Below are 113887 nucleotides of genomic sequence, written 5' to 3'. Positions count from 1 at the left end.
GCCCCCCGGTCGACTTGGCCCGCTCGACCGCCTCCGCGACCGCCTGGTCGCCGCTGCGGCGCGAACCGGCGGCGTCATCGGACGCCGAGCCGTTGGCCACTCCGTTTTCGGTGTTCTCCTGGGCCGGATCTGTCACGACTCGGTGAACAGCCGGTAGAGGACGTACAGACCGAACCAGGCGATCAGCACGGACACGAGTACCAGCAGAATTTCGAAGGTAAGCACCACGTCTCGGAGTCTAATCGCACCGCCGCGATCCGGTGAAAACGACCCCGGGAAAATCGCGCCGACAGACGAGAACGGCCCCGGGATCATGAATCCCGGGGCCGTTCTTGATGTTTCGCTTACTTGGCGACGGTGACGTCCACGTTGTGGATGCCGTTGCCCTCCGGCGACACCTCGCTGGTGCCGTTGCCGGACGCCGACAGCGCGCGGAGCGTCCACGTGCCCGGTGCCGCGAAGAAGCGGAAGTCGCCGGTGCCCGAGGCCACGACCTCGGCGGTGAAGTCGCCGTTGCCGTCCAGCAGGCGGACGAACGCGCCACCGACGGTCTGGCCGTCAGCGGTCAGGACGCGGCCGGTGATGACCGTCTCCTTCTCGACGTCGACGCCGGCCGGGATGGCCTGTCCCTGGGTAGGTGCTGCACACATATTGATTACGCTCCCAACTCGATCGGTACACCGACGAGGGAACCGTATTCGGTCCAGGACCCGTCGTAGTTCTTGACGTTCTGGTGGCCAAGCAGCTCCTGCAGCACGAACCAGGTGTGCGAGGAACGCTCACCGATGCGGCAGTAGGCGATGGTCAGCTTGTCGCCGTCCAGCCCGGCCTCCTTGTAGATCTCCGCCAGCTCGGCGTCGCTCTTGAAGGTGCCGTCCTCGTTCGCGGCCTTGGACCACGGCACGTTGATGGCGGTCGGGATGTGGCCCGGACGCTGCGACTGCTCCTGCGGCAGGTGCGCCGGAGCCAGGATCTTGCCCGAGAACTCGTCGGGGGAGCGCACGTCGACCAGGTTCTTCGCGCCGATGGCCTCGACGACCTCGTCGCGGAAGGCGCGGATCGACAGGTCCTGCGCGGCGGCCTTGTAATCGGTGGCAGGGCGCACCTTGACGTCCTTGACCAGCGGGCGGCCGTCCAGCTCCCACTTCTTGCGGCCACCGTCGAGCAGCTTCACGTCCTGGTGGCCGTAGAGCTTGAAATACCAGTAGGCGTAGGCGGCGAACCAGTTGTTGTTGCCGCCGTACAGCACCACGGTGTCGTCGTTGGAGATACCGCGCTCGGACAGCAGCGCGGAGAACTGCTCCTGGTTCACGAAGTCGCGGCGGACCTGGTCCTGCAGGTCCTTCTTCCAGTCGAGACGCACGGCGCCCTCGATGTGCCCCAGGTCGTAGGCCGAGGTGTCCTCGTCCACCTCGACCAGGACGACGCCCGGGGTGTTCAGGTTCTCTTCGACCCAGTCTGCGGAGACCAGGACATCGGAGCGAGCCATGTTGTTCCTTTCGGTGCGGTGCCGTGTTCAGGCGTTGCGTTCGTGTGGCTGAGTAATAGGAATGGTCAGGGGCGGAGTCGGGCGACCAGCGGATAGATCTGGCAACCCAGGCAGATGCCGAACGCCGCGTTCAGGAAGGCCGCGAACAGCGCGAATCCGGCGAAGATCGAGCCCACCACCGTGCTGCCGGCGGCGAAGCCGATCACGCCCAGCACCGCGAAGATCAGACCCACCAGCTGTGCGAACCGCAGCGGGGCAACGGGTTCCAGCTCGGTCGGCGCGCCGTTGCGCGGCGCGACCAGAGCGGCGTAGATCCGGCCGTACGGGCTGCGCTTGGGGCCGGTGGCCGCACCCAGGCCGAAGACCACGGCCTGCACGGCCAGCAGTACGGCGGCCGCGGGGACCGAGACGGAAGCGAGAATCAGGACGAGGGCGAGCACCGCGGTGGTGATCCAGGCCGCGAACCGGGGACCCCGGACGTCGACCTGCTCTACGGGCGGTGCGCTCGTAATGGTGTTCGACATGGAAGGAAGTACTCCTGCGCTCGAGGATGTATTGGCCAGATCGCCGGAGGATCGACATGATCTCTCAACAGCGGGGGATACAACCGGTCGGCGACAGAGTTATAGAAAGGCCGACCGGCTAGCGGCACAGGCAGCAACAACCACCGAGCCGGCACAGGTCTACCGTGCGGCGTCGGGTGAGCATCAGCTCGCGGTTGGATTGCACGAGAGGGAGTTTACCCAATTTTCGGGGGAAATTGGACCCGGGGTCCGTAATGCTGGTCACTCATCGGTCGCGGCGACCGTCAAAGAGGCCATTGACGTGCGCAGATCCGCGGCCTTCGGAACGCCGGAGATCCGGAAGCGTTCCAATCCTCGAGAATCCAATCCGAAAGTGGTCGGCAGCGAGAGCACGTTCAGCTCCCGGGCGAGCTCCGCGAACTCGTCGATGTCCACCTCCAGATCCAGCGGCGGCAGCTCGGCGTCGGCCAGTTCGGTCACCACGCCCGCGACCACGCGCCGCACCGCCGCGCACGGGCCGCACCAGTCGGCGGAGAAGTGCAGGACGGTCGGGCGGCCCGGGATCACCCCGGCCGCGGCCAGCAGGGCGGCCCGGTTGGATTCCGGCTCGTGGGGCTGTGGCGCGGCGGCGCGCTCGCGCACCCGGCCCTCGTTGCGGCGCAGCAGCAGGCCCACGGCGATCGCCGCGACCAGCATGACCGCCAGGATTCCGAGGGCGATCATTTCTGTAGCCGATCCAGGTCGACGGTCACGGCGCGACCGGTGCCCTCCACCACGATCTGCCCGGCATTGGCCTCCACCGAGGTGGGCGCGATGCCGAACGGCATATTGCGGGTGTCGATGGTGTGGGTGAAGCGGGCCAGGATGGCGGGCTTGTCCTGTTCGGAGATCACGGTCCGATCCTGTTCGGGCAGCACCGAATCGGAGTCGGACTGCAGATCGCGCCCGGCGATCGATATCGCGGTGATGCGTACCTCGGCGCCCTCGAGTTTCAGTTCGGCCAGCACGTGGACCTTCTTCTTGGTGACCTTCTGCGTGGCGTCCGCACGCGAATCGGTGACCGCGACGGTGTCGGCGTTCGGGCCGATCGGCACGGTGCCCTCCAGGATGATGATGCCCGTGGTGCTGGGACCGGTGCCCGCGGCATTGCCGGAGCCGTCGGACTTGTCGGTGGGCGGACCGAAGACCTGGAGGTCCGGAATCTTGAACAGCCGACCGAGCTCATTGGGTTCGATGCGCATGCGCGCCTGCACCTCGTCGACCGGGACCTGCGCCACCTCGCCGTCGATCAGCTGACGCATGGGCAGGCGGACGCCCTTCAGATTGGCCTCGACCATGATCTTGCCGGGGATGTCGGGGCGCATGGCCCGGGCGCGGATGTCCATATTGATGTACTCACCGTCCAGCGACTGGACCACGAACGGGTGGCGCAGCGACTCGTGGAAGGTGATCTCCGGATCGGCGCTCAGATCCGAACCGGTCCGCAGCAGCCGCGAGACGCGGTACTCGGAGTAGGCCGCGACCCCGAAATCGAGCAGCACGACCAGCCCTGCCAGGCAGAGCAATCCGATGAGCAGCCTCCGGAAACGCATAGCTGCACACTAATAGGGGGCCGTCGCCGATCCGCTTCGGATCCACCTACGGGAGTCCGCTCGCGACTGGGCGGACGCTGGTGATTCGCGCCGTCAACCCGCCCGTGGCGGCAGCGGAGGGCAAATACGAGACACCACAGGCTAATGTAGGCAGCGATTACCTGTGATGACCTGCATGGGGTAGTGGCCGACAGCGCGGTAGCCACACACATGCCAGATGGGATGGAGGGCCCCCATGGAGCTGCTCCTGCTGACCTCCGACCCCAACCCCGAGGCGGTGCTGCCGTCGCTGGCGTTGCTGCCGCATCACGTGCGGCCCGCTCCGACGGAGGTGGCGTCCCTGCTCGAGGCGGGATCCGCCGACGTGGCGCTGGTGGACGCGCGCACCGACCTGGCCGCCGCGCGCGGCCTGTGTCGTTTGCTGGGGAGCACCGGCTCGTCGGTGCCGGTGGTGGCCGTGCTGACCGAGGGCGGTCTGGTCGCGGTGAACGCCGACTGGGGCCTGGACGACATCCTGCTGCCCGGTACCGGGCCCGCCGAACTGGACGCCCGGCTGCGACTCCTGGTGGCGCGCAACGGCGGCGTGGCCAGCCCGGAGAACACCGGCAAGATCACCCTCGGTGAGCTGGTCATCGACGAGGGCACCTACACCGCGCGACTGCGCGGGCGCCCGCTGGACCTGACCTACAAGGAGTTCGAGCTCCTCAAGTACCTGGCGCAGCACGCCGGCCGGGTGTTCACCCGCGCGCAGCTGCTCCAGGAGGTCTGGGGCTACGACTTCTTCGGCGGCACCCGCACCGTGGACGTGCACGTGCGGCGACTGCGCGCCAAGCTCGGCAGCGAGTACGAGTCGCTGATCGGCACCGTGCGCAATGTCGGATACAAGGCGGTGCGCCCGGCGCGCACCCCGGGCAAGGGCGACGCGGTCACCTTCCCCGACTCCGACGGCACCGACGACTCCGAACTGACCTCGGCGAACGGCGCGATCTGATGACCTCCTGGACCGACCGGCTCGATGCCGAGACGGCCGGGCAGGTACGGGCGCTGCTGGAGCGCGCCACCGCGGCCGACGGCGTGGCTCCGGTGTCGGAGCAGGCGGTGCTCTCGCTGGCCGGAACTGATTCGCCCGCAAGACATCTGGTGGACATCCGGGACGGTGCGGTCGTGGGGTACGCGAACCTCGTGCCCGCGCACGACGAGCACCCGGCGATGGCGGAGGTGGCGGTCGATCCGTCGGCCCGCGGCCGCGGTATCGGCGCAGGTCTGGTGGCTGCCGCGCTGGCGGCCGGGGGTCCCGGCGCGCGGGTGTGGGCGCACGGTGACCTGCCGCCCGCGCGGGCGGTGGCGGCCCGACTGGGCTTGTCCGTTTCGCGTGAATTGTGGCAAATGCGAAGAGAGCTGGCTAACTCGGAGCTACCCGAGCTGGCGGTACCCGCCGAGCTCGAACTGCGCACCTACGCCGGGCCTTCCGACGACGCCGAACTGCTCCGCGTGAACGCCTCGGCCTTCTCCTGGCATCCCGAACAGGGCGGCTGGACCCAGCGCGATATCGACGCCCGCCGCGCCGAATCCTGGTTCGACCCGAAGGGTCTGTTCATCGCCGTGGATCCGGCCCACCCGGACCGCATCCTCGGATTCCACTGGACCAAGGTGCATTCCGACGAGACGCCGCCCATCGGCGAGGTCTACGTGGTCGGCATCGATCCCGACGCGCAGGGTCGCGGCCTCGGCCGGCTGCTCACGCTGGCGGGTCTGCACTATCTGAAGGACCGCGGCCTGGACGCCGTGCTGCTCTACACCGAGGGCGACAACACTGCGGCCGTGCACACCTACACCCGGCTCGGATTCACTCGATTCCACATCGACGTCGCCTACTCCAGCGTGTCGTAAATTACGCTCGGCAACGGTGCGGCTAATGTCACACGTGGTGCGCCGCAATCAGGGTGGGTTGTTCATCTGTCGTTCACCTGCCCTGGTCCAACTGTCTACCAGCCGCCCTTACGTTGCAAGTGGGCCGCAGACCGCTGCCCGGTGCGCTAGTTCGCAGCGAACAGCCGCCAAACGCGCCCGTCCGACCGTTGAGGGGTTGGACGTGCAAGTGATTCCCCCGGAGGAATTGGTGAATCTCAAGCGCAGCAGCGCCCTGCTCGGTGTGTTGGCCGCGGCCGGCGCCCTGACCCTGTCGGCTTGTGGCAGTGACAACAACGCCACCGGCGGCGGCGCCAAGATCGATGTCGCCTGTGGCGGCAAGACCTCGCTGAAGGCCAGTGGTTCCACCGCGCAGAAGAACGCGATGGACCGCTTCGTCGCCGCGTACCAGACCAACTGCTCGGGCGCCAAGCTCGACTACACCGGTTCGGGCTCGGGCGCCGGCGTCAACGAGTTCATCGGCAACCAGACCGATTTCGCGGGCTCCGACTCGCCGCTGAACGCCGAGAAGGGCGAGACCGACAAGGCCGCCGCTCGTTGCGCCAGCCCCGCCTGGAACCTGCCGGCCGTCTTCGGCCCGATCTCGGTGGCCTACAACCTGCCCGGCATCGAGGACCTGGTCCTGGACCCGCCGACCATCGCCAAGATCTTCTCCGGTGACATCACCGCGTGGAACGACCAGGCGATCCGGGCCCTGAACACCAACAAGGCCGACAAGCTGCCGTCGGACAAGATCGGCGTGATCTTCCGCTCCGACGAGTCGGGCACCACCGACAACTTCCAGAAGTACCTGACCACCGCCGGTGGCTACACCAAGGGCGCCGGCAAGGCGTTCAACGGTGGCGTCGGCGAGGGCGCCAAGGGCTCTGACGGCACCTCGGCCGCGGTCGCGAACACCAAGTTCACCATCACCTACACCGAGTGGTCCTTCGCCAAGGCGCAGAAGCTGTCCTCGGTGCGCGTGCTGACCACCGCCACCTCCAACGACCCGAAGCCGGTCGAGCTGACCGCCGAGTCCGCGGGCAAGGCCGTCGACGCCGCCAAGATCAAGGGTGACGGCAACGACCTGGTGCTGGACAACAGCTCGATCTACAAGCCCACCGCCGCGGGCGCGTACCCGATCATGCTGGCCACCTACGAGATCGTCTGCTCGAAGTACAGCGACGCCGACACCGCCAAGGCCGTCAAGGCGTTCCTGACCTCCGCGGTCGGCAACGGCCAGACCGGTCTCGCCGAGGCCGGCTACGTGCCGCTGCCGGACGCGTTCAAGACCAAGCTCACCACCGCGATCAACGCCATCTCCTGATCGCCTGATCGAAACACGATGACCGTGCACGACGACATTGCATCCGCGGGTCTGTCCGTTTCGACCGACCCGCGGGAAGACCGTGCCCAACTGCCGGGGGATACTGCGCTCATGCCGACCGAACCCAGCACCACCCCGGCCGCGGGGCGCGCACCCAAGAAGTTCGGCGCGGAGTTCGCTTTCCGCTCGGCGGCCACGGCCGCCGGCGGGATCATCGTCGCCGCCATCGCCCTGATCGCCCTGTTCCTGCTGATCCGGGCGTGGCCCTCGATCATGGCGAACAAGGCGAACTTCTTCACCACCACCGAGTTCAACGTCAAGGACGAGAACAACCTGCGGTTCGGCATCAAGGACCTGTTCATGGTCACGGTGCTGAGTTCGCTGTTCGCCCTTGCCATCGCGGTGCCGATCGGGGTGGGGATCGCGCTGTTCCTGACGCAGTATTCGCCGAAGGCGCTGGCGCGTCCGTTCTCGGTCATCGTGGATCTGCTGGCCGCGGTGCCGTCGATCGTGTTCGGTCTCTGGGGATTCCTGGTCGTGGCCCCCAAGCTGGGGCCCTTCCAGGACTTCCTGAACAAGCACCTGAGCTGGTTGTTCCTCTTCTCCGACGGCAATGTCAGCATTGCCGGCGGCGGCACCATCTTCACCGCGGGCGTGGTGCTCGCGGTGATGATCCTGCCGATCATCACCTCGGTCTCCCGGGAGGTGTTCGGCCTGACCCCGCGCTCGCACATCGAGGCGGCGCAGGCGCTGGGCGCCACCAAGTGGGAGGTCGTGCGCCTCACCGTGCTGCCCTTCGGCCGCTCCGGCGTGATCGCCGGTTCCATGCTGGGCCTGGGCCGCGCGCTCGGTGAGACCATCGCGGTCCTCATCGTGCTGCGCACCTCGACCAAGGCGGGCAGCTGGTCGCTGTTCGACGGCGGCTACACCTTCGCCTCGAAGATCGCCTCCGCGGCTTCGGAATTCAGCTCGAAGCTGCCGACCGGTGCCTACATCGCCGCCGGTTTCGTGTTGTTCGCACTGACGTTCGTCGTCAACGCACTGGCTCGGCTCGCCGCCGGCGGGAAGGTCAACGGATGACCACCACACTCGACAAGCCGATCAAGGCGCCGACCTTCCGGCACGTCAGCCCCGTTCGCCGGATCAAGAACAACGTCGCCACCGGCCTGGTCTGGCTGTGCTTCGGCCTCGCGCTGGTGCCGCTGCTGTGGGTGCTGATCGTGGTGCTGCAGAAGGGCGGGGCCATCGTGGCCTCGCTCGGCTGGTGGACCAAGTCGCAGAACGGCGTCCTGCCCGACCAGCGCACCGGCGGTGTCTATCACGCCATCTACGGCACCATCGTGCAGTCCGGCATCGCCGCGGTGATCGCGGTGCCGCTGGGCATCATGGCCGCGGTCTACCTGGTCGAGTACGGCCGGGGCTGGCTGGCCAAGACCACCACCTTCATGGTCGACATCCTCGCGGGTGTGCCCTCGATCGTGGCCGCGCTCTTCATCTTCGCGCTGTGGATCGCCACCTTCGGCAACCCGCAGAGCGCCTTCGCGGTGTCGCTGGCCCTGGTGCTGCTGATGCTGCCGGTGGTGGTGCGCAGCACCGAGGAAATGCTCAAGCTGGTTCCGGACGAACTGCGTGAGGCGTCCTACGCGCTCGGTATCCCGAAGTGGAAAACCATTGTGCGGATCGTCATTCCGACCGCCGCGCCCGGCATGATCTCCGGCATGCTGCTGGCCGTCGCCCGTGTCATGGGTGAGACCGCGCCGGTGCTGGTGCTGGTGGGTTACTCGAAGGCGATCAACTTCGATGTCTTCAACGGCAATATGGCCTCGCTTCCGCTGCTGATGTACCAGGAGCTGTCGAACCCCGAGCCCGCAGGCCGCGAGCGCATCTGGGGTGCCGCGCTGACCCTGATCCTGATCATCGCGCTGCTGTACCTCGCCGCCGCCGCGGTCAACAAGCTGCTCACGCGGAACCGATAGAAGGAAAGACTGATGGCCAAGCGAATTGACGTCAAAGACCTCAATATCTACTACGGCAAGTTCCACGCGGTCGCCAATGTCGGGCTGACGGTGCTGCCGCGCAGCGTGACCGCCTTCATCGGTCCGTCCGGTTGTGGCAAGTCGACCGTGCTGCGCGCGCTCAACCGCATGCACGAGGTGACCCCGGAGGCCCGCGTCGAGGGCGCGGTGCTGCTCGACGGCGAGGACATCTACGGCGCCACCGTCGACCCGGTCGGCGTGCGCCGCACCATCGGCATGGTGTTCCAGCGGCCGAACCCGTTCCCCACCATGTCGATTCGCGACAATGTGGTGGCCGGTCTGAAGCTGCAGGGCGTGCGCAACAAGGCCCGGCTGGACGAGGTGGCCGAGCAGTCGCTGCGCGGCGCCAACCTCTGGAACGAGGTCAAGGATCGCCTGGACAAGCCGGGCGGCGGCCTCTCCGGTGGTCAGCAGCAGCGTCTGTGCATCGCCCGCGCCATCGCGGTGTCGCCGGACGTGCTGCTCATGGACGAGCCGTGTTCGGCCCTGGACCCCATCTCCACGCTCGCGATCGAGGATCTGATCACCGAGCTGAAGAAGGAGTACACCATCGTCATCGTCACCCACAACATGCAGCAGGCCGCGCGTGTGAGTGACCAGACCGCCTTCTTCAACCTGGAGGCGCAGGGCAAGCCGGGCAAGCTCATCGAGATCGACGAGACCGAGAAGATCTTCTCGAACCCGTCGCAGAAGCAGACCGAGGACTACATCTCGGGTCGCTTCGGATAACCCCACAGACCCTCCGGCGTCTTACGGCCCCTGCCCTTGCGGCAGGGGTCGTTTTCTATGCCCTGGGCGGTTGTGTGCAACCGTTGGTAACAGTTAGTCTGACGCCGTTGGTAAACCGATTGGTTTAGTACAAGGAGGTGTCGGATGACCGTCTCAACGGCGAGCCCGAAATCCGGACGGGCCGCGGCGGACCTGCCGCAACGGGCGAAGATCGCGGCGCTGGTCGCCATCTGTCTCGCGGAACTGCTCGTGGTCCTGGACAACACGCTGGTCAATGTGGCCCTGCCGTCCATGGCCGTGGAGTTGCGGGCCGATATGAGCGGCCTGCAGTGGATCGTGGACGCGTTCACCCTGGCCTTCTCCGGCCTGCTGCTCGCCATGGGACACCTGGGCGACCGCTACGGGCGACGGCTGTTCATGATCATCGGACTGGGCGGCGTCGCGGCCATGTCCGCGGCGGGCGCGCTGTCCTCGGGCCTCGGCCAGGTCATCGCGGCCCGCGCCGGCATGGGCGTGTTCGCGGCCGTGGTCTTCCCGGCCACCCTGGCCCTGCTCACCAATATCTTCACCAAGTCCCGCGAACGCGCCGCCGCCATCGCGGTGTGGACGGCCATGGCCGGGATCGCCATCGCCATCGGGCCGACCGTGGGCGGCTGGCTGCTCGAGTACTTCTCCTGGCACTCGGTGTTCTGGATCAATGTCCCGGTGGCGCTGGTGGCCATCGGCGCGGTGCTGGCCACCGTGCCGGAATCCCGTGCACCGCACGCGGATCGGCTGGACCGGGTCGGCATCCTGCTCTCCCTGGCCGGGGTGACCGCGCTGGTGTGGTCCATCATCGAGGCCCCCAAGCACGGCTGGTTCGCCACCGAAAGCCTGGCGGGCTACCTGCTCTCGGCCGCGCTGCTGGCCGCGTTCGTGGCCTGGGAACTACGCGTGCCCGCGCCCGTGCTGAACATGCGCCTGTTCCGCAACCGCCGCTTCGCGCTGCCGTCGCTGGCCATCACCGTGTCCTACTTCTCGGCGTTCGGCTTCCTGTTCCTGATCACCCAGTACTTCCAGGGCGTGAAGGAGTTGTCGCCGCTCGAATTCGGCATCCACTCACTGCCTTTCGCGGTGGCGGTCGGCTTCGGCGCGCCCATCGCGACCCTGCTGGCGCAGCGGCTGGGCACCACGGCCATGGTGGTGTCGGGGCTGCTGATCCTGGCGGTGGCCATGTACATCGCGGGCCGGACCACCGTCGACACCCCGTATCTGGGACCGGTGGTGGTGTCCATGATCCTGATGGGCCTGGGATTCGCGGTGGTTCAGGGTCCGGCGACCGAATCCATCATGGGCGCGGTGCCTGTGGAGGAAGCCGGTGCGGGCTCGGCGGTCAACGACACCACGCGGGAGGTGGGCGGAGCGCTCGGCGTGGCCCTGCTGGGGTCGATCATGTCCTCGGTGTACGCAGACCGGATCGGCGGCCGAATCGCGGCGATTCCCGCGCAGATCATGAATCCGCAGCAGAAGGAGCTGGCGGGCAATACGCCGATCAGCATCCTGGAGATCGTGAAGGCCCCGGTGAATCCGCTTGTCGCACCGGCGAAAGCGGATCTGATTCACGCCATGAAGGTCGCGGCCATGCAGGGCGCCGAGGCCGCGTCGTACGTCGCGGTCGGCACCCTGGTCGTGTGCGCGGTCATCGTCGCCGCGACCTTGCCCTGGCGTCCCGAACGGGGCCGTTCGGTCCTGATGGGCTGGCGTGAATCCGACGAGGACTAGATCGATTCCTTCTCGGAATCCGGGTCGGGCGGCAGCACGCCGGTGACGAGGAAGACGACGCGGCGGCCGATCTCCACGGCGTGGTCTGCGAAGCGCTCGTAGTAGCGACCCAGCAGCGCCACGTCCACGGCCGCCGCGACGCCGAACTGCCAGTCGCGGTCCATGATCAGCGTGAACAGGTGCTTGCGCAGGTCGTCCATCGCCTCGTCGTCGTCGGTGAGCTTGGCGGCCCGCTCGGGATCGCGGGTCTCCAGCACCTCCTTGGCGGTGGCGCCCATCTTGACCGCGACGCGACCCATCTCGGCGAAGTAGCTGTTCACGGCCTCCGGTACGGCGTGTGCCGGGAAGCGCCGCCGGGTCATCTTGGCGACGTGCAGGGACAGCACGCCCATCCGGTTCACGTCGGAGACGATCTGGATGGCGCTGACGACCTGCCGCAAATCACCGGCGACCGGGGCCTGCAGCGCGAGCAGCGCGAAGGCCTTCTCCTCGGCCAGGGTGATCATCTCGGCGATCCGGTCGTACTCGCTGATCACCTGCTCCGCGAGCTCGAGATCGGCGGTGAGCAGGGACTCGGTGGCCCGCTCCATCGCCGATCCGGCGAGCCCGGCCATGCCGCCGAGCAGATCGGCGAGCTCGGCCATTTGTTCGTTGTAGATGACACGCATGAGTCAGACATTAGTGCGCGACCTTGACCAAGTCACCAACGGTGGGTTAAACGTAGGTTCCGGTCGGTTCCGGCAAAGTCGCCGCAGCTCCGACGGGTCCGGGGGCCGACCTACTTGCAGAGGTCGTCGGCGGCGTTCACATGCTCGAGATCGGAGGGCAGTGTGACCGGAGCCGCACTGGGCCCGCCCGCGTCGCTCGGCGTGTCGGGCAAGGTCTGCCCGAAGGTGGTCGGGGTTTTCACGGTGCCCGAGAAATCGGACCCCACCACGACCTCGACGATGCTGCCCAGCCCGCTCGCCGGTTCCAGGATCGCGCCCGGAATCGCGCTGGCCACGGTTCCGGCGTCGGCCTCGTGTCCGCTGGAGTAGCGGACCTTGGTCTTGGCGGAGACGCCGTCGGCGTAGTTGCCGGTGCTGTAGATCTGGAAGCCCTGCGCGGCCAGCTTGGTCGCGGTGGTGCCCGCGATGCCGCCCTGGCCGGAACCGTTGGACACCTGCACCGAGACCGTCTGCGGATCCACCGCGGCCGGTTTGGGTTTCGCGACGGGCACGCCGGCGGGGGCCGCCGGGGGCTCGGACTTCTTCTCACCGGGCAGCGGCTGGTCGTCGATGACCGCGCGGAAGATGGCCTTGATGTCCGACTCGCGCGGGATCTCGTTGCCGTACGAGGTGGTGCCCGCGGTCGGGACGGTCAGGAAGGTGATGCTCCCGGCCTGCATCTTCTGCATGGAACGGCCCAGCGTGAGCAGGTCCTTGGTGGTGACGCTGTCCATGAAGGAGTGCTTGGCGAAGGCGTTGATGAACCCGTCGAGCTTGGTCGGGTCGAACAGCACCTTGCTGGACAACGCGCTGCGCAGCAGGGACGACAGGAAGCGCTGCTGCCGGTTGATCCGGTCGTAATCGCTGCGTTCCTCGCCGTACACGTGGCGGGCGCGCACGTAGTCCAGGGCGGTGGAGCCGTTGACCGTCTGCTTGCCCGGGGTGGTGAGGACGGTGCCGAGGACCTCGTCGACCAGTGGTTTGGTGGTGCACACCTCGACGCCGCCGACCACGTCGACCATGGACTCGAACCCGGCGAAGTCGATGCCGACGAAGTGGTTGATCTTCAGGCCCGACATCTTGGTGATCACCTTGGTCAGGCACTTCGGCCCGCCCAGCGCGTAGGTGGCATTGAGCTTGTCGCCGTCGGCGGCCGGGAACTTCTGGCTGGAGTAGGTGGCCTTCTCGTTGTCCCAGCCCTCGCAGATCGGACGGGAGACGTCCAGGTCGCGGGGGAAGGACACCGCGACCACGCGGGACCGGTTGGCCGGGATGTTGACCAGCATGACGGTGTCGGAGCGCGCGCCCTCGGCGTCGTCCACGCTGCCCGCGCCGAGTGTGCTGTTGGTGCCCGCCCGGGTGTCGGTGCCCACGATCAGGAAGTTCTCGTCGCCGTTCTGCCCGTCGGCGTCGACGACGTCGGCGCTGTTCGGGTCGAGCGCGACGACCTGCTGGAAGTTGCCGTCCTTGGCGCGCAGATAACTCCAGCCGCCCGCGGTCACCAGCAGTGCGAGCACCGCGAACATCGCGGTGGCGCCGCGGGCCACCAGGCCGGCGCGGCGGCTGCGGCGGCGTCGGGTGCTCGACACCCATTTGGCCGGCGCGGAACCCACGGAGGCGGGCAACGCGGTGGTCGGGTAGTCGGCGGGCGAGGCGACCCGGCGGCCCAGCAGGGCGCGGGCCCGTGCGGCCGTGCTCGGGGGCGCGGCGGGGATGGCCTCGGTGACCGGGGGTAGTTCGTCGGTGACCAGATCGGCGGTCGGGTCGGCGCGGCGGACGGTCCGGCCCCCGGTGCCCGGTGCGGCCGCCACCCGGCGGAGGTGGCTGTCGTCGCGTACGGTGCGCTGCGAACCCGTGCCGGGCTGGTTTCCGGCGGGCGGAGGCTGGGCGCCGGGCGCGGGCGGGGGAACGGCGGGCCGGGCGCCGGCGGCCGGTGCGGCGTCCGGCGGGGGCACGGGAGCCGGAGCGGCAGGTTCTCGGTCGGCCGTGCCGTTGGTGGCCGCCGGTGCGTTCTGCTTGCCCGCGTCGGGGCGGGGACGGCGGCGCGTCTGGCGCTCGCTGTCCACCCGTTCGACCAGGTCCTGCACGGAGATGGGGGCGGCGGCGGAGTCGGCGTCGTCGGTGTGCCGGGAGCGGCGGCCCGCGCGCGACAGATCGTCCCCGTCCTCGGAGTAGCGCTCCCAGGGGGCGCGACCTCCGGGCCGTGGCGTACGCCCGTACCGATCGTCACCCACCAACGAACCTCACTTTGCTCTTGATGCCGAGGGCCATGATAACGATTTCGCCACGGTGAACCACTCGAACATGTGTCCACCCAGGTAGATCCGTTTTTTCTGATTTGCCGGAATGCTTCGACCGCTGGGACGAACGTTCCGCAAAGTGTGCCAGGGCCGCGGCCCCGCACCCGGGAGCTGGGCCGGACATTGACCGGATCGTGCCGGATCACCGGCAGCGACAGGCGGATGAACCAGGGGGGCGCTAGCCGCCGGAGTGCATGACGTCGGCGGCGGTCGGGACGGTCGCGTCCTCCGGATCGTCGAGCCAGCCGTCGGGCAGCGCGACCTTCGTCTGCGGGGAGCCCTGCCGTCCGCGTGGTCCGAGCGCGTCCTCCGGGAACGGCACGTCCGGATCCAGCTGCCCGACCAGATCGCCGATCTGGGCCAGGCTGGTCACGGTGGCGAACTGCCGTCGTAGCGCCGAGCCGACCGGGAAGCCCATCAGGTACCAGGCCATGTGCTTGCGAATGTCGCGCATGGCCTTGTCCTCGCCGTCGTGCTCGACGAGCAGGGCGGCGTGCCGGTAGAGGATCTCGCCGACCTTGCCGAGCGAGGGTCCGGCCGGGATGGGCTCGCCGCGCAGGGCCGCGCCGAGTTCCCCGAACAGCCACGGCCGCCCCAGGCAGCCGCGGCCCACCACGACGCCGTCGCAGCCGGTCTCGGCCATCATGCGCAGCGCGTCGTCGGCGCTGAAGATGTCGCCGTTGCCGAGCACCGGAATGGTGGTGACGGTCTCCTTGAGCCGCGCGATGGCCGACCAGTCGGCCTGCCCGGAGTAGAGCTGGGCGGCGGTGCGGGCGTGCAGCGAAACCATCGCCGCGCCTTCCTCTTCGGCGATCCGGCCGGTGTCGAGGTAGGTGGTGTGGTCGTCGTCGATGCCGATCCGGAATTTGAAGGTGACCGGCACTTCGCCTGCGGCCGCGACCATTTCGCGCACGATCTCGCGGAACAGCCGCCGCTTGTAGGGCAGGGCGGAGCCGCCGCCGAGGCGGGTGACCTTGCGGACCGGGCAGCCCAGGTTCATGTCGATGTGGTCGGCCCAGCCCTCGCCGACGATGATCCGGACGGCCTCGCCGAGGGTCTTGGGGTCGACGCCGTAGAGCTGCATGGAACGCGGCGATTCGTCGGGTCCGAAGGCCATCATGTTGAGGGTCTTCTCGTTGCGCTCGACGACGGCGCGGGCGGTGATCATCTCGCACACGTACAGCGATGTGGCGCTGCCGAATTCGCGGCACAGGGTGCGGAAGGCGACATTGGTGATGCCCGCCATCGGGGCCAGCACGACCGGCGGATCGAGCGGGTAGGGCCCGATCCGCAACTCGGTCTTGGGGGCTTCGAGCGAGGCAGTCACGCTGTCCAGTCTCTCATCCGCGCGGTGGCGGCCAGAGCCGCCCGTCCACTCGAGTGCCCCCGGTCACAACGTCAGCGGGCGGCGGGCCGGGTGCCGGGCTGGAGCGTGAAGCTGATCGCTTCCATGACGGGCTTGCGCTGGGTCTTCTGGATGGCGGCGATCCGCCACTCCCCGTCGGTGTCGCGCACGACGGTGTAGGTGACGAGCTTGCCGAGTTTCTTCGGCTGCTTCTTGCCCACGTCACCGGCGGATACGACGACCGCGGTGTCGGCGCCGTAGCGGCGGATGTCGAGGGTTTCGCCCCACATGCGGGTGCCCTTCAGGAAGGAGTCGAACAGCGCCTGGTGGGCCCGGCCGATCTCCGCCCCGCCGTGGTAGACGGTCCCGGCGAAGGTGACGTCGGTGGCGTCGGCGGTGAAGCAGTGGCCGTAGGCGGTGCCGTCGCCGTCGTTCCAGGCCGCGGCGACGCGGTCGAGCAGGGCGTGGATAGCGTCGAATTCGGTGCTGCTGTTCATGGTTCAATCCCCTTCAGGTGTTTGCTGCTCTTGGAAAGTATCTTCTCATGAGAAGTATCTTCCTTCAAGAAGAGAATTGAATCGGAGGCGTCCCATGCTGTCGGACCCCGCACGGGCCAGTGCGATCTATCGCCGCTACCTCAGCGCCCTGGTGCTGCACGCCCAGGCCGGCGCGCGGGCCGTCGGACTCGGCGCGACCGATCTGTACGCCCTCAACATCCTCGACCTGAACGGCGCCATGACCCCGGGCGAACTGGCCGCCCGCACCGGACTGACCACCGGGCCCACCACCCGCCTCATCGACCGTCTGGAGCAGGCGGGCCACGTGCGCCGCGTCCCCGACGCCGCCGACCGCCGCAAGGTCCTGATCGAACCGATCCCGAACCCCGGCGATCTCGAGCGGGTGCTCGCCCCCGCGCGCCGTAAGGTCGGCGAGATCCTGCTCGGCTACACCCCCGAGCAGCAGGAAGTCCTGTTCGACTACTTCGAGCGCGCGGGCCTGGCCTTCCAGGAGGCGGTCGACGAGATCGACTGACCCGCGGACGACGACGGCCCCCCGGGATCGGAATCCCGAGGGGCCGTGCCGAATTCGAGCCGGGTCAGGCGTTGGCCGAGGCCAGGTCCCGATCGCGCTTGGCGGCCTCGCGGGCCAGCATCTTGTCGCGCTGCTCTTCGAACTTCACGACGTCCTTGCCGAGCCGCTCGAGGAACAGGCCCAGACGCTCGCGGGTCTCCTCGCCGCGCGCGGTGAAGTCGGTGCGCTCGAAGATCTGCCACTTCTTGAGCACCGGGTTCACCACCTCTTCGAGGTGCTGGCGCAGGTCGTAGATGCCGTGCTTGGCCATCAGCACGCCGTTGCGGCGGAAGTTGGGCATGCCGGCGCCGGGCATCTGGAAGTTCTCCAGGATCATGGTGATCGCCTCGAGGGCCTGGTCCGGGCAGAGATCCAGGGCCGCGCCGCACATGTTGCGGTAGAAGATCATGTGCAGGTTCTCGTCGGCGGCGATGCGCTGCAGCATGCGGTCGGCGATGGGGTCGTCGCAGACGCGGCCGGTGTTGCGGTGCGAGACGCGGGTGGCGAGTTCCTGGAAGGTCACGTACGCCACCGAGTGCAGGAACCCGGCGCTGCCGGTCTGCTCCAGCTGCTCGGTGGGGGAGGCGAACCCGTTGGTCATGTGGATCATGCGGGCCTGCTCGAGGGCGACCGGGTCGACGCCGCGGGTGACGACCAGGTAGTCGCGCATCACGATGCCGTGGCGGTTCTCCTCGGCGGTCCAGCGACCGACCCAGGTGCCCCAGGCGCCGTCCTGGGAGAAGTTCTCGGCGATCTCACGGTGGTAGGAGGGCAGGTTGTCCTCGGTGAGCAGGTTGGTGATCATGGCCGCCTTGGCCAGTTCACTCAGCTTCGACTGCGACGGATCCCAGTCGTCGCCGCCCATGGCCGCGAAGTTGCGGCCCTCGTCCCACGGCACGTAGTCGTGCGGGTGCCATTCCTTGGCCAGGGAGAGGTGGCGATTGACGTTCTCCTCGGCAACCGGCTCCAACTCCGTCAGTAGCTCGAGTTGAGTCAGATCCTTTGCCATACATATGCCCTTCGTGTCATGCGTCGTGCTGTCGTACCCTCGCCGGCCTGCCGCCGCGGCCCATACCTTACGTGACCGTAGGGTGATGTGAAACTCATCTGTGCGCCATTGCGAGGTTGGTGAGGGATGTCATAAGAAGCGCGGCCCACAGCGTTAGGGGGTCTATCGCTGTGGGCCGCGCTTCGTTAGCCGTGCATCAGCAATGGATGCGAGATCACTTCTTCCCGAGCAGACCGCCCAGGACGCTGCCGAGAACGCCACCCGCGTTCTGGCCCATGGCCTTGCCGAGGATATCGCCCAGACCGCCCGCGCCGCCCTGGCCGCTGGTGGCCCCGCCGAGCAGGCCGCCGAGGATGTCGCCGAGGCCGCCGGCGCCGGCCGCGCTGGGCTGGGCGGCCGCTCCGCCGCCGAGCACCTTCTTGCCGAGGTAGGCCAGCACGATCGGCGCGAGCATCGGGAGCAGCTTGCCCATCAGGTCCTGGCTGATATTGCTGCCGCCGACATTGCCGAGCGCGTTGATCACGGTGTTCTTCTCGGCGCCGAACGTCTGGTCGACGATCTGGCTGCCGTTGGAGACATCCACCTGACTCATGTCGACGCCGCCGTCCAGCAGACCGAGCGGCTGGTTGGCGACTTCGTTCTCCAGATTCAGACCGACCTCGGGGTTGCCGGCCTGTGCCTGGAAACCGCCGAGCAGGACGGGCACGGCCGCGCCGACCGCGGTCTTGGCGGTGGCCTCGTCGACGCCGAGCTGTTCGGCGATCTGGGCGATAGGAACTTGAGAGAGCAGGTCATCGAAGGAAGTCATGAACTCCGCCTGTGGTGATGGATTCCCGGGGAAAAGCCCTACCGGGGTCACGGTAGGTGAAAACCGGACAGATTGCCACAGATTCGCGGATGTGGCGAGGGCCCGGAACGGGTGTTCCGGGCCCTCGCGCGGCTGTGCCCCCACCAGGGCTCGAACCTGGGACCTGCGGATTAAAAGTCCGTAGCTCTACCAACTGAGCTATAGGGGCGTGCGGGACGTCAGTTTAATGGGCGGGGCCCGCAAGTGTTAAACGAGTATCCGATTGTGCTCTGGCAGACGGTATTTGCGCAGGTCATGGTGTTGGCCTCGGGTGCGCGGCGGGTCGGGGCGGGGCGCTCGGACGGCGTGATCGGCGTGACGGGTTGTGCCGATGGTGTGACCGGCCGTGCCGATCGCCGGGGCTCGGGGAGCCGGGGTGGCGCGTTGGGGGGACGATGTGGCGCTGTGAGGGTGCGGACCGGTCGGTGCGTCACCGCGACGGGGCAGAGCCGGGGTGCCACGGGGGTCGGCGCGGAGTGTGGGCGGGGCGAGGTGACGGTGTGGTCCCGCCATGCCCGGACGCGTCCGGGCGGCCCGCCGCGCTCCCGCGGACTCGCGTCGATCCCGGGCTCGGGTGACCCCGGCAATCGCCTTGCCACTCAGTTTGTTTCGTGGCCATGGAGTGTGAATATCATCCAATGGTGATGCGTGGCAAGCTTTTTGGGGTGGGGGGAAGCAGCCGGGCCGGCCCGGTCCGAGCCCGGGGGTGGCGGCTCGGCGGTACCGCGGGCCGGGTGGCGTCGGCGCGTGTTTCCATGATCACCGGTGCGAACTTCGGTGAGATATGGGCGAATTCGTCGTTTCGAACCAATCGTCCATACGATTGCTGGGGAATTGCGGTTTTTGAAAGGAGGTGTGCTGGCTAACTGACTTTCCGGTACACGTCACGCTGGGTGTGCTTTCCGGGTACGGTGACCGACTGGTGAATTCCCGAGGAGCTGGGATTGCCCCGGCGGCACGGGATTCGGCTTATCGTTGATGTGCCCGAACGTGTCGCGACCGGCCCATCCGATCGCGGCTCCAACAGATGAAGCTGCGGGGAGGCGGACCAGGACCACGTGAACGCCCGGGTACGCACCTCCGGGGTGCACCGGGCGGGAAAAACTATACCAGTTGGTGTGTTTCAAGTTTTTCGCGCTTTTTCGTACCAAAAGTTTGGTAATTCCGGGCGTAGCCCGTTTTGAAGTATTTGAAAGACACGTAACTTCGCGTCGAGGCCGTACCGCGGTCGGCGACGGTTAGCTAGCTTCGGAGGCGTTTCGAGCATGGCACGGCAGCAAGAGCGGGCCCGCCGGACACGCGCGGCGATCATCAGGTCCGCCGCCGTTGAGTTCGGGAAGAGCGGCTATGCCGCTGCATCGCTCAACCGCATATTGGAAGGTTCCCGGGCGACCAAGGGGGCCATGTACTTTCACTTCGACTCCAAGGAGGACTTGGCGCGCGCGGTGCTGGAAGCGGCGGTCGACCGCTACCGGGCATCGACCGAAAGATGGCTCACCCGAACCGATCTCGGCCCACTCGACGTGCTGCACGGCATGATCGACGAGATCGCGTTGCGGCTGGAGAACGACATCATCATCCAGGCCGAGTTCCGGCTCATCATCGAGCCGGAGTTCTATCGCGACATCCAGGCCGGCGGCGGCCGCATCCTCGGGCGCGCCATCCGGCAGCTCGCGGTCCGGGCCGCGGAGCACAAACAGCTGCGCCCGGATTCGGATCCGGACCGGTTCACCCGCACCCTGGCGGCGGCCCTCGCGGGTCAGCGCTACATCGCCGATGTGCTCACCGGTCCGGCCGATCTGCGAGCCCGGTTCGCCGAGGCGCTCGAGGTGATCGTCGACGCCACCGCGACACCGGAGTGGGCCGAGGAGTTCCGCCGCGTGGGCTGGCGGGTGTCCGCCCGGCTCGAAGATCTCAACTTGGGACTCTGACCAGCTGATTTGGGAATCACGCGGAGCCTGTCATAAGCTATCTCCGCTCCCAACGGAAGCCGTTGAGCAAACGGTCCGGAGAAATCCGGCGGGCCCCCTTCGTCTAGCGGCCTAGGACGCCGCCCTTTCAAGGCGGTAGCGCGGGTTCGAATCCCGTAGGGGGTACAACCATGGAAACATGGTTGTCGGAGCAAGTAGCAAGGCCCTGTGGCGCAGTTGGTTAGCGCGCCGCCCTGTCACGGCGGAGGTCGCGGGTTCGAGTCCCGTCAGGGTCGCAAGATCTTTTTGCGACAGCAAGAAGCGCACGAAACTTGGCATTCGAATCGGGTGCCTTTCGGCCAGGTAGCTCAGTTGGTACGAGCGTCCGCCTGAAAAGCGGAAGGTCGCCGGTTCAATCCCGGCTCTGGCCACCAGCTCTGGAAGCCCCCGTCCATCGGACGGGGGCTTCCGGCGTTCCCGGGGTTCTTCGCGTGTTCTCACCTGAGGCGCTGATCTTGGTGGAATGCTGGATGTCATGGCCGAGGACAACCAGTGGTATTACTGCATCTCCCATCACAAGGCGGAGCAGGGGAAGTCCTGCTGGGTCGGTGACCGGATGGGCCCCTATCCGGATCAGGCGACAGCCGAGCGGGCGTTGGATATTGTGCGAGAGCGAAATCGGCGTGCCGACCAAGAGGACGACTGACGCCGGGGTGACGGGGGTGACGCGCCTACATGGTGCGATCACGAGGCACTCAGGTGGACCAGGTACGGTTTCGTAGCGAGAAGACGACCGATCGGGAGGGCGTACCTTGAAGGTCACCGTGGTGGTGCCGACCTACAACGAGCGGGAGAACCTGCCCGTTGCGGTGGAGCGGCTGACCGCACTGCCGGTGGAGGACCTGCATGTGCTGGTGGTGGACGACAATTCACCCGACGGCACCGGCGAGGTCGCGGACAAGCTGGCCGCCGATCTGCCCAACGTGGTGAGCGTGCTGCACCGGACGGAGAAGGACGGCCTGGGTCGCGCCTACATCGCCGGCATCACCAAGGCGCTCGACGAGGGCGCGGACGTGGTGATCCAGATGGACGCCGACCTGTCGCACCCGGCCGAGGTCATTCCCGCCATGCTCGACAAGCTGAAGACCACCGACGCCGGTGTGGTGCTCGGATCCCGGTACGTCCCCGGCGGTTCCACCGCCGAGGAGTGGAAGTGGTACCGCAAGGCGCTCTCCGCCTGGGCCAACTTCTACGTCAACCTGATCCTGCGCCTGGGCGTGAAGGACGCCACGGCCGGGTTCAAGGCGTGGAAGGCCGACACGCTGCGCGCCATCGACGTGGCCTCGATCAAGTCGAACGGTTACTCGTTCCAGGTCGAGATGAACTACCGCACCGTCAAGAAGGGCATCTCCATCGCCGAGGTGCCGATCCGCTTCGAGGAGCGCACCAAGGGCGCCTCGAAGATGAGCCTCAAGGTGCAGCTCGAGTCCGCGGCCATGCCGTGGAAGCTGCTGTTCGGCCGGGCGGTGTAGCACACCCCGCGCTAGGGATTACCGGTATCGCCAGGCCAGTGGAGCAGGGTATCGACGAACAACTGTCGGACCTGCTCCACTTCCGTATCCAGGCGGGCCGGGTCCCAGCCGCTGACGTCGATCGGCGGTAGGACGGCCACGTCCACCACGCCCTTGCGGACGATCGCGGAGTTGCGCCAGGCGATCTCGCCGGCATTGCGGATCACCACCGGGATGATCGGCACGCCCGCCTGCACGGCGATGTGGAACGCGCCCTTCTTGAAGGCGCCGACCCGCGGGGTGAGGGAGCGGGTGCCCTCGGGGGCGATCACCACCGACAGTCCGCCCCGCAGGGTGTCGACCACCGGTTCCAGCGCGGCCTTGGCGGCCTTGGTGTCGGCGCGGTCGATGAAGGTGACCTCCACGAACCGCATGAGCGGCCCGAAGACCGGGTTCTTGGTGATCTCGCGTTTGGCGATGCCGGTGAATCCGGTGCCCAGCACCTCGGCCAGCACCACGATGTCGAACTGGCTCTGGTGGTTGAAGATGAACACCGCCGGCCGGGGCGCGCGGGCGTGTTCGGCGCCGGTCACCCGTACTTTGACCCGGGTGCCGCGCAGGGTCGAGTCGGCGGCGTGGGTCATCATCGAATCCGCCATCTGGCGGCGCTGTTTCGTGTGCGCCTTGGCGGCCACGCCGAACAGCGCGCCGCCCAGCAAACCCGTGAAGCCGGCCAGGGTGCGGGCGTAGTCGGTCGCCTTGGGGGCCTGCCGGGGCCGGAAATGCAGGACCGGCCATTCCCTTTCGGCCGCCTCGAGCACGACCCGCGGGTCCGGGTTGACGGCCACCGGATGCCCGGCGGTCTGGAGCAGCGGCAGGTCGGCGGCGCTGTCGGCGTAGGCCCAGCTGCGGGTGAGGTCGATGTCGTGGGTGATGGCGAAGCGGCGGACGGCGTCGGCCTTGCCGTTGCGCCACAGCGTCTTTCCCTCCACGTGCCCGGTGAGCACGCCGTCCTGCACGGCCATCGTGGTGCTCAGCACGTGCGGGATGCCGAGTTCGGCGGCGACGGGTTCCACCTGGTAGCGGCTGATCGAGCTGATCAGGACCAGGGTGTGCCCGGCGGCCTCGTGTTCGCGGACCAGCCGCCACGCCTCGGGGTAGATGTGCCCGTACACGTTGCGCGCGAACACCTGCCGTCCGAGGTCGATCAGGTCGGCTTCGGATACCCCGGCCCAGTCGTACATGGCCGATTGCAGGAAGCGCTCGTATTCGCCTTCGCTGCGGGCGCCGCGGATGCTGCCGAGCAGGCTGGCGGTGAGCGCGCCGCGGGCGCTGCCGCGGCGCAGCAGGCGGCGGGCGAGCGGGGGCGGGTTGAAGCCGTGCACGACGGTGCCGCCGAAGTCGAAGATGGCGGCGATCCGCGGGCCCTGTGGTCCGGTGCGCACGGCTTCGAGGGCGGTGGCGAGATCCTGCGCGCCGATGGGCCGCTGGGTGACGCCGACGCCGGGCCGCAGGGTCGGGGTGGTGCGTCCCGCCGCGCGGCCCCGGACCCGGTGGGTCACAGCGCTTCCATCCGGTTGGACGGGTCGAGGGTGGCGGCCCGGGTGATGCGCTGCCCGATGGCGCGCAGTTCGGCGGCGAAGGCGCTGCGCCGGGCGGCCAGGTCGGCCGGATCGCCGGCGGGGGTGAGCAGGCCGTGGTTGTCGGCGAGTTTGACCGCGCTGCCGAACAATTCCGATGACACCGATTCGGGGCTGTGCAGGCGTTGTTGCAGCAGCATCTGCTTGCCGACCTGGAGGCATTCGTCGATGAGGGCCTTGCGGTCGACGGGGTCGACCGGGTCGCGGGCGGCGAGCCGTTCGGCCACCACCAGTTGCGCGTCGAAGAAGGAGCGCAGGACGCGGTGGGCCATCATGAAGCCGGAGTCGGCGAGCCGGGCCAGGATCTCGGAGCCGAGGGTGCCGGCGGCGGTGCGGTGATGCCATTCGGGGTCCACGCGCAGCATCTCGGCGGTCAGCTGGCTGGTGAACTCGGCTCGTTCGGGGAAGAAGAACTCGAACTTGAGCAGGTCGCGCAGCCGGTAGGCGGCGTCCCATCCGGCGCGCAGCTGATCGCCTTCGGGGGCTTCGACGGCGGTGAGGACGGCGAGCTCGAGGATGGCGCGGTTGACGAACCAGTGCACGGCGCTGTTGCGGTAGAAGGCGGCCTCGAGGTGCGCGCCCGCGTTGATGGCGTACACCGGTTCCAGTCCGGCCCGGTACACGGTGACGACGGTGGCGACGGCCAGCTGTTCCAGGACCACGGCGAGCCCGTGATCGTCGCGCAGCGTGTCGAGTTCGCCGGTGGGCAGGCCGCGGCTCTCGATGTAGCCGAGCACCGGCGCGATGGCGTTGCGGAGTTCGGGCCGGGTCAGCGCGCGTTCGTGGACGCCGAGCAGCACCAGGGTGGTGAGGGCGTTGACGGTGATCGGGGTGACCTCGTTGATGCCGACGGCGACCTCGAAGGCGAGCCGCTGCACGGCCAGCTGCTCGCGTTCGACGGCTTGTTCGGTGCCCGGATCCTGGTGTCCGGTCAGCGGATCCCCGTTGGCGGCCAGGCGGTCGCGGGCCGAGAGCGGGGTGCCGAAGCGCACGTACACGTGCCCGGCGGAGTGCTGCTGGTTGCGGACGTAGCGGGCCAGCCAGGTGAGGCCCTCGGGTTGTTTGCGGCCGCCGGTCTGTTCGTCGGCGATGGCTCCGATCTCGTTGAGCCGTTCGTAGGTGATGGAGACCGGCACCAGCATGACGTCGTCGATGCGTTTCGAACGCAGCGCCGCCGCAAGGTAATTCAGCAGTCCGTAGCGCGGCGGCCGGAGCTTGCCGGTGCGGGTGCGCCCGCCCTCGAAGTACCACTCCAGGTTGAAGCGTTTGGTGAGCAGGTAGGCGAAGTACTCCTCGACGACGGCCTTGTAGACCTCGTCGTCGCCGAAACTGCGGCGGATGAACACGGTTCCGGTGCGCCGGGCGATGGGCCCGATCGGCCAGAATTTGAGGTTGGCGCCGCCGACCACGTGGTTGGGCGGGAAGTCGTTGCGCGCCAGGATGTCCCCGAGCACGAAGGCGTCCACGTAGGAGCGGTGCGAGGGCAGGAAGACCAGCGGATAGCGCCGGTTGAGCGAGCGCAGCCGGTCGAGTCCGGTCTCGTCGGCGTCGACGTTCCAGGTGGAGGCGTGCACGGGCCGCATGGCCTGGGTGAACAGGTCGGAGACGAGGCGGCTCTGGGCGGCGACGAGTTCGCGCAGGCCCCGCTCGGCGCGCCGGTAGACCTCGCGTGACGGGAGTCCGGATTCCTCGGCGATGACGTCGAGCCGCCGCAGGAATTCGGGGGAGTCCAGGATCTCCTCGACCACCAGTCGCGGCACCTTGTACCGGTCGCCGATGACGGCGCGTTCGGCGCGTTCCAGGGCGACGATGCCGGCGCGCACGATGGCCCGTCCGAAAGCGTCGGGCACGATGGCGGATCCGGGGTTGTTGGCGCGCAGCTCGCTGAGCCGGGCGGGCTGTCCGGTGAGGATCAGGTGCCGGTCGGGGGCCTTGCCGATGAGCCGCCGCTGCATGAGCCGGTGCGGTTTGCGCGGGTTGGACATGGTCAGCAGGTCGCTGAAGGTGGTGCGGCGCACGCCGTCTCGTTCGGGCGGCAGCCAGAGCACGCGGACCGGTACCACCAGTGGGTCGTCGGCGCGTCCGACGAGGCGGTCGGTGACGGCGGCGGGGTCGAGGTCGATCTGGGTGACGGGGGCGGAGGTGCCGAACTCCTGGGTGATGCCGCCTTCGGCGAGCCAGCCGCCGATGAGTTCGCGTTCCACCCGGGAGGCGGCGTCGACCAGGGCGACCACGGATTGCGGGGCGGTGAGCGCGGCTTCGGGGAGCCGGCTGTCGTGATCGAGCATCTTCGTTCCCTCCGCATGAGCCGCTGCGATCCATTGAAGCCCAAACCGGGGCGGTGGGACGGGAGGTCGGGCAATTCACCGGTCCGACCCGGGGTTTCGCCGTGTTGCGCGGCGGTGGTGACGGACGTCGCGATGCGGGCCTCCCCAGAATGGGAAAGGTAATGCTAACCTCACTCCCGAGTTAGGTAAGCATAACCTTGGAGGTCTGGTGTCGGTCGCTGACGAACGGGTACGGCTCGAGGGGGAGCAGCGGTGGGGAGAGTACGTCACCGATCCGGTCGCGGCCGTCACCGCACTGGCGGCGGCGGATCGCTTCGGTGAGTACGTGGTCTACGAACGGCCCGGCGAATGGGTCTTCGCCGCCGACCCGCTGGGCGGCGTCGAGCTGGACGCGGACGAACTGCGGGTGAGCTGGGACGGACAGACCACCGCGGGACCGTGGTCGGGCAATCCGGCGCCGGCCCTGGACCGCGCGCTGGCCGGACTGCCCCTGGAGGGCCGCAACGCCTTCGGCTGGATCGGCTTCGAGTTCTGCGCCTGGTCGCTGGGCGCGACCGAGCACGTGCACCCGCGGGCCACCCTGGCGCACTTGATGATTCCGCGCATCGAGGTCCGCATCGACGCCACCGGCGTGCGGGTGTCGGGCGCGACACCCGCCGAGACCGGCGACATCCACGAGCTGATCGCCGCCGCCCAGGACACCGCGCTGCCCGTCGCGTACCCCGTGGACGTCACCCCGGACCCGACCGGCTATCAGGACCGGGTCGCCGCGGGCGTGGCCGAGATCCGGAACGGCAAGTACCAGAAGGTGATTCTGTCCCGGAAGGTCGACCTGCCCTTCGCGGTCAACATCCCCGCCACCTACCGCCTGGGCCGTGCGAACAACACCCCGGCGCGCTCGTTCCTGCTGCGCCTGGGCGGCCTGGAGGCCGCGGGCTTCAGCCCGGAACTGGTGGCGGCCGTGGACGGCGACCGGGTGGTCACCACCGAGCCGCTGGCCGGGACCCGCGCCTTCGGCCGCGGCGACGACATCGATCTGGCCGCCCGCGCCGACCTGGTGCGCGACCCGAAGGAGATCGTCGAGCACGCCATCTCGGTGCAGACCTCCTTCGCCGAGATCGCCGCGGTCGCCGAGCCGGACACCACCGCGGTCTCCGACTTCATGGCGGTCCGCGAACGCGGCAGCGTGCAGCACCTGGCCTCCACCGTGCGCGGGCGGCTGGCCGCCGACCGCAGCCCGTGGGACGCGCTGGAGATGCTGTTCCCGTCCGTCACCGCCTCCGGCATCCCCAAGGCCGAGGGCGTGGACGCGGTGTTCCGCCTCGACCACGATCCGCGCGGTCTGTATTCCGGTGCGGTGGTGACGGTTTCCCCCGACGGCGCCCTGGAGGCGACGCTGGTGCTGCGCGCGGTCTACCAGTCCGGCGCCGGCGCGTGGCTGCGCGCGGGCGCGGGCGTGGTCGGGCAGTCGCGGCCGGAGCGGGAGTTCGAGGAGACCTGCGAGAAGCTGGGCAGCGTCGCGCCGTACGTGGTGCGGGCCTGATCCCGAACCCGGGATCCGAGGTTCAGATCGGGAATTCGACATCCGTCAACCGCTCGGACAGCTCCCAGAGCTGCCGGGCGGTTTTCTCGTCGTGGGAGGCGGCATTGGAGCCGACCCGGGTCGGGTGGCCGCGCCAGTTGAACCGGTCCGGCCCGTAGTAGGCGCCGGGTTCGACGTCGGCGGTGGCCGCGTACAGGGTCGGCAGCGCGCCCATGGCGGCGCTCTGCGCGATCAGCCGGTTGCCCAGGCCGACCAGCTGTTCCAGCACGTTCTGGGTCTCGGAGCTGATCTCGGTGGCGGCGTAGCCGGGGTGCGCGGCGACCGCCAGCGTGGCCGATCCGGTGACCGTGAGCCGTCGCTGGAGTTCGTAGGTGAACAGCAGCATGGCGAGTTTGGATTGCGCGTACGCGCCGAACCGGGAGTAGGCGCGCCGCTCCCAGTTCAGGTCCTCCAGGTCGATGCGCCCGATCAGGTGGGTGAGGCTGGAGGTGTTGACCACGCGCTCCGAGATCCGGTCCAGCAGTAGGCCGGTCAGCGCGAAGTGGCCGAGATAGTTGGTGCCGATCTGCAATTCGAAGCCGTCGGCGGTGGCCCGCTGGGGCACCGCCATCACGCCCGCGTTGTTGATGAGCACGTCGGCCCGGTCGACGGTGTCGGCGAAGGCGCGCACCGAGGCCAGGTCGGCCAGATCGAGGGCGCGGATGTGGACGTCCCCGGGCATGGTGGCGGCCACCGCCCGCGCCTTGATCTCGTTGCGGCAGGCCATGATCACGCGCGCTCCGGCGGCGGCCAGGGCGCGCGCGGTGGCCTCGCCCAGGCCGCTGGTCGCTCCGGTGACGATGACGATCCGGCCACTCTGGTCAGGAATATCCGATTCGTTCCACCCACCCATAGGTGAACTCTATGACGGAACGGCTCTCAGCGCGCGGCGAGGGCCTTCTTGTCGATCTTGCCGACCGCCGTCACGGGCAGGGAATCGGTCTGCCGCAACACATCCGGGAGTTTGTAGGTGGCCAGGCCGCGCTCGGTGAGGAAGGTTTTGACGGCGGCCAGGGACGGCAACTCGCCCTCGGTCACCAGGAACACGCCGACCTTCTCGCCCAGGGCCGCGTCGGGCAGGCCCACGGCGGCCGCGTGCCGGACGCCCGGGTAGGCGAGCAGGTGCTCCTCGAGTTCGTCGCAGGAGATGTTCTCGCCGCCGCGGTTGATCACGTCCTTGATGCGGCCGGACACGATCAGGTGGCCGCTGGGCAGGCGGCGCACCAGGTCGCCGCTGCGGTAGAAGCCGTCGGGGGTGAAGGCGCGGGCATTGTGCTCGGGGGCGCGGTAGTAGCCGCGCAGCGTGTAGGGGCCGCGGGTGAGCAGTTCGCCCTCCTCGCCGTCGGCGACGTCGCGGCCGTGCTCGTCCACCACCCGCACCTCGTCGGCGGGTGCGAGCGGGCGGCCCTGGGTGGTGCACACCAGGTCGTCGGAATCCTCGGCGCGGGTGTAGTTGAGCAGGCCCTCGGCCATGCCGAACACCTGCTGCAGGCGGCAGTCCAGGGCGGGGGCGACCTCGCGGGCGTTCACCTCGGCCAGTTTCGCGCCGCCGACCTGGAGCAGCCGCAGCGAGGACAGGTCCGCGTCCTCCCATTCGACTGCCGCGCACCACAGTTGGGCCAGCGGCGGCACCACGGCGGTGACGGTCACCCGGTGGCGTTCGATGGCGGCGAAGGCGCTCTCCGGGCTGGGGTCGGTGACGAAGGCCATGGTTCCGCCGGTGGCGACGGTGCCGAGCACGCCGGGGCAGGCGAGCGGGAAGTTGTGGGCGACGGGCAGGGTCGCGAGGTAGACGTCGCCGGGGCCGAGTTCGCAGACCGCGGCGCTGGCGGTGGCGTTGTAGACGTAGTCGTCGTGGGTGCGGGCGATCAGCTTGGGCAGCCCGGTGGTGCCGCCGGACACCAGCATGAGCGCGATGTCGGAGGCGTCCACCTCGGGCAGCGAATCACCGTCGGCGGGAATCGAATCCAGGTCGGTGAACGGCCCGGGTTCGCCGAGGATCAGGATGTGGCGCAGGTCCGGGAGCTGTGGGTGGATCTCGGCGGCCAGCGTGCGGTAGTCGAAGTCGCCGAGCCGGTCGGCCGCGACGTAGGCGACCGCGCCGGAAAGCCGGGCCAGGTGCTCGATTTCGGCGCGGCGGTGCGCGGGCAGGGTGAGCACCGGGATGATTCCGGCGCGCAACAGGCCGAACAGCAGCGGCAGGAACGCGGGGGTGTTGGGCAGCTGGACCACCACGCGGTCGCCGGACCGGATGCCGAGCCGCAGGAGGCCGTGCGCCATCCGGTCCGCGGCGCGGTCGAGGTCGGCGTAGGTGGCCGGGGCGCGGCCGGGCTCGTCGCTCAGCAGCGCGGGTCGTGTGGGCCACTGCCGGGCGGCGTCGCGCAGCAGTTCCCCGAGCGGGCGGCCCGCCCAGTAGCCCTCGCGCCGGTACCGCTCGGCGAGGTCGGCGGGGAAGGCGACGAATCCGTCGCGGTGGCCCGCGGCGGCGGGTGCGGTCGTTGTCACGGCTCTGACCTCTTGCTGGTAAGGGTGTCCTTGCATAGGTTAGGCAACCCTATCTCAATGGGTTACGCTTCTGCCCATCGATCCCGTCGAACAAGGAGTACCAGCGGAATGGAGTCACCCCAGGGGCCGTCGGCGAGCATCGCCCGGGACGAGATCCGCGCCGCCATCGCGGGACACCTCGGTCTCGAACCGGCCGATATCGCCGACCACGACGACCTCATCCAGCTCGGCCTCGACTCCATCCGCACCATGAAACTCGCGGGCGCCTGGCGCAAGCGCGGCCTGGCCGTGAACTTCGCCCAGCTCGCCGCCGAGCCCACGGTCGCCGCCTGGCACGGACTGCTGAGCGGGACCGGCGAGGAGAACGCCGCGGAGGCGAATCACGAGGCCGCGCAGACCGATTCGGGTCAGGAGCCGAGCGGCGAGCTCGCCGCGGTCGGTGCCGCGGCGGCCGATGACCTCGGCGCCGGCGTCGACGACGGCGCTCCGTTCGCGCTCGCGCCCATGCAGCACGCGTACTGGATCGGGCGGTCCGACAGTCAGCAACTCGGCGCCGTCGCCGCCCACCTCTACGTCGAATTCGACGGGGCCGGTGTCGATCCCGCCCGCCTCGGCGCGGCGGTCGAGGCGCTGGTGCGGCGGCATCCGATGCTGCGCACCCGGTTCCTGCCCGACGGCACCCAGCAGACCCTGGAACGCCCGGGCCGGGACGTCTGGAGCGTCACCGACCTGCGCGACGCCGCGCCCGAGGCGGCGGAACGGGCACTGGAGGAGCTGCGGGACCGCCGGACCCACCAGCTGATGGCCGTCGAGGACGGCCAGGTGGTCGATATCGCACTGACCCTGCTGCCCGAGGGCCGCACCCGGCTGCACCTGGACGTGGACATGCTCGCGGCCGACGCCATGAGCTACCGCATCCTGGTCGCGGACCTGGCGCGCCTGTACCACGGTGAGCAGCTGCCGCCGCAGGACTACACCTTCCGCGAGTATCTGGCCGAACACGCCGGTCCCGCACCGGAACACGCCGCCGACCGCGCGTGGTGGCAGGCCCGCCTGCCCGAGCTGCCGGGCGCGCCGGAACTGCCGCGCGCCTCCGAGGCCGCGGTGGCGGAGCCGGGGGAGCGGGCGGCGCGGACCGTGCGATTGCACCGCTGGCTGTCGCCGGAGGCCAAGGGCCGCATGTTCGCCGCGGCGCACGCCCGCGGCATCACCCCGGCCATGGCCTTGGCCTCGGTGTTCGCCGAGAGCATCGGCGGCTGGTCGGCGCAGCGCCGGTTCCTGCTGAATCTGCCGCTGTTCCACCGGGAGCCGGTGCACCCGCAGGTGGACGGCGTGGTCGGCGACTTCACCTCCTCGGTGTTGCTGGAGGTGGATGTCACCGAGCCGGCTACCGTCACCGAGCGTGCCCGGGCGCTGCAGCGCGAATTGCACGCCGCCGGAGCGCATTCCGGTTACACCGGTCTGGAGGTGCTGCGCGATCTGGGCCGCCTGCGCGCCGAACCGGTGCTGGCCCCGATCGTCTACACCAGTGCCATCAACCTGGGCGAACTGTTCGCCGACCAGGTCACCGACACCTTCGGCGACCCGGTCTGGATCATCTCGCAGGGCCCGCAGGTGCTGCTCGACGCGCAGGTCACCGAGGTTCGCGGCGGCCTGCTGCTGAACTGGGACGTCCGCTCCGACGCCTTCCCCCCGGCCATGGTCGAGACCATGTTCACCCGCTACATCGACGCCGTCCTGCGCCTCGCGGGCAGCGACGAGCCCGGTCCGGACGCCGACGCCGCGCCCGCCACCGCCGGTTTCGGCGGCGCGGGCTGGGACGCCGAGGCCGCGGTGCGAATTCCCGTGGAGCAGGCGGTGGTTCGAGCCCAGGTGAACGCCACCGACGGCCCGGTCAGCGGTCGCGCCCTGCACAGCGGCCTGTTCGACCACGCCGCCGCGAACCCGGACGCTCCGGCGATCGTCTGGGAGTCCGACGGCGTCGATGTGCCGGGCAGGGCCGCCGCGGCGCGGGACGGCGGTGAATCGGGCGCCGGCGCAAGCGTTCTCACGTATCGCGAGCTGGCCGCGCAGGCGCTCGCGGTGGCGGGCGCGCTGCGGGCGGTGGGCGTCCGGCCGGGCGACGCGGTCGCGGTGCAGTTGCCCAAGGGCCCGGATCAGATCCTGGCTACCGTCGGCGTGCTGGCCGCCGGAGCCGTGTACGTGCCGATCGGTTTCGACCAGCCCGACCGGCGGCGCGCCGAGATCCTGCGCACCGGCGCGGTCGTCGCGGCGGTGACCGCCGGCGGCGAGGTGCCCGGGCTGCCGACCGTGGCGTTGCGCGCGGCGCGGGAGTACCCGGAGCCGTTGGCGCAGGCCGTGATCCCGGATCCGGAGGCCATCGCCTACGTGCTGTTCACTTCGGGCTCCACCGGGCGGCCCAAGGGTGTGGAGGTGCCGCACCGGGCCGCCATGAACACCATCGACGACCTGAACGAACGCTTCGGGATCGGTGTGGATGATCGGGCACTGGCCCTGTCGGCGCTCGAATTCGACCTGTCCGTCTACGACATCTTCGGTCTGCTGAGCGCCGGAGGCGCGGTGATCGCGCTGGATGAGGGACAGCGCGCGGAGCCGGGCCGCTGGGTCGAGCTCATCCACAGCCATCGGGTGTCGGTGCTGAACTGCGTCCCCAGCCTGCTGGACATGACGCTGGAGGCAGCGGCCGGGAAACCTGTGGATAGTTTGCGCATGGTGATCCTGGGCGGCGACTGGGTCGATGTGGCGCTGCCGGGCCGCCTCGCCGCGGTGGCTCCCGGCTGCCGGTTCGCCGGGCTGGGCGGGGCCACCGAGACGGCCATCCACTCCACCATCCGCGAGGTCGTGAACGCCGAGGTGCCGCCGGAGTGGTCGGCCGTCCCGTACGGCACTCCGCTGCGCAATGTGCGCTGCCGGGTGGTCGGCCCGTCCGGTCAGGACTGCCCGGACTGGGTGACGGGTGAACTGTGGATCGGCGGCGAGGGTGTGGCCGCCGGATATCGCGGGGATCCGGAGCGCACCGCCGACCGGTTCGTCACCCACGACGGCCTGAACTGGTACCGCACCGGCGATCTGGCCCGCTACCTGCCCGACGGCTGCCTGGAATTCCTGGGCCGCGCCGACCATCAGGTCAAGATCCGCGGCTACCGGGTGGAACTCGGCGAGGTGGAGAGCGTGCTGCGCGGCCTGCCGGGCGTGCGGCACGCCATCGCCGCCGTGGTGGGCGCGGCCGCGCCGAAGCTGGCCGCCGTCCTGGTGGCCGACGACGGCGTCGCCCTGGACGTCCCGGTGCTGCTGGAGGCGGCCGCGAATCTGTTGCCCGCCTACATGATTCCGGATCGGGTGGAGACGCTCGCCGAGCTGCCGTTCACCTCGAACGGCAAACCGGATCGCAAGGCCATCGCCGGGCTGCTGGCCGAGGGCGAGCGGGCGGGCGAATTCGTCGCGCCCCGAACCGATGTCGAGCGCGCCGTGGCCGACATCGTCGCGTCGGTGCTGGGCCGGGAGACCGTCGGCGTGACCGACGACTTCTTCGCCCTGGGCGGCGATTCGGTGCTGGCCACCGCGGTCATCGCCCGCGTGCGGGACTGGCTGGACTCCCCGGACACCGTGGTCGCCGACTTCTTCGCCGCCCGCACGGTCGAGGGGCTGACCGCGCGGCTGCTGGAGCGGGAACGCCGGGCCGGCGCCACCGGCCGGCTCGACGGCGTGGCCCGCCTCTACCTGGAGGTGGCCGCCATGTCCGACGACGAGGTGCTCGCCCTGTCCTGACAAGCGTGATCCCCGCGCCTTGCCGGAGGGCGCGGGGATCCACGGCAGGTCTCTCAGTGCGCGGGCGGCAGCGTGCAGCCGTCCTTCAGGATGCCGAGATCGTGCGGCAGGCGGTAGCAGGACGGATCGTCGGGCAGCACCGCGTGGAACCCTTCCAGGAAGAAGGTCGCCACCAGGTTGACGACGATCACGAGCCCGAGGAAGCCGAGCGCCGCCGCGCCGATCATCCGGTGCGGCGCCGCCGGAATGGTCTCGGCGGCGGTCTCGTACGAGAACGACAGCACCACGCCGACGGTCGTGATCGCGGCGACGAACAGCACCAGCGCCCAGATGTACAGGTGCAGGCCGAGCACCGCGCCGCCGTAGCCGGGATCGCCGGGGAGGATGTGCAGCATGGTCTGCCGCCAGGCCGTGAACCCGCCGCCGAAGCAGGCCACGATGGCCAGGCCCCACCCGGTCATGTAGTCGCGCCGGGTCAGCCGCCCGGTCATGCCCTTGCGCACGATGTAGGCCCCGCCGAGCGCGGCCAGGATCATGAAGTACCGCTGCAGCATGCACAGCGGGCAGGGATAGTCCCAGGTGCCGAACTGGACGCCGAGGCCGCCGCAGACGACGCCGGTCCAGCCGACGACGAAGATGACGGCCAGCCAGTACTGGATCTGCCCGGCGAAGCCACCGCCGCGCGCGGTCTCGACGGGCTCGGTGCCGATATCGGTCACCATGTCAGCCCCAATCCCAGGCTGCTCGTGATGTGGTACTTCAGGAGTCCGGCGCAGACCAGCGCCACCACCCACCAGGCCGCCAGTACGGACCGGCGGGAGCCCTGTTTCCAGATCAGGACCAGAATGCCCAGCAAACCCGCGAGTATCAGGGTGTCCATGGTCGCGGACGCTACCGCTCACCCAGGTCAAAGGGGATGAATAGGACACGGACACGCCGCGCTCGGCCACCGCCCGGGACGGTCGGCAAATCCCGCGTCCGGGAACGGTTCACGCCGACATCGGACGTGCGCGCCTCCGCGCACCTAGACTCGACCCCGTGAGCGGCTGGGACATCTCCGACATCCCCGATCAAGCGGGCCGGACCTTCATCGTCACCGGGGCCAACAGCGGGCTGGGCGCGGCCACCGCGCGAGCGCTCGCCGGCGCGGGCGCGAAGGTGATCATGGCGTGCCGCAATGAGGTGAAGGCGAGAGCGGTGGCCGATCGGATCGGCCCGAACGCCCAGGTGCGCCGCCTGGACCTGGCCGACCTGGCCTCGGTGCACGAGTTCGCCGACTCGGTCGAGGGCGCGGACGTGCTGATCAACAACGCGGGCGTGATGGCGGTGCCGCTCAAGCGCACCGCCGAGGGCTTCGAAATGCAGATCGGCACAAACCATCTCGGCCATTTCGCGCTGACCGGGCTGCTGCTGGACAAGATCCGCGACCGGGTGGTCACGCTGTCCTCGGGCATGCATGCCATCGGCCGCATCGACCTCGAGGACCTGGACTGGGAGCGGCGCAGCTATCAGCGCTGGGCCGCCTACGGCCAGTCCAAGCTCGCCAACCTGATGTTCGCGCGGGAACTGCAGCGCCGCCTGACCGCCGCCGGATCGGCGAAGCTGTCGGTGGCCGCGCACCCCGGCTATGCCGCCACCGACCTGCAGGGGCACACCGAGTCGATCTACGACACCCTGATGTCGATCGGCAACCGGCTGTTCGCGCAGAGCGCCGAGATGGGCGCGCTGCCAACGCTGTTCGCCGCCACCGCCGAGGTCGAGCCGGGCGGCTTCTACGGGCCCACCGGGCTGCGCGGCATGCGCGGCTACCCCGGGCCCAGCCCGTCCAGCGCCGCCTCCAAGGACGAGGTGACCGCGCGGCGGCTGTGGGAGCTGTCCGAGCAGCTGACCAAGGTCAGCTATCCGTTCGTGCGCCGCTGAACCGAAATCCGGGAGCATCGCTGAGCCGAAAGGCGGGGGTTGGTGAGCATTCCATTCGATCGACGGGATCAACTCGACAAGATCCAGCAGGGGTTGATGCAGGGCGAGCAGATCCTCGCCGTGTACGACGCCATCGGGGTGGGCACCGGATTCCTGGGGCTCACCGACCGGCGGGTCATCATCCAGGACAACTCGTTCGTGGGTAAGAAGATCGCGATCACGTCCATCCCCTACGCGCGGATCTCGAGCGTGAGCATCCTGACCAACAAGTCGTTCGCGGGCCAGTTCTTCTCGTCGGGGCACATCGCCATCAGCACCGGGCACCACACCTACGAGGTGGAGTTCCGCGGCGACGACAAGACGCGGCACGTGCACGACGTGATCCTGCACTACATCCTGCACTGACCCGGGCATCCCATCAGCTGGGACGCCCATCCCAGCGACAGTGTCGTACGCCACAGGCACGACAATGGATCTCTGGTACAGTGCCTGGCATGCAGCGTCAGTATTTCTGGTTTAGCCAGCCGGCCCCGGGTGGGTCGAGCGGCGTGACCTCGCGCTGACATCCTCCACCCCGAGCCGGACGAAATCAGACCGGCTCCAAGGGGTTTCGCAATTCTCCGTGGGTCGGCCTGGGACAAGGAAAACCAGCCATGACCACCACCGCCGATCTCGAACGGCATGCAGATCTCGATGACCAGCGCACGCTCAGCGTCAGCCCGCTGAGCTCGCCGCGCGAGGTCCGTGCCGCCCACCCGATCGACGACACCCTCGCCGACACCGTGCGCGCCGGCCGCAAGGCCACCGTCGACGTGCTCAACGGGGCCGATGACCGCCTCATGGTGATCGTCGGCCCGTGTTCGGTGCACGATCCCGAAGCCGCCATGGACTACGCCCGTCGCCTGGCCGCCAAAGCCGCCGAACTGGACGACCGCCTGCACGTGGTGATGCGCGTCTACTTCGAGAAGCCGCGCACCACGCTGGGCTGGAAGGGCCTGATCAACGACCCGCACCTGGACGGCAGCTTCGACATCAACACCGGTCTGGACCTGGGCCGCCGCCTGCTGGTCGACATCACCGCGCTCGGCCTGCCGGTGGCGTGCGAGTTCCTGGACCCGATCACCCCGCAGTACATCGCCGACCTGGTCGCCTACGGCGCGATCGGCGCCCGCACCGCCGCCAGCCAGGTGCACCGGCAGCTGTCCTCGGCGCTGTCCATGCCGGTCGGCATCAAGAACGGCACCGACGGCGACGTGCAGGTCGCGGTGGACGGCGTGCGCGCCGCGGCCGCCTCGCACGTGTTCCCCGGCACCGACCTGGACGGGCGTTCCGCGCTCATCCGCACCGCCGGCAACCCGGACTGCCACGTCATCCTGCGCGGCGGCTCCAACGGCCCCAACTTCGACGCCGCCTCCTGCTCGGAAGCCCTGCTGCGCCTGGAGAAGTCGTCGCTGGCCCAGCGCCTGGTGGTGGACGCCTCGCACGGCAACTCCAACAAGGACCACAACAAGCAGGTCGACGTGGTCACCGACCTGGCCGAGCGCATCGCGGGCGGCGAGGACACCGTGGTCGGCCTGATGATGGAGTCCTTCATCGTCGCCGGTCGCCAGGACCTCACCCTCGGCAAGCCGGAGGACCTCACCTACGGCCAGTCCATCACCGACGCCTGCATCGACTGGGACACCACGGTCGCCCAGCTGGAGCGCCTCGCCGACGCGGTCGCCCAGCGCCGCGCGGCCCGCGCGTAGTTCCCCGATCCGATAGACCCGCACCCGGGCGCGGCGAGTTCGCCTCGCGCCGAACGCATCCGGCGTGCACACTGAGTTCGGCGCACACCCAGTCCGGCGGGTGTGCGCCGAACGCTTTCCCGGGGTTTCGACTGGTCAGAGGTCCGCGGGCCAGTGCGGGCTCGGGGTGTCGGGATCGGTGCGCAGCCGCCCCGCCACCCAGATGTCGCGGCGGACACCGCGTTGCGTGCCGCCGCCGCGGATCAGGCCCTCGTAGTGCATGCCGATGCGGCGGGCCACGGCCGCGGACGGATGGTTTCCGGTGAAGGCCCGCCACTCCAGGCGCTCGAAGCCCAGCGTCTCGGGATCCAGTCCGGCGGCCGCGACCAGCCGCGCCGACCGGGTCATCACGCCCGCGCCGCGGGCGGTGGGGGTGAGCCAGAAGCCGATCTCGGCGGTCTCGTCGTCGCGGCGGGGGTAGAGCGGGCTCAGGCCGATCATGCCGACCACCGGGCCGTCGGCCGCGCCGCGCACCGCCCAGGTGGGGCTGCGGGCGGCCCAGCCGGGGCCGACGACGTCGTAGATGAACTTCTCCGCGTCGGCGCGGTGGTAGGGGACCGGCATGGTGGTCCACGCGCCGATCGAGGGCTCCTGGCACAGGGCGGTGATGGCGTCGATGTCGGAGACGGCCGGCGGCGACAACCAGACCGTGCCGTCGGAGAGGAATTCCGCGTCCATGCGGCCATGCTGTCACGGAATCGGGCATGGGCGGCCGGTAATTCGCGGTGACCGCCCGCGAGGCTGTCGGCGCCCGGCCGTAGGATCGGAGAGATGGTGGCGGTTCTCCTGGCCGACTTGTTCGAAACGCATCGGCCGCATCTGGTCTCGGTGGCCTACCGGCTCACCGGGAGCGTGAGCGACGCCGAGGACGCTGTGCAGGAGAGCTGGTTACGGCTCGCCGCGGCCCGCCAATCCGAGATCCACGACCTGCGCGCCTGGCTCACCACCGTGGTCAGCCGCCTCTGCCTGGACCGGCTGCGCAGTGCGGCGGTGCGACGCGAAACCTATGTGGGGCAATGGCTCCCGGAACCGGTGGTCACCTCGGTGACACCGTCCAGCACTCCCGATCCGCTGGCCGCGGTGATGCGCAAACAGGAGTTCCGGTTCGCCGCCCTCGTGGTGCTGGACACGCTGACCCCGCCGCAGCGGGTGGCTTTCGTTCTGCACGACGGCTTCTCGGTGCCGTTCACCGAGATCGCTGACATCCTGGACGTTTCCGTGGACGCCGCGCGGCAGCTCGCCACCCGGGCCCGCAAAGCCGTCGCGGACGCGCCGGAACCGGCCGCCGATGCCGAGCACGAGGCCGCCGTGCGGACCCTGCTGGACGCACTGGCCAGCGGGAACGTCGACGCCGTGGTGGCGGCGCTGCATCCGGACGTGCGCACCGTCGGCGACGGCGGCGGCAAGGTGTCCACCGCGGTCAATGTGGTTGCCGGCGTGGACAAGAACGTGCGCCTGTGGCTGGGGCTGTGGCGCAAGTTCATGCTGGTCGGCGCGGGCGGCGGCCCCGGCGATCCCGCGCCCGGCCGGGAACTCGAGCCGGTCCTGGTCAATGGGCAGCACGGCATCCTCGCGCACTCGATCCCGGCCCGGGACGGCAATGCGGGCAATCCGCGGCGGGTGTACGCCTTCACCGTGCGCGACGGCAAGGTGTGGGGCGTCTACGACGTGGTGAACCCGGACAAACTGAGCGGCATCCGGCTCCCGCGCTGACCTGGCTGTGCGGTGAATCACCGCCGCCGGCCGTTCTCCGCGATGGATTAGGCTCCGGACATGCCGCGTATTCCGACCGTCGCCCGTCTGCAGCCGTTCGCGTCGACGATCTTCGCCGAGATGACCGAACTGGCCGTTCGCCACGGCGCGGTCAACCTCGGCCAGGGCTTCCCGGACAGCGACGGTCCCGCGGGCATGCTCGAGGTGGCGCGGCAGGCCATCGCCGACGGCTTCAACCAGTACCCGCCCGGCCGTGGCGTGCCCGCGCTGCGGCAGGCCATCGCCGCCGACCGCGCCCGCCGCTACGGCACCCACTACGACCCCGACAGTCAGGTGCTGGTCACCGTCGGCGCCACCGAGGCGATCGCGGCGACCGTGCTCGGCCTGGTCGAACCCGGCGACGACGTGGTGCTCATCGAGCCCTACTACGACTCCTACGCGGCGGCCATCGCCCTGGCCGGTGCGCGGCGCCGCACCGCCCGGCTGGTGCCCGACGGCGACGGCTTCGCCCTCGACCTGGACAGCCTGCGCGCCGCCATCACCCCGAAAACCCGGCTACTGCTGGTGAATTCGCCGCACAATCCGACCGGCACCGTGCTCTCGCGCGCCGATCTCACCGCCATCGCCGAACTCGCCATAGAACACGACCTGTACGTCATGTCCGACGAAGCGTACGAGCACCTCTGCTACGACGGGCACGAGCACATCAGCCTGTCCACGCTGCCCGGCATGTTCGAGCGCACCATCGTGATCTCCAGTGCCGCCAAGACTTTCAGCGTCACCGGCTGGAAGATCGGCTGGGCCTGCGCGCCCGCCCCGCTGCTGGACGCGGTGCTGGCCGCCAAGCAGTTCCTCACCTTCGTCGGCGGCGGCCCCTTCCAGCCCGCCGTCGCCCACGCCCTCGACAACGAGCAGCAGTGGGTGGCCGCGCTGCGCGACACCCTCGCCGAGAAGCGACTCCGCCTCTCCGCCGCGCTGTCCGAGGCCGGTTTCGGCGTGAAACGCAGTGACGGGACCTATTTCGTCTGCGCCGACATCACCCCGCTCGGTGCGTCCGACGCCTACGCTTTCTGCCGTGAACTGCCCGAGCGTCTCGGCGTGGCCGCGGTGCCGGTCAGCGTCTTCGCCGACGACAAGGCCGCGTGGAATCACCTGGTGCGCTTCACCTTCTGCAAGAAGGAGGAGACCATCGCCGAGGGTGTGCGCCGTCTCCGGGCCGGACACCAGGCCGAAGCGGTGCGCTGACTCTGACCCCGGTGGCCTCCGGTCGGGGGTCCAGTCGGTGGTGAGTGGACCGCGACAGCGGACTGATGCGGCCGGAGAATCGGTCGCATGATCGAAGCGAGTGCGGTGCTGGGCGTGGCCGCCGCGGCGCTGGGGCTGGTGCTCACGCCGGGGCCGAACATGATGTATCTGGTGTCGCGGACCGTGTCGCAGGGGCGGCGGGCCGGACTCGTGTCGCTGGGCGGGGTGGCGGTCGGATTCGGGGTGTATCTGGTGGCCGCGACGGCCGGGATCACCGCGGTCTTCGCCATGGTGCCTGCGCTGTACCTGATATTGAAGGTCGCGGGCGCACTGTACCTGGTCCACCTGGCCTGGAAGACCTTGCGGCCGGGCGGGGCCGGGCTGTTCGCGCCGACCGAGCTGCCCGCCGATCCGGCCCGGCGGCTGTTCACGATGGGGCTGGTCACCAATCTGCTCAACCCCAAGATCGCCATCCTCTACATGGCGCTGATCCCGCAGTTCGTGGTGCCGGCGCACGGGCGGGTCTGGTTGCAGAGCCTGTCGCTGGGCGCGGTGCAGATCGCCATCGCGGTCACCGTGAACGCCCTGATCGTGCTGAGCGCGGGCGCGGTCTCGACCTTCCTGGCCCGGCGGCCGTTGTGGCTGCGGGCGCAGCGGTACGTCACCGGGACGGTGCTCGGCGGGATGGCCGCGCTGGTCCTCTCGGATCGGGCGCGGCCGGTCCCGGCCTGATCAGGCGCGCAGCGGGCCGGGGTAGAGGAATTCGTCGGCCGGGCGGTCGGTGCGGTCCAGCCAGGCGGCCAGGAATCCGGTCAGATCGACCGGCGAGCGCGACTGCAGGAAGGTCCGGAACTCCGGCATGGACGCGTTGCCGTACCGGTGCGCCATGACGAAATCACGGACCGCTCCGAAGAACGCGGCATCGCCCATGGTCCGGCGCAGCGCGTGCAGGAAGAGCGGACCCCGGTAGTAGACCGCGGTGAATTCGTTGTCCTTGCCCGGGTTCTGGAGCGCGATCTCCCAGAACTTCGGATCGTCATGGTATTTCGCGACGGTGTCGCGGTACTCGGCGTCGACGTCCTTGCCGTCCTTGCGTTCCGGCCACAGGTAGTCGGCGGTATAGCTGGCGAAGCACTCGTTCAGGCAGATGTCGGACCACTGCTTCACCGACATGGAATCGCCCCACCACTGGTGGGCGATCTCGTGCACCACGGTGCTCAGATCGGTCCAGGGCGCGTAGATCGGGCGCGACTGCGTCTCCAGCGAGAACTGGAGTCCGGTGTCGACGTAGAGGCCGCCCGCGGTGTCGAACGGGTACGGGCCGTACAGCTCCTCCTGGAAGTCCAGGATCTCGGGCAGCCGCGTCTCCAGGTCCCGGCCCTTGCCCGCGCTCGGCGCGAAGGCGCTCAGCAGCGGAGTTCCATTGGCGCGCCGCTGTTCCAGGAATTCGAACCGGTCGACGGCGACCGTGGTCAGGTAACCGACCACCGGCTGACGCATCTCCCAGGACACGGTCCGGTTCGCGCCCTGCACGGTGTCGGACACCTTGTCGCCGATCGACATCACCTCCCACTCCTGCGGCACCGTGGCGTGCAGGGTGAAGGTCGCCTTGTCCAGGGGCGTGTCGTTGAGCGGGTACCAGCTGCTCGCCGAATGCGGTTCACCCGCCACGAACGCGCCGCCGCTGGGCGAGAACACCCAGCCCTCGCCCTCGGTGCCGGTCACCTCGCCCGCGTACTCCACCCGCACGGTGAACGGCAGGCCCGGGAGCAGCGGGATCAGCGGGGTGACGGACAGTTCGTGCTCGCCGTTGCGGTCGAACCAGGCTGGCAGGTTGTTGACGGTCACCTTGGACACCGCCGGGCCGCTGTAGTCCAGGTTGAACACCCGCAGCGCCTGGGTCGCCACCGCGTCGACGCGGGTGTCCCCGGTCAGCTGATGCGTCGGCGGGTCATAGGAGACGGTGACGTCGTAGTGGCCGACGTCGTAGCCGCCGTTGCCGTCCAGCGGGTAGTACGGATCGCCCGCGCCGGGCGCGCCCGTGAGCGGGTCGCTCGAATCCGCCTGCGCGGGAGCCGCGTTCGCGCCCAGCAGCAGTACCGCCCCCACTGTCAGGTACCGCCAGTTCCGAAGCATCCGCTCCAGCCGCCCTTTCCACACACCTACGAGTGCCGACGAGCTGATGCTAATCGGCTCCGGACTCAGCTACCGCTGCCCGACACGGCCACACTCGCCCCCAGGCCGATGATCATCACCCCGCCCGCGCCGCCGACCGCCTCCAGCCGCTTCGGCGAGCGCGCGAACCATTCCCGCGCCGAACCCGCCGCCAGCGCCCACACCGAGTCGGAGACCAGCGCGACGGCGATGAACAGCAGCCCGAGGATCAGCATCTGCACCGGGACCGGACCGGCGTGCGGGGCCACGAACTGCGGAAGCACCGCGGAGAAGAAGATGATCGCCTTCGGATTGGTGACGCCCACCAGCATCGACTGCCGCAGCGCGCGGCCGGTGCCGACCGGTTCGGCCCGCGCCTGGAACGCCTCCCGCAGCGCGCGCCGATCCCGGATCGCCTGCACCCCGAGATAGATGAGATAGAGCGCGCCCGCGAACTTCACGATCGCCAGCGCGATCGCGGACGCGGCCAGCAGCGTGCCCAGACCGGCCGCGACCAGCACCATGACACCGAGAACGCCCAGGGAATGGCCGAGCACGGACAGCAGCGCGGCCCGCCGCCCGTAGGACAACGCCCGGCCGATGACGAAAAGCACTCCGGGGCCGGGGATTACGATCAGCGCGACGGCCGCGATCAGAAACGCCACCAGATTCGTGACGGGAACCATCACCCCATCCTACGAAGCGGCGCAAGCGAAAAACGCGGGTTCGGAGCGGATCGCTCAGCCGCGCAACTCCTCCGGCAACTGCTGCGGGTCCAGCAGCAGGCGCTTGGCGTCCGCGCCGCGCACCTTGATGGCCAGATCCAGATTGTCGGTGAGCAGCTTCCACTCGACCTCGTGGATGGCCTCGCGGGCGCGTTCGATGATGTTCAGGTCCCGGGTGCCCCAGGCGATGGGCATGGCGCTCACCGTCTGCCACAGGTCGCCGACCGGGCCGGGGGCGCGGTCCACGCGCACGGTCACCGCCGGCACCCGTTCCCCGGCGCGGGCCCGGTGCCCGGGTAGGGAGCGGACCGTGCGGGTCACCAGGGCGTAGCGGGGGCCAGGGGTGTTCGGCTTGGCCAGATCGACCAGGGCCAGCAGGGTGGCACCGTTCCCGTGGGTCTCCGACACCACCGCGGGCACCAGGTCGCCGGCGGCGTAGAGCTTGTCCACCCGGCCGCGATGCGGCATCCAGTACCCGATGAACAGCGCGGTCACCGCGGCGGCCAGGAAGGCCACCGCCAGCAGCCAGGACCACGGGTGGTTCACCCAGATCAGGAACGCGGTGCCCAGTCCCAGCGCGGCGGCGGCCGTATAGGCCCAGATGCGGAGTCGCCGCAGGTACGCGACCACCTCGTTGACCGCCCGAGCATGGTCACGGTCCACCGCGAATTCGAAGCGCCGCACGTACGTCCCTCCCGCCTTATGGAGGCTCTTCCTCCACTTATCCTATCGTCGGACCCAGCAGGTCGTCCGCATCGGTGATGCGATAGGCATACCCCTGCTCGGCCAGGAAACGCTGCCGGTGCGCGGCATACTCGGCGTCCAGCGTGTCACGTGCGACCACGGAATAGAAGTGAGCCTGGCCCCCGTCGTGTTTCGGCCGCAACAGCCGCCCGAGCCGCTGCGCCTCCTCCTGCCGCGACCCGAAGGTGCCCGAAACCTGCACCGCCACCGAGGCTTCCGGCAGGTCGATGGAGAAGTTGGCCACCTTCGACACCACCAGCACCGGGATCTCGCCGCGACGGAAGGCGTCGAACAGCTCCTCGCGCTCCTTGGTGCGGGTGGAACCCTGGATGACCGGGGCGTTCAGGTGCTCGCCCAGCTCGTCCAGCTGATCCAGGTAGGCCCCGATCACCAGGCTCGGCGCGTCCTTGTGCCGGGCCAGGATCGACTCCACCACCGGCAGCTTGGTGCGCGCGGTGGAGCACAGCTTGTAGCGCTCCTCGGGCTCGGCGGTGGCGTAGGCCATGCGCTCGGCATCGGTCAGGGTGACCCGCACCTCGACACAATCCGCGGGCGCGATCCAGCCCTGCGACTCGATGTCCTTCCACGGGGCGTCATAGCGCTTCGGGCCGATCAGCGAGAACACGTCGCCCTCGCGGCCGTCCTCGCGCACCAGGGTGGCGGTCAGCCCGAGCCGGCGGCGCGACTGCAGATCCGCGGTCATCCGGAAGACCGGGGCGGGCAGCAGGTGCACCTCGTCGTAGATGACCAGGCCCCAGTCGCGGCTGTCGAACAGCTCGAGGTGCCGGTACTCGCCCTTGGTCTTGCGCGTGATCACCTGATAGGTGGCGATGGTGACCGGGCGGATCTCCTTGCGCTCCCCGGAGTATTCGCCGATCTCGTCCTCGGTCAGCGAGGTGCGGGCCAGCAGCTCACGCCGCCACTGCCGCCCGGCCACGGTATTGGTGACCAGGATCAGGGTGGTGGCCTTGGCCTTCGCCATCGCCGCCGCGCCCACCATGGTCTTGCCCGCGCCACACGGCAGCACCACGACGCCGGAGCCGCCCGCCCAGAACGACTCCGCGGCCAGTTCCTGATAGTCGCGCAGATGCCAGTCGCTGGACTGGTAGTCCAGGTCGATCTGGTGCGCCTCGCCGTCGACGTAGCCGGCCAGGTCCTCGGCGGGCCAGCCGACCTTGAGCAGCATCTGCTTGATGCGGCCGCGCTCGGACGGATGCACGATCACCGTGTCGTCGTCGATGCGCGCGCCCAGCATCGGCTGAATCTTCTTGTGCCGCAGGATTTCCTCCAGCACCGCGCGATCCAGGCTGACCAGGACCAGCCCGTGCGCCGGGTGCTTCATCAACTGCAGGCGCCCGTAGCGGGCCATGGTGTCGACGATGTCGACCAGCAGCGGCTGCGGCACCGCGTACCGGCTGAAGCTGACCAGTGCGTCGACCACCTGCTCGGCGTCGTGCCCGGCGGCCCGCGCGTTCCACAGCGCGAGCGGCGTCACCCGATAGGTGTGCACGTGCTCGGGCGCGCGTTCGAGCTCCGCGAACGGCGCGATGGCCTGCCGCGCGGCCCCGGCCGACTCATGATCGACCTCCAGCAGCAGCGTTTTGTCACTCTGCACGATGAGTGGACCGTCGGTCACGAACACCTCCTGGCTTGATCCGGGCCCGAACGGGCCTTGACCATTCTCCAGGAAGCCACCGACAAAGCCACGTGACCTGCGTCCCGTGCCCGGATCGGCGGTCGAGGATGCCTCTGACCGGGCCGATCCGTCGCACCGGATTCGGTGAAAACGGTCAAGCCCAGAGTTCTGGTGGCTACGATCACTCGAAATTGGACGCTTGTCCATTTGGATGTTTGACCTGAGGGAACCGAAAAGAATGCAGAGACGCTGGACGCGCGGGCTGCTGGCCGCCGTCATCGCGGGCGGGACGATGGCCTCCGCGGTCGTCGCGGACGCCGCGCCCACCGCCACCTCGATCGGGCGGATCCACGCCGACGGCTCGCACTTCGTGGACGACAGCGGCCGGGTCGTGCTGCTGCACGGGGTCAACAATGTCGACAAGGAACCGCCCTTCCTCCAAGCGGGGGACGGGCTCACCGTCACCGAGGACGACGCAGCGCTGCTCGCCCGCCACGGCTTCAACACCGTCCGGCTGGGCGTGTCCTTCGACGGGCTGATGCCCACCCGGGGCGTCGTCGACACCGCGTACCTGGACCGGGTCGCGGGCATCGTGGACACCCTGGCGGAGTACGGGATCCACACCGTGCTCGACAACCACCAGGACGGTTTGTCGAAGGTGTGGGGCGGCAACGGTTTTCCGGAGTGGTCCCTTCATGCCCGCCCGGGAGCGGGTGAGCCCGATCTCGGCTTTCCCCTCTACTACCTGATGCCCAGCATGAACGCGGGCTGGGACGAGGTGTGGAACAACTCCTACGGCGCCCTCGACTACCTCGGCCAGGCGCTCGGCGCGCTCGCCGCGAAGATGAGCGGCCACCCCGGCGCGATGGGCATCGAACTGCTCAACGAGCCGTGGCCGGGCAGCGCGTTCCTGTCCTGCTTCCCCAACGGCTGCCCGGGCTTCGACGTGAAATACCAAGCGGCCATGCAGAAGCTGACCGACGCGGTGCGCGGGAGCAATGGCGACCTCATGGTGCTGTGGGAGCCCAACGTCACCTGGAACGAGACCATGCCCAGCAACCTGGGCAAGAATCCGCCGATCAGCGCGCCGAACATCGCGTTCGCGCCGCACGACTACTGCATGCCCAGCCAGATGGCCATCTACATGGGCCTGCCGACCTTCCTGCGCGGTCTGTGCCCGCTGCAGCAGGACAAGACCTGGGGCAATGTCGACGCCCTCACCGCGCGCACCCAATTGCCCACGCTGGTCACCGAATTCGGCGACGGCGACGCGACGGTGCTGCGCAATACCCTGGTCCGCGCCGACGAGCGGTTCGCGAGCTGGCAGTACTGGCACTACTCCTCGCGCTTCGGGGCGGGCGGCCCGAAGCCGGATCCGTTCCTCGGCGACGTCGGCAAGCAGCTGGTGCGCACCTATCCGCGGGCGACCGCGGGCACGCCCGGGCGGATGATCTTCGATCCGGACACCGGCGACTTCGCCTACCGCTACACCCCGCGCGCGGGAACCACCGAGATCTACGCCTCGGACGTCCACTATCCGGACGGCTACGCGGTGCGGGTCGAGGGCGGCCACGTGACCTCCGCGCCGGGTGCGCGGGTGGTGACGGTGGAGGCGGACGCCTCGACGCCGGTGACGGTCTATGTCAACCGCCCGGGGTCGAAGGGGGCGACCGTGCCCACCGGTCCGGTCGGGACCGGTTCGGCCAGCGGTTCGGCCAGTGGTTCGGCGGACAGCGGTTCGGCGAGCGGTTCGGCGGACTCCGGTTCCGGCAGTGGGTCGGGGACCGGCTCGGCGCGATGATGCGTGAAAGCTATTGCCGCGCTTGTGTAACGAGTTGGGCGCTAGAAGCGACACCCCGGCAAAGGGGCGCTATTGGTCATGCGCCCAGTTTGTTCGATTGAGAGGTAACCATCGTGTTCTACTTCGGCCTGCCGATGCTCAGTACCCTCCCGACCCTGCTCGTCAACCTCTCCTGGCTGGGCATGCGCGGCCTGCAGATGCTGCAGCACTGACCGGTGATGCCGTCCGGACATAACCCGGCGTCGGATGCGGGTCCGGGCGGCACACAGGTATTCTCACCGCGTTCACAGCCGTGAGCGGTTCGGTGAGAAAGGTTTTCGCTAGTGAAGTTCGCAGGAACGAGGCCGTTGGTGCGCCTCGTGCTCGCCCTCGTGGCGGTGGCCGTGGCCGTATTCGCCCTCTCCGGCTGTTCGGCGCTCCAGAACGCCAGCAAGTCCGACACCGCCAAGTCCAAGGTCGGTGACTGCATCAATGTGATCGAGGGCTCGGCCACCGACTCCAAGACTGCGCCCGTCGACTGCTCCGACCAGAAGGCGGTCTACAAGGTCGCCGCGGTCGCGGACAAGAAGACCGACTGCAAGGAAGAACAGACCTCCTACGAGGAGACCCTCAACGGCGGCACCACGGCCTTCCTATGCCTGAGCCCCAACTTCAAGAAGGGCTCCTGCTACAACGAGAGCCAGACCACCGGCTACAAGTTCGTGGCGTGCACGGCTCCGGAAGCCTCGTTCAAGGTGATCGACCGGATCGACGGCCAGGCCGACGAGTTCGCCTGCGACCCGAGCACCGCGATCGGGTTCCGCATCGTCCCCGACCCGAAGACCACCTTCTGCCTGGGCAACCCGAAGGGGTAACCCGACTCGCGGGACCGAGAACCAGCCCGGTACTCGTCGGCATCACCGATGCCGTACGAGTGCCGGGCTTTTCCTATTCGACCAGGGCGACCGAGGCGATGCGGTGCAGGGTGAAGTGGCGGACCGCGCCGGTGACCGGGTCCAGGGCGTCGAGCTGCCCGCCGCCGACCTTGAGCGGTTCCACCACGCGCTGTGAGGCGACGCCCTGGGCGTCCACATAGCCGATGTGGACGCGGCGACGGGTGCGGGCGGCCAGCTGGAGCAGGTTGAGGGTGGCCTGGGTGCTGGTGCGGGAGCCGTCGGAACGAACCGTCTGCCCGGCACGGGCATTCGCGGCGCGCTCGCTCGCGCGCAGCTCGGCCACCAGGGATCGCAGCTGGTCGGTGCTGGGCGGGTTGGGCCGCCAGTTCGGGTGCGGGCGCTGCCGGGCCGGCAGGCGCGCGCCGCGCGGCCGCAGGTCCACGATGGTGCCCGCGGAATCCTCGCCCGCGGGGCTGAATCCGGCGGCGCGCAAGCGTTCCAGCACCTCGCCCAGCGGGGCCTGGGAGATGGCGACCGTCGGGGCCACCGCGCGCAGGGCCAGTTCCCCGGCGACGGGCGCGGCCAGCACCTCGGCGAGCAGTGTGGGATCGTCGCTGCGCACGAAACTCTGGGCCATGCCCGCGCGCAGGCGGCCGTGGCGGCGGGCCACATCGTCGATGAGATAGGTCAGCGACTGGGGGACCGGGGTGCGGGAGTGGGTGGTGAACAGGTGGTGCAGTTCCGCGGACGTGGCCCCGGCGTCCAGGGCGCGGCGCACCGAGGTCTCGCTGATCCGGTACACCGTGGCCGCGCCCGCCGATTCGACGTCGGCGACCATGGCGATCCGGTCCTGCAGTTCGGGCACCAGCGGGCCCGGCGCGATGACCGTCAGATCCGCCTGCACCAGCACGTGATCCACCGGTTCGGGCAGCGCGATCGCCATCTCCGATTCGGCGTCCTCGGGACTGCCGTGCAGCAGGGCGCGCCCCGCGGAGGTGACCGCGCCGCGCGCCAGCAGTCCCAGCGCCTCGGCCTCGGCGAGGGTGGCGCGCACCGCCTCCAGCCGGTAGTGGCGGCGCCGGCGCGGTTCCCGCCAGGCCAGGATGCGGCCCAGGTCGGCGGCGGAAACCTCGGTGCCGGGCGGGAATTCGGCCAGCAGGCCCAGGACGGCGTGCCGGTCGCGGACCGCGTACACGGTGCGCAGCTCCGCCGAGAGCGCCGCCAGGGGTTTGTCGTTGGCGTCGCGCAGCCCGATCATCCACGGCAGCCGGTCCAGTTCCAGCCAGGCCTGCGCCAGCACCGCCCAGCGGCGCGACGGCACGACGGCGAGCCAGGCGTCGGAGGTGGTGGTCGGCGTCCAGAAGTCGTCGGTGCCGTCGCCGTCGGGCGCGGGTTCGGGGATGCCCTTGTCGATCAGGCGGGCCGCGGCCAGGATCTCGGCGAGCAGGCCGAGCCGGTCCTCGTCGATGCCGGTCTGCTTGGCGACCCGGCGCAGCTCGCGCACCCCGAGGCCGCCCGAGCGCAGCACCGGGGCGGGCGCGCGGCCGAGCACCTCCAGCACGGAGGCGCTGTGCCGCAACAGTTCCCCCACCTCGCCCGCGGCCACCGCGTTGATGTCGGCGGGGGCGTGCTTGGTGGTGCCGGGGTGCGGGGCCGCGAGCGCGTGCGGATCGGTGACCGGTTCGTTGCGCAGCACCTGCCCGACCGAGACCGGCAGCTCCACGGTCTCCTCGTCGATCCAGTTGAGCAGCCGGTGCGCCAGCAGCCGCTGGACCGGACGGTCGTCGGGGGTGCCGGGCGCGGCGTCGCGGGTGCGGCCGCGCGGGCCGGTGCTCGCCAGCTTCTCCAGCAGCGCGCGTTCCTGCGGCGTGGCCGCGGCCAGGGCGGCGGTGATCTCGGGCTCGGTGAGTGAGTCCGGCAATTCGGTGGTGCTGCCCAGCGGCCAGGGCAGGGCCTCCTGCGCGGACGGTGACACCCGCAGGGCGGTGTCGGGGCCCCAGACCAGGGCGCGGGCGCGCAGCTTGGCCAGCGCGGCGTTCACGGGGGCGGCGGGCACCCGGTCCGAGAGCAGCTTGCGCAGCGTCTTGGCGGGCAGGGGAGCGCCGTGGCGGCCGTCCCCGGCCCCTTGCACCACAAGGGTTTCGATGACGGCGAAGTCGAGAGTGTTCAGCTCGTCGCCCGCGCGCAGCACCGAGGCGCGCTGTTCGGTGCGGGCGGCCAGGACGGCCATCGACGCGGGCAGCGGAACGGCCAGGTCGGGGCGCAGCTCCAGCAGCGTCACGAGTTCGTCGTCGCCGCGCTTGGAAAGCCACTCGGCCAGCGTCGGATCCGCGGATTTGGCGGATTTCGCGGGCTTGGCCGTGGCCGTGGAATCGGCGGGCGCGTCCGGGTCGCCCGTCGGGGTGGGGGTTTCGGTCACTGCACCCGATCCGTCGGGGAGTGCGGGCGCGGTTCAGCGACCGCCGCGGCCACCAGGCGGTAGACAGGGCCTGGAGTCGTACGCGGCGGTCGCCCGGGAACGAGCGCCGTCAACCGCATATCGGTCGGTACGACGGATCAGCGGTTGACGATGGTGTGCGGGTGCACGTAGGGCAGCTGCTCGACCGGCAGCGGGAACTCCAGGTCCTCGCCGTAGGGGGAGAGTCCACCGGAGCGGGTCGAGGAGAGCTCGGTGACCGCGTGATCGCCGTTGGTCTCCGGCCAGCCGTTGTCCACATAGGGTTTGTTCGATTTGTTCACCACGCCGCTCATTCTGGCACGAGCCCCCCGGAGCCGCCCTCCCCGGCACTGTGTCTGATTGCCTCCGCTTCGCTGCGGCGTGTTCGAGGCCCTGTTACCTCGGCCTTCCCTCCTCCGCTCCTCCGCTTCGCTCCCCCGCTCCAAGGCGGAGGTCGGTCAAGCCGCGGTCCAGGCCGAGGCGGGCCTCGAACGCGCGGGGAATCCGGCTCCGGGAACAACGAAGGCCCCCATCGTCATTGATGGGGGCCTTCGGGAGGGAACAGGGGGCTGCCTACTGCGGCAGCAGGCCCTTGTTCGCCTGGAAGAAGTTCACGACGCCCGGGTCGAGCTGGGTGCCATTTGCCTTGGTGGCGTTGAGGAAATCCAGTGCGGGCTGCGGGATCTGAATGCCCTGCTGCTGGGCGACCGCGATGGCGCGGTCCACGGCCTGGAAGACCTCCTGCGTGCCGTTCGTGGCGCCGCCGGGGCCGGCCTGCTGCTGCGGGGCCCACTGCGGGACGTCGGACGCGGCGGGCGCGGGGGCCGTACGCGGGGTGGCGGAGCTGGAGAGGCCGAGGCTCGAGGAGCAGGCGGGCCATGCGCCCCAACCCTGCGTGGCGAGGACCTTCTCGGCGACCGCGATCTGCTGTTCACGGGTGGCCTGGTTGGCGGTCGTGGCGTACTCGCCGCCGCCGTGTGCGGTCCAGGTGCCGGGGGAGAACTGCAGTCCGCCCTGGAAACCGTTGCCGGTGTTGATGCCCCAGTTACCGCCGGCTTCGCACTGTGCGAGCTTGTCCCAGTCGGAGTCGGGTGCCGCGCTGGCGTTTCCTGCCATGGCCACTCCCGCGCCGCCGAGAGCGATGCCGGTCAGGGCAACCTTGGCGACAGTGCGGCCGGTGTTGGTCGGCTTGCGATGGCGTCCACTCATTTTCGGGTCTTTCCTCTCGTACGCGCCTGCGAGACCGACTACCGGGGTCGGACTGAGAGGTCGTCCGGCCCGGCGCACTGGCTGTGCGCTATGCCTCGTCTTCGCCCCTTGTTCCAGTTGGGGGTCCGTACCCGCGGGGCGAAGTTCGGTGCGGCGGGCCGGTGGCGCCGGGCTGACCCGGCTGGTGGAGAACATTACGACGCCCGCCGCGAAAAATCACCATTTGATAACCGTCGTGTCCGTCCGGGTCACTTACCGGCACAACGGGTTCCATCGGGCTTTTGTGCAGGTGGTCGCGGCGAGTCTCGGCCGATAGGGGTCTGTCACCACTCTGTGACCGTCTCGTTATGTGACGAAGATCACAGGAATGGCCGGGTAACGAACTGGGCAATCTCAGCGCGCCCTGCGCCCCGACCACAGCGCGTAGACGATCGACAGCAGGAAGCCCAGCGGCGCGCACATGGCGAGCAGGTACAGCCACACCCCCGGCTTCGAATCGGTCAGCAGCCCGACGCCGAAGATGGCGAAGACCGCCAGCAATCCGATCGCGAACAGCCCCATGGCGATATAGAGCAGCCAGCTCGCGGAACGGCGAGGGGCCTGCTCGGAAGAAGTGTCGGACACCTCTCGACCGTAAAACTCATGTGCTCGGGCTATTCGCACCGGGGTAGACTCGGAGTTCAGTCGCGTCCTGCATAGCTGTGTGGGGCGCGTTCTTTTGCCCGGCTGCTCCGGGCTGGAATGACGAACGGGTGAGCGCAGTGCCGACCGGCAAGGTGAAGTGGTACGACGTCGAAAAGGGCTTCGGCTTCCTGTCCCAGGATGAGGGAGAAGACGTCTATGTTCGATCGTCGGCGCTGCCCGATGGTGTCGAGGCGCTCAAGCCCGGCCAGCGTGTCGAGTTCGGGATGGCCGCGGGTCGCCGTGGCCCGCAGGCGCTTTCGCTGAAGCTGCTGGAGACCCCCACCCTGCGCGAGGAGCGCGGCGGCCGGGGCGAGCGCGGTGGCCGCGGCGGCCGCACCGACGGCGCCCCCGTCAATCGCAAGGAGCCGGACGAGCTGCACGGCCTCATCGAGGACATGATCACGCTGCTGGAGACCAAGGTGCAGCCGGATCTGCGTCGCGGCAAGTACCCGGACCGCAAGACCGCCCAGCGCATCGCCGAAGTGGTGCGTGGCGTGGCGCGCGAGCTCGACCACTAGGTCGCACGCGCTCGAAACGGCAATCGGGCCCCGGTGATTCGATCACCGGGGCCCGATTCACGTTGGGGCGGACCCGGTTTCCCGGGTCGGGCCGAGCTCAGCTGAAGAGCGCGGGATCGAACGCGGGGGTGTGCACCGCCCAGATGCCGCGGGAGATGATGCCCTCGTTGCCGGCCTCGTCACGCGCCGGAATGGGCAGGTGCAGCTCCATGATGGCCAGCTTCACGCCCTCGTTGGCGGGCGTCTTGATGGTCAGCGTGCGCGGCTTGTCCCACTTGGAGTCCTGGTCGCGCTCCGGCTTGCCGGACAGCTTCCACGGCTCCTTGTAGGTGAGGATCTCCGCGTCGGCCTTGTTGTTCGGCAGGCGGTAGCCGATCAGCAGCTCCCAGGGGGCGTCGACGATCTCCTTGGGCAGCGACAGCTGGATGGTGGAGCCGGGCGGCACGTCGAGGTCGGAGACCGCCTCGGTGGTGTTGCACTTGCCCATCGAGAGGCGTTCCTCGGACACCTCGAGGTCGCAGTACAGGAAGGGCTCGACCGTCACGGACTTGCCGTGCGCGTACGCGGTGATCGCGGGCTCGGACTTGTCGGTGTGGCGGGCGATGACCACGATCGCGGCGAAGTAGGCCACGGCCACCACGGCTAGAACCGCCAGCAGAGCGATGATCGTGCGGGCTTTGGGTTGGCTCACCGGGTTTCCTGTCCGTTACTGGGTGGGTACCCCGCGCCGTGCGCACCGGGGATCTCCTGCTTGGCGTGCTGAGGTCGGTTACCGCCCAAACCGGGCAGCAGCGAATGACCACGGTAGCTGACCACGGTCTGTATCAAGCCCAGCGCCATGATGACCGAGACCACGGCGAACCCCTTCCACCACATGGTCGGCATCCACAGGGTGGGCAGCAGGACGCCCAGCGCACCACCGAAGACCCACGCCAGCTGCAGGACCGTCTCGGAGCGGCCGAAACCGGACGCGACCGATTCCGGGGGCAGGTCGTCCTGGATGGAGGCGTCCAGTGACACCTTGGCCAGCGCGCTCGCGCCCGCCGCGATCAGCGTGGCGAGCGCCGCGCCCAGCAGGCTGTCCAGGACCGCCGCCGCGCTGGCGACGGTGACGCAGGCGACGGTGCAGATCAGCACGATCAGCTGGGGGCGGCCGAGTTTCATGCGGGCGCCTGTCGCATTGCCGGTGAAATTGCCGATGGCCGCGGCGGCGCCGACGATGCCCAGCATGGCGATCTGCTGCACGCCGTGCTTGTCGGTGGCCTTGACCACGAACGCCACATAGAAGGTGAGGAAGCCGGTCAGCACCCGGACCGTGCTGTTGCCCCACAGACCGGTCACCACCGAACGGCCCAGCGGCTGACGGCGTTTGGTGGGCGGCACGTCCCCGGCCCGGCTCGGGTCCAGCACCTCGGTGCGGGAGTCGTCGCCGTGGTAGCCGAGGGTGGCGGGCACCTCGCCCTCGGTGTTCTCCACCCAGGCCGGGATGCGCAGGCTCAGGAACATGCCGGCGGCGGCCAGCGCGGCCGCGAACAGCAGCGCACCGGTCGAACCGGTCACCTTGGCGATCAGCGCGGCCACGCCGCCCGCGCACAGGGTGCCGCCGACCAGTCCGAAGACGGTGAGGCGGGAGTTGGTGCGCACCAGGTCGATTCCCGGCGGCAGCACGCGCGGGGTGACCGCGGACTTCAGCACCGAGAACGACTTGCTGAGCACCATCATGCACAGGGCCAGCGGGTACAGCGCCCAGTTGTCGATATTGAAGATCAGCAGTCCGGCCACCAGCACGCGGATGGCGAACGAACCTGCCAACGCGATTCGGCGGCCGTGCTGCAGGCGGTCCAGCATCGGGCCGATCACCGGTGCGATGACCGCGAACGGGGCGATGGTGATCACCAGGTACAGCGCCACCTTCGTGACCGACTCCGCGGTCGCGCTGGCGAAGAACAACGTATTGGCCAGGGCCACCGCGATGGCGGCGTCGGTCGCGAAGTTCGCCATGGTGGCGTACACGAGCGCGGTGAGGCCGGACTCCTCCGCGCCGTCGGCCTTGGCGGCGCGCTGGAAGGTCGCGAAACCGCTCTGCGTCAGTTCGATGCTGCGGCGCGCCGCGACCCGGGTGACGGTCAGCTTCCGGGGCGGCTTGTGCAGCCCGCCGCTGTCGTGGGCGTCCGGGTGGTCGCCGGCTGAAAGCTGCTGCGTATGAGCCGTTTCCGAGGGTTCGGCGGCGGTGTCGCGCCGCTCGGGTCCGGGCCCGCCCGCGGGCTTCGGGTCGGGACGGTGCGGTGCGTGCCCGCGTGGCGGCGAGTTCTCGGGCTCCTGGGCGTGTCCCGAGGCGGGGTCGTAGCGCACGCGCCGGGTGGTGTTGAAGTCGTGCGGCTGTTGCCACATCTCCGGCTCGTCCCCGGTTCCCCGGGACGGCTGGGTCTCGTAGGGCCGGGTCGGCGGGTTGTCACCGGAATCGGACTTGCCGTGGCGGCGCTGCGCCCAGCGCGAGGTCCGGGCTTCCGGTTCGCGCGGTGCGTCGCCGCCGCGGTCGCGCGCGGGTTCGCTGCGCACCCCCGAGGACGGTTCGGCGGGTCGGGTGGGTGCGCGCCGGGTGAGGAATTCCGGCACGTCGTCCTGGTCGCGCGGCGGCGCGGACCGCCGCCCGGCGCGGTTCGCGGGCGGATAGCGGTCGTACCCCGGATGCCGTTCGATCATGGGTGAGTCCTCGTCGCCCCAGCGACCGGGATCGGCACCGGGGTCACGGGGGGCAGTCACGCCCCCAATTCTTGCAGTGCCGTCGGCGTGCGGCTGCACTACCGCCGGTGTGGGACGCCACAAGTTGGAGAGACCGGTCGTTTTCGGCGGGTCAGGCGGGTACGAACCGGACTTCGTAGGAGGTGGGCCACTTCTTGCCGGTGAGCAGGAAGCGGTCGGTGCCCGGCAGATGGGCGATGCCGTTGAGCACGTCCGTGTCCGGGGTGCGGGCGTTGCCGGGCAGCAGGCCGGACGCGTCGATGCTGGCCAGCACCTCACCGGTATCCGGGTTGATGCGCAGGATGGTGTCGGTGGCCCAGGTGTTGGCGTAGACGGAACCGTCCGGGGCGCAATCCAACTCGTTGAGGTGGACGCCCCGGTGACTGGTCAGCGTGATCGTTCCGGTGACCTCGAAGGTCGCCGGATCGCGGAAGGTCAGCGTGGAACTGCCATTGCTCATGACCACGCGGCGATCGCGGGTGCACAGGCCCCAACCCTCGCCCTCGAAGCGGGCGGTGCGGATCTCGGCCAGGGTGGCCGGGTTTCGGGCGATGGCGAGGCCGTCCTTCCAGGTGAGCTGCCACAGCAGCTCCCCGGCGCGGGTGATGCCCTCGCCGAACAGCGGAGCGGGCAGGTCGGCGCGGGCGAGTTCGGCTCCGGTGTTCAGGTCGGTGGACACGACGGACGAGTGGCCGGCGAGTCCGGTGCCCTCATAGAGAACCGACCCATCGGCTTCTAGCCCTTCGGTGAACGCGCCCGGGTCGTGCGGCCGTGTCGCGACCACCTCGACACGCCACTTCGGCGTGTTGTCGGTGCTGGTGCAGCCGGTGATGGTCCCGGCCAGGGCCAGGGCCGTGGACAGCGTGATCGTGGCGGCCGCTACCGGTGCACGGCGTTTGCGCTCCATACGGCAAAATGTAGGGCGTGAGCGCGGTTGGAGTTTCGGAGTCCGGAGTGCGGCCGATCCTGGCGGAGGCGGTCCAGCTGGCCCGCCGTGCGCTGCTGGATCTGGAGCCGGTCGGCGTGGGCGCGCATCTGGGCGTGACGGGCGAGGACGAATCCTCGGCCACCCATCACTTCGAGGCCACCCTGCCCGGCTATCACGGCTGGCAGTGGGCGGTCGTGGTGGCGGCCCCGCCGGAGGCGACGGTCGCCACCGTCAGCGAGTCGGCCCTGCTGCCAGGCCCGGACGCCCTGGTGGCGCCCGACTTCATCCCGTGGGATCAGCGCATCCGCCCCGGCGATCTCGCCCCCGGCGACCTGCTGGCCCCGCGCGCGAACGACCCGCGCCTGGTGCCCGGCTACGTCGCCACCGGCGACCCGGCCGTCGACGAGGTCGCGCTCGAGATCGGCCTCGGCCGCACTCGCGTGCTGTCCCGCGAGGGCCGCGAGGAGGCCGCCGACCGCTGGTTCTCCGAATTCGGCCCCGACACCGACATGGCCCGTTCCGCGCCGTCCACCTGCGGCCGCTGCGGCTTCTACGTCCCCCTCGCCGGTGCCCTGCGTGCGGCCTTCGGCGTGTGCGGCAATGCCATGGGCGCCGACGGGCGTGTCGTGCACGTCGCCTACGGCTGCGGCGCGCACTCGGACGTGGAACTGCCCACCGGCAACGGCTCCCCGCTGTACGAGGCGTACGACGACGCCGCCGTGGAACTGATCCCGCTCGCCGAACTCCGCCCGGAAACCGCCTCCGCCGAGAGCGAATCCGGCGAAACCGGCGCGACCGAGGCGAGCGCCACCGAACCTTCCTCGGAGGCCGAGACCGCCGAACCCGCTGACGCGCAGACCGAAACCGAGTCCGCCGATGTGGCGGCCGGTGTGGTGGACGCCGATGTCGAGGTGACCGAGGTCGCCGTCGCGGAGGGCGAGACCGCCGCGGCGGGGGAGACCGAGGCCGAGCAGGCCGATCCCGGCGTGTTCGAGTCGGCCGATCCGGACGCGGTGTACGACGACGCGTGGGCGGTGACCGCGGTGTCGGTGGAACCCGAGACCGGGTCGGCGGAGTCGCGCTGAGCCCGGTCGCGGAAGTTCCCGGCAGCGCTGGATTTCGGTGGATCGCACCGGATCCTGTGTAATACCCCGGATGCTTGGCCTTGGCGTGCCAACAACCGCTTTCGGGAAAGGGCGTAGGGCGTGGTCGCGACCGAATTCGAGGATCCGTTCGGCACGGCGGAATTGCGCGCCGGGGTGGTGGCCGCCTGGCGCGGCTCGCCCACCCGGTTGCGGGAGGACGCCGCCACCGAGGCGGATCTGGTGCGGGCCGGTTACCGGGACCGGCTGCTGACCGAGCTGGCCCAGAACGCCGCCGACGCGGCGATGAAGGCCGGGGTGCCCGGCCGGATCGCGGTCCGGCTGGACGGCCGCACCCTGCACATCGCCAACAGCGGTGCGCCGCTGGACGTCTCGGGCGTGCACGCGCTGACCGCCCTGCGCGCTTCCGGGAAGACCGAGGGCGCGGCCGTCGGGCAGTTCGGGGTGGGTTTCACCGCGGTGCTGACCGTGTCCGACGAGGTGGAGTTCCGGTCGACCAGCGGGTCGGTGCGGTTCTCCCGGGGCGAGACCTGGGCGCTGCTCGGCGTGCAGGGCATCGAGATCCCGGAGCAGTCCGGCGATTTCGAGCCGCCCGCGCTACGCCTGGCCTGGGCCATCGCCGAGCCGCCCGCGGAGGGCTTCGACAGCGAGATCGTGCTGCGCCTGCGCGACTCGGTGGACCCGGTCGAGCTGCTCGCCGAGATGCGCGCCGAGGCTCCCGACCTGCTGCTGGAACTGCCCGCCCTGACCAATATCCGCATCGGCGACGACGAGATCGCCTGCGCCCGGCGCGAACTGGCGGGCGGCCTCACCGAACTCACGGTCACCGGCCCGAATTCCGATGAGCGCCTGTGGTGGCAGTACCGCACCGGGCGCGCCCGCTGGCTGCTCCCGGTGCGCGACGGCCGCCCGGTCGCCACCCGCCCGGACGTGCTGCGCGCCCCCACCCGCTCGGACGAGGAACTCTCGCTCCCCGCGGTCCTCATCGCCGACATTCCCATGCAGCCCGACCGCCGCCGCCTGCTCCCGAGCGCCCGCCCGGCCGAGCTCGCGGCCGACTACGCCGCTTTCGCGCGCGCCCTCCCGCCCCGCGACCGGCTGGTCCTGGTCCCCACCCCGGGCTTCGCCCGCAGTGAGACCGACGCCGTCCTGCGTGAAGCCCTCATCGCCGAACTCCGCGACAACGAGTGGCTGCCGGTCCTCACCGTGCACCAGGATGCCGAACCCGCGCTCGCCCCAGCGGATTTCGATGCGGCGCTCATCGAACCCACGCTTGCTCCACCACCGGCCGAGGCCCCGGAACCCGGCGCTCCGGCACCGGTGGCGAGCCCCGATGCTCCCGTGTCGTCGGCCAAGCCGCGCGCCGCTCGCCCCGCCGAGCCGGAGACGCTGCCGCTGTGGGAGCTGCCCGAGGACGAATCGCCTTCCGACGCCGTCGAACCCCATGACGCCATCGGCCCCCACGATGTGGTGGCCGGTTACGGCGCGGCCGAGTCCGGCGATCTGGCCGCCGCCTCGGAGCTGGCTCGGGCCGCCGACCTGGCCGGGGTCGAGGACCTGACCGCGTCCACCGGCGCAGCCGAATTCGACCCCAGCGGGCTGGGGATGGCTGTGGATGAATCGCGCCCGGCCGGAATTCCGGCGGCCGGGGAGGTCCGGATCGGGGTGGCCTCGCCGCGCCGGGCCGGCGTCTTCACCGGCGTGACCACGGAGTTGGCGGATCTGCTGGCGGAGATGACCGGACCGCTGGTGATTCCGGAGTTGTCGGGCCGCCTGTTCACGGACGCGCTGGCGGCCCTGGATGTGCACCGGATCGGCCTGGCCCGGATCGCGGAGCTGTCCGGCGGCCTGGAACGTGCACCGCAGTGGTGGTATTCGCTGTACGACGCCCTGGAGTCGTTCGCGGTGGATCCGCTCTCGGTGGAGGAGCTGGGCGCGCTGGCCGTGCCGCTGGTGGACGGTCGGCTGGTGACGGGTCCGCGCACGGTGGTGCTGGATGACCGTCTGGAGCAGGCGATTCCGGTGCACTGGGCGCGGTTGGCGCATCCGGAGGCGGCGCACGAGCTGCTGGGCCGCCTGGGCGCGCGTCCGGCCACGCCGGAGGACCTGCTGAACGATCCGGGCCTGCAGGCGGTGCTGGAGGACGATCCCAGCGATCCCGACACCGTGGACGCGGTGCTGGGTCTGGCCGCGCATTCGCTGGCCGCGCCGGGCGCGTTGCCATCCTGGCTCGGCTTGATCGAATTGCCGGACGTGGACGGCGAATTGACGCCCGCCGACGAACTGCTGCTGCCGGGCGCGCCGCTGGACCGGGTGCTGGTCGCGGATTCGCCCTTCTCCACCGTGGATTCCGCGGTCCTGGAGCGCTACGGCTCGGAAGCCTTGCGCGCCATCGGGGTCGGCTGGGGTTTCACCCTGGTCGCCGAGTCCGATCCGACCGGCCCCGACCATCACCTCGACGACGAGGAGACCTGGTGGGAGAGCCTGGTCGAGGATCCGTCCGAGCTGGTGGCGGTCCGCGACCTGGATCTGGTGGACGACGCCGAGTGGCCGGAGGCCCTGCGCCTGCTGCTGGCCGAGGAGAGCACCCGCCGCCTGGTCGCCGACCGTGATGGCTACACCGCGTGGTGGCTGCGGCATCACGCGCACATCGACGGCATTCCGCTGGGCCTGCTGCGCCATCCGGACGACACCTTGTTCGCGGGCCTGCTCCCGCAGCTGCCGGGCTTCGGCGCCCAGGACCTGGCGGTGCTGCGCAGTGTCCTCGCCGATCCGGAGGTGCTGACGCCCGCGCTCGCCGAGGAGCTGCTCGACGCGCTGGCCGATCCGGCGAGAGTGCCTACGCCCGAATCGATTTCGCAGACCTACCGCCGTTTGGCGGAGGCGTTGGACGCGGGCCGGCTGGACACCGAGGACCTGGTGCTGCCGGGTCAGGTGCGCGCGCTGAGCGGTGAGGTGATCCCGGCCGCCGACGCGCTGGTGCTGGACCGCCCGTGGTTCGGTCCGGCGCTGCCCGCGGATCGCCTGGTGGTCGGGGACATGGCATGTGCGCGTCCGCTGGCCACCCTGCTGGATCTGCCGCTGGCCTCGGAGGCGGTGACGGCGGAGGTGGTGAGCACGGGTCGCGAGACCAGCTGGACCGCGGATCCGCTGGGTGTGCTGTTGCGCCTGCAGTTCGATATGCCGCTTCCGGCAGGCGATCTCGTGGTGCACGACGAGTTGCGGGTCCGGTTGACCGGCGCGTTCGAGGCCACGGTCGAGGTGGCGTGGTGGCGCGAGGGCGATGTCACCCATGTGCAGGGGCAGCCGCAGAACTTCTCGCGTCGCTGAGATCGGGTCCGGCGCGGGCGATCACGCTGCCCGCGCCGGAGGAGAAGGTGAGCCGGGTCAGGCCGCGTGGGCTGCCACGGTGGTGGCGAGAACGTCCAACTGCTCACGGACGGCGGCGCTGTCGTTGTCGACCAGCCAGCGCAGCACGATGCCGTCGATGGTGGCGAGGATGAAGCGGGACAGGGTGCCGACCGGAACGGTCCACTGGCAGTCGGTGGCTTCGCGGGCGTGCTCGAAGATGTCGGCGACCGTGGAGTCGTTGAAGGTGTATTGCTCGCGGGCGATGGCCAGTTTGGCGGGGGTCTGTTCCCCTTCGCGTAGCGCGTAGGTGGTGGTCTCGTAGGTGAGTAGTTGTCGTTCCGGGGTGGCTTCGATGTTGAGCCACATGAGTTCCAGACCCGCGCGTATCAATTGCTGGAAGGCGGCTTTTCCGGTTCCGACGTCCTGCCATACGGTTTCGTTGGCGTCGACGGAATCACGCAATTCCATCGAAAGCGCCTTGACCAGCTCGGTCATCAGCTGATCTTTGTTTTCGAAACAGTAATGCACCACACCGAGGGAAACACCGGCTGCCTGCGCGACATCGCGGGTGGTAACCCCGGCCACGCCCTTTTTTTCGGCAAGGCCGATGGCTGCCTCGATAAGGTGGGCCCGTCGTTCTTCGACGCTCAATCGGGAGGACACTCCAGGGAGTTAAGCCTCCGAGGCGCGTACAGTCAATTCGCAGGCTACACAAGTTTGCTTGGCACGCCTGTTGGTCAGATGACCAGTCGCTTCCCCGTGCTAATCCAGACCGAGTTGTGCGCCTTTATCACCCCGACGCGCACTCCGCCGCTGAATCGCGAAGATGGTGTAGGCCAGCAGTCCGACGCCCAATCCCATCAGGCACACCGGCCGCGCGGTCGCCCACGCGTCGTTCAGCCACACCGCGACGGTCGCGATCAGGAAACCGATGGCGCCCACCAGGAGTACGGGACGCGGATCGGTGAAGCGCGGCGGAATCTCCGGGACGGTCGGCGGGGTCACCCCCTCAGACTAGAGGGCGCGAGCCGTTCCGGTGGCGCGCCGGGGCGCTCGGCGCTGGACCGGGCGAACCGGCGACCCCCGCGCGGGCGTTCCCGTATCGTTTGCCTCTGTGACAACGCCTTCCGACATTCGAGCGCTTGCCGGTGAACTCTCGCTGGCGGTGGTGCGCTTGACTCGGCATCTGCGGGGCCGGCGGGCCGATGCCCAGATTTCGCTGACGCAGCTGTCCGCGCTCGCCACGCTGAATCGGGAGGGCGCCATGACCCCGGGCGCGCTGGCCGCCAAGGAGCGGGTGCAGCCGCCGTCCATGACCCGGGTCATCGCCTCGCTGTCGGAAATGGATCTGGTGGAACGCAATCCGCACCCCACCGACGGACGGCAGATCATCGTGTCGCTGTCGGACGCGGGCCGGGCCTTGATAGCGGACGAGAATCAGGCCCGCGAGGCGTGGATGACCGATCAGCTCTCGCAGCTGACGCCCAGCCAGGTCGGCGTGCTCCGCGAAGCGGTCGGCATCATGAAGCAGATCGTCGACGAGTCGGAGTAACGCGTACCGACTCGTCGGGGCGCCCTAGTAGCCGAAACGTCGGTCGCTGTCGACGATTTCGCGGCCCAGGGGGAACAGCGACACCGGGATCAGCTTGAGATTCGCCCAGGCGAACGGGATTCCGATGATGGTGATCGCGAGCGCGATGCTGGTCATCAGGTGTCCCAGCGCCAGCCACCACCCGGCCACCACGATCCACACGATATTGCCGAGCATCGACCCCACACCCGCGTCCGGCTTCTCCACGGCTTCGCGGCCGAAGGGCCAGAGCACGAAATTGGCGATGCGGAACGACGCGATGCCCCAGGGGATGGTGATGATCAGGATGCAGCAGATCAGCCCGGCGATCACATAGCCGATGGCCATCCAGAACCCGACCAGCACGAGCCACAGGATGTTCAGGATCAACTGGATCGGTTTCACGGTTCCAGCATGCCAGCGGGTGCGGGCCCGCACCACCGGGAAAACCCTGACTCTCCAGTGGTGGCCCTGGCCGGTAAACGGCGAAACCCGGCAGATTTTCCTTTCCGTGAAACAGTGCACTGCTAATCTCACGCTATCTTGGCTTTGACCAGTTCAAGATGCTTTCCCAATTTCGGGAGAAAGTGTGGGCACACTTTGAGCAACGTCAAACGACTATCCGTGGGCCTCACTGCCCTGGCGCTCGCCGCCACCGGCGCGCTGGTCGGGTGCAGTAACGCCGACTCGGCGAGTTCGGACTCGAATTCCAGTAGCGAGGCCAAGGCCGGCGGCTCGGCCGGGTCGGGTCCGGCGCGTAACCCCTATCTGGCCGCCGACCATTACTCCATCACCCATCTGGATTCCGCCCAGTCCGACAGCTTCCCGGACCCGATTCCGCGCGGAACCTTCCACATCGATCCCAAGGCAATGCCGCGGGTGCCGGTCGGACCGGTCAGCATCATGACGCTGGCCTCGACCTCCGACAAGTACCGCTGGATCTCCTCGACCCAGGGCGTCCGCTACGTCGATGTGTCCGACGGCGGATTCGAACAGGTGGCCGGGCTGGACACCCCCGGCAGCGTGCCGCTGTCGCAGCAGGCGCTGGACCAGGTCCTGGATCAGACCTACGGCGACGCCGGGCAGATCCAGGCCGCCATCGGCCAGAACTGGCCGGGCGTGGACTGGACCCGCATCGCCAATGGCGTCTACAGCCTCGTCGACAAAGACAACCGGGTCTACTACAACACCTTCGACTCCCAGCTCTACATCTTCGGCCTGAAGAACAAGGACAAGCCGGAGGACGGGATCGAGGTCGTCAAGCACGTCGATCTGAAGCAGTACCTGGGCACCGGCGTCACGACGCTGGGCATTCCGGAGAACATCGTCGGCGTCAGCATGACCTACGACGGCCACGTGATCGTCGCGTCCTCGCGCGGGCTGATGGCCTTCGACCGCGACCTCGACGGGACGCCGCAGCAGATCCGATTCGGCGACGACGAGACCGTGTCGAACTCGATGGCCAATGACGAGAACGGCGGCATCTACATCGCCAGCGACAAGGTCATGCGCAAGGTGGTGTGGACCGGCAGCAAACTCTCCACCGAGGAGAGCGACGGCGCCTGGTCCTCGCCCTACGATTTCGGCCGCCAGCCCCCGGCGGTGAAATTCGGCATCGGCACCGGATCCACGCCGACCCTCATGGGCTACGGCAAGGACAACGACGAACTGGTCGTGATCACCGACGGCTCCGACCACATGAAGCTGGTCGCGTTCTGGCGCAACAAGATTCCGGAGGGCTTCACCCAGAAACCGGGCGCGAAGTCCAACCGCATCGCCGACCAGATCGAGGTGACCGCGGGCCTGCCCGACCCGAAGCCGGAGTTCATCCAGTCCGAGCAGTCGGTGGTGGTCAACGGCTACGGCGCGTTCGTGGTGCAGAACATCGGCACGGGCGGCGAGCCGGACCGCTTGACCGATGTGCTCGCCAACGGCCCGGTGGACACCCCGCCGCACGGTATGCAGCGCTTCGAATGGGATCCCGCCGCGCACAAGTGGAATTCGGTCTGGGAGCGCGGTGACGTGACCTCCACCTCCATGGTCCCGGCCACCTCCACCGACACCGGGATCGTATTCGTCAACGGCTACAGCAAGGCCGACGGCTGGGAGGTCACCGGCCTGGACTGGAAGACCGGAGAAACGGTGCACCGCACCATCTTCGGGCAGTCCAACCTCGGCAACGGCGCGTACGCCATCGTGGAGGGCCTCCCCAACGGCGACCTGCTGTTCAACAGTGTCGGCGGACCCTTCCGGGCGAAGATCGCCGGCAAGTAAGGACATTCGGCCTCGTCCCAGGGCCGGGTGGGAGTCAGTGGCCGGGCGGCACCCTCGGGTGCGGCCCGGCCACTGCCCGTTCCGGGCTCAGAAGAACCAGCCGAGCTCGGCTTCCCGCTCGGCGGTGAACGCCTCGTCGAAGGTCCGCAGCAACGCCGCGTCCTTGACCTGGATCCGGTTGGCGGCGGCGTAGACCCGGGCCCGGTAGCCGCCGAAGTAGAGGCTGCCGAGCACGTCGATGCCGAGTTCCAGATCCGGGTTGCGGTCGGTGGGCGCGCATTCGGCGATCCCGTCGCGCACCCGCAGCGCGAAGGTGCCGCCCGCGTCGCGGAACGGATCGTCCACGGCCAGCACCACATCCAGGTCCCGCTGATACGTGCGCGCGGTCAGCGCGGCGGGCACGTCCATGAGGCGGGTCCACAGCGTGTCGTGGCGGCCGACGACCTCGATCAGGCGCGGATCGGTGACCAGGAAGGGGAGCGGATCCCCGTCGTGGGTACTGGCCTTGATGTCGTGCACCAGGTCCATGCTCAACAGCACCCGCCACAGCGCGATGTGGGCTTCCGGTGTGACAGTGCGCATTTCGCGGACGGTGGCGGTGTTCTTGTAGTCGTGCCAGGAGCGGCGCAGGATGGCGTACCCGTCCGGGTGGATCAGGAAGAACTGCGGCGCGCCGTCCTCGTTCTGCACCGATTCCGCGAAGATCCGCTGCTGCCACCGGGCTTCGGGACGCACCTGCGCACCGGGCGTGAGTCGTCGCCAGCGGTCGTAGATCTCGGGCAGGACCTGCTCGGCCTCGGCCAGGGACGCGACCCGCACGCCGCCGGGATCCGGTGTGGTGGGCCGGAATTCGGCGGTGCGCCCGCGGATCGAGAGGTCGAGCTCCTGGATCGAGGGCCCGTAGCCGAAGCGGCCGTAGATGCCGCCCTCGCTGACGGTGAAGATGGTGAGCGGCAGGCCCTCGGCCTCGATGCGCTCGTGCAGGGCGGTGTAGAGCGCCCGCAGAATGCCGCGCCGCCGATGCGTGGGCGCGACCGCGACGCCGGTGACGCCACTGGCCTGGACGGTGCGCGGACCCGGCACCGTGACGGTCATGACGCGGTCGTTGACGTGCCCGACGAGACGATCGCCGTCGACGGCGACCAGGGCTCGTTCGGTGGGGAAGATCTGCGGCCCGAACTCGACGTCCGCCGGACCGCCACGCATGCCGAAGCCCATGTCCATCAGCTGGACGAGTTCCGGCCGTTCCTCAGCTCGTGCCGAACGCACGGTAATGCCATTCGTCGATGCCATTCCCCGAAGATCCCAGGATTTCCGGTTCCCCGCATCCGATTTCTTCGGGGGCCAGCTGCCGCCCCCGCCGCGGCAGCTGACCCCCGTGAGAACAAGAGTGCCGCCCCGCGCCAGCGAGATCCTTAACAAGTCCTTGTCAAGGACAGGTCATTGTCAACGAGAAATCCCCGCCGCCACGAGGTGTGACGACGGGGATTTCTCGTGAAAAGCGTTCGGGCACAGGACCCGAGGGATCAACGGCCGTTGATCTCCACGTAGTCGCGCTCGCCGTAGCCGGTGTAGATCTGGCGCGGACGGCCGATCTTCAGCGGCTCGCGGTGCATCTCGCGCCAGTGCGCGATCCAGCCCGGCAGGCGGCCCATGGCGAACAGCACGGTGAACATGCGGGTCGGGAAGCCCATGGCCCGGTAGATGACGCCGGTGTAGAAGTCGACGTTCGGGTACAGGCGACGCTCGATGAAGTACTCATCGGTCAGGGCCGCCTCTTCGAGGGCCTTGGCGATGTCGAGCAACTGGTCGTCGCCGCCGATCTTGGCCAGGATGCTGTCCGCGACCTGCTTGACCAGCGTCGCGCGCGGGTCGTAGTTGCGGTAGACGCGGTGCCCGAAGCCCATGAGCTTCACGCCGTCTTCCTTGTTCTTGACCTTGCGGACGAACTCCTTGACATCACCGCCCTGAGCCTTGATGTCGTCCAGCATCTCCAGCACGGCCTGGTTGGCGCCGCCGTGCAGCGGGCCCCACAGCGCGTTGATGCCGCCGGAGACGGAGGTGAACAGGTTGGCGTCCGACGAACCCACCAGGCGCACGGTCGACGTCGAGCAGTTCTGCTCGTGGTCGGCGTGCAGGATGAGCAGCATGTCCAGCGCCGCGGCGATCTCCGGGTCGACCTCGTAGGGCTCGGCCGGGAAGCCGAAGGTCATCCGCAGGAAGTTCTCGACCAGGGACAGCGAGTTGTCCGGGTAGAGGAACGGCTGGCCGACCGACTTCTTGTACGCGTAGGCCGCGATGGTCGGCAGCTTGGCGAGTAGTCGGATGGTGGACAGCTCGACCTGCTCGGGGTCACGCGGGTCCAGCGAGTCCTGGTAGTACGCCGACAGCGCGTTGACCGCGGAGGACAGCACCGGCATCGGGTGCGCGTTGCGCGGGAAGCCGTCGAAGAACCGCTTCAGGTCCTCGTGCAGCAGGGTGTGCCGGCGGATCCGGTCGGTGAAGTCGTCGAGCTGGGCCTGGGTCGGCAGCTCGCCGTAGATGAGCAGGTAGCTGACCTCGATGAAGGTCGACTTGCCCGCCAGCTGCTCGATCGGGATCCCGCGGTAGCGCAGGATGCCCGCCTCACCGTCGATGTAGGTGATCGCCGACTTGGTCGACGCGGTGTTCATGAAGCCGGGGTCGTAGGTGACGTACCCGGTGCTGGCCAGCAGCTTGCCCAGGTCGATTCCGTCATTGCCCTCGACAGCCTTGGCGACGGTCATCGGGTACTCGCCGCCCGGGTATTGCAGTACCGGCTTGGCGTCGTCGTCGACGTTGATGATGTTCTCAGCGGGCACGGAAGGATCCCTCTCAGGCTTGAAACCGTAGGCATCGACGCGGGTGACACACGATGCGCTTGTACTCAACGCTAGCCGCTGTCCACTACGCCCGAGTAATGAGGGTGTCCCTTGACTACCTCACAGTCACGTCGTTCGCAGGTGAGGCGAGCGGCGGTCATGTGCTATGCGCATGAACACCGGGCCTCAGGCGACCGGCACCTCCGAATGGGCACGTGCCACCCGGTAGCGCACGAACGCGGGAAATGCCACGACGGCCAGCATCGTGCCGACCACGACGAGCACGCCGCCGCCCGCGGCGGTCACCGCGGTACCCACCGCCGCTGCCGCGAAACCGTGCGCAACATCACCGATGCGCGGTCCACCCGCCACGACAACGATGAACACACCCTGCAGCCGCCCGCGCATCTCGTCGGTCGCCACCGACTGCAACATGGTGGTGCGCAGGGCTGCCGAGAACATGTCGACCGCGCCGCCGAAGGCCAGGCAGGCCAGCGCGATCCAGAGCGCCAGGGTCATGCTCAGCCCGTGCCCGACCAGGCCCACGGCCAGGCCGAATCCGACCATGCCCAGACCCCACAGCACGATGCAGACCACCACGGCCAGGCCCTGCCGCCGCACCCGCGACAGCCAGCCGGAGAACACCCCGCCCAGCACCGCGCCCACCGACATGGCCGCGAACAGCAGGCCCAGAGCCGTTCCGCCCGAAGCGGAGTCGCCGAAGCTGTCCTGGGCGATCTGCGGGAACAGGGCGCGCGGCATGCCGAACACCATGGCCACCACGTCCACCGCGAAGGAGGCCAGCAGGATGCGCTGGGTGGCCAGATAGGCGAAGCCGTCGAACACCTCCCGCAGCCCGGCCCGGCGCGCTTCGCCGTGCGGCGGGATGGGCGGCAGTTTCCAGGTGGCCCACAGCGTGGCCAGCAGCGCGATGGCGTCCAGCAGGTACAGCGTGGACAGGCCCGCGAGCGGAATCAGCATGCCCGCCAGTACCGGTCCGGCGATCGCGCCGAACTGCATGACCGTCATGCTCAGCGAATTCGCCGCGGGCAGCTGCTCGGGCGGCAGCAGGCGCGGGTAGATGGCGCTGCGGGCGGGCTGGTTCATGGCGAAGAACGCCTGCTGCGCCGCGAACAGGATCAGCACCAGCCACACGTTGTTCAGTCCGGCCGCGGCCTGCGCCCAGAACGCGAGCGCGGTCAGGCCGGTGCCCGCGGAGGTGACGAGCAGCATCTTGCGGCGGTCCATGGCGTCGGCGAGCGCGCCGCCCCAAAGTCCGAAGACGATGAGCGGGACGAGGCCGAACAGTCCGGCCAGGCCGACGTAGGAGGAACTGTGGGTGATGTCGTAGAGCTGTTTGGGGACGGCTACGACGGACAGCTGCGCGCCGATCACGGTGACGATGCCGGTGGTCCAGAGCCTCCGGTAGTCGGGATTCCGTAATGGAGTTATGTCGGCGAGCAGCTTCACCGACTTATTTTGGACCGATCATCCCATCATTTGAACGTGAGATATCCAACTCTTTCGGGGCCTTGCCGGGGCATCAGGGTTGGAGGCGTTCGACTTTCATGGCCGACACGTCCGAATTGCCCGGCTCCACGGTCACCCGGATGCGGTTGTGCATGCGGCTGCGGCGGCCCTGCCAGAACTCGACGGTCTCCGGCCGGATCTGGAAGCCGCCCCAGAACGGCGGCACCGGAATGTCGTCCACGTCGGCGAACCGGGCCTCGGTCGCGGCCATGCGCTCGTCCAGCTCGGCCCGCGAGGCGATGGTCCGCGACTGCTCCGAGGCCCACGCACCCAGCCGCGAGCCCCGCGGCCGCGACTGCCAGTACACCTCGGTGGCCTCGGCGGGCACCCGCCGCACCGGGCCGCGCACCGTCACCTGCCGCCCCATCGCCTGCCAGACGAATGTGGCCGACGCGTACGGGGTTCGGGTCAGCTGACCGCCCTTGAGCGAGTCGTAATTCGTGTAAAAAGTCACACCCTCGGGAGACAGGCCCTTGCACAACACGGTTCGCGAGGACGGCCGCGGACCGGTCTCGGTGATCTCGACCGTGCTCAGCACCATCGAGTTGGGGTCGGTCAAACCGGCGCGGGTGGCGTTCTCGATCCACTTGCGCAGCAACGGCTCCCAGCCGTCGGTCAGCCAGGTCTCGTCGAGGTCGGTGTCGAGGTCGGGATGGTTGTCGCCCTGATCGACTCCGTACTCGACTCGCAGGGTCGCGAGATCGAGGGCAGACGTGGTGAATTTCTCCTGGTCAACCATGGGCCAGACGTTACTCCGGAGTAATGCGGGGGTTAAGCTCCAGGTGATCGGCGTGGCTGCTCAGGGATCGGGCAGCCCGACATGCAAGGAGAGTCACAACATGACTGCCAGCGCTGCGGTACCCAATGTCGTCCCCGACGGCTTCGTGAGCGGTCTCGAAGGCGTGGTGGCCTTCACCACCGATATCGCCGAACCGGACAAGGACGGCGGTGCGCTCCGGTACCGCGGCGTCGACATCGAGGACCTGGTCGGCAACCGGGTCACCTTCGGTGACGTCTGGGCCCTGCTCGTGGACGGCGAATTCGGCCGCGGCCTACCGCCCGCCGAACCGTTCCCGCTCCCCATCCACACCGGCGACGTCCGCGTCGACGTGCAGGCCGGTCTGGCCATGCTGGCCCCGATCTGGGGTTACGAGCCGCTGCTCGACATCGACGACGACACCGCCCGCGAGAACCTCGCCCGGGCCTCGGTCATGGCGCTGTCCTATGTCGCCCAGTCGGCGCGCGGCATCTACCAGCCCGCCGTGCCGCAGTCGAAGATCGACGAATCGGCCACCATTACCGAGCGGTTCATGACCCGCTGGAAGGGTGACCCGGACCCGCGCCACATCGAGGCCATCGACGCCTACTGGGTGTCCGCCGCCGAGCACGGCATGAACGCCTCCACCTTCACCGCCCGCGTCATCGCCTCCACCGGCGCCGACGTGGCGGCCTCGCTGTCCGGCGCCATCGGCGCCATGTCCGGCCCGCTGCACGGCGGCGCCCCGGCCCGCGTGCTCCCGATGATCGAAGCCGTCGAGAAGTCCGGCGACGCGCGGGCTCTGGTCAAGGGCATCCTGGACCGCAAGGAAAAGCTGATGGGCTTCGGCCACCGCGTCTACCGCGCCGAGGACCCGCGCGCCCGCGTGCTGCGCGCCACCGCCCAGCGCCTGGACGCCCCGCGCTTCGAGGTGGCCGCCGCGCTGGAGCAGGCCGCCCTGGCCGAGCTGCGCGAGCGTCGCCCCGACCGCGCCATCGAGACCAATGTCGAGTTCTGGGCTGCCGTGATCCTGGACTTCGCCGAGGTCCCGGCACACATGATGCCCGCCATGTTCACCTGTGGCCGCACCGCCGGCTGGTGCGCCCACATCCTGGAGCAGAAGCAGCTCGGCAAGCTGGTCCGCCCGGCCGCCATCTACACCGGCCCGGCCCCGCGCAAGCCGGAGACCGTCACCGGCTGGAACCTGGTGTCGCACAAGTAGAGTGCGCTGAACGAACAATGGCCCGCGGCGAGAATTCGCCGCGGGCCATTGTCTTTCGTCCTACGCCTTGACGACGATCGTCCCCACGATCTTGTCGCTCAGGGTCTGCTTCTTCTCATCCCAGAGCGGCCACAGCCAGCCCAGGTAGCAGGCCAGACTGTTCACATTTCCGGCGAAGTAGCGCACGATGGCCATGCCGAAACCGATTGGCTGGCGGGTTGATTCGCGGATCACGCGAATGCCGAGCGCCCGCTTGCCGACCGTCTGGCCGGTCGTGCCCTCCTGGTAGGCGAAGAACAGCGCGGTGCCGATGACCGCCACGAAGCCGATCAGGGCGCAGATGATGCCCAGGGCGTTCATGGTCCCGGCGTCACACCGGGTGTAGCCCGAGTACTGGCTGGTCGTGCAGGTGGGCTCGGAGGTGCCCACGGTATTGGCGAGGATGGTCAGCAGCAGGAACGGGCCCCCGATGATCAGCCCGTCCAGCAGGCGTGCGCCCGCGCGTGCGCCCCAGCCCGCATACTCCGCTCCGAACCCCCCGAACGGAGCGTAGCCGGGCTGAGGTGCACCGAACGCGGGTTGCGGTGCGCCATAGGGTGACTGGGGAGCGCCGTACGCCGGCTGCTGCGGTGCGCCGTAGCCGGGCTGGGGTGCGCCGTACGCGGGTTGCGGTGCGCCGTAACCCGGCGGCGGGGCCGCGTAACCGGGCTGGGGCGCGCCGTAGCCCGGGGCGGGCTGATCGGCGGGCGGGTAGCCGTACCCCGGCTGCTGCTGCGGGTACGGGTTGTTCGGATAAGTCAATGCGCTTCCTTGCAAAAGGGTTGATTCGGTCGGGCAGGCTACAGTCTGGGGCACTCGGGCACTCGATATGAAACGGAAATCGATCACACTCGCGCACCCGGGATCGGCAGCGCGCGGACGCGGAGACCGGATGGCGCCGGAAAATGCGGACACGCTGTGAACGATGCGAGATTGCCCATTTACCTGCTGAGGGTCCGGCACGGATCTGCGGCTACGCGCGCACCTGCTGTGAATCGTGTGGTCGAACAATGGATTACGGATGCCCCAACTGCGGTGGCGAATTGGTTGCCAGACCGCGACGGCGGCAAGAATCCTGATTCAGACCGTGGATTGCGCGCCGGGATTCACATAACCTGCTCCGGTGCTCGACGCAGGACTGTCCAGGCGCGGCTTCTTCGCCGCGGGCGCGGCGCTCGCCGCGGGCCTCGCCACCGCCGGATGCGGTGTGGCGAACGGCAACTCGTCCGACCGCATCCTCGACCCACCTCGCGGCGCCGCCGATCCGGCCGCCGCGCCGGCCCGGCTACCCGTCTCCACGGTGTCCCCGGACGCTGTGGCGGCCAAGTACGCGGGCCGCACCCCGAAGGCCTGGGGTGTCGACGTCGACGGCATCCTGACCGGCTTCAACCCGTCCGGCAAACAGTTCGCCGTCACCTTCGACGCCTGCGGCGGGCCCGGCAACAACGACATCGACGAGAACCTGCTCGCCTTTCTACAGGCCCAGCAGATCCCGGCCACCCTGTTCCTGAACAAGCGCTGGATCGACGCCAACCCGGCCCGCGCCGGGCAGCTGGCCGCCAACCCGCTGTTCGAGATCGGCAATCACGGCACCGCGCACTGCCCGCTCTCGGTGAACGGCCGCGCCGCCTACGAGATCAAGGGCACCGCCTCCGCGCAGGCCGCGGTGGACGAGGTGTGGGGCAACCACCAGCGCATCGCCGCCCTGACCGGGCGCGGGCCGCGGTTCTTCCGCGCCGGCACCGCCCACTACGACGAGGTGGCGGTGTCGATCGTGCAGGACCTGGGGGAGACCCCGGTCGGTTATTCGGTGAACGCGGACTTCGGTGCGACCGCCTCGGCCGCGCAGGTGCAGTCGGCGATGTCGGCGGCCAAGTCCGGCGGCATCTCGCTGGCCCACATGCATCGGCCCAAGTCGGGCACCGGTGCGGGCATGCTGGCCGCGCTCCCGGCGCTGAAGGCCAACGGCTTCCAATTCGTGCATCTGCCTTAGCGCTTCGAACTCGCCAGTGCTTCGAACCCGCCACCGGCGCGACGGTCAGTTGCGCCGGGAGGCCGCCCAGTCGACGGCCACGGATTCGCCGCGATCCACGGTGAAGAACGCCACATCCAGGTGACGGCCCAGATCGACCAGCTCCAGCGCCGAGAGCGGCACCGGCTGCACCACCCGCACCCGCCACGGGCCGGGCTCGTCCCAGGCGCGCAGTTCCAGATCCAGCCGCAGCACCGGATCGTCACGCCCGGTGTAGTCGGCCGCGACCGGGGTGGCGGCCAGCACGGTCGCGCGGGCGCGACGGCCGTCGGACAGGATCTTGGCGATATTGGTGCGCGAGGTCTCCTCCGGCGCGGGCAGATACAGCACCGCCCGATCGGGATCGCCGGGATCGACCCGGCAGCAGACGAGGTCGCCGGGCTGCATCCACTCCCGATCGGCGGCGGCGGCCCGCTGCCGGACCCGGGTCTCGTAGCCGTGCCGGCCCTCGATCTGGACGCGTACCCAGAACTCCGGGGCGGGCTCGTCGTCGCGGACGCCGAGGATGGTGGCCGTGCCCTCCATGCCGTGCAGCAGCAGCGCGCGGCGGGCGGCATCGTCGAGAACGGGACCCCGCCGGCTCAGGCCGCGTGAGCCGAACTGCGAGGACAGGCGGGCCAGCAGACCCAGACGCGGCCCGTTGCCGGGCCGCGCGGAATCCGCGGGCGTCCCGGGGGCGGGAGCGGTCTGCTGGTCGGATGCGGTGTTCGGTCGCCTGTCCGCGGCCATGTCCATGGTGCTGAACCGTAGTGCGTCTGTGGCGAGCCACACAGCGATACGCGCCGTTTGTCGAACCCGCTGGCGAGATTGTTTTTTCACCCCGGACCCGGCCGTGAGCGCGGGTGATAGCCCCACTACCCTTGTCGCCATGACCTCTGCGTTCCCGACCATCCCCGACGATCTCAAGCCCGCCGACGGACGGTTCGGTTGCGGCCCCTCCAAGGTCCGCCCCGAGCAGCTGCAGTCCCTGGTGGATACCGGCGCTTCGGTGTTCGGTACCTCGCACCGGCAGAAGCCGGTCAAGGACGTGGTGGCGCGGGTGCGCTCCGGTCTGCGCGACCTGTTCTCCCTGCCCGACGGTTACGAGGTCGTGCTGGGCAACGGTGGCACCACCGCGTTCTGGGACGCCGCCGCCTTCGGCCTGATCCGCGAGAAGTCGCTGCACCTGAGCAACGGCGAGTTCTCGTCGAAGTTCGCCTCGGTCGCCAAGGGCAACCCGTTCATCGGTGACCCGATCGTCGTGAAGTCGGAGCCGGGCGACGCCCCCGAGCCGACCTCGGACCCGTCTGCCGACCTCATCGGCTGGGCCCACAACGAGACCTCGACCGGTGTCGCCATCCCGGTGTCGCGTCCGGCCGGTTCCGAGCACGCCCTGGTCGCCATCGACGCCACCTCCGGCGCGGGCGGTCTGCCGGTGAACATCGCCGACACCGACGTGTACTACTTCGCCCCGCAGAAGTGCTTCGCCTCCGACGGCGGCCTGTGGATCGCGCTGATGAGCCCGAAGGCCCTGGAGCGCGTGGAGGAGATCAAGAACTCGGGTCGCTGGACCCCGGAGTTCCTGTCGCTGCCGATCGCGATCGACAACTCCACCAAGGACCAGACCTACAACACCCCGGCGCTTGCCACCCTGTTGCTGTTCGCCAACCAGATCGAGTGGATGAACGGCAATGGCGGTCTGGACTGGGCCGTGAAGCGCACCGCCGACTCCTCCTCGCGCCTGTACTCGTGGGCCGAGACCAGCGAGTACGCCACCCCGTTCGTCGGCAACCCGGCGCTGCGCTCGCAGGTCGTGGGCACCATCGACTTCGCCGAGAGCGTGGACGCCGCGCAGGTCGCGAAGGTGCTGCGCGCCAACGGCATCGTGGACACCGAGCCGTACCGGAAGCTGGGTCGTAACCAGCTGCGTATCGGCATGTTCCCGGCCATCGACCCCGACGATGTGTCGCAGCTGACCCGCTGCGTCGACTGGGTCGTCGAAAAGCTCGGCTGATCAGTAGAAATGGCATCTGACCGGGCGAACGCGCCTCGCGAAACCCGGTTTCGGAGCTGAGGCGAATCGATCACACTAATGCGGCGCGGAAGTCTGGGAACAGATTTCCGCGCCGCGTGTCTTGCCCCATGATTCACAGAAGTGCACTACTGTTCCAGAACGTGGGCGGTGTCGCGAGCCTAGCTATAGCTGTGAGTTGCGCAGCGAACAGGAGGTAACGGTGCGTGAACTTCGAGTAATCGGATTGACGCCCGATTCCACGCATATCGTGTGCATCGATACTGAGAGCGGCCAGAAGTACCGGCTTGCCGCCGACGATAAACTGCGCGCTGCTGCACGCGGAGATCTTGCCCGATTCGGCCAAATCGAGATCGAAACGGAAGCCACGATGCGCCCTCGCGATATCCAGGCTCGTATCCGTGCCGGCGCCTCGGTGGAGCAGGTCACCGAAGAGTCGGGCATGCCGCTGTCGCGGGTCGAACGTTTCGCGTATCCCGTTCTGCTGGAACGCGCCCGGGCCGCGGAGCTGGCGCAGAAGGCGCACCCGGTCCGCAATGACGGCCCCGCCGTGGAGACCCTGATCGAGATCGTGTCGGCCGCGTTCGCCGAGCGCGGCCACAATATCGAGGTCGCCGAATGGGACGCCTGGAAGGACGAGAAGGGCTACTGGGTGGCCCAATTGCAGTGGCAGGCGGGCCGTTCGGTGATCGCCGCGCACTGGCGCTACCAGCCCGACGCGCACGGCGGCTCCGTAGTGCCGCTCGACGATCCGGCCTCCGACCTCATCGACCCCGACTTCGGCCGGGCCCTGCGCGGCCTGGCGACCATCCTGCCGGACCAGACCGACCCGGTGGTGGAGGCGGTCCCCGCGACCGCGCCCGCGGTGCGTGAGGAGCGCGGCTCCGACTACGAGCCGGCCCCGACGCGAGTCGCCCAGCAGCAGAACGTGGATGACTACTACGAGCAGCGCGCCGCGGTCGGTGACGGCACCGTGCCGGTGACCACCGCGGCCGCTCCGGCGCCCGCTCCCGCTCCGGCTCCGGCCGCGAAGGAACCGGCGGCTCCCGCGCAGCCCGCGACTCCGGCGGCGACGGCCCCGGCGCCGCCCGCCACCCCGCCCGCTCCGGCTCCGGCCGCCGAGCCCACGCCGGAACCGGCGCCGGCCCCGGCTCCCGCGCAGCCCGCGGCGAAGTCCAACGCGCAGAAGCCGAATCGGGCCAAGCGTGGCGGCAAGGCGCCGATGCCGTCCTGGGAGGACGTGCTCCTAGGCGTGCGCAGCTCGGGTCACTGACCACGGTCGGTTCGGGTCGCTGACGCCTTGTCGATCTTCACGAATGCCGGAGGGTTGCTGATCTTCCGGCATGTCGTTCGTCGCCGCGCCGCGAAACGGCATTGGCAACAGCCGCATTTCGGGCTGTCGCGGGGGTAGATTCAATCCTGTTGGCGGGTCGGTCCCGGCCGATCGATGTCGGCTCCGACCGGCCGCTATGCGTTGCTCAAAAGTAGCCAGTGCGCGAGGGAGGTGACGTCGGTGCCATCAACGGTCTCATCCCTGTGGTACGTCGACGCCCCCGATCCGGTGGCCGTGCTGCGCGCGCATCCGGGACCCGATCCCGATGCCGCCTTCGCGCTCGCCCGGCAGCTCAACCCGGACCGGGACGTGGTGCCCGCCGCCTCCGGCAGCATGAAGGTATGGGCGGGCCCGGACCCCGAATCCATGTACATCGGTTGCTATCCCGGCGTCACGGTGGTGTGTTCCACCCAGGCCGCGCTGCCGCGGCCCACCCGGCTGCCGGAGCTGCTGGTCCGCCCGCTCGCCTCCGATCAGACCTACCTGGTCTCCTACGACCTGTCGCTGGGCTGGGGCGCGTTCGCGCATTGGGAGCGTGGCGAATTCCGCCGCTCCTTCAGCGCGACCCGGGTCAATATCCTCGAGGACGAGGGCATGCCGCGAGTCTGGGAGCGGTCGTACTGGGCGGGTGAGCATCCGATCGTCCTCACCCCCGGCCAACTGCTCGACCCGCAGCTGCTGCCCTTCGATCCGCCCGCCTTCGCGGACGCCGCCAACGAGCAGTGGCTCGGATTCCGTTACCGCGGCAAAACTTCCGCGGACGGCCTGACCCCCGACCAGATCGAGATCTGCGGATTCTCGCTGTACCCCAAGGGTGAAGCGCCGCGGCTGGACAGCGCACCGGAACCCCCGATCGAGCACGGCAACGGCAGGCGCGGACTGTTCGGCTGGCTGCGTGGCCGGGACCGCGTCTCCTGACCGAATTCTCCCGGGCCGGTTCAGGACAGCAGCAGGCTCAGCCAGGCCACCAGCACGCCCGCGCCGAGTCCCGCGATCACCCAGCGGGTCACCGGAGCGAACCGCCAGCGCCAGGCCGTCGGCGCGGCCCCGCCCACCGCGATCAGATTGACCACCACCGACAGCAGCGGATGGATCTGCGCCAGCGCCGCCCCGAAGGCGTACACGCCCGTCGCGGTCAGCGCCGCCACCATGACGACCACGGCGATGCCGCTGGCCCACGGCGTGGGTTCGGAATATCCGTATCCGTACGGTCCGTCGGGCGGATGACTCACTGCGCACGCACTCTCTCGTAGAAGGCCATGGCGGCCGCTGTCGCCACATTAAGCGAATCGGTGCCGGGAGTCATAGGGATGCGGGCCCGAATGTCGCTGGCGCGCAGGGTCTCCTCGGTCAGGCCGGGGCCTTCCGCGCCGAGCAGCAGCGCCACCCGGTCGCCGGTCATGGCGGTGGCGAGGGTGCCCGCCTTCGGGTTCGGGGTGAGCGCGACGATCTGGAAGCCGCGCTCGCGCAGCACCTCCAGGCCCGCCGGGAACGGCGGCAGCTGGGCGAACGGCACCCGCAGCACGTGCCCCATGGACACGCGCACGGCGCGCCGGTACAGCGGATCCGAGCAGCGGTCGCCGAACAGCACCGCGTCCGCGCCGAGTCCGGCCGCGTTGCGGAAGATGGAACCGATGTTCTCGTGGTCGTTCACACCCTCGAGCACCGCGACGGTGCGCGCGTCCTCCAGTACTTCCGCGGCGCCGAGTTCACGCGGCCGATAAGCCCCCGCGAGCACGCCCCGATTCAAATGGAATCCCACGACCTCGGCCATCACCGCGGCACTGGTCCGGTAATACGGAATATCCACCGCCGCGAGATCCTCGCGCAGCTGCTCATATCGGTTCGCGACTCCGAACAATGCGAACGGCGTGAACCGCGAGGCCAGCATCCGCTGCACCACCACCACGCCCTCCGCGATCACCAGGCCTTTTCCGCCCGGCAGGTCGGGCCGGCGATCGGCGTTATTGAGGTCGCGGAAATCGGCGACCCGCGGATCGGCGGGGTCGTCGATATCGATCACTTCGGACACGCGCCCATTTTCGCCTCCGGCCGGGGCGGCCGAATGGGCGGGGCATAGGGTAGATCACGTTCCGATCCCCTAATCGAAGAGGACAGCCCATGAGCAGCAAGCCGGAAATCGAGTTTCAGGACGGCCCCGCCCCCGCGGAGCTCGTGATCAAGGACCTCGTCGTGGGTGAGGGCAGTGAAGCCAAGCCCGGCGACACCGTCGATGTTCACTACGTGGGTGTCGAGTACGACTCCGGCGAGCAGTTCGACGCCTCCTGGGACCGTGGCGAGTCGATCGTCTTCCCGCTGCGCGGCCTGATCCAGGGTTGGCAGGACGGCATCCCCGGCATGAAGGTGGGCGGCCGTCGCCAGCTGACCATCCCGCCGAAGCTGGCCTACGGCGAGGCCGGTCGCGGCCACCAGCTTTCCGGCAAGACCCTGGTCTTCGTCATCGACCTGCTGGACGTCGTGAACTGACGCCTCCTGGTCGCTGAAATACATGTGCCCGCCGCGCATTCCGCGCGGCGGGCACTGTTGTCTTCTGTGCCGGATCTCAGACCTTGACCACGATGCTGCCGATGATCTTGTCGGCGAAGGTCTGCCGCTTGGCGTCCCAGATCGGCCACAGCCAGCCGATATAGCAGGCCAGGCTGTCCACGAAGTGGCAGAGCTGGCGAACGAAGGCCATACCGAAGCCCAGCACCTGGCCGTCCGCTTCGCGAACGAGCTTGATGTTGAGCATCTTCCGGCCGGGGGTCTGGCCGGTGGTGCCCTCCCTATAGATGAGCCAGAGCGCGCCGACCAAGGCGATGAGGGCGCCGACGACGATGAGGGCGATGCCCGCGCCCGACAGCCCGCCCGAGCAATTGGTGCTGTAGGAGGTGTCGGTCTGCTCGGTCACGCAGTCGGCGTCCTTGAACCCGATGGCGAAGCCGAGCCCGTAGAAGATGGCCGCGGGCACGAACACGATCAGCCGGTCGATCAGGTACGCGCCGACCCGCGCGCCCCAGCTGGCGTAGGGCGGGGCGGGGTAGGCGGCGTAGCCCGGCTGGTAGCCGTAGCCCCCGGGCTGCCCGGGGACGCCGCCGGGCGGTTGCTGGCCGTAACCGGGAGGTGGTTGCTGCCCGTACCCAGGTGGCTGCTGCTGCCCGTACCCGGGTGGCTGCTGCCCGAAGCCCGGCTGCTGCGGCTGCTGCGAGTAGGGATCGTTGCCGTAGGTCATCGGTTCCTCCCCAAGAGGATGCGGGGGTATGGCCCCCGCATTGTCTCCCGAATCGCTAGCCGACGATGGCGTTCATGATGGTTCCCGCGCTGGTGGCGGTCGCGCCGCCCAGCATGGCGTTGGCGACCATCTTGGGCGAGGCCGAGCCGCCGCCCCACTTCTCCCAGGCGAAACGCCCGCCACCGTAGGTGATGGCCGCGATGCCGGACATCTGGGTGAACCAGGTGAAGTACCGGAACATCTTCATCATCTTGTCCGCCATGGGCGGGGTTTCCGCGGTGGGATTGCCGAGCTGGGCCAGAACCGTGCCGTACATGTCGTGTGCGGCGATCAGCATGCTCACGATCGTTTCCTCTCCGATACCGGGCGCTGAGTGGAGCCAAGATGCGGATGAAGCGGACGAGCTCATGAAACGGGTCGATTAGAGCAATTCGGGCACAGTGTACTCCGGCGAACCGCCGATCGTTGCTGATTGTTTGCGAACGTTATTTTCGAATGATGTCCACGGGATCGGTGAGGGCGGCCGCGATCACGGTCTGCTGCGGCACGCCGAGCTGGGGGAGCGCGCCCATGGCCTGGTTGGTCTGATTGCTCAGAAGCTTGGTGACGGACTGCAATTGGGCCACACCGCCGGTCAGCGCCTGCATGGCGGTGACCAGCTGGGCGCCGGCCTGGTCGGCGATCGCGGGAATGCTCTGCGCCAGCGACGCGCCCTGATTCAACTGGGCGCTTGCGTCATTCAGTCGTCCGGCCGCGTCGCGGAGGAGCTGCCCGACCGTGGTATCCGGAGTGACCTGCGTGCCTGTCAGATTCGCGAAGCCGCTGAGCTGGACATCCGCCTGATTCGCGATGGTGCGCAGACCCTGCAGCTGGGTGATCACACTCGCCAATTGCGGATCCGTCGCGATCGGCAGCCCCTGCAACAACGGCACCACCACGTTCAGTCCGCCCGACAGCGCGCTCGCCGCCTGCGAGACCTGCCACATGGTGACGCCGGTCGAATCCAGCGCCGTGGCAAGCTGATTCGCCTGCGTGGTCGCCGCCGACAGGGTGGTGTTCAGGGCGTCGATTCCCGAAGTCAGCTGCCCCGCACCGGCTTTCGCCTGTGCCAGGAAATCGGTCAGCTGATCCGCGCCGCCGGAGAACTGCTGCGCGCCGTCCGCGGCCGCCTGCACGCCCGCGCTCAGCATGCCCGAGGTCCCGGCGATCTGCGACACCTGCAGGCGCGCGGTGTTCATGGTCGAGAACAAGGTGTCCAGCCCGGCCGCGCTGACCTTCTTGGTCACCTCGCTCACCGCGTCGTTGACCAGGTTCGGGTCGGCGCGGTCGTGCGTGGCCACGGTGACCTGAGCCTTCTTCGGCTTGTCGGTGACCAGGGAGTTGATGTCGGCGGTCAGGTCGGCCGGCAGCGTGATCACCGCGGCGTAGTCGGTGGGGCTCGCCTCGTCGACGACCTCCCAGTGCCGGATTCCGCTGGCCTGCAAGTCCTTCGCGATGCGCGCGCCCAGCGGCCCGGAATCGCCGTTGACGAGCGCGACCGCCGTGGGCGCGGTCCGCAGGCGGCCGATGCCGACGACGCTCGCCGCGACCGCGGCGGCGAGCAGCAGGACGATCAGGACCCAGCGAGCACGTTTTCCGAACACGATTCAGACCGTAGAGGCCGGGTATGTCCGCTGCTCTGATGGATGTCTGAGAGTTCGGTAAAGACCGGTGCGTTCACATCCGCGCGGGTGGCGGCGGCCACGCCCCGCGATCGGGGAGCTCCAGCACCAGCCGCACCCCACCCAGCATGCCGTCGTCGAAATAGGCGCGGCCGCCGTGCAATTGGGCCTGCTGCGCCACCAGCGCCAAACCCAGCCCGGACCCGCCCTTGGTGGCCTGACTGCCCCGGAAGAAGCGCGCGAACACCTGCTCCCGCTCGTGGACGGGCAGACCGCGGCCGTTGTCGTCGACGGTGATCACGATGCGTCCGTCGGGCGCGCGATGCGCCGTCACCAGCGCCTCGGTGGCCCCGCCGTGCCGCGCGGAGTTGGTGAGCGCGTTGTCCACCGCCAGCCGCAGCCCGGTGGGCAGGCCCCGGGTGACGAGCTCGGCGTCGGCCTCGATCCACACCTTCAACTGCGGGAAGTGCCGCATGGCGTCGTGCGCGGCGGCGTCGCACAGCTCGACCACGTCGGTGACCACGTGGTCGCGTTCATGGGTGAGGTCGCCGGCGGCCAGCCGTTCCAGCGCGGCCAAGGTGGTCTCCACCCGGTTCTGACCGCGTTGCAGGTCGGTGAGGATCTCGCGGCGCTGTTCCTCGTTCAGGTCCAGGGTGCTGAGCACCTCGAGGTCGGTGCGCATGGCGGTGAGCGGGGTGCGCAGTTCGTGCGCGGACACCGCCGCGAAATCCCGGGCGGTCTCGAGTGCGGTGGCGGTCTCGGTCTGTGCCCGATCCACCCGCTCCAGCAGGGTGTTGACGGCCTCGGCGAGCTTGTCCGCCTCCTTCACGCCCGAACCGTCCACCGAGAGCGGGACTTCCGATTCCCCGGTGGGCCCGCGCTCGTCGAGGTCCCGGGTGAGTTTCACGATGGGCCGCACCGCGCGCCCGCCGAACAGCCAGCCCAGCCCCGCCGACGCGGTCACCGCGAGCGCCGCGGCCAGGTACACCCAGCGCCGCTGCTCGTTGATGGTCTTCTCGGTCTGATTGGTCGGAATGCCCAGGGACACAACCTGTCCCGCGGGCTGCGCCTCGGTGGTGGTGAGCACCCGGTAGGCATTGCCGTCCACGGTGACGGTGGCATTGCCGACCGGCAGCACCGGCAGTTTCACCGGTGTACTGGCCAGCGCGCGGTCGTTCATGCGGACCGTCAGCGCCATTTCCTTGTTGGGCGCGAGAATGTCGACCACATTGACCGCGAAGACCGGCTGGATCAGCACCAGCCGCGACACCATCGACAACTGCTGATCGGCCTGGGCCATATTGCTGCGGCCGATGGCGTAGATGGTGATCCAGCTCAGGATCGCCACGATGACGGTCGCGCCCAGTGCCGCGGCGGCGGCGACGCGCACCCGCAACGTGTAGGACCAGCGGCGGCGGCTGCCCCGGGACGCGGAAGGGCCCGCCGCGGAGGTCATTTCGGCGCCCGCAGGACGAAGCCGACGCCACGGATGGTGTGCAGCAGGCGCGGCGTGCCCTCGACCTCGAGCTTGCGCCGCAGATAACCCACGAACACGTCCACCACATTGGTGTCCGCCGCGAAGTCGTAGCCCCACACCAGTTCCAGCAGCCGTTCCCGGCTCAGCACCACCCCGGCGCTGCGGGCCAGCGTGGACAACAACTCGAATTCGCGCTTGGTGAGCTCGATCTCGGTGCCGTGCAGCAGCGCCCGATAGCCGGCGACATCGACTTCCAAGGGCCCCACGGTGATCCCGCCCGGGATCGCGGACGCCGGTGCGTCACTGCGCCGCCGCAGCAGCGCCTTGATCCGCGCCACCAGCTCGGCCAGCACGAACGGTTTGACCAGGTAATCGTCGGCCCCCGACTCCAGCCCGGCGATGCGGTCGTCCACCGAACTGCGCGCCGACAGCACGCAGATCGGCACCTCGTTGCCCATGGCCCGCAGCGCGGTCACCACGCCCGCCCCGTCCAGGATCGGCATGTTCATATCGAGCACGACCGCGTCCGGGGCGAATTCATTGACACTGCGGAGCGCCGCCGCCCCGTCCCGGGCGATCACCACCCGGAAACCGGACAGCCGGAGCCCGCGCTCGACCGATGCGAGCACATCCTCATCGTCGTCGACGACCAGGACTGTAGGTACCTCACCGCGTTCGACCACGGGCTCCATTCTGGCAGCCGGTGTGTCAGTAGTTGTGGCAGGAATCGGCGACCTGCTGGATCGTGGCGGCGATTCCACCGGCGCGCGGGTCGCTCGCGGCCTGGTCGGCGGCGTCCGGGTTGTCGCGCAGGTACCGGTCGAGTTCGGCCTGTCGCTCGGCGGGGGAGAGGTCGAACTTGGCCTTCAACTCCGCCTTGTAGCCGGGGTTCTGATCGAGGTACTGGGCCAGCATCGGGGACTTGTCGTGCAGGGCGGCGTCCACCTGGGCGAAGCTGCAGGTGGAGTTCAGGAGCGGCGCAACCAGATCCGCCGGCGAGGCGGAGGCGGTGGCGGGCGCGAAGGCGAGGGCGACGGCGGCGACCGCACCGGCTCCGAAGAGCACACCGGCACGACGATTACGGACGAAGCTCATACAGCGACCTTCTTCTCAGTAGGCACAGCAATGGGTCGCGCGCGATTCCCGCGCGCCCGACCGACGCTAAACGACCGCTCTAGGAGGTCGATGAGCCAATTCTGAAAAGATTCTGAGGCTAGCCCGAGGCGGCTTGATCCCCGGTCCGATCGGCCGGATCGGCGGCGGCCGGGTCCGGGCGGTGGATCGGGGTGGTGGCGACCGCGGCGGCCTCGGCGGCGGCGATGCGCTCCTTGTCCTCCATCAAGGTCACCGCGTCGCGGATCTGCTTCTCCAGGGTTGGCAGCATGGCGGCGTCGTCGATGGTCGGCGGCACCTCGAAGGATTCACCCGAGGCGATCTGACGCATGGTGCGGCGCAGGATCTTTCCCGACCGGGTCTTGGGCAGCGAGGTGACCGCGACCACGTCGTAGAGGGTGGCGATGGCCCCGACCCGCTCCCGCACCCGGTCGATGATCTCCGCGCGCAGCCGCTCGGGCTCCATGTCGACGCCGGTCTTGAGCACCACGTACCCGATCGGCCGCTGTCCCTTGAGCTCGTCCGGGATGCCGACGACCGCGGTCTCGGCCACGGCCGGATGCCCGGCGATGGCCGCCTCGATCCCGCCCGCGGACAGCCGGTGTCCGGCCATATTGATGACGTCGTCGCTGCGGCCCAGGACGAACAGGTAGCCGTCCTCGTCGAAGAAGCCGGAGTCCCCGGTCAGATAGTGGCCGGGGTAGGCGGAGAGATAGGAGCGCTCGTACCGCTCGTCGTCCTTCCACAGCGTGGTCAGGGTGCCGGGCGGCAGCGGCAGCCCGATGACGATATTGCCCTCGGTGTTCGGGGCGACCGCGTTGCCCTCGGAGTCCAGCACCCGCAGCCGGTACCCGGGCACCGGCACCGATGCCGACCCGGCCTTGATCGGGAGCTGTTGCAGTCCGAGCGGGTTCGCGCAGATCGGCCAGCCGGTCTCGGTCTGCCACCAGTGGTCCACCACCGGGCAGTCGGGGCGATCGGCGAGCAGGGTCTCCACGGTCCACTCGTAGGTGGCCGGGTCCAGGCGTTCCCCGGCGCAGAACAGCGCCCGCAGCCGGGACAGATCGTGCTGATGGGCGAGCGCGGCGTCCGGGTCGGCGCGGCGGATGGCCCGCAGCGCGGTCGGCGCGGTGAACATCACATCCACCTGGTACTCGTCGACCAGGCGCCAGAAGGTCCCCGCGTCGGGGGTCCCGATCGGCTTGCCCTCGTAGAGCACGGTGGTGGCCCCGACCAGCAGCGGCGCGTAGACGATGTAGGAGTGTCCGACCACCCAGCCGATATCGGAGGTGGTGAGCATGGTCTGCCCCGCGCCGACCTCGTAGATATTGCGCATGGACCAGGCCATCGCGACCGCGTGGCCGCCGTTGTCGCGCACCACGCCCTTGGGTTTCCCGGTGGTGCCGGAGGTGTAGAGGATATAGAGGGGATCGGTCGCGGCCATCGACACCGGATCGGCCGGTTCCGCCCCGATCTGCGCCTCGTCCCAATCGAGCCACCGGGCCACCACGGTCTCGGTGGAGGCGGGCAGCGAGTCGGTGGCGGCCTGCTCGGCCGGAAAGCGAATGGTGGGGAAGCCCTCCCGCTGCTTGACCAGCACGGTTCTCGGGGCGGTGGTCTCGGCGAGGTCGAGGGCGGCGAGCACGATCGGCGGGTATTCGATGCGGCGCCCGGGTTCCAGGCCGCCGGAGGCCGTGATGATCAACACAGGTTCGGCGTCGTCGATGCGGGCCGCGAGTTCGTGGGCGGCGAAACCGCCGAAGACCACCGAGTGCACCGCGCCGATCCGGGCGCAGGCGAGCATGGCGATCACGGCCTCGGGAATCATCGGCATATAGATGACGACGCGGTCACCGGTCTTGACGCCCAGTCGCAGCATGGATCCGGCAAATCGGGCGACTTCGTCGAGCAACTCCCGATATGTGTAAATCCGCCTGGACCCGGTCATAGCCGAGTCGTATATTAGGGCCGGTTGTTGGGCGCGGCCTCCCTCCTGGCCCTCGAAAGAGCCTTCGGGAGTTGTGATCTCGCGCACATGTCGATCCAGCGCGTTGTAGGAGGTGTTGAGGCGAGCGTCGGGAAACCACCGCGCCGCCGGGCGGGCGGCAGTATCGAGAATCTGGGTGGGAGGCACGTCCCAGCTGATGGATTCGGCCGCGGTGCGCCAGAACTCCGAGGGATCGACCAGGCTCAGCTGATACGCCGGTCGGTACTCCTGCTTCGCGTTCAACCCGGTGACTCCCTAGCTCCGCCTTGTGTCCTGAGAAGCGCTGAAGATGCCCGCCTCGATAGATCAGCCTGATTGTGGCAGACTTCACGCGACGTCCGGGCGGGCGCCGCGACCTTTGATTTTGCCTGGAATAGGCAGGTCAGGGACCGGTGGTTGCCAAGAGGTCACACAAGAAGTTATTGATCCGTTAGAATCGCATGTCACATATTTCGGCCGTCATGGACGCAATTTCTCGGCCAGCCGCCGTTCTCGGTCAGCTCCGTCTGTCGAGCCGAGCGTGCGATCGCTCGGAGGCTCGCTGATGGCGCGTGGCTGGGGCCAGTTTGGAAAGTGAGTGGGAGATGCGTGACGCCGCTAGGTCCGGCAGCAATAAGCGCTGGGCGCTGAGCAACTGGGACCTGCGATGGAAGGTCACGGCGGTCCTCGCCGTGCCGTTGTTGGTCGCTGTTGTGCTGGGTGCGTCCAGGATCTCGGCGGAGTTCGCCGATTCGAGCAGGCTCTCGACGGCGACCGACCACGTCGGGGTGATCCCGGCGATCACCGGTCTCAGTGCGGACGCGGCGCAGGTGGCCAGTGGCCAGATGGTCATGCTGGGCCCGAACCAGTCCTTGACCTCCGACCCGGAACTCACTCAATTGGACACGGCGATCTCGTTCGCCGAGAAGGCCGCGAGCCGGCTGAGTGACATTCCCTCCGCCCGGTCTGCGCTGGACGAGATGATCGTGGGCGCCAAGGCGATCCGGGCGCAGGGTCTCGCGCCCTCGAAGTCGATTCCCGACACCGTCGCCCAGGTCGAGCGGATTCGTGGCGACAGCGTTCGCACGGTGGAGTCCATCGTGGCGACCATCGCCGACAAGAACGTGGACCAGTCCAAGCTGCGCCTGGTCGACTCGCTGAACACCCGATGGATGCTGTTCAACGAGGTCGCCGGCATGGCGGAGGCGCTACGCAGCAACCCGAAGGATGGCCTCAAGGACATCCAGATCAGTGTCAGCACCGAGCGGCAGATGCTCGCCGTGCTGGCCCACCGCTTCCCGGACGGCGACGCGACCATCGCCGATCTGCAGCGTGGCGCGGACACCCGCGTGCAGCTGGTGAACGGCCCGCAGGCGCTGGCCGGTCAGCTGCCGGTGGCCGAGCTGAAGGACTCGCTGGTCGCGAGCATCAACGGCTATCAGTCGATCGCGGGTGGCGCGACCAAGGACATCGTGTCCCGAGTCGAGGACCTGTCGGCGGCGGCCCGTTCGGACGCCATCCGCTACTCGATCATCGTGATCGCCACCATCCTCGGCGCCATGGCGCTGGCCGTGCTGATCGCGCGCGCAATGATCGTCCCGCTGCGCCGTCTGCGCCTGGCCGCCCTGCGCGTCGCCGAATACGACCTCGGCCAGGAAGTCTCCGCGCTGCGTGAGGGCGCCGACCCCGAAGACGTTCCGCTGGAACCGATGCCGGTGCACACCGACGAAGAGGTCGGCCAGCTGGCTCGCGCCGTCGACGACATCCACGGTCAGGCGCTGCGCCTGGCCGCCGACCAGGCCGCCATGCGTACCCAGGTCAACGACATGTTCGAGACCCTGGCGCGGCGCTCCAAGTCCCTCGTCGACCATCAGCTCTCGCTCATCGAGGCGATGGAGTACGACGAGAAGGACCCGCGCCTGCTCGAGAACCTCTTCCGTCTCGACCACCTCGCCGCCCGTATGCGGCGAAACGGCGACAACCTGCTGATTCTGGCCGGTACCAAGCAGCGCCGGACCAAGTCCGCGCCGGTCGAGATCGCCGACGTGCTGCGCGCCGCCATCTCCGAGGTGGAGGACTACGAGCGCGTCAAGCTGGGCGCCACCCCGCGGGGTTCGCTGGTCGAGCCCGCCGCGTCCGACCTCGCGCACCTGTTCGCCGAGCTCCTGGACAACGCGCTGCGCGCCTCTCCGCCGGAGACCGACGTCAAGTTCACCTTCGCTCAGGCCCACGATCAGGGTCTGCTGATCGAGGTCGCGGACCGCGGTATCGGTATGCCCCCGGCCGAGATGGCCGAGATCAACCGGCGACTGGAGGCCGTGGCCGAGGTCGGCCCGGACACCGCGCGCCACATGGGTCTGTTCGTGGTCGGCCGCCTGGCCGAGCGCCACGGCCTGACCGTGCGCCTGCGCCCGACCTTCGACACCGCCCGGGATCCGGGTGTGACCGTCACCGTGCACGTGCCCAAGCCGCTGATCGTCTCGCCGGGTGGCGCCATCTCGGTGCCGCCGCAGCAGGGACACCAGCAGCCGGCTCCCGCCCCGACGGCGTCCGCGCCGCAGGGTGCGGGCAACCAGGCCGGCGCCCCGGCCTCCATGCAGATGCGCGCGGTCACCCGCACGGCGACCGGCAATGTCATGGTCACCGTGGATCCGGGTGTGAGCGGGCCGATTCCGGCGGGCACGGCGGCGGGCGCCGCCCCGAGCCCGGCTCCGGCCCCGGCGTCTCCCGCGCCGGCCGCGGCCAGTGCGGCCACCGGTCTGCCCACTCGCCAGCCGGGCGCCCAGGTGCCGGGCGGTCTGCCGACCCGTCAGCCGGGTGTGAACGGTCCGACCGTCAAGCACACCGTGTCCGCGCCGGGTGGAGCGAGACCGGGCCTACCCGTGCGGGATCCGGGTGCGAACGGTCCGTCCGCGCCCGGCGCTCAGCCGGGATCCAACCTTCCGCAGCGCGGCCAGGGCGAGCCCCCGGCGCAGCCGCGGGGCGGCCTCGCCGCCAATATGCTCAAGCGTCAAGGTGCTCCGGGCGGCATGCCGCCGCGACCGGGCGCACCGGGAGAGCCGGGACCCGCGCCGCGTGGTCCGGGGCAGGGGGGAGCGCCGCAGCCGGGTCAGACCGGTGCGATGCCGCAGCGCAATCCCTCTGTCGGACTTCCGCCGTCGCAAGCGCGGGGAGGCGGAGCGGACTCCGCGCCGGGTGCGGCTCCGGCCGGGCCGACCGGTCTGCCGACCCGTCAGCCGGGCGCCAATGGCGCCCCCGGCCGTGAGGCTGGTCTGGGTCAGCCGCAGCGTTCCGCTCCGAGCGGTATGCCGCAGCAAGCGCGGGGTGGCGGAGCGGAGCCGGGTGCGAATGGCGCTCCCGCGTCGCGTGGAGCGGACTCCGGCCCGACCCGTCGTGAGCCTGCTGCCGGTGGTCTTCCGCCGCGTGATGCTGCCGCCGGTGGTCTCCCGCAGCGTGACTCCGCTGCCGGTGGTCTCCCGCAGCGTGACTCCGCTGCTGGTGGTCTGCCGCCGCGTGATGCTGCCGCCGGTGGTCTCCCGCAGCGTGACTCCGCTGCCGGTGGTCTGCCGCCGCGTGATTCGGCCATGGGTGGTCTGCCGACCCGTCAGCCCGGCGCCAATGGCGCTCCGGCGCAGCGTGGTCCGGGAGCGCCGGGTGGTCTCCCGCAGCGGGGTGCCGCGCCGCAGCGCGACGGGGCCAATGGTCTTGCCGCACCGGATTCGGACAAGCAGGGTCTGCGTCCGCGGGACGGTCTCGCCCCGCGTGATGGTGGCCTGCCGCAGCGGGACGCCGGTCCCGGTGGTCTGCCGCAGCGTGGTCCGGGTGGTCTGCCGCAGCGGGACAGCGGTCCTGCCGCGGGTGGTCTGCCGCAGCGTGATGGTGGTCCTGCCGCCGGTGGTCTGCCCCAGCGTGATGGTGGTCCCGCCGCCGGTGGTCTGCCCCAGCGTGGCCCGAACGGCCTGCCGCAGCGTGGTCCGGGCGCCGGTCAGCCGCAGCGCCCCGCCGCCGCGGGTGCCGATTCGCTCTCGGGTGGTCTGACTCAGCGTGATCCGTTGAGTGGTCCGCTCCCGCAGCGTGATCCGTTGAACGACCCACTGCCGCAGCGGGACGGTGGTTTGCCGCAGCGCGGCGCTACCGGTCTGCCGCAGCGGGATCCGGGCTCGGTCTTGCCGCAGCGTCCGTCCCCGATTCCGGGTGTCGGTCTGCCGCAGCGCGGTGACGACGGTGTCAAGGAGCCGGGACGCCACAGCTTCCGGTCGAACCCGGCCAAGGCGGCCTCGTTCTTCCAGACCCGCTTGCAGCCGACGGACGCCCCCGGTGACTCGATCATGGGCGGCACGCCGATCTTCGCGGAGATGATGTCGGCGTGGCTCTCCGATCCGAATGCCGATCGGTCCCAGGTGGCCTCGTCCTTCGAATCACCGGGCGACGAGGGCTGGCAGGCCGCGCACCGGGTCAGCCAGTCGGCGCCGGAGAAGCGGACGGCCGCCGGTCTGCCGCAACGCGATCCGGGTAACCGACTTGTGCCCGGCGGTGTGAACGGAAACGCTGACAAGGCGGCCCACCGAGACCCAGAATCCATCAGGTCAAGTCTGAGTCGCCACCAGAAGGGCGTCCGGGATGGCCGCGCGATGCAAGCTATGAACCTAACCGGAGATAAAGGAGACCGATGAACCCCGATCTAGGTGGTACGAAGCGTCAGCTGGATTGGCTGGTTTCGAACTTCGCCAATGAGGTTCCCGGCGTTGCGCATGCGGTCCTGGTATCCGCCGACGGCCTGCTGATGGCCGCGAGCGCGCAGCTGCCCGTGGACCGTGCCGAACAGCTGTCCGCAGTGACCGCGGGGCTCGCGAGCCTCTCGGTGGGTGTGTCGAACTTGTTCGAGGGCGGCACCGTGTTGCAGTCGGTGGTCGAGATGGAACACGGCTACCTGCTGCTCATGGCTGTCGGTGACGGCTCGTATCTGGCGGTCCTGACCAACACCTCGTGTGACATCGGTCAGGTCGGATACGAGATGGCGTTGTTGGTCGAGCGAGTGGGCCAGACGGTTCAGGCCACACCTCGCGTCACGATGGGTTCCTGATGGCGGGATGGACATAGACAACGAACGCGTTGGGAGCGCCGAACCGAGCCTGGTTCGCCCCTATTCACTGACGGCCGGTCGCACCCGGCCGAAGGTGGAGCTCGCCTTGGAGGCGCTCGTCGCATCGCATCCGGTCGCCCTCGAGCGGCAGTTCGAACTCACCAACATCGAGACGTCAATCGTGGAGTTGTGCAGAGAATCGCCGTCGGTTGCCGAGGTGGCCGCGCGTCTGGGCATCCCGCTCGGGGTCGCGCGGGTGCTGGTCGCGGACCTCATCGATGCCGGCCATGTGCGGGTATCGGCGACTTTGAAAGACGATTCCAGCGACGATGAACGTCGCGAGCTGATCGAAAGGGTTCTCAGTGGACTCCGGCGTATTTGATTCGACGACACAGGTCGACACGCGCACCAGCAAGCCCACGTCGGCCAAGATCGTCGTGGCCGGTGGTTTCGGTGTCGGCAAGACCACCCTGGTCGGTGCCGTGTCGGAGATCGTTCCGCTGCGCACCGAGGCGTTGGTGACCAATGCCAGTGTCGGCGTGGACTCCCTGACCGGTGTCCCGTCGAAGGCCACCACCACGGTGGCCATGGACTTCGGCCGCATCAGCCTGGCCGACGACCTGGTGCTGTACCTGTTCGGTACGCCGGGCCAGTACCGCTTCTGGTTCATGTGGGACGACCTGATCAAGGGCGCCATCGGCGCGGTGGTGCTGGTCGACACCCGCCGGCTGGAGGACAGTTTCGCCGCCGTCGACTATTTCGAGGCGCGCAACCTACCCTTCCTGGTGGCCATCAACGAATTCGATGATGCGCCACGGTATCCGGTGGAGGACATCCGTCAGGCGCTGGCGGTGCCCGCGGACGTGCCGATCCTCTCGATCGACGCCCGTCGTCGCGAGCCGGTGAAGCAGGCTCTGGTCGCGGTCACCGAGTACGCACTGCGCAAGGTCGTTCAGGGTTACTGAGCCGCGCAGGCTATAAGCTCGCGCCGTGACGATCACGGCGCGGGAGTTGCTGGGCGAATTGCTGGATCCCGGTTCCTTCGTGAGCTGGGATCGGCCACCGGTGCCGGTGGCGGCGTCGCCCGGGTATCGCGAGGATTTGCTGGCTGCCGCGGCAACGGCGGGCACCGATGAAGCGGTGCTCACCGGGGAGGGGTTGCTGCGCGGACGGCGCGTTGCCGTGATCGCGTGCGAGTTCGCGTTTCTCGCGGGGTCGATCGGGGTGGCCGCCGCCGAGCGGATCGTGTCCGCGGTGGAGCGCGCGACCGAGCTGGGCTTGCCGCTGCTCGCCTCACCGACCTCCGGCGGCACCCGAATGCAGGAGGGCACAGTCGCTTTCGTGCAGATGGTGAAGGTGGCGGGGGCGCTGGCCGTGCACAAGGCGGCGGGGCATCCGTATCTGGTGTATCTGCGCGATCCGACCATGGGCGGGGTGTTCGCGTCGTGGGGGTCGTTGGGGCACATGACATTCGCCGAACCGGGGGCACTGGTCGGCTTTCTGGGGCCGCGGGTCTACAAGGCGCTGTACGGGAAGCAGTTCCCGGAGGGTGTGCAGACCGCCGAAAACCTTTACCGCAACGGCGTTATCGACGGTGTGGTGCCGGTGTCGGTGTTCCGTCGCATCGTGCATCGGGCGCTCACGGTGTTGTGCGACGGTCCGGCTCCGCTGCCCGAAAGGGCCGGTGGCGCACCGCCGCCCGCGCTCGGGTCGGGTTCCTTCCTGGCGGGTCCGCAGGAGCGTGGCGGTGTCGCGGTGCTGGACACCGCCGAGGTGCATGCCTGGCAGACGGTGTTGATCTCCCGGCGCGGGGATCGTCCGGGCATTCGTGAGCTGCTGCGTCACGTCACCGATCGGGTTCCGTTGTCCGGCACCGGACAAGGCGAGCTGGACCGCACGGTGGTGCATGCCCTGGCCCGGTTCCGGGGTCAGCCGTGCATCGTGTTCGGCCACGACCGGGCGGGGCAGTCGCCGGAGCACACCATGGGCCCGGCGGCCCTGCGGGAGGCCCGGCGCAGCATGCATCTGGCCGCCGAACTGCGCGTCCCCCTGGTCCTGGTGATCGACACGGCGGGCGCGTCGTTGTCCCGGGAGGCGGAGGAACGGGGTCTGGCCCCCGAGATCGCCCGCTGCATCGCCGATCTCGTCACCTTGAACACCCCGACTGTCTCGGTGCTGCTGGGTCAGGGCACGGGTGGCGGCGCGCTGGCCCTGCTGCCCGCCGATCGGGTGCTGGCCGCCGCCAATGGCTGGCTGGCCCCCTTGCCGCCGGAGGGGGCGAGCGAGATCGTCTACCGCGATACCTGGCACGCCCCGGAACTGGCTGCCGCCCAGCGGATTCGGGCGGCGGACCTGCGTGAGGACGGCATCGTGGACCGGATCGTGCACGAGTATCCGGACGCCGCCGAGGAGCCCGCGGATTTCGCGCTGCGCATGGTGGATGCGATCGCGGGCGAACTGGCCGGTCTGACCGCTCGCTCCCCGGCGGAGCTGCTCACCGCCCGGCACCTGCGCTATCGGCGATTGGGCCTGCGAACGTAGTTCTCGTCACGTCGAACCTGCGCGAAGCTGTCTATTTGCTGCCGTGGGGGCTCGACACGCAGATTTCGGTATAGAGCACTCGGTTGACGCCGCGGACCTGCGCTTCTAACTTCGAAAAGGTGACATACCGGTTCGAGGTCAGCGACATTCCAGCGATCGTGCTCAGTGACGGCCAGGTGATGCCCAAACTGGGGTTCGGCGTCTACAGGGTCGACGGCGGCGAAGCGGCCGGCACCATCGTCCAGGCCCTCGAACTCGGGTACCGCAGTCTCGACACGGCGGCCTTCTACGGCAACGAGGAGGAAGTGGGCCGCGCCGTCCACGAGTCCGGGCTGCCGCGCGACGAGGTGTTCGTCACCACCAAGCTGTGGAACGCCGACCACGGCTACGACGCCACCCTGCGCGCCTTCGACGCCAGCGCCAAGCGGCTGGGCGTGGACGCCATCGACCTGTTCCTCATCCATTGGCCGGTGCCGTCCGCGGATCTCTATGTCGACACCTTCCGGGCCTTGCAGGCGCTCAAGCGGCAGGGCCGGGTCGTCTCGATCGGCGTCTCGAATTTCACCCGGGCGCATCTGGAGCGGGTGATGGCCGAGACCGGTGAGGTGCCCGCCATCAATCAGGTTGAGCTGCACCCGTATTACGCCCAGTCGGAGCTGCGCGCCTTCCACGCCGCGCACGGCATCGTGACCGAGGCGTGGAGTCCGCTGGGCCGCGGCGCGGAGTTCAACGATTCGGTGATCATCGCGCTGGCCGACAAGCTGGGCCGCACGCCGGCGCAGATCATCCTGCGCTGGCACATGCAGCTGGGGAACGTGGCCATCCCGAAGTCCAGCACCCCGTCGCGGATGGCGGAGAACCTGGCCGTCTTCGATTTCGAGCTGACCGGCCGGGAGATGACCCAGATCGCCGGTCTGGACAAGGGCGCGCGGCAGGGCGCGGACCCGGACCTGTTCGATATGGACGCGCCCGCCTGACGCTTCAGCCCTCCGGATCGCCGTTCCGGTGGGTCGGAATGCCCAGGTACGAGGTCAACTCGACGGCCGCCGCCCGCCCCGCGCGGTTCGCGCCGATGGTGCTGGCCGAGGGTCCGTAGCCGATCAGGTGGATGCGCGGATCGGCCTCGACCCGGGTGGCGAGGCGACCGCCCATGGTGATGCCGCCGCCGGGCCCGCGCAGTCGCAGCGGGGCCAGATGGTCGAGGGCGCTGCGGAATCCGGTGGCCCACAGGATGACGTCGGCGCGCTGGAAGCTGCCGTCGGCCCAGCGGATGCCGCCGGGTTCGATGTGATCGAACAGCGGTCGCCGCTCGAGGGCTCCGCGGGCGCGCATGGCCCGCACGCGCGCGTCCTCGGGCAGCCCGGTCACCGACACCACCGATCCGGGTGGAAGTCCGCGCCGGACACGGTCTTCCACCATGGCCACCGCGGCCCGCCCGTCCTCGGGCGCGAATTGCCCGGAGCGGAAGACGGGTTCGCGACGGGTCACCCAGGTGGTGCCGGTGACCTGCGAGATCTCGTCCAGCAGTTGGATGGCGGTGATCCCGCCGCCGACCACCACGACGTGCCGGCCCTCGAATTCCGTTGCGGCACGGTAGTCGTGGGCGTGCAGCTGGCGTCCGGCGAAGGTCTCCGCGCCCCGGTAGTAGGGGATGAACGGCTTGTCCCAGGTGCCGGTGGCATTGACCAGTCCGCGTGCCCGCACCGTCGCGCCGGGGTTCAGTTCGGCGTGCAGCAGCCCGTCGACCTCCTGGTTCGGGCAGGTGGCGGCGGTGGCGCGGTCGCACACCACGGTCACCGAGATGGGCCGGTGCACGCGCAGGTCGAAGCGCTTCTCGTAGAGCTCGAAGTAGTGCGGCACGGCGGTGGCGGCCTGCGCGTTGTCCGATCCGGCGGGCAGGGTCTCCTGGAACGACATGCCGGGCAGGTCGTGCACCCGGTTGACGGTGCTCAATGTCAGTGACGGCCACCGGAATTGCCACGCCCCGCCCGCGCCGGGGGAGTGGTCGACGATCAGGAAGTCCTGTTCGGGTCGCAGCCCGAGCCGCCTGAGGTGGTAGCCGACCGACAATCCGGCCTGTCCCGCGCCGATTACAAGGATGTCGACATCGGGTGTTGCGGTCACGGACCCGACGGTACGCCCACCTACAGTGAAGGCAGATCATGGGTAGGCAGCCCGATGAGGTGGACAGTGGGGAAGGGACAGATGCTCGGAGTCAGCCGCGATGGCGAGGTCGTGACCATCGAACTGCAGCGTCCGGATCGCCGGAACGCCCTGAACGAGGAGCTCATCGGCCGCCTGTGCGCGGCCCTCGAGGAGGCCGCGGCGTCGGCGCGGGTGATCGTGCTGACCGGTCAGGGGCCGATCTTCAGTGCGGGCGCGGATCTGGACGGGGTGTATTCGGACAGCTTCCTGACCGGTCTGCTGGCCATGCTGCGCACCATCGAGACCATTCCGGTGCCGGTGATCGCGGCCATCAACGGGGGTGCGCTGGGTGCGGGCGTGCAACTGGCCCTGGCCTCGGACCTCCGCGTGATGTCGCCGGATTCGTTCATCGCGGTGCCGGCCGCGAAACTCGGTATCTCCGTTGACCGTTGGACCGTGCGACGGCTGTCGTCGCTGATCGGCGCGGGTCCGGCGCGCACGATTCTGCTGGGCGCCGAGCGGGTCCCCGCCGCGGACGCCTACAACTTCGGCTTCGCGAACAAGATCGGGACCCTGGCCGACGCGCAGGCCTGGGCCAAGCAGATCGCCGAACTCGCGCCGCTGTCGCTGCGGCATCTGAAGCTGGTCTTCAACGACGACGACACCCGCGGCCCCGACACCGCCGCGCAGAGCGCCGCCCTGGACGCCGCCTGGCAGAGCGCCGACGCGCAGGAGGCGCGCGCGGCTCGCCAGGAGAAGCGGGCCGCGAAGTTCGAGGGCCGATGAACGGGGGGCGCGCGCGAGAGAATGCGCGGAGACTGATGGGTATGGCAGCGGGCGCTTTCGGTCTTTCCTGGGTGGTTCGGGCGGCATGGGGGATTCCCTCGGCCATGGGTGCGTCGATCTCGGCGATCGCGCCGACCGCACGCGGGGCGACCACTTATCGCAATCGGCAGTTCCACAACACCGAACCGAGCAGTCAGCTCAGCGGCTCGCCGCTCGAGCTGCTCTATCAGCTGGCCACCCAGCGCAATAACGGCCGTCCGTCGGGGACCATCCCGCTGGTGACGCCGGACCTGCCGGAGCAGGCCGGGGAACTGGCGGTGACCTGGTACGGGCACGCCACCTGCCTGGTCGAGGTGGACGGCTACCGGGTGCTGACCGATCCGGTCTGGAGCGAGCGGGTGTCGCCGTCGCCGCTGGTGGGCCCGGCCCGCCTGCATCCGGTGCCGTCGCCGTTGTCGGCGCTGCCGCCGCTGGACGCGGTGCTCATCTCCCACGACCACTACGACCACCTGGATCGCGACACCGTGACCGGCCTGGTCGAGGGCCAGGACTGTGTGTTCATCGTGCCCGTCGGCATCGGCGCGCACCTGCGGCACTGGTCGGTGCCGGAGCATCGCATCGTCGAATTGGATTGGGCCGCCTCGGTTTCGCTGTCGGAGCTGCGGCGCGCCCGCGGTGACGGCACGGACCTGGTGATCACCTGTTCGGAGGCGCGGCATTTCTCGGGCCGCGGCCTGGTGCGCAACACCACGCTGTGGGCGTCGTGGTCCATCGCGGGCCCGACCCGGCGGGTCTACTTCGGTGGCGACACCGGCTACACGAAGGCGTTCGCGGAGGCGGGCGCGCGCCTGGGCCCGTTCGACCTGACCCTGCTACCCATCGGCGCCTACGACCGGCACTGGCCGGATGTGCACATGAACCCGGAGGAGGCGGTCCGCGCCCATTCCGACCTGTGTGTCGGCGACGCGGGCTTCGGGGTGCTGGTGCCGATTCACTGGGCCACCTTCAATCTGGCCTTCCACGGCTGGTCGGAGCCGGTGCGGCGACTGGTCGAGGCGGCGGAGGCGGCCGGGACACGCATCGCCGTGCCGAAGCCCGGCCAGCGGATCGACCCGATTGGCCTCCCACCACGGGATTCGTGGTGGGAAGATGTTCGCCAATAACGGACCGAGAGTGAAGGAGCAGGGCTGTGAGTCTCATGGACACGCTCAAGGGCTTGGTCGGCAAGGGCAAAGAGGTGGCGGCCCAGAACGCCGAGAAGGTTGAGCAGGCGGTCGACAAGGCCGGTCAGGTGATCGACGAGAAGACCGGGGGGAAGTACTCCTCCCAGATCGACAAGGGCACGGACGCGGTCAAGTCGGCGCTCGGGACCGACGCTGCCGCGGGCGCGGCGGCCCCCGCGGCGGAACCCGCGCCCGCCGAGGCGGCGGCCGAACCCGCCCCGGCCCCGGAAACCCCGGAAGGCGAACAGCCTCCGGCGTAGTCGTAGCGGTCATCCACGGGCCGTTCGGGAGTGGCGGGGAGGCTCCGCCGCTTGACCCGAACGGCCCGTTGGCTTTTCACGGGCCTTCCGGGTTGCCGGTTTTCGGCGGGTCCCGGCTCTAAACTGCTGTCATGGGGTCCCGCAGGGATTTCGGGGGCATCGAGGTTGGGCTGACCAACCTCGACAAGGTGCTGTACCCGGCCACCGGGACCACCAAGGGCGAGGTCATCGACTATTTCACCGCCATCGCCCCGGCCCTGCTGCCGCATATCGCGGAGCGGCCGGTGACCCGCAAGCGCTGGCCGAACGGCGTGGACGAGCAGTCGTTCTTCGAGAAGAACCTGGCCGAGCACGCGCCGAAGTGGTTGGCGCGGCGCACCGTTCAGCATTCCGATCGGCCGGTCACGTATCCGCTCATCGACTCCGTCGCGGGCATGGCCTGGCTCGGGCAGCAGGCGGCCCTGGAATTGCATGTGCCGCAATGGTGTTTCGACGGCCCCGAGGTCGGCGACATCACCCGGCTGGTCTTCGACCTGGATCCCGGACCGGGCGCCGGGCTGGCGCAATGCGCCGAGGTCGCGCTCATCCTGCGCGACGTGGTCCGCGAGGTGGGCCTGCAGGCGTTCCCGGTCACCAGCGGCTCCAAGGGCATTCACATCTACGTCCCGCTGGACCGCAGGCTCGGTCCGAACGGGGCGTCGGCCGTGGCCAAGCAGGTCGCCACCAACCTGCAGCAACTGCGCCCCGAGCTGGTCACGGCCACCATGGCCAAAACGGCGCGCGAGGGCAAGGTGTTCCTGGACTGGAGCCAGAACAATCCGGCCAAGACCACCATCGCGCCGTACTCGCTGCGCGGCCGCGCTCAGCCCTGGGTGGCCGCGCCCCGGTCCTGGGCGGAGATCGAGAAACCGAAGAAGCTGCGGCACTTGACCTTCGACGAGGTCCTGCGCCGCTTCGAGGACCAGGGCGACCTGCTCGACGGACTCGACGACGCGGTGCCGCGACCGGATCGGCTCGACGCCTACCGATCCCTGCGCGACCCGGGCCGCACCCCAGAACCGGTGCCCCCGGGCCCGCCCGCGGACGGGCCGGGCGATCGTTTCGTCGTGCAGGAGCATCACGCCCGCCGCCTGCACTGGGACGTCCGGCTGGAACGTGACGGCGTGCTCGCCTCCTGGGCCGTGCCCAAGGGCCCGCCCACCGACACCGGCGAGAACCGGCTGGCCGTGCACACCGAGGACCATCCCATCGAGTACCTCACCTTCCACGGGACCATCCCGAAGGGCGAGTACGGCGGCGGCGAGATGACCATCTGGGATTCCGGCACCTACGAGACCGAGAAGTGGCGCGACGACGAGGTCATCGTGTGGCTGCGCGGGCAGCGGCTGACCGGGCGGTACGCGCTCATCCAGACCAACGGCAACCAGTGGCTCATGCACCTGATGAAGGATCAGACCCCGCCGGGCGGCAATGGGCAGGAAGGCGCGGGGGCGCAGGCGGTCTCGACGCCGCGGACGCCCGCGCCCATGCCGCGCGGCGTCATGCCGATGCTGGCCACCGCCGGTGACGTGACCACGCTCGACGCCGAACAGTGGGCGTTCGAGACCAAATGGGACGGGTTCCGGCTGATCGCCGAGATCGAGGACGGCGCGGTGACCCTGCACAGCCGCGCCGGGCACGTCGTCACCGGGAAGTACCCCGGCCTGGCCGTGCTCGGCGAGGAACTGTCCGGCCACTCCGCGGTGCTCGACGGCGAGGCGGTGGTCTTCGACGATCACGGCGGCGCGAATCTCGGCCTGCTGCGCGCGGATTCGGGCCGCGCGGTCTTCCTGGCCTTCGATCTGCTGTACCTGGACGGCACCTCGCTGATCCGCAAACGCTACGACGATCGGCGGCGTGTGCTGGAAGCCCTTGCCGGGCAGGCGCGTTCGCTGATCGTGCCGGCGCGGTTGCCGGGGTCCGGCGCGGACGCCCTGCGCTACAGCCAGGAGCACGGCATGGAGGGCGTGGTCGCGAAGCGGCGCGACTCGGTCTATCTCCCGGGCCGGCGCGGCCAGTCCTGGATCAAGACCCGCAATTGGCGGACCCTGTCCGTGGTGATCGGCGGCTACCGGCGTTCGGCGGCGCGGCAGTTCGCGTCCCTGCTGGTCGGCGTCCCGCATCAGGGCGAGCTGTACTACCTGGGCCGGGTCGGCACCGGTTTCGGCGAGCGGGAGATGAGCGATCTCGCCGACCGCCTGCGCCGGCTGGAACGCAAGACCAGCCCGTTCGACAACGAACTCACCGCCGACGAGCGCCGCGACGCGGTCTGGGTGACGCCGAAGCTCACGGGCACGGTCCGCTTCCAGAACTGGACCGAGACCGGACGCCTGTGGCATCCGGCCTGGATCCCCGGCTCCGACTAGCTCGACTTCTCCAGCAACGGGATCAGGCTGTCGGAGTCGGTGACGATGGCGTGCCCCTGGAATTCGAAGTCCTCCCAGGCGCGCTGCTTGCCGGGCTCGTCGCGCCCGCCGACTCCGTCGCGGACGACGACCGGCACGAAGCCCAGATCGGTGGAGTGGCTCACCGTCGGCGCGATCCCGATCTCCAGCGCGACGCCGACGATGGCGTAGGACCCGATCCCGAGGTCACGCAGCGTCGAGGCGAGCGGGGTGCCCTCGAACGCCGACATCGACGTCTTGTCGAAGACGACCTCGCCCTGCTGCGGCTGCAGTTCCGGCACCAGCTGGAAGCCCGGGGTGTCGCGCTGCAGGATCGGGACCACGTCGTCGATGGAGTCCTTGCCCTGCCAGGTCATGGCCATCCGCATGGCGAAACTGCCCATGAGCCGCTTGGGCAGGAAGAAGTGCCGCAGGAAGATGACCGGGTAGCCGCCGCGCCGGGCGGCCTCGACCACGCGCACGACGCGCTCGGTGATCGCCGGGCCGTCGTCGAGCTGGCCCAGCACTCCGGCCTGCATGTCGTAGACGATGACCGCCATCTTGTCCGGTGCGCACACATCCTCGAGCGTCTCCGGAATCTTCACACCGTTGCCGCGCCGCATAAGCCCTCCGCAATCGCATTCTGCCCCACCCTCTTTCGCCACCCTACGCCTGTGCGGAACGGCGCCGGACGGTCAGGCGGCCGCGGCGCGGGCGGGCTTGGGCGCGGGGACGAGCCCGAACCGGACCAGGCTGTCGGCGGTGTCCAGCAAGGAGTCGGCGACCGGGCGCATGGTCCAGTTCAGTTCGCGGCGGGCCTTGTCCGCGCTGACGGTCTCCTTGCGGCCGAGGTAGCGGACGGCGGTGCGGGCGTCGGCGTTGAAGGCGGCGCTCAACCGGACCAGCCAGTCGGGCAGGGCGCGGGTGGGGACCTGGTAGCGGCTCGCGAGTAGGCGGGCCATCTCGGGGAAGGCGATGCTGTCGCCCGCGCAGATGTACCGGTTGCCGGCGGCGCCGGGGGTTTCCATGGCGAGGCGGTGGGCGACGGCGAGGTCGCGCACATCGACGGTGGCGAAGTTGAGGCGCGGCACGCCGGGCATGCCCCCGGCGAGCAGGGCGCGGATGCCGTCCACGGAGGTGCCCGCCTCGGCGCGCAGCACGGGCCCGATGATCATGCCCGGATTGATCACGGCCAGTTCGAGTTCCGGGTGTTCGGCGGCGAAATCCCAGGCGGCGCGCTCGGCCAGGGTCTTGCTCTTCGGGTAGGCCTCGCAGGCCGCGAGGTCGGACCAGTCGGCCTCGGTGAGCAGGCGGCCCTCGTGCCCGGCCTGGATGGCGGCGATCGAGGAGGTGACCACGACGCGTTCGACGCCGCCGGCGGCGGCCGCGCGCAGCACCCGCAGGGTGCCGTCGACGGCCGGGCGGATCAGGTCGTCCTCGTGCGCGGGGGCGTCGGAGGGGAAGGGCGACGCGGTGTGCAGCACGTATCGGCAGCCCGCGACGGCCGCCGCCCAGCCCGCGTCCGCGCCGAGGTCGGCTTCGACCAGTTCGATGCCGGGCAGCAGTGCGGCCACGTCGGCGGCGCGGGCGGCCGAGCGGACCGTGCCGCGCACTCGATAGCCCTGGCCGAGCAATTCCTGGATGACATGCCCCGCGACATACCCCGAAGCACCGGTGACGAGAACGAGATCGGACATCTCCGACTCCAATCTGAGCAGTGTTTAGAATCTGAACAATGTATAGATTGCGAGGCCGCGCGCCGTCAACCCCTTACGCTCATGCCATGCCGCCGACCAAGGACCGCTATCACCACGGAGACCTCCGCGAGGAACTACTGCGCGCCTCCCTGCGGCTGATCGAGTCCGAGGGCCTGGCCGCGGTAAGCCTGCGCAAGGTGGCCCGCACCGCCGGCGTCAGCCCCGGCGCGCCCTACCACCACTTCGCCGATCGCGCCGCGCTGATGTCCGCCCTCGCCGCGCGTGGCTTCGAAATCCTCGGCGCCGCAATGACATCCGCCCGCGACGCCGCCCCCGATCCGCGCGCCGCCCTGATCGCCATGGCCGACGGCTACGTCGCCTTCGCCCGCGACCACGCCGCCTACTTCCGCATCATGTTCCGCCCCGAACTCTCCCAGCCGGACAAACACCCCGACACCGAAGCCGCCGGCGACGCCGCCTACGCCGTCCTCGTCGACGCCGTCACCGCCGCCGCCGACTCCGGCTTCCTCCCCGCCACCGACACCGAAACCACCACCCTGGCCTGGTGGTCCCTCGCCCACGGCATGGCCTCCCTCACCGTCGACGGCAAATTCGCCCTCCGCGCCACCCAGTCCGGCACCACCCCGGAGGCCCTGACCGACCGCATCACCCGCATCTTCGCCGACCTCATCGACCGGAGCTGAATCCCGTCCCGCCGGATTGTGGGGGTGGTGCCCGGACTCTGTGGAGATGTTGAGAGGTCTGCGGGGGTCGGGGCCCGGACACGGCAGACTGGTAGACGTGACCGATTCGTACCGGATTCGCGGCGGCCTGGCCGGGCCCGTCGGCGTGGCGCAGGCCGGAAGAACCGAGGGGCCGCCGCTGCCGCACGGCGCGTTGCGGCCCATCGAGCTGGCGGCCGGAGCCGTGCTGGGCGGAGCCACGGTGGGGCTGGTGACCCTCGGGTCGCTGGTGCCGTTCGCGGCGGTGCTGCAGTTGGTGGCCGCCGTGCCCATGGGACTGCTCGCGCATCGGCATCGATTCCGGGCGCAGCTGGCGACCACCATCGCGGGCACGCTGGTGACGTTCGTGGCGGCGGGTCTGCTGCCCGCGGAGAACCTGGTCGGCGTCGCCGTCATCGGCGGCATCATCGGGACGGTGAAACGGCGGCGCGGCGGGCTGCCCGCGGTGGTGGCGTTGTCGGCCCTGGCCGGGTCCGTCATGGCGACGCTCACGATCGGGATGCTGCTGGTGTTCTCGCGGTCGCGGAACCTGCTGTTCGACAGCATCCGGAACTCCGCGAAGGGATTGGAAAGTATTGCGGCGAAGCAGGACGCGCTGAAGCCGATCGGGCGGGCCATCGCCGGTTACACCGACACCATCCTGCACTGGTGGTGGGCGTTCGTGGGCGGCGGAATCATTGCCGCGATGCTGGTCAGCGGCGTGTTCTCGTGGTTCGTGCTCGGGCGGGTGCTGGATCGGCTGGCCTGGCTGCCGGGGCGGGACAGCCTGCTCGACGCGCCGGACGATCCGCGACCGGTCGCCCCGCTGCCGGTTACCTTGCGCGGCGTCACCTTCCGCTATCCGGGAGCCCGCGCGGATGCCCTGCACGGCATCGATCTGACCGTCGATGTCGGCGAGTTCGTGGCGGTGGTCGGGCACAACGGGTCCGGAAAGTCCACGCTCACCAGGATTCTCGCGGGCCGTCCGCCCACCTCCGGAACGGTGACCCGCCCGGGCGCGGCGGGCCTCGGCGTGCGCGGCGGCACCGCGATGGTGTTGCAGCGACCCGAGAGCCAGACCCTGGGTGTCCTCGTCGCGGACGACGTCGTGTGGGGTCTGCCCACCGAGGACGCGGCGGCCGTGGACATCGACGGACTGCTCGCCGAGGTCGGATTGACCGGCATGGGCGGGCGCGAGACCGCCACCCTGTCCGGCGGCCAGCAGCAGCGACTCGCCGTCGCCGCCGCCCTGGCCCGGCGGCCCACCCTGCTCATCGCCGACGAGGCGACCTCCATGATCGACCCCGAAGGCCGCCGCGACCTGGTCGCACTGCTGGCCCGGCTGCCCCGCCGCCACCCCATGGCCGTCGTGCTGGTGACCCACCACGAAGCCGACGCGTCCGCGGCCGACCGGGTGATCCATCTCGAACAGGGCCGCTCGGTCGCGCACCTGCCAGCCTGGCCGCGTCCGGCCGGCGACCCGCGACGTCGGCCGATGGGCGAACCCGTTCTCGAGTTGACCGGCGTCGGCCACACCTACAACCGCGGCACCCCGTGGGAAGCGCCCGCCGTGCACGATGTCGACCTCAGCGTCCGGCGTGGCGAGGCCCTGCTCATCGTGGGCGGCAACGGGTCCGGTAAATCGACACTCGCGTGGATCATGGCCGGGCTGACCGTGCCCACCGCGGGCACCTGCACCCTGCGCGAACCCATGGGCACGACCCACCCGGTGCACAAGCGAATCGGGGCCGTGCAGCTGGCTTTCCAGCATTCCCGCCTGCAGCTGCAGCGCCAGGACGTGGGCGAGGAGATCGAGGACTGGGGTGGCCGCGGCAGTTACGCGGTGGCCCGCGCCCTCGACGAGGTCGGCCTGGACCGGAGCCTGGCCACCCGATCGATCGAGGAACTCAGCGGCGGCCAGGCCAAACGCGTGGTGCTGGCGGCCATCGTGGCCGGCCACCCGCACGTGGTGGTGCTCGACGAGCCGCTTGCCGGACTGGACCCCGAAGGCCGCGCGGGAGTGGTGGAACTGCTTGCCCGCCTGCGTGATTCGGGTCTGACCCTGATCGTCATCTCGCACGACGTGGCCGATATGGCCGCCGTCTGCGACCGCACCGTCCACCTGCGCGACGGCCGGCTCGTCGAGAACACCACCGCCGCGGCGCGGTACGCGCACGATTTCACCGGAGGTCTCCGATGAGCAGTGTCGTCCTCCGTGAGGTCCCCGTCGACAGCCCCGTGCATCGACTGTGGGCCGGTACCAAGATGATCGCCGTCTTCGCGATCAGCCTGCTGCTCATGTTCATCCCGTCGTGGGCGCTGCTCGGGGTGGCGGCCGCGTTCCTGATCGCGGTCTTCCTGCTGGCCCGCCTGCCGCTGGGCACGCTGCCGCGTTTCCCGTGGCTGCTCTGGCTGGGCATCGCGATCGGCGCGGCCATCAACGCGCCGGTCGGTTCGTCCGCGCTGCTGCGGTACGCGCAGGTGATCGTGTTCGGATTCCTGCTGCTGGGGGCGTCGTTCCTGGTCGCCTGGACGACTCCGATGGGTGAGATCGCGCCCGCGCTGGCCCGGCTCGGCGCGCCGCTGAAGCGGATCGGCTGGACCCGCAACGGTGTTCGCCACTCGGTGCCCGTCGACGAGTGGGCGGTGGTCGTGGCGCTGACGCTGCGCGGCCTGCCGCTGCTGCTCGAGGAGATGCGCCTGCTGCGGGCGGCGCGGCGGCTGCGGCCCAAGGATTCGCTGCTGCACCGTGCCGCCGAGAATCCGCTGGTCGACATTCTGACCGCGAGCATGGCCGTCTCCAGCCGCCGCGCGGGCGAGCTCGGCGAGGCCATCACGACCCGCGGCGGCACGGGAGAGTTGACCGCCCGGCCCAGCTCGCCGGGACGCGCCGATGCGGTGGCGCTTCTGGTGGTGGGTTTGGTGTGTGCGCTCGGAATCGTCGTGGAACTGGTCATATAGGACGACGCGGCCCGAAAATTATCAAGGTTGTCGGCATCGCACGTTACCGTGAGGCGCGTAGAACGCGTTGCTGAACAGCAACCGGGCTCAGGGCGGACGCACAGGGGGGAATTCTTCAACCTGAGCTGTGTGTTGCCACAAAAACCTGATGAAGATTGGAAGACCCATGATGCTGCGCAAGATCACCGCCGTCGCCGCGCCGGTAGTCACGGCCGTCGCCATCGCCGGAGCCGGTGTGGCCCACGCCGACGCCACGGTGCCCGATATCGGTTACCAGACCCAGCTGGTCGGCAACACCGTCGTCACCACCCTCACCGGCGGCACCTTCGAGCTGTCCGGCGGCGCCGTCGATATCAAGGACTCCTCCGGCGCGACCGTGCTCGAGCTGCCGCTGTCCTTCGTGCAGGACGGTTTGAGCTACCCGGTGCCCGCCACCGTGAGCGAGGGCGGCACCGTACTGAACATGACCGCTGTCAAGGATGTCGCGGCGGCCACGCCGGTGCTGCAGCCGGTGGCCTCGCTGGCCGAGAACCAGCTGGCCATGCAGACCTTCGCCAGCCAGTTCGGCATCGCCACCGCCATCGGCAGCTTCGTCGGCCTGGCGGTGGGCGGCGCCATCGGGCTGATCGGATTCCTCGGCGGCGCTTTCGGTTTCGCGACCGTGCCGCTGGCGGCCACCGTCGGCGCGATCATCGGCACCCTGGTGGTCGGCGGCCCGGCGCTGGTCGTCGCGGGCGTGGACCTGATCAGCACGCTGACCGCCGCGCCCGGCTCCACCAAGTGGGCTCAGCAGCCGACCGCGTAGGACTCCGGCCGCCGGGTGCGCCGTGCCTCAGCGCACGATGCACCCGGCGGTGACCGGCTCGCCCGCGAAGCGGTCGGCCAGAAAGTTCATGGCGCCCCAGGCTTCCACCACCGCCGCGGGGTTGTGGCCGGGGATGCCCGAGTGCACGGCGGTGAGGGTTGCGCCCAGCGCGCAGTAGCGGTCGACGAGATCGCTGAAGCCTCGAGACGGGATCACGTCGTCGGAATCGCTGTGGTACAGGTACAGCGGCACATCCGGCGCCCAGCCGCCCAGTTCCTGGCGATCGGTGACGGACCGGAAGGCCTGGCTGCCGAGAATGTCCGGGATCGCCGAGTAGTCGTCGATGTGCCGGAACGCGTGGTGGGCCACGAGATCGCTTCCGCAGGAAGCGGATTCCTGGTCGATCAGCGCACGGCCGCTGTCGTTGAGCGAGTCCGCCAGGCCGGGATCGTTGCGGGTCATGGCGATCAGGATCAGCACGCCCAGCCCGGCCTGCACGCTGCCGTCCACGCCGCGGGCGATGGCGGGGATGTCGGCGGGGACGCCGCCGGAGCTCACCCCGGAGAACCGGAGCTCGGGCGCGTAGCCCGCCCGCAACTGCATGGCCCACAAGGTCGCGAAGGCCCCGCCGGAATAGCCCCAGGCCCCGAGCGGGCTGGCGTCGGTGATGCCGAGTGGCACAAAGGCTTTGGCGGCGCGTACGCCATCCAGGACGGCGTGGCCGGAGTTGATTCCGTCGAAGAATCGGGACTGCGCGCCTTCGTAATCGGACACCACCACCGCCCAGCCGCGACGCAGCGCCTCGGTCAGGAACGGCACGTCGAGCAGGGTGTTGGTGATCGCGAGGTCGCGGCCCCCGCCCAGTGCGAACGATGGGGCGCACCGGGTTCCGAGACTGTCCTCGGCAATCTGATACGACAGCAAGGGGCGATCCCCGGGCCCGGTCCACGGGGTGAGCGGAGCCATCACCGTGGCCACGTCGGCGGCGGCCTGCCCGGCGGCATCGGTGGTGCGGTATCGCACCTGCCAGCCCGCGACCGGCAGCGGCAGCCCCAGGACGGCGATCGGCCGGGAGTCGAGAATCATCCCGTTTCCGTACTCTCCCAGGTCGATTGGCGTCGAATAGAAGGGGTCGGCGTCGGGAACCGGAAGCTCGGCTCTGGCGCCGGGCCCGGCGATCGCCATCGCCAATAGGGCTGTCGCGCCGATCAGCCCGATCCGCCACCCCGATCCGAACCATGCGCCATCCCGCCGCATCACGCCTCCAGCGTCGAACTTCCCGACGCTCCGGACACCACGGACCCGCTGTTCGCGCCCGATCACTCCGGCGCATCGGAGATCCACAAGGTACTGCCGCCGTCCGACCCGGTCAATGGCGTCCCGCGCGCCGTAACTACGGCGTTGCGCGGTTTCGCACACGAAAAGATATATCCAGCAAGAAGTCCAGCTCTTTACAACTGGATCTACCGTTTGCATGCCAGTTGCCGCCATGCTCGACCAATGCTGCGCCGCCTCCTCGCCCTCTACATCGGACTCTGGCTCTACGGCCTCTCCATGGCCGTCATGATCCGCGCCGCCCTCGGCCTGGACCCCTGGGACGTCTTCCATCAGGGCGTCGCCGACCATGTCCCGCTGAGCTTCGGCACGGTGGTCGCGATCACCGGTGCGGCGGTCCTCCTGGCGTGGATTCCCTTGCGCCAGTGGCCAGGTCTGGGCACGGTCAGCAATGTCGTGGTCATCGGCGTCTCGGTGGACGCCGGCCTCTGGCTGCTGCCGGAGTTGCCCGGCCTGCCGCTCCGGATCGCGGCGATGGGCGCGGCCGTAATCCTCAATGCGGTGGCGACGGTTCTCTATATCGGCGCGGGGATGGGTCCGGGTCCGCGTGATGGCCTGATGACTGGCCTGGTTCGCCGAACGGGCCGACCGGTTTGGGTCGTGCGGACAGGGTTGGAGGCGACCGTATTGTCCGTAGGTTGGCTGCTCGGTGGCAGCGTCGGCGTCGGCACCCTGGTGTACGCGTTCGGCATCGGCCCACTGATCCAGCTCATGATCCCGTTCGTGGACCGCTACCTGCCGGGCTTCCACGAGGCGGAACTCGCGCCCGAAGCGGAGCCGGACACTCGGGAGGAGTTGGCCATCTGAGGGCGGTGTCCGAACTACTGGAATTCGGGTGGCTGGGAACCGACCTGGGTGAAGGTGTAGTCGGGGAGGTGGAGGTCGCGGGTGCGGCGGCGGTAGCTGCGGGTGGTGCCGGGCCAGTTGTTGGTGATCCGGCCGGAGGCGGTGCGGTACCAGCTGGTGCAGAAGTTCCAGGGGGTGCGGGCCAGGCGGTGCTGGAGGGCGTCGTTGTAGGCGCGTTCGGGGTCGGGGCGGACTTCGAGGTAGGTGCGGGGGCGTTCGCCGAGGAGCTGCAGGGCGCGGCGGATGTAGCGGGTCTGGGATTCGATCATGTAGATGATGGAGCCGACGCCGAGGTTGGTGTTGGGGCCGTAGACCAGGAACAGGTTGGGGAATTCGGGGACGGTGATGCCGAGGTAGGCGTGCGCTCCACCGTCCCAGGCGTCCTCCAGGTTGCGGCCGCTGCGGCCGCGAATCTTCATGGGCCACAGGAATTCCGTGCCCTTGAAACCGGTGCCGTAGATGATCACATCGGCCTCGTGCAGCGTGCCGTCGGCGGTGCGGATGCCTTCGGGGACGATCTCACTGATAGCGGTGGTCTCCACGGTGACATTGGGTTCGCACAGCGCCGGGTAGTAGTCGTTGGAGAACAGCGCGCGTTTGCAGCCGATCGGAAAGTCGGGGGTGAGCTTGGCGCGCAGCGCCGGATCGGCGACCTGCTCCTCGAGGTGATTCTCCGCGATCCGGGACACGAACCGCGCGATTCCGGGGAACTCGACCAGGCCCAGCGCCAGGAATTCGGCCAGCAGCCACCACGAGAGCCGTTCGGCCACCGGCATTCCCGGTACCGCGACCAGCACCCGCTGATGCACCGGCTTGTAGTCGGTGTCGAATTTGGGCAGCACCCAGGCCGCGGTGCGCTGGAACACCGTCAGGTGCGCGGCCTGCGGCTGGATCTCGGGAACGTACTGGATGGCGCTGGCGCCGGTCCCGATGCAGGCCACCCGTTTGCCGGCCAACTTCACGTCGTGATCCCACTGCGCCGAGTGGAAGGATTCCCCGGCGAACCGTTCGATCCCGGGTATCGGCGGCATCGCCGGTCGCGACAGCTGCCCGACCGCCGAGATCAGCACGTCGGCGGTCCGAGCCACCCCGTCGGCGGTCCGCACCGTCCACTGGCCGGTCGCCTCGTCGAATTCCGCCTCGCTGACGTCGGCCCCGAACACGATGTGGTCGCGCAGCCCGTGCCGATCGGCGATCCCGCGCATGTACTCCCAGATGTCCTCGCGGGTCGAATACCGCTGCCGCCACCTCGGTTTGGGTTCGTGCGCGAAGGAGTACAGCGGTGACGGCACATCGCAGGCCGCTCCCGGGTAGGTGTTCTCCCGCCACACTCCGCCCAGGTCCGCGGCCCGTTCCAGAATGGTGAATTCACGGAAGCCGTTGCGTTGCAGCTCGATCGCCATGCCGAGCCCGCCGAACCCCGCGCCGATGATGATGACCTTCGGCATTGTGGTGCTCCTCACACATCGAAGACTCTTCTCAGGGTAGGAGCGCTCGTCGAATTTAGTGGGCGACCGGATCGAGAATTTCGGCCATAATCAGGCTATGGGCACGGTGCAGGAGGCGGGAATCCGGGATTGGGACTTCCCACGCGGCGTGGCGAGTGTCGCGCTCATGGTCGGTTTCGCGCGCGAACACGGGGTCCCGGCGGCGCGCATGCTGCAGGGCAGCGGGCTGAGCGAGAAGCAGCTGGCCAACCCGGACGAGCAGATCGACGCGCACACCGAGCTGGCGGTGATCCGGAATCTGGTGCGTGAGCTGGGCGCGCGCCCCAACCTCGGGCTGGAGGTGGGCCGGCGGTACCGCATCACCACGTTCGGCATCTTCGGTTTCGCCTGCGTCAGCAGCCCCACCCTGGGGGAGGCCATCGCCTTCGCCCTGCGCTACCTGGAGTTGAGCTTCACCTTCTGTATCCCGGCGGCCCGCTGGCGGCCCGGCGAGTTCGTGGCCCGGATCCACGACGAGGGCGTGCCCGCCGATGTCCGCCGCTTCCTGGTGGAGCGCGATGTCACCGCCATGCACCAGATGATGTCGGACCTCACCGGCAACCGGATCCACCTGCTGCGCGCCGACTTCGACTTCCCGGCCCCCGGCAGCCTCGACATGTACACCGAGATCTACGGCGTGACACCGACTTTCGCGGCCGAGCACAACCTGTTCACCATGGACCCGGCGGTCCTGGAACAGCCGCTGCCGCAGGCCAACGAGCACACCTGGGCCATGTGCCTGGCGCAGTGCCGCGAATTGGTGTCGCGCCGCCGCGCCCGCACCGGCATCGCCGCGGAGGTGCGGGAGCGGCTGGTGCCGCGCGGCGGACTGGACGGTTTCGCGGTGCCGCCCGGAATCGACTCGGTGGCCAGGGACCTGAACATGAGCACCCGCACCCTGCGCCGCCACCTGGACGCGGCGGGCACCAGCTACCGCCAGCTGCTGGACGAGGTGCGGCGCGCGCTGGCGGAGGAGATGCTCACCGCCACGCCGCTGTCGGTCAGCGATGTGGCGATCCGGCTCGGCTACGCGGAGGCGTCCACCTTCATCCACGCCTTCAAACGCTGGACCGCCACCACCCCGTCGGCGTACCGGCGCGGCGCGGTCAGTCCAGCGGTTCGCTGAGCCAGCCGCCCATGGCGATGGGCCGGAACATGGACAGCAGCCGGCCGTCCTCGATGGAGTGGAAGATGATCGACGGGTCGGGCGCGAAGTCGATCGGTACGTGTCCCGGTGCGGCCGTTTCCCATTCGCAGCCGATGGTGGAGGACACGCTCGGCGCGACGATCAGCGGTTTGCCCGCGAACTGGGTCATCAGCCCGGCGTGCACGTGCCCGGTGAGCACCGCGGCGATCCGGTCGTCGCCGGCCACGATCTCGGCCAGCCGTTCCGGATTGGTGAGCCGGATCGGGTCGACGACGGTGGATCGCACCGGCACCGGCGGATGGTGCATGGCGATCAGCACGGTCTGGTCGGCGGGGGTGGCGGCGAGCAGGTCGGTGAGGAAGTCGTAGGTCTCGTCCTCGAGCAGGCCCTCCGGTTTGCCGGGGATGCTGGAGTCGAGCAGGGCCAGGGTGACGCCGTCGACGCGGTAGGACTGGTTGATCGGGCCGGTGCCCTCGGTGCCGGGGAACAGGACGCTGCGCATATTGCCGCGGTCGTCGTGATTGCCGGGCAGGATCAGCACGGGCAGATCGGCGGTCAGCGCGGCGCGGGCCTGGTGGTATTCCTCCGGCTCGCCCTCGTCGGCGATGTCGCCGGTGACGATGATGGCGTCGGGTCGCCGCGGCAGCTCGGCCAGGAAGGCCATCACCCGTTCGGCGCGTTCGACATTGCGTGCGCCCATATTGAAGTGGGTGTCACTGAGCTGAGCGAGCAGAACCATCGGCGTTCGCTTTCTGTCATGGGTCGCAGCATTGCGCCCGGCTGTGCCGCCGCACCGCAGCACCTCATTCAGGCTAATTGACCTGCCCGGATGTGGTCGTGGTGAGACCCGCCACCCAATATAGCGAACGCAAATCAGTGACCCGGTGATGTGGTGCGGGCCATGAGTTCGCTTGCGCTGCTCAGCAGTTGCCGAGGGTCGTCCACCACGGTGGTGTCGCCGACGTGCCAGAAGTCCGGACCCGGCTCGGCTTCCAGTTCCAGCCGGCCCGTCGGCCGCCAGGACGCGTCCAGCGACAGCCGCCAGGAGTGCAGGTGGGTGCGGGGGAACGCGCCGGACTTGTCGAAGAGCGGGTCGCCGACGATGGGGTGGCCGATCCAGGCCAGGTGGACGCGAATCTGGTGCCGCCGCCCGGTGATCGGGCGCAATGCCAGGACGGTGCTGTCCGTGCCGCGGGCCAGCGTGGTGAATTCGGTGACCGACGGATAATTCTTGCCCGCCAGCACATCCTGGTCGTCGACGCGCCAGGTGTCGCCGTCGCGGCGGATGCTCTCGCGGGGCGCGGCGATGCGCACCCGGTTCTTGCGGCCCACGCTCAACGGCAGGTCGATGACGCCGCGGTCGGGGAGCCCGGTGGACGCGGTGACGGCCAGGTACGCCTTCGCCACGGTCCGCTTGTTGAACTGGCGGGTGAGCTGCCCGTGCGCGGGCAGCTCCCGGGCCAGCAGCACCAGGCCCGAGGTGACCTTGTCGATGCGGTGCACCGGGTAGAGCGTCTCGCCCTGCGCGGCGGCCATTTCCACGATGTCGGTGTCGTGGCGTTCACCGGTGACGGAGATCCCGGCGGGCTTGTTCAACGCCAGTACCGCCTCGTCCTCGAGGAGCAGGCACTCTTTCCGCAGTTCGGGCCACGACATCACCCGCTCCAGCGTAGCGAGGGCCAACTCCCGGGTCCGCGTCAGGCGACCGCTCTCTCCAGTTCGGCCAGGCCGTTCTCCAGATGGTCGATCATGCGATCGAGGTCCGGCACCGTGCGGCGGCAGCCGACCAGGCCGAAATCGAGGTTGTCGCCATTGGTGGTGAGCGTGATGTTCATGGCCTGCGATTCGAAGGGAATCGAGAGCGGATAGTTGGCGTCCAGCCGCGCGCCCTGCAGGTAGACCGGTTTGCGCGGTCCCGGCACATTCG

105 protein-coding genes and 4 tRNA genes (2 of these 109 only partly in view) are annotated in these 113887 nt (G+C 69.4%); 52 read left to right on the top strand and 57 right to left on the bottom strand.

Going from position 1 to position 113887, the window contains the following annotated elements:
* The 6 genes from ABZ382_RS17125 to ABZ382_RS17100 all read right to left on the bottom strand — a co-directional run.
* Positions 1-100: the beginning of an FABP family protein gene (locus ABZ382_RS17125; RefSeq protein ID WP_357089948.1), read on the bottom strand. The gene continues 560 nt to the left of window position 1, outside the view; 100 of the gene's 660 nt are visible here — the first part of the coding sequence; its start codon is at positions 98-100; the stop codon falls past the left edge of the window.
* A 244-nt stretch (positions 101-344) separates the two neighbouring features.
* A complete protein-coding gene (locus ABZ382_RS17120; protein ID WP_357089598.1) occupies positions 345-650 on the bottom strand; it encodes a DUF1416 domain-containing protein in 306 nt (101 codons plus the stop codon).
* A gap of 5 nt (positions 651-655) precedes the next feature.
* On the bottom strand, positions 656-1489 hold the full coding sequence (locus ABZ382_RS17115; protein ID WP_357089595.1) for a sulfurtransferase: 834 nt from the start codon (positions 1487-1489) through the stop codon (positions 656-658).
* Between the two features lie 65 nt (positions 1490-1554).
* Positions 1555-2013: a DUF4395 domain-containing protein gene (locus ABZ382_RS17110; protein WP_357089593.1), complete on the bottom strand. Its 459-nt coding sequence runs from the start codon at positions 2011-2013 to the stop codon at positions 1555-1557.
* Between the two features lie 261 nt (positions 2014-2274).
* A complete protein-coding gene (locus tag ABZ382_RS17105) occupies positions 2275-2736 on the bottom strand; it encodes a thioredoxin family protein (protein ID WP_357089590.1) in 462 nt (153 codons plus the stop codon).
* Complete coding sequence (locus ABZ382_RS17100) at positions 2733-3605, bottom strand: LmeA family phospholipid-binding protein (protein WP_357089587.1); 873 nt, start codon at positions 3603-3605, stop codon at positions 2733-2735. Before ABZ382_RS17100 ends, ABZ382_RS17105 begins: the two co-directional genes overlap by 4 nt.
* 235 nt (positions 3606-3840) lie before the next feature.
* Here ABZ382_RS17100 and ABZ382_RS17095 point away from each other — a divergent pair, with 235 nt between their 5' ends.
* The 7 genes from ABZ382_RS17095 to ABZ382_RS17065 all read left to right on the top strand — a co-directional run bounded on the left by ABZ382_RS17095 (position 3841) and on the right by ABZ382_RS17065 (position 11366).
* On the top strand, positions 3841-4596 hold the full coding sequence (locus ABZ382_RS17095; RefSeq protein WP_357089585.1) for a response regulator transcription factor: 756 nt from the start codon (positions 3841-3843) through the stop codon (positions 4594-4596).
* Positions 4596-5495: a mycothiol synthase gene (gene mshD, locus ABZ382_RS17090; RefSeq protein ID WP_357089582.1), complete on the top strand. Its 900-nt coding sequence runs from the start codon at positions 4596-4598 to the stop codon at positions 5493-5495. Before ABZ382_RS17095 ends, mshD begins: the two co-directional genes overlap by 1 nt.
* 229 nt (positions 5496-5724) lie before the next feature.
* Positions 5725-6840: a phosphate ABC transporter substrate-binding protein PstS gene (gene pstS / locus ABZ382_RS17085; protein ID WP_357089945.1), complete on the top strand. Its 1116-nt coding sequence runs from the start codon at positions 5725-5727 to the stop codon at positions 6838-6840.
* Positions 6841-6951: 111 nt separating this feature from the next.
* A complete protein-coding gene (gene pstC / locus ABZ382_RS17080; protein WP_357089579.1) occupies positions 6952-7920 on the top strand; it encodes a phosphate ABC transporter permease subunit PstC in 969 nt (322 codons plus the stop codon).
* Positions 7917-8816 carry a phosphate ABC transporter permease PstA gene (gene pstA, locus ABZ382_RS17075; protein ID WP_357089576.1) on the top strand — a complete coding sequence of 300 codons (900 nt, stop codon included), beginning with the start codon at positions 7917-7919 and terminating at the stop codon, positions 8814-8816. Before pstC ends, pstA begins: the two co-directional genes overlap by 4 nt.
* A 12-nt stretch (positions 8817-8828) precedes the next feature.
* A complete protein-coding gene (gene pstB / locus ABZ382_RS17070) occupies positions 8829-9605 on the top strand; it encodes a phosphate ABC transporter ATP-binding protein PstB (protein WP_357089572.1) in 777 nt (258 codons plus the stop codon).
* Positions 9606-9749: 144 nt separating this feature from the next.
* Entirely contained in the window at positions 9750-11366 is a 1617-nt protein-coding gene (locus tag ABZ382_RS17065; RefSeq protein ID WP_357089569.1) for an MFS transporter, read from the top strand.
* On the opposite strand, the gene phoU is transcribed toward ABZ382_RS17065, so the two are convergent.
* The 4 genes from phoU to ABZ382_RS17045 all read right to left on the bottom strand — a co-directional run bounded on the left by phoU (position 11363) and on the right by ABZ382_RS17045 (position 16215).
* Entirely contained in the window at positions 11363-12034 is a 672-nt protein-coding gene (gene phoU, locus ABZ382_RS17060) for a phosphate signaling complex protein PhoU (RefSeq protein WP_357089567.1), read from the bottom strand. The two genes, ABZ382_RS17065 and phoU, sit on opposite strands and share 4 nt — an antisense overlap.
* A gap of 110 nt (positions 12035-12144) precedes the next feature.
* Complete coding sequence (locus ABZ382_RS17055; RefSeq protein ID WP_357089565.1) at positions 12145-14307, bottom strand: LCP family protein; 2163 nt, start codon at positions 14305-14307, stop codon at positions 12145-12147.
* 244 nt (positions 14308-14551) lie between these two features.
* A complete protein-coding gene (gene dusB / locus ABZ382_RS17050; RefSeq protein ID WP_357089563.1) occupies positions 14552-15700 on the bottom strand; it encodes a tRNA dihydrouridine synthase DusB in 1149 nt (382 codons plus the stop codon).
* Positions 15701-15771: 71 nt separating this feature from the next.
* A complete protein-coding gene (locus ABZ382_RS17045) occupies positions 15772-16215 on the bottom strand; it encodes an SgcJ/EcaC family oxidoreductase (RefSeq protein ID WP_357089561.1) in 444 nt (147 codons plus the stop codon).
* A 94-nt stretch (positions 16216-16309) separates the two neighbouring features.
* Here ABZ382_RS17045 and ABZ382_RS17040 point away from each other — a divergent pair, with 94 nt between their 5' ends.
* Entirely contained in the window at positions 16310-16750 is a 441-nt protein-coding gene (locus ABZ382_RS17040) for a MarR family transcriptional regulator (protein ID WP_357089559.1), read from the top strand.
* Between the two features lie 64 nt (positions 16751-16814).
* Here the strand turns inward: ABZ382_RS17040 and ABZ382_RS17035 are convergent, their stop codons facing one another.
* The 3 genes from ABZ382_RS17035 to ABZ382_RS17025 form a co-directional block, all read right to left on the bottom strand.
* The gene (locus ABZ382_RS17035; RefSeq protein ID WP_357089557.1) at positions 16815-17798 is read right to left on the bottom strand and encodes an acyl-ACP desaturase; all 984 of its coding nucleotides are present in this window, start codon (positions 17796-17798) and stop codon (positions 16815-16817) included.
* A gap of 214 nt (positions 17799-18012) precedes the next feature.
* Positions 18013-18606 carry a DUF937 domain-containing protein gene (locus ABZ382_RS17030; RefSeq protein WP_357089555.1) on the bottom strand — a complete coding sequence of 198 codons (594 nt, stop codon included), beginning with the start codon at positions 18604-18606 and terminating at the stop codon, positions 18013-18015.
* Positions 18607-18741: 135 nt separating this feature from the next.
* Positions 18742-18814, bottom strand: a tRNA-Lys gene (locus ABZ382_RS17025).
* Positions 18815-19910: 1096 nt separating this feature from the next.
* Between ABZ382_RS17025 and ABZ382_RS17020 the strand changes: the two genes are divergently transcribed.
* The 6 genes from ABZ382_RS17020 to ABZ382_RS16995 all read left to right on the top strand — a co-directional run bounded on the left by ABZ382_RS17020 (position 19911) and on the right by ABZ382_RS16995 (position 22087).
* Positions 19911-20576: a TetR/AcrR family transcriptional regulator gene (locus tag ABZ382_RS17020; protein WP_357089553.1), complete on the top strand. Its 666-nt coding sequence runs from the start codon at positions 19911-19913 to the stop codon at positions 20574-20576.
* Positions 20577-20668: 92 nt separating this feature from the next.
* Positions 20669-20741, top strand: a tRNA-Glu gene (locus ABZ382_RS17015).
* 36 nt (positions 20742-20777) lie between these two features.
* A tRNA-Asp gene (locus tag ABZ382_RS17010) sits at positions 20778-20851 on the top strand.
* A gap of 61 nt (positions 20852-20912) precedes the next feature.
* Positions 20913-20989: transfer RNA gene (locus tag ABZ382_RS17005), tRNA-Phe, on the top strand.
* A gap of 101 nt (positions 20990-21090) precedes the next feature.
* Positions 21091-21261, top strand: coding sequence for a hypothetical protein (locus tag ABZ382_RS17000; protein ID WP_357089550.1), 171 nt, complete (start codon positions 21091-21093; stop codon positions 21259-21261).
* A gap of 124 nt (positions 21262-21385) precedes the next feature.
* Complete coding sequence (locus tag ABZ382_RS16995; protein ID WP_357089942.1) at positions 21386-22087, top strand: polyprenol monophosphomannose synthase; 702 nt, start codon at positions 21386-21388, stop codon at positions 22085-22087.
* An 11-nt stretch (positions 22088-22098) separates the two neighbouring features.
* On the opposite strand, the gene ABZ382_RS16990 is transcribed toward ABZ382_RS16995, so the two are convergent.
* A complete protein-coding gene (locus ABZ382_RS16990) occupies positions 22099-23628 on the bottom strand; it encodes an HAD-IB family hydrolase (RefSeq protein ID WP_357089549.1) in 1530 nt (509 codons plus the stop codon).
* Complete coding sequence (locus tag ABZ382_RS16985; RefSeq protein WP_357089547.1) at positions 23625-25994, bottom strand: glycerol-3-phosphate 1-O-acyltransferase; 2370 nt, start codon at positions 25992-25994, stop codon at positions 23625-23627. The genes ABZ382_RS16990 and ABZ382_RS16985 overlap by 4 nt, the downstream gene beginning before the upstream one ends.
* Positions 25995-26202: 208 nt before the next feature.
* On the opposite strand from ABZ382_RS16985, the gene ABZ382_RS16980 reads away from it, so the two are divergent.
* Positions 26203-27537, top strand: coding sequence for a salicylate synthase (locus ABZ382_RS16980; RefSeq protein WP_357089545.1), 1335 nt, complete (start codon positions 26203-26205; stop codon positions 27535-27537).
* A 22-nt stretch (positions 27538-27559) separates the two neighbouring features.
* On the opposite strand, the gene ABZ382_RS16975 is transcribed toward ABZ382_RS16980, so the two are convergent.
* Positions 27560-28429: an oxidoreductase gene (locus tag ABZ382_RS16975; protein WP_357089542.1), complete on the bottom strand. Its 870-nt coding sequence runs from the start codon at positions 28427-28429 to the stop codon at positions 27560-27562.
* Between the two features lie 26 nt (positions 28430-28455).
* Positions 28456-30081 carry an AMP-binding protein gene (locus ABZ382_RS16970; protein ID WP_357089539.1) on the bottom strand — a complete coding sequence of 542 codons (1626 nt, stop codon included), beginning with the start codon at positions 30079-30081 and terminating at the stop codon, positions 28456-28458.
* A gap of 108 nt (positions 30082-30189) precedes the next feature.
* Between ABZ382_RS16970 and ABZ382_RS16965 the strand changes: the two genes are divergently transcribed.
* Complete coding sequence (locus ABZ382_RS16965; RefSeq protein ID WP_357089536.1) at positions 30190-33870, top strand: amino acid adenylation domain-containing protein; 3681 nt, start codon at positions 30190-30192, stop codon at positions 33868-33870.
* 53 nt (positions 33871-33923) lie between these two features.
* Here the strand turns inward: ABZ382_RS16965 and ABZ382_RS16960 are convergent, their stop codons facing one another.
* Complete coding sequence (locus ABZ382_RS16960; RefSeq protein WP_357089533.1) at positions 33924-34592, bottom strand: disulfide bond formation protein B; 669 nt, start codon at positions 34590-34592, stop codon at positions 33924-33926.
* On the bottom strand, positions 34586-34750 hold the full coding sequence (locus ABZ382_RS16955) for a DUF5993 family protein (RefSeq protein WP_357089531.1): 165 nt from the start codon (positions 34748-34750) through the stop codon (positions 34586-34588). The genes ABZ382_RS16960 and ABZ382_RS16955 overlap by 7 nt, the downstream gene beginning before the upstream one ends.
* 158 nt (positions 34751-34908) lie before the next feature.
* Here ABZ382_RS16955 and ABZ382_RS16950 point away from each other — a divergent pair, with 158 nt between their 5' ends.
* From ABZ382_RS16950 to ABZ382_RS16940, 3 genes are all read left to right on the top strand, one after another.
* A complete protein-coding gene (locus ABZ382_RS16950) occupies positions 34909-35790 on the top strand; it encodes an oxidoreductase (RefSeq protein WP_357089529.1) in 882 nt (293 codons plus the stop codon).
* 42 nt (positions 35791-35832) lie between these two features.
* Positions 35833-36195 carry a PH domain-containing protein gene (locus tag ABZ382_RS16945; protein WP_357089527.1) on the top strand — a complete coding sequence of 121 codons (363 nt, stop codon included), beginning with the start codon at positions 35833-35835 and terminating at the stop codon, positions 36193-36195.
* 248 nt (positions 36196-36443) lie between these two features.
* Positions 36444-37538 carry a 3-deoxy-7-phosphoheptulonate synthase gene (locus tag ABZ382_RS16940; RefSeq protein ID WP_357089524.1) on the top strand — a complete coding sequence of 365 codons (1095 nt, stop codon included), beginning with the start codon at positions 36444-36446 and terminating at the stop codon, positions 37536-37538.
* 135 nt (positions 37539-37673) lie between these two features.
* Here ABZ382_RS16940 and ABZ382_RS16935 read toward each other — a convergent pair whose 3' ends face one another.
* Positions 37674-38255 carry a GNAT family N-acetyltransferase gene (locus ABZ382_RS16935; protein WP_357089521.1) on the bottom strand — a complete coding sequence of 194 codons (582 nt, stop codon included), beginning with the start codon at positions 38253-38255 and terminating at the stop codon, positions 37674-37676.
* Positions 38256-38348: 93 nt separating this feature from the next.
* On the opposite strand from ABZ382_RS16935, the gene sigJ reads away from it, so the two are divergent.
* The 3 genes from sigJ to ABZ382_RS16920 all read left to right on the top strand — a co-directional run bounded on the left by sigJ (position 38349) and on the right by ABZ382_RS16920 (position 41267).
* Positions 38349-39290 (top strand): RNA polymerase sigma factor SigJ, encoded by a 942-nt coding sequence (sigJ, locus tag ABZ382_RS16930; RefSeq protein ID WP_357089518.1) that lies wholly within the window; start codon positions 38349-38351, stop codon positions 39288-39290.
* Positions 39291-39350: 60 nt separating this feature from the next.
* Positions 39351-40535 carry a pyridoxal phosphate-dependent aminotransferase gene (locus ABZ382_RS16925; protein WP_357089516.1) on the top strand — a complete coding sequence of 395 codons (1185 nt, stop codon included), beginning with the start codon at positions 39351-39353 and terminating at the stop codon, positions 40533-40535.
* An 87-nt stretch (positions 40536-40622) separates the two neighbouring features.
* Positions 40623-41267: a LysE family translocator gene (locus ABZ382_RS16920; RefSeq protein WP_357089513.1), complete on the top strand. Its 645-nt coding sequence runs from the start codon at positions 40623-40625 to the stop codon at positions 41265-41267.
* Here ABZ382_RS16920 and ABZ382_RS16915 read toward each other — a convergent pair whose 3' ends face one another.
* The 4 genes from ABZ382_RS16915 to ABZ382_RS16900 all read right to left on the bottom strand — a co-directional run bounded on the left by ABZ382_RS16915 (position 41268) and on the right by ABZ382_RS16900 (position 45794).
* Positions 41268-42644: a M1 family metallopeptidase gene (locus ABZ382_RS16915; protein ID WP_357089510.1), complete on the bottom strand. Its 1377-nt coding sequence runs from the start codon at positions 42642-42644 to the stop codon at positions 41268-41270.
* Between the two features lie 92 nt (positions 42645-42736).
* Entirely contained in the window at positions 42737-43375 is a 639-nt protein-coding gene (locus tag ABZ382_RS16910) for a LysE family translocator (protein ID WP_357089508.1), read from the bottom strand.
* A 54-nt stretch (positions 43376-43429) separates the two neighbouring features.
* Entirely contained in the window at positions 43430-44098 is a 669-nt protein-coding gene (locus ABZ382_RS16905; protein WP_357089505.1) for a DUF3239 domain-containing protein, read from the bottom strand.
* A gap of 37 nt (positions 44099-44135) precedes the next feature.
* Positions 44136-45794 carry a DNA repair helicase XPB gene (locus ABZ382_RS16900; RefSeq protein WP_357089502.1) on the bottom strand — a complete coding sequence of 553 codons (1659 nt, stop codon included), beginning with the start codon at positions 45792-45794 and terminating at the stop codon, positions 44136-44138.
* Between the two features lie 238 nt (positions 45795-46032).
* Here ABZ382_RS16900 and ABZ382_RS16895 point away from each other — a divergent pair, with 238 nt between their 5' ends.
* The gene (locus ABZ382_RS16895; protein WP_357089500.1) at positions 46033-47595 is read left to right on the top strand and encodes a cellulase family glycosylhydrolase; all 1563 of its coding nucleotides are present in this window, start codon (positions 46033-46035) and stop codon (positions 47593-47595) included.
* A gap of 350 nt (positions 47596-47945) precedes the next feature.
* Positions 47946-48449 carry a hypothetical protein gene (locus ABZ382_RS16890; protein WP_357089497.1) on the top strand — a complete coding sequence of 168 codons (504 nt, stop codon included), beginning with the start codon at positions 47946-47948 and terminating at the stop codon, positions 48447-48449.
* Between the two features lie 73 nt (positions 48450-48522).
* On the opposite strand, the gene ABZ382_RS16885 is transcribed toward ABZ382_RS16890, so the two are convergent.
* The 4 genes from ABZ382_RS16885 to ABZ382_RS16870 form a co-directional block, all read right to left on the bottom strand.
* Entirely contained in the window at positions 48523-50790 is a 2268-nt protein-coding gene (locus tag ABZ382_RS16885; RefSeq protein ID WP_357089939.1) for a helicase-associated domain-containing protein, read from the bottom strand.
* A gap of 236 nt (positions 50791-51026) precedes the next feature.
* Entirely contained in the window at positions 51027-51212 is a 186-nt protein-coding gene (locus tag ABZ382_RS16880) for a hypothetical protein (protein WP_357089495.1), read from the bottom strand.
* Between the two features lie 268 nt (positions 51213-51480).
* Positions 51481-52116, bottom strand: a complete 636-nt coding sequence (locus tag ABZ382_RS16875) for a transglycosylase family protein (RefSeq protein ID WP_357089492.1) — start codon at positions 52114-52116, stop codon at positions 51481-51483.
* 393 nt (positions 52117-52509) lie between these two features.
* Positions 52510-52740 carry a hypothetical protein gene (locus ABZ382_RS16870; protein WP_357089490.1) on the bottom strand — a complete coding sequence of 77 codons (231 nt, stop codon included), beginning with the start codon at positions 52738-52740 and terminating at the stop codon, positions 52510-52512.
* 137 nt (positions 52741-52877) lie between these two features.
* Between ABZ382_RS16870 and ABZ382_RS16865 the strand changes: the two genes are divergently transcribed.
* Positions 52878-53318 carry a cold-shock protein gene (locus ABZ382_RS16865; RefSeq protein ID WP_357089936.1) on the top strand — a complete coding sequence of 147 codons (441 nt, stop codon included), beginning with the start codon at positions 52878-52880 and terminating at the stop codon, positions 53316-53318.
* A gap of 97 nt (positions 53319-53415) precedes the next feature.
* Here ABZ382_RS16865 and ABZ382_RS16860 read toward each other — a convergent pair whose 3' ends face one another.
* The 3 genes from ABZ382_RS16860 to ABZ382_RS16850 all read right to left on the bottom strand — a co-directional run bounded on the left by ABZ382_RS16860 (position 53416) and on the right by ABZ382_RS16850 (position 56967).
* Complete coding sequence (locus ABZ382_RS16860; RefSeq protein WP_357089487.1) at positions 53416-54009, bottom strand: DUF2771 family protein; 594 nt, start codon at positions 54007-54009, stop codon at positions 53416-53418.
* Positions 54006-56081 (bottom strand): MFS transporter, encoded by a 2076-nt coding sequence (locus ABZ382_RS16855; RefSeq protein WP_357089484.1) that lies wholly within the window; start codon positions 56079-56081, stop codon positions 54006-54008. Before ABZ382_RS16855 ends, ABZ382_RS16860 begins: the two co-directional genes overlap by 4 nt.
* Positions 56082-56172: 91 nt before the next feature.
* Positions 56173-56967 (bottom strand): glutaminyl-peptide cyclotransferase, encoded by a 795-nt coding sequence (locus ABZ382_RS16850; protein WP_357089481.1) that lies wholly within the window; start codon positions 56965-56967, stop codon positions 56173-56175.
* Positions 56968-56984: 17 nt separating this feature from the next.
* Here ABZ382_RS16850 and ABZ382_RS16845 point away from each other — a divergent pair, with 17 nt between their 5' ends.
* Both ABZ382_RS16845 and ABZ382_RS16840 read left to right on the top strand, forming a co-directional pair.
* Entirely contained in the window at positions 56985-58073 is a 1089-nt protein-coding gene (locus ABZ382_RS16845) for a DUF3027 domain-containing protein (protein WP_357089478.1), read from the top strand.
* Between the two features lie 120 nt (positions 58074-58193).
* On the top strand, positions 58194-61421 hold the full coding sequence (locus tag ABZ382_RS16840; protein ID WP_357089476.1) for an ATP-binding protein: 3228 nt from the start codon (positions 58194-58196) through the stop codon (positions 61419-61421).
* Between the two features lie 57 nt (positions 61422-61478).
* On the opposite strand, the gene ABZ382_RS16835 is transcribed toward ABZ382_RS16840, so the two are convergent.
* Entirely contained in the window at positions 61479-62105 is a 627-nt protein-coding gene (locus ABZ382_RS16835) for a TetR/AcrR family transcriptional regulator (RefSeq protein WP_357089473.1), read from the bottom strand.
* Positions 62106-62204: 99 nt separating this feature from the next.
* Positions 62205-62447 (bottom strand): DUF2530 domain-containing protein, encoded by a 243-nt coding sequence (locus tag ABZ382_RS16830; protein ID WP_357089470.1) that lies wholly within the window; start codon positions 62445-62447, stop codon positions 62205-62207.
* 109 nt (positions 62448-62556) lie between these two features.
* Here ABZ382_RS16830 and ABZ382_RS16825 point away from each other — a divergent pair, with 109 nt between their 5' ends.
* Complete coding sequence (locus tag ABZ382_RS16825; RefSeq protein ID WP_357089467.1) at positions 62557-62994, top strand: MarR family transcriptional regulator; 438 nt, start codon at positions 62557-62559, stop codon at positions 62992-62994.
* A 24-nt stretch (positions 62995-63018) separates the two neighbouring features.
* Here ABZ382_RS16825 and ABZ382_RS16820 read toward each other — a convergent pair whose 3' ends face one another.
* On the bottom strand, positions 63019-63408 hold the full coding sequence (locus ABZ382_RS16820) for a YccF domain-containing protein (RefSeq protein WP_357089933.1): 390 nt from the start codon (positions 63406-63408) through the stop codon (positions 63019-63021).
* A 228-nt stretch (positions 63409-63636) separates the two neighbouring features.
* Between ABZ382_RS16820 and ABZ382_RS16815 the strand changes: the two genes are divergently transcribed.
* A complete protein-coding gene (locus ABZ382_RS16815) occupies positions 63637-65286 on the top strand; it encodes a hypothetical protein (RefSeq protein ID WP_357089465.1) in 1650 nt (549 codons plus the stop codon).
* An 87-nt stretch (positions 65287-65373) separates the two neighbouring features.
* Here the strand turns inward: ABZ382_RS16815 and ABZ382_RS16810 are convergent, their stop codons facing one another.
* The 4 genes from ABZ382_RS16810 to pdxH form a co-directional block, all read right to left on the bottom strand.
* Positions 65374-66579: a GNAT family N-acetyltransferase gene (locus tag ABZ382_RS16810; protein ID WP_357089463.1), complete on the bottom strand. Its 1206-nt coding sequence runs from the start codon at positions 66577-66579 to the stop codon at positions 65374-65376.
* A 233-nt stretch (positions 66580-66812) separates the two neighbouring features.
* Positions 66813-68126, bottom strand: a complete 1314-nt coding sequence (locus tag ABZ382_RS16805) for a citrate synthase (RefSeq protein WP_357089460.1) — start codon at positions 68124-68126, stop codon at positions 66813-66815.
* A gap of 186 nt (positions 68127-68312) precedes the next feature.
* A complete protein-coding gene (locus tag ABZ382_RS16800; protein ID WP_357089458.1) occupies positions 68313-69596 on the bottom strand; it encodes an MFS transporter in 1284 nt (427 codons plus the stop codon).
* A gap of 73 nt (positions 69597-69669) precedes the next feature.
* Entirely contained in the window at positions 69670-70395 is a 726-nt protein-coding gene (gene pdxH / locus ABZ382_RS16795) for a pyridoxamine 5'-phosphate oxidase (protein ID WP_357089455.1), read from the bottom strand.
* Between the two features lie 100 nt (positions 70396-70495).
* Here pdxH and ABZ382_RS16790 point away from each other — a divergent pair, with 100 nt between their 5' ends.
* On the top strand, positions 70496-71635 hold the full coding sequence (locus ABZ382_RS16790; RefSeq protein ID WP_357089453.1) for a citrate synthase 2: 1140 nt from the start codon (positions 70496-70498) through the stop codon (positions 71633-71635).
* 60 nt (positions 71636-71695) lie between these two features.
* Here the strand turns inward: ABZ382_RS16790 and ABZ382_RS16785 are convergent, their stop codons facing one another.
* On the bottom strand, positions 71696-72436 hold the full coding sequence (locus ABZ382_RS16785) for an RDD family protein (RefSeq protein WP_357089450.1): 741 nt from the start codon (positions 72434-72436) through the stop codon (positions 71696-71698).
* A 143-nt stretch (positions 72437-72579) separates the two neighbouring features.
* On the opposite strand from ABZ382_RS16785, the gene ABZ382_RS16780 reads away from it, so the two are divergent.
* On the top strand, positions 72580-72753 hold the full coding sequence (locus tag ABZ382_RS16780) for a DUF1272 domain-containing protein (RefSeq protein ID WP_357089447.1): 174 nt from the start codon (positions 72580-72582) through the stop codon (positions 72751-72753).
* 44 nt (positions 72754-72797) lie between these two features.
* Positions 72798-73667, top strand: coding sequence for a polysaccharide deacetylase family protein (locus tag ABZ382_RS16775; RefSeq protein ID WP_357089445.1), 870 nt, complete (start codon positions 72798-72800; stop codon positions 73665-73667).
* Between the two features lie 45 nt (positions 73668-73712).
* Here ABZ382_RS16775 and ABZ382_RS16770 read toward each other — a convergent pair whose 3' ends face one another.
* Positions 73713-74441, bottom strand: coding sequence for a hypothetical protein (locus ABZ382_RS16770; protein ID WP_357089443.1), 729 nt, complete (start codon positions 74439-74441; stop codon positions 73713-73715).
* A gap of 133 nt (positions 74442-74574) precedes the next feature.
* On the opposite strand from ABZ382_RS16770, the gene serC reads away from it, so the two are divergent.
* The 3 genes from serC to ABZ382_RS16755 all read left to right on the top strand — a co-directional run bounded on the left by serC (position 74575) and on the right by ABZ382_RS16755 (position 77968).
* Complete coding sequence (serC, locus tag ABZ382_RS16765; protein WP_357089440.1) at positions 74575-75699, top strand: phosphoserine transaminase; 1125 nt, start codon at positions 74575-74577, stop codon at positions 75697-75699.
* 220 nt (positions 75700-75919) lie between these two features.
* The gene (gene sepH / locus ABZ382_RS16760; RefSeq protein WP_357089437.1) at positions 75920-76990 is read left to right on the top strand and encodes a septation protein SepH; all 1071 of its coding nucleotides are present in this window, start codon (positions 75920-75922) and stop codon (positions 76988-76990) included.
* 240 nt (positions 76991-77230) lie between these two features.
* Positions 77231-77968: a hypothetical protein gene (locus ABZ382_RS16755; RefSeq protein WP_357089434.1), complete on the top strand. Its 738-nt coding sequence runs from the start codon at positions 77231-77233 to the stop codon at positions 77966-77968.
* Positions 77969-77988: 20 nt separating this feature from the next.
* On the opposite strand, the gene ABZ382_RS16750 is transcribed toward ABZ382_RS16755, so the two are convergent.
* Entirely contained in the window at positions 77989-78282 is a 294-nt protein-coding gene (locus ABZ382_RS16750; RefSeq protein WP_357089431.1) for a DUF2537 domain-containing protein, read from the bottom strand.
* A complete protein-coding gene (locus tag ABZ382_RS16745; RefSeq protein WP_357089428.1) occupies positions 78279-79082 on the bottom strand; it encodes an RNA methyltransferase in 804 nt (267 codons plus the stop codon). The genes ABZ382_RS16750 and ABZ382_RS16745 overlap by 4 nt, the downstream gene beginning before the upstream one ends.
* Before the next feature lie 89 nt (positions 79083-79171).
* Between ABZ382_RS16745 and ABZ382_RS16740 the strand changes: the two genes are divergently transcribed.
* Positions 79172-79537, top strand: coding sequence for an FKBP-type peptidyl-prolyl cis-trans isomerase (locus ABZ382_RS16740; RefSeq protein WP_357089426.1), 366 nt, complete (start codon positions 79172-79174; stop codon positions 79535-79537).
* Between the two features lie 76 nt (positions 79538-79613).
* Here ABZ382_RS16740 and ABZ382_RS16735 read toward each other — a convergent pair whose 3' ends face one another.
* From ABZ382_RS16735 to ABZ382_RS16705, 7 genes are all read right to left on the bottom strand, one after another.
* Complete coding sequence (locus ABZ382_RS16735) at positions 79614-80282, bottom strand: RDD family protein (protein WP_357089423.1); 669 nt, start codon at positions 80280-80282, stop codon at positions 79614-79616.
* Positions 80283-80337: 55 nt separating this feature from the next.
* Complete coding sequence (locus tag ABZ382_RS16730) at positions 80338-80619, bottom strand: hypothetical protein (RefSeq protein ID WP_357089931.1); 282 nt, start codon at positions 80617-80619, stop codon at positions 80338-80340.
* Between the two features lie 148 nt (positions 80620-80767).
* Positions 80768-81925: a hypothetical protein gene (locus ABZ382_RS16725; protein ID WP_357089420.1), complete on the bottom strand. Its 1158-nt coding sequence runs from the start codon at positions 81923-81925 to the stop codon at positions 80768-80770.
* A gap of 73 nt (positions 81926-81998) precedes the next feature.
* Positions 81999-83399 carry a HAMP domain-containing sensor histidine kinase gene (locus ABZ382_RS16720; protein ID WP_357089418.1) on the bottom strand — a complete coding sequence of 467 codons (1401 nt, stop codon included), beginning with the start codon at positions 83397-83399 and terminating at the stop codon, positions 81999-82001.
* A complete protein-coding gene (locus ABZ382_RS16715) occupies positions 83396-84103 on the bottom strand; it encodes a response regulator transcription factor (protein ID WP_357089415.1) in 708 nt (235 codons plus the stop codon). Before ABZ382_RS16715 ends, ABZ382_RS16720 begins: the two co-directional genes overlap by 4 nt.
* Before the next feature lie 25 nt (positions 84104-84128).
* The gene (locus ABZ382_RS16710; RefSeq protein ID WP_357089413.1) at positions 84129-84515 is read right to left on the bottom strand and encodes a hemophore-related protein; all 387 of its coding nucleotides are present in this window, start codon (positions 84513-84515) and stop codon (positions 84129-84131) included.
* Between the two features lie 118 nt (positions 84516-84633).
* Positions 84634-86763 (bottom strand): AMP-binding protein, encoded by a 2130-nt coding sequence (locus ABZ382_RS16705; protein WP_357089411.1) that lies wholly within the window; start codon positions 86761-86763, stop codon positions 84634-84636.
* A 341-nt stretch (positions 86764-87104) separates the two neighbouring features.
* Here ABZ382_RS16705 and ABZ382_RS16700 point away from each other — a divergent pair, with 341 nt between their 5' ends.
* The 6 genes from ABZ382_RS16700 to ABZ382_RS16675 all read left to right on the top strand — a co-directional run bounded on the left by ABZ382_RS16700 (position 87105) and on the right by ABZ382_RS16675 (position 95100).
* Entirely contained in the window at positions 87105-91172 is a 4068-nt protein-coding gene (locus tag ABZ382_RS16700) for an ATP-binding protein (protein WP_357089408.1), read from the top strand.
* Complete coding sequence (locus ABZ382_RS16695) at positions 91169-91582, top strand: roadblock/LC7 domain-containing protein (protein WP_029930951.1); 414 nt, start codon at positions 91169-91171, stop codon at positions 91580-91582. The genes ABZ382_RS16700 and ABZ382_RS16695 overlap by 4 nt, the downstream gene beginning before the upstream one ends.
* A 7-nt stretch (positions 91583-91589) precedes the next feature.
* The gene (locus tag ABZ382_RS16690) at positions 91590-91964 is read left to right on the top strand and encodes a DUF742 domain-containing protein (RefSeq protein WP_033085504.1); all 375 of its coding nucleotides are present in this window, start codon (positions 91590-91592) and stop codon (positions 91962-91964) included.
* On the top strand, positions 91945-92547 hold the full coding sequence (locus ABZ382_RS16685) for an ATP/GTP-binding protein (protein ID WP_174391578.1): 603 nt from the start codon (positions 91945-91947) through the stop codon (positions 92545-92547). Before ABZ382_RS16690 ends, ABZ382_RS16685 begins: the two co-directional genes overlap by 20 nt.
* Positions 92548-92572: 25 nt before the next feature.
* Complete coding sequence (locus ABZ382_RS16680; RefSeq protein WP_357089405.1) at positions 92573-94123, top strand: carboxyl transferase domain-containing protein; 1551 nt, start codon at positions 92573-92575, stop codon at positions 94121-94123.
* Positions 94124-94242: 119 nt separating this feature from the next.
* Positions 94243-95100 carry an aldo/keto reductase gene (locus ABZ382_RS16675; protein ID WP_357089402.1) on the top strand — a complete coding sequence of 286 codons (858 nt, stop codon included), beginning with the start codon at positions 94243-94245 and terminating at the stop codon, positions 95098-95100.
* A gap of 4 nt (positions 95101-95104) precedes the next feature.
* Here the strand turns inward: ABZ382_RS16675 and ABZ382_RS16670 are convergent, their stop codons facing one another.
* Positions 95105-96247, bottom strand: coding sequence for an NAD(P)-binding domain-containing protein (locus tag ABZ382_RS16670; RefSeq protein ID WP_357089399.1), 1143 nt, complete (start codon positions 96245-96247; stop codon positions 95105-95107).
* A gap of 81 nt (positions 96248-96328) precedes the next feature.
* Between ABZ382_RS16670 and ABZ382_RS16665 the strand changes: the two genes are divergently transcribed.
* The 4 genes from ABZ382_RS16665 to ABZ382_RS16650 all read left to right on the top strand — a co-directional run bounded on the left by ABZ382_RS16665 (position 96329) and on the right by ABZ382_RS16650 (position 100942).
* Entirely contained in the window at positions 96329-97054 is a 726-nt protein-coding gene (locus tag ABZ382_RS16665) for an enoyl-CoA hydratase (protein ID WP_357089396.1), read from the top strand.
* Between the two features lie 41 nt (positions 97055-97095).
* Positions 97096-98217, top strand: coding sequence for an MBL fold metallo-hydrolase (locus tag ABZ382_RS16660; protein ID WP_357089394.1), 1122 nt, complete (start codon positions 97096-97098; stop codon positions 98215-98217).
* A 35-nt stretch (positions 98218-98252) separates the two neighbouring features.
* Positions 98253-98537: an antitoxin gene (locus tag ABZ382_RS16655; RefSeq protein WP_357089928.1), complete on the top strand. Its 285-nt coding sequence runs from the start codon at positions 98253-98255 to the stop codon at positions 98535-98537.
* 131 nt (positions 98538-98668) lie between these two features.
* On the top strand, positions 98669-100942 hold the full coding sequence (locus tag ABZ382_RS16650; RefSeq protein WP_357089392.1) for an ATP-dependent DNA ligase: 2274 nt from the start codon (positions 98669-98671) through the stop codon (positions 100940-100942).
* Here ABZ382_RS16650 and ABZ382_RS16645 read toward each other — a convergent pair.
* Together ABZ382_RS16645 and ABZ382_RS16640 are read right to left on the bottom strand one after the other, a co-directional pair.
* Positions 100939-101583: an isochorismatase family cysteine hydrolase gene (locus ABZ382_RS16645; RefSeq protein WP_357089390.1), complete on the bottom strand. Its 645-nt coding sequence runs from the start codon at positions 101581-101583 to the stop codon at positions 100939-100941. The two genes, ABZ382_RS16650 and ABZ382_RS16645, sit on opposite strands and share 4 nt — an antisense overlap.
* A 72-nt stretch (positions 101584-101655) precedes the next feature.
* On the bottom strand, positions 101656-102657 hold the full coding sequence (locus ABZ382_RS16640; protein ID WP_357089388.1) for an aldehyde reductase: 1002 nt from the start codon (positions 102655-102657) through the stop codon (positions 101656-101658).
* An 86-nt stretch (positions 102658-102743) separates the two neighbouring features.
* On the opposite strand from ABZ382_RS16640, the gene ABZ382_RS16635 reads away from it, so the two are divergent.
* The 4 genes from ABZ382_RS16635 (at position 102744) to ABZ382_RS16620 (ending at position 107145) form a co-directional block, all read left to right on the top strand.
* A complete protein-coding gene (locus tag ABZ382_RS16635; RefSeq protein ID WP_357089385.1) occupies positions 102744-103361 on the top strand; it encodes a TetR/AcrR family transcriptional regulator in 618 nt (205 codons plus the stop codon).
* A 97-nt stretch (positions 103362-103458) separates the two neighbouring features.
* Complete coding sequence (locus ABZ382_RS16630) at positions 103459-105579, top strand: ATP-binding cassette domain-containing protein (RefSeq protein ID WP_357089382.1); 2121 nt, start codon at positions 103459-103461, stop codon at positions 105577-105579.
* Positions 105576-106340 (top strand): energy-coupling factor transporter transmembrane protein EcfT, encoded by a 765-nt coding sequence (locus tag ABZ382_RS16625; RefSeq protein WP_357089379.1) that lies wholly within the window; start codon positions 105576-105578, stop codon positions 106338-106340. The genes ABZ382_RS16630 and ABZ382_RS16625 overlap by 4 nt, the downstream gene beginning before the upstream one ends.
* Before the next feature lie 148 nt (positions 106341-106488).
* The gene (locus ABZ382_RS16620) at positions 106489-107145 is read left to right on the top strand and encodes an ammonium transporter (RefSeq protein WP_357089377.1); all 657 of its coding nucleotides are present in this window, start codon (positions 106489-106491) and stop codon (positions 107143-107145) included.
* Positions 107146-107172: 27 nt separating this feature from the next.
* Here the strand turns inward: ABZ382_RS16620 and ABZ382_RS16615 are convergent, their stop codons facing one another.
* Positions 107173-108402, bottom strand: a complete 1230-nt coding sequence (locus ABZ382_RS16615; RefSeq protein ID WP_357089927.1) for a lipase family protein — start codon at positions 108400-108402, stop codon at positions 107173-107175.
* Between the two features lie 243 nt (positions 108403-108645).
* Between ABZ382_RS16615 and ABZ382_RS16610 the strand changes: the two genes are divergently transcribed.
* Complete coding sequence (locus ABZ382_RS16610; RefSeq protein WP_357089374.1) at positions 108646-109287, top strand: hypothetical protein; 642 nt, start codon at positions 108646-108648, stop codon at positions 109285-109287.
* 14 nt (positions 109288-109301) lie between these two features.
* Here the strand turns inward: ABZ382_RS16610 and ABZ382_RS16605 are convergent, their stop codons facing one another.
* On the bottom strand, positions 109302-110774 hold the full coding sequence (locus ABZ382_RS16605) for an NAD(P)/FAD-dependent oxidoreductase (RefSeq protein ID WP_357089372.1): 1473 nt from the start codon (positions 110772-110774) through the stop codon (positions 109302-109304).
* Positions 110775-110871: 97 nt separating this feature from the next.
* Between ABZ382_RS16605 and ABZ382_RS16600 the strand changes: the two genes are divergently transcribed.
* Positions 110872-111939, top strand: coding sequence for an AraC family transcriptional regulator (locus tag ABZ382_RS16600; protein WP_357089369.1), 1068 nt, complete (start codon positions 110872-110874; stop codon positions 111937-111939).
* Here the strand turns inward: ABZ382_RS16600 and ABZ382_RS16595 are convergent.
* The 3 genes from ABZ382_RS16595 to ABZ382_RS16585 form a co-directional block, all read right to left on the bottom strand.
* Positions 111920-112699, bottom strand: coding sequence for a metallophosphoesterase (locus ABZ382_RS16595; protein WP_357089366.1), 780 nt, complete (start codon positions 112697-112699; stop codon positions 111920-111922). The two genes, ABZ382_RS16600 and ABZ382_RS16595, sit on opposite strands and share 20 nt — an antisense overlap.
* A 134-nt stretch (positions 112700-112833) precedes the next feature.
* A complete protein-coding gene (locus tag ABZ382_RS16590; RefSeq protein ID WP_357089363.1) occupies positions 112834-113616 on the bottom strand; it encodes an RNA pseudouridine synthase in 783 nt (260 codons plus the stop codon).
* Between the two features lie 41 nt (positions 113617-113657).
* Positions 113658-113887, bottom strand: the 3' portion of a protein-coding gene (locus ABZ382_RS16585) for a wax ester/triacylglycerol synthase family O-acyltransferase (protein WP_357089360.1). The gene runs 1129 nt beyond the window's last position; 230 of the gene's 1359 nt are visible here — the last part of the coding sequence; its start codon lies beyond the right edge, outside the window — the gene reads right to left on this strand; the stop codon is at positions 113658-113660.

The organism is Nocardia sp. NPDC005825, from assembly GCF_040630175.1.
In the GTDB taxonomy this organism is placed as follows: domain Bacteria; phylum Actinomycetota; class Actinomycetes; order Mycobacteriales; family Mycobacteriaceae; genus Nocardia.
This window is presented reverse-complemented; position numbering and strand designations above follow the sequence as displayed.

What these genes read in the sequence shown, in the direction of transcription:
- ABZ382_RS17120 (WP_357089598.1), bottom strand. Translation starts at nt 650, where the DNA reads ATGTGTGCAGCACCTACCCAGGGACAGGCCATCCCGGCCGGCGTCGAC.
- ABZ382_RS17115 (WP_357089595.1), bottom strand. Translation starts at nt 1,489, where the DNA reads ATGGCTCGCTCCGATGTCCTGGTCTCCGCAGACTGGGTCGAAGAGAAC.
- ABZ382_RS17110 (WP_357089593.1), bottom strand. Translation starts at nt 2,013, where the DNA reads ATGTCGAACACCATTACGAGCGCACCGCCCGTAGAGCAGGTCGACGTC.
- ABZ382_RS17105 (WP_357089590.1), bottom strand. Translation starts at nt 2,736, where the DNA reads ATGATCGCCCTCGGAATCCTGGCGGTCATGCTGGTCGCGGCGATCGCC.
- ABZ382_RS17100 (WP_357089587.1), bottom strand. Translation starts at nt 3,605, where the DNA reads ATGCGTTTCCGGAGGCTGCTCATCGGATTGCTCTGCCTGGCAGGGCTG.
- ABZ382_RS17095 (WP_357089585.1), top strand. Translation starts at nt 3,841, where the DNA reads ATGGAGCTGCTCCTGCTGACCTCCGACCCCAACCCCGAGGCGGTGCTG.
- mshD (WP_357089582.1), top strand. Translation starts at nt 4,596, where the DNA reads ATGACCTCCTGGACCGACCGGCTCGATGCCGAGACGGCCGGGCAGGTA.
- pstC (WP_357089579.1), top strand. Translation starts at nt 6,952, where the DNA reads ATGCCGACCGAACCCAGCACCACCCCGGCCGCGGGGCGCGCACCCAAG.
- pstA (WP_357089576.1), top strand. Translation starts at nt 7,917, where the DNA reads ATGACCACCACACTCGACAAGCCGATCAAGGCGCCGACCTTCCGGCAC.
- pstB (WP_357089572.1), top strand. Translation starts at nt 8,829, where the DNA reads ATGGCCAAGCGAATTGACGTCAAAGACCTCAATATCTACTACGGCAAG.
- ABZ382_RS17065 (WP_357089569.1), top strand. Translation starts at nt 9,750, where the DNA reads ATGACCGTCTCAACGGCGAGCCCGAAATCCGGACGGGCCGCGGCGGAC.
- phoU (WP_357089567.1), bottom strand. Translation starts at nt 12,034, where the DNA reads ATGCGTGTCATCTACAACGAACAAATGGCCGAGCTCGCCGATCTGCTC.
- ABZ382_RS17045 (WP_357089561.1), bottom strand. Translation starts at nt 16,215, where the DNA reads ATGAACAGCAGCACCGAATTCGACGCTATCCACGCCCTGCTCGACCGC.
- ABZ382_RS17040 (WP_357089559.1), top strand. Translation starts at nt 16,310, where the DNA reads ATGCTGTCGGACCCCGCACGGGCCAGTGCGATCTATCGCCGCTACCTC.
- ABZ382_RS17035 (WP_357089557.1), bottom strand. Translation starts at nt 17,798, where the DNA reads ATGGCAAAGGATCTGACTCAACTCGAGCTACTGACGGAGTTGGAGCCG.
- ABZ382_RS17030 (WP_357089555.1), bottom strand. Translation starts at nt 18,606, where the DNA reads ATGACTTCCTTCGATGACCTGCTCTCTCAAGTTCCTATCGCCCAGATC.
- ABZ382_RS17020 (WP_357089553.1), top strand. Translation starts at nt 19,911, where the DNA reads ATGGCACGGCAGCAAGAGCGGGCCCGCCGGACACGCGCGGCGATCATC.
- ABZ382_RS17000 (WP_357089550.1), top strand. Translation starts at nt 21,091, where the DNA reads ATGGCCGAGGACAACCAGTGGTATTACTGCATCTCCCATCACAAGGCG.
- ABZ382_RS16985 (WP_357089547.1), bottom strand. Translation starts at nt 25,994, where the DNA reads ATGCTCGATCACGACAGCCGGCTCCCCGAAGCCGCGCTCACCGCCCCG.
- ABZ382_RS16975 (WP_357089542.1), bottom strand. Translation starts at nt 28,429, where the DNA reads ATGGGTGGGTGGAACGAATCGGATATTCCTGACCAGAGTGGCCGGATC.
- ABZ382_RS16965 (WP_357089536.1), top strand. Translation starts at nt 30,190, where the DNA reads ATGGAGTCACCCCAGGGGCCGTCGGCGAGCATCGCCCGGGACGAGATC.
- ABZ382_RS16960 (WP_357089533.1), bottom strand. Translation starts at nt 34,592, where the DNA reads ATGGTGACCGATATCGGCACCGAGCCCGTCGAGACCGCGCGCGGCGGT.
- ABZ382_RS16955 (WP_357089531.1), bottom strand. Translation starts at nt 34,750, where the DNA reads ATGGACACCCTGATACTCGCGGGTTTGCTGGGCATTCTGGTCCTGATC.
- ABZ382_RS16940 (WP_357089524.1), top strand. Translation starts at nt 36,444, where the DNA reads ATGACCACCACCGCCGATCTCGAACGGCATGCAGATCTCGATGACCAG.
- ABZ382_RS16935 (WP_357089521.1), bottom strand. Translation starts at nt 38,255, where the DNA reads ATGGACGCGGAATTCCTCTCCGACGGCACGGTCTGGTTGTCGCCGCCG.
- sigJ (WP_357089518.1), top strand. Translation starts at nt 38,349, where the DNA reads ATGGTGGCGGTTCTCCTGGCCGACTTGTTCGAAACGCATCGGCCGCAT.
- ABZ382_RS16925 (WP_357089516.1), top strand. Translation starts at nt 39,351, where the DNA reads ATGCCGCGTATTCCGACCGTCGCCCGTCTGCAGCCGTTCGCGTCGACG.
- ABZ382_RS16920 (WP_357089513.1), top strand. Translation starts at nt 40,623, where the DNA reads ATGATCGAAGCGAGTGCGGTGCTGGGCGTGGCCGCCGCGGCGCTGGGG.
- ABZ382_RS16910 (WP_357089508.1), bottom strand. Translation starts at nt 43,375, where the DNA reads ATGGTTCCCGTCACGAATCTGGTGGCGTTTCTGATCGCGGCCGTCGCG.
- ABZ382_RS16895 (WP_357089500.1), top strand. Translation starts at nt 46,033, where the DNA reads ATGCAGAGACGCTGGACGCGCGGGCTGCTGGCCGCCGTCATCGCGGGC.
- ABZ382_RS16875 (WP_357089492.1), bottom strand. Translation starts at nt 52,116, where the DNA reads ATGAGTGGACGCCATCGCAAGCCGACCAACACCGGCCGCACTGTCGCC.
- ABZ382_RS16850 (WP_357089481.1), bottom strand. Translation starts at nt 56,967, where the DNA reads ATGGAGCGCAAACGCCGTGCACCGGTAGCGGCCGCCACGATCACGCTG.
- ABZ382_RS16810 (WP_357089463.1), bottom strand. Translation starts at nt 66,579, where the DNA reads ATGGCATCGACGAATGGCATTACCGTGCGTTCGGCACGAGCTGAGGAA.
- pdxH (WP_357089455.1), bottom strand. Translation starts at nt 70,395, where the DNA reads ATGGTTGACCAGGAGAAATTCACCACGTCTGCCCTCGATCTCGCGACC.
- ABZ382_RS16790 (WP_357089453.1), top strand. Translation starts at nt 70,496, where the DNA reads ATGACTGCCAGCGCTGCGGTACCCAATGTCGTCCCCGACGGCTTCGTG.
- ABZ382_RS16780 (WP_357089447.1), top strand. Translation starts at nt 72,580, where the DNA reads ATGCGGACACGCTGTGAACGATGCGAGATTGCCCATTTACCTGCTGAG.
- ABZ382_RS16770 (WP_357089443.1), bottom strand. Translation starts at nt 74,441, where the DNA reads ATGGACATGGCCGCGGACAGGCGACCGAACACCGCATCCGACCAGCAG.
- serC (WP_357089440.1), top strand. Translation starts at nt 74,575, where the DNA reads ATGACCTCTGCGTTCCCGACCATCCCCGACGATCTCAAGCCCGCCGAC.
- ABZ382_RS16740 (WP_357089426.1), top strand. Translation starts at nt 79,172, where the DNA reads ATGAGCAGCAAGCCGGAAATCGAGTTTCAGGACGGCCCCGCCCCCGCG.
- ABZ382_RS16735 (WP_357089423.1), bottom strand. Translation starts at nt 80,282, where the DNA reads ATGACCTACGGCAACGATCCCTACTCGCAGCAGCCGCAGCAGCCGGGC.
- ABZ382_RS16730 (WP_357089931.1), bottom strand. Translation starts at nt 80,619, where the DNA reads ATGCTGATCGCCGCACACGACATGTACGGCACGGTTCTGGCCCAGCTC.
- ABZ382_RS16720 (WP_357089418.1), bottom strand. Translation starts at nt 83,399, where the DNA reads ATGACCTCCGCGGCGGGCCCTTCCGCGTCCCGGGGCAGCCGCCGCCGC.
- ABZ382_RS16710 (WP_357089413.1), bottom strand. Translation starts at nt 84,515, where the DNA reads ATGAGCTTCGTCCGTAATCGTCGTGCCGGTGTGCTCTTCGGAGCCGGT.
- ABZ382_RS16700 (WP_357089408.1), top strand. Translation starts at nt 87,105, where the DNA reads ATGCGTGACGCCGCTAGGTCCGGCAGCAATAAGCGCTGGGCGCTGAGC.
- ABZ382_RS16695 (WP_029930951.1), top strand. Translation starts at nt 91,169, where the DNA reads ATGAACCCCGATCTAGGTGGTACGAAGCGTCAGCTGGATTGGCTGGTT.
- ABZ382_RS16690 (WP_033085504.1), top strand. Translation starts at nt 91,590, where the DNA reads ATGGACATAGACAACGAACGCGTTGGGAGCGCCGAACCGAGCCTGGTT.
- ABZ382_RS16665 (WP_357089396.1), top strand. Translation starts at nt 96,329, where the DNA reads ATGCTCGGAGTCAGCCGCGATGGCGAGGTCGTGACCATCGAACTGCAG.
- ABZ382_RS16660 (WP_357089394.1), top strand. Translation starts at nt 97,096, where the DNA reads ATGGCAGCGGGCGCTTTCGGTCTTTCCTGGGTGGTTCGGGCGGCATGG.
- ABZ382_RS16655 (WP_357089928.1), top strand. Translation starts at nt 98,253, where the DNA reads ATGGACACGCTCAAGGGCTTGGTCGGCAAGGGCAAAGAGGTGGCGGCC.
- ABZ382_RS16650 (WP_357089392.1), top strand. Translation starts at nt 98,669, where the DNA reads ATGGGGTCCCGCAGGGATTTCGGGGGCATCGAGGTTGGGCTGACCAAC.
- ABZ382_RS16645 (WP_357089390.1), bottom strand. Translation starts at nt 101,583, where the DNA reads ATGCGGCGCGGCAACGGTGTGAAGATTCCGGAGACGCTCGAGGATGTG.
- ABZ382_RS16640 (WP_357089388.1), bottom strand. Translation starts at nt 102,657, where the DNA reads ATGTCCGATCTCGTTCTCGTCACCGGTGCTTCGGGGTATGTCGCGGGG.
- ABZ382_RS16635 (WP_357089385.1), top strand. Translation starts at nt 102,744, where the DNA reads ATGCCGCCGACCAAGGACCGCTATCACCACGGAGACCTCCGCGAGGAA.
- ABZ382_RS16625 (WP_357089379.1), top strand. Translation starts at nt 105,576, where the DNA reads ATGAGCAGTGTCGTCCTCCGTGAGGTCCCCGTCGACAGCCCCGTGCAT.
- ABZ382_RS16620 (WP_357089377.1), top strand. Translation starts at nt 106,489, where the DNA reads ATGAAGATTGGAAGACCCATGATGCTGCGCAAGATCACCGCCGTCGCC.
- ABZ382_RS16615 (WP_357089927.1), bottom strand. Translation starts at nt 108,402, where the DNA reads ATGCGGCGGGATGGCGCATGGTTCGGATCGGGGTGGCGGATCGGGCTG.
- ABZ382_RS16610 (WP_357089374.1), top strand. Translation starts at nt 108,646, where the DNA reads ATGCTGCGCCGCCTCCTCGCCCTCTACATCGGACTCTGGCTCTACGGC.
- ABZ382_RS16605 (WP_357089372.1), bottom strand. Translation starts at nt 110,774, where the DNA reads ATGCCGAAGGTCATCATCATCGGCGCGGGGTTCGGCGGGCTCGGCATG.
- ABZ382_RS16600 (WP_357089369.1), top strand. Translation starts at nt 110,872, where the DNA reads ATGGGCACGGTGCAGGAGGCGGGAATCCGGGATTGGGACTTCCCACGC.
- ABZ382_RS16595 (WP_357089366.1), bottom strand. Translation starts at nt 112,699, where the DNA reads ATGGTTCTGCTCGCTCAGCTCAGTGACACCCACTTCAATATGGGCGCA.
- ABZ382_RS16590 (WP_357089363.1), bottom strand. Translation starts at nt 113,616, where the DNA reads ATGTCGTGGCCCGAACTGCGGAAAGAGTGCCTGCTCCTCGAGGACGAG.